This is a genomic window from Salinirubrum litoreum (assembly GCF_020567425.1).
In the GTDB taxonomy this organism is placed as follows: domain Archaea; phylum Halobacteriota; class Halobacteria; order Halobacteriales; family Haloferacaceae; genus Salinirubrum; species Salinirubrum litoreum.
Genome location: NZ_JAJCVJ010000002.1, coordinates 1 through 112282, shown reverse-complemented (window position 1 = coordinate 112282; position 112282 = coordinate 1). Strand labels below are relative to the sequence as shown.

Below are 112282 nucleotides of genomic sequence, written 5' to 3'. Positions count from 1 at the left end.
GGTCCTCGCGGCGTTCGTCGCCCTTCAGGCCGGCGTAGTAGTCCAGCGCCTGCTGACCGGTGACGCCCTCCGGGAACTGCACGTCGCTCGGGAGGTAGCCGAGTTCGGTCTTCACCTCCCGCATCCCGGCGCGGTCGGTCGAGTCGGTGCCGAGCACCTGCGCGGTGCCGCTGGTCGGGTGGAGGAAGCCGAGCAGAGTGCGGATTGTCGTGGACTTGCCCGCGCCGTTCGGTCCGAGGAACCCGAAGATCTCGCCCTGCTCGACGTCGAGCGAGACGCCGTCTACCGCTTTCACGTCCCCGAAGTGCTTGTGGAGGTCCGCGAGGTGGATCGGGGGAGTCACAGGTGGAGAGACGGTGTCGGTGGACTAATAGCTTCGTCGCCGGTAGGAGGTGGCGAACTGTTTGGGTGGTCCCGTCGAATCGGTCGGCGACGAACTGCATTCCGCCGAATCTGTCGAGGAAGACGAGGGGTGAAAGCCCCCGACCGCTTGACCGCCGGGAGAGGCAAGCTCTCCCGAGCCTTCGTTCGCTTCGCTCACGAAGACGGCCGCGACTTGGGGCGCGCTTCCCTCGGGCTGGCGGGCTTGTCCCGCCAGCCCTCAGTCCAGTGTACCGGCGTCGGGGCCGGGTCGAGCGGTCGGCCCCTTTCAGTCCCACCCGGCGATCTTGCGTGGACGCATGCAACACCCGGTGGACCAGTCGGATCAGCGCAGGCGCCTCCCTGCGACCGTCGGCGCGACACGAGGTCGCGCCAGCCCCTCTGACTGGTGAGTCTGTGGTAAGCTGAATTGTTAGTCGAGTTGTTCGTGGTTGCAGTCGGCGCACGAGGGACGCGCGAGGGAGGGGACCGGGCGGTGCGGAGAGGTCCCCGAGGCTGGGGAGGACGAGGTGCGGTGCTGTCGCGGTTGCTGTTGCTGTCGCGGTCACTGTTGCCGTCGCAGTCGCGGTCTTACCACCGAGCAGCAGTGTCACGGGGAGGCTCCGACCACAGTCGCATCCACGTTCAACGAGAACACCGTCCCGAACCAAAACGTCAAACTCCGAGCCGGGTCCACACCCGTCCCGTGCCCCTCCCGATGCAACTCCCGCCCGAGACGGCGTGGCTCGTCCCGCTACTCCTCGTCGGTGTCTTGCTCTCGGTCATCGTGGCTCTCGTCGTCCTGCACTTCGTCAGGCAACTCGCCGAACCCGACGAACTCCAGTCCCGCGTCGAGTCGTTAGAAGACGAGGTCGAGACGCTCCGCGAGTCGCAGTCGGAGACGGAGGAGAACGAAGAGTCGCAACCGAACTCCGACTAGCCGATCAGTCGTTCTGCGGGCTGTAGTTCGGTGCCTCGTCGGTGATCATCACGTCGTGCGGGTGACCCTCGGTCTGGCCGGCCGAGGAGACGCGGACGAACTCCGCGCGCTGTTTGAACCCCGGCAGGGTCTCCGCGCCGACGTAGCCCATCCCGGACTTCATCCCGCCGACCAGTTGGTGGAGTTCGGAGGCGAGCGTCCCCTTGTACGGGGTCGCGGCCTCGACGCCCTCCGGCACGAAGTCCTCGTCGTCCTTCTCCTCTTTCAGGTAGCGGTCGCCGCCGCCCGAGCGCATCGCGCCGACCGACCCCATCCCGCGGTACTGCTTGTACTTCTTCCCGTTCATCGTGATGACGCGACCCGGGGCCGCGTCCGTCCCGGCGAAGTAGGAGCCGAGCATCACCGCGTCCGCGCCGGCCGCGATGGCCTTGATGGCGTCGCCGGAGTACCGGATGCCACCGTCGGCGATCACCGGCACGTCGTGGCGACTCGCCACGTCTGCGACCTCCGCGACGGCCGTGATCTGGGGCATCCCGGCACCCGAGACCACGCGGGTCGTACAGATCGATCCCGGCCCGATGCCGACCTTCAGGCCGTCCGCGAAGTCGACGCAGGCCTCGGCGGCCTCGCTGGTGCCGACGTTCCCGACGACCACGTCCGCCTCGACGGACTCCGCGATGGCTCGCGCCGAGTCGATGACGTTCAGGTTGTGCGCGTGGGCACAGTCGATGAACAGCACGTCCGCGCCAGCCTCGTCGGCCGCGACGGCGCGTTCGTCCTCGAAGGGACCGACGGCGACGCCGGCGCGCAGGCGTCCGGCGTCGTCGCGGGCGGCGTCCTCGTGTTCTCGGCGCTGGAGGATGCCCTGCATCGTGACGAGACCGACCAGGCGGTCCTCGTCGTCCACGATGGGGACGCGCTCGATCTTGTAGTCGTACATCAGTTCCAGCGCCTCGCGGGCGGTCACGTCCTGCCCGGCGGTGATGACCTCGTCGGTCATCGCCTCGCGCACCTCGTCGCGGTCGCCGACTTCGAGGTACGGTCGGATGTCGGTCCCGGAGATGATCCCCAGCACCGTGTCGTCGTCGGCGACGACCGGGGCACCGGAGACGCCCTCGCGTTCCATCATCTCGTCGACCTCGCGCACGGTCTGGGCGGGACTGGCCGTCACCACGTCCTCGCGCTGGATGACGAGTTCGTCCGCGCGCTTCACCTGCCGAATCTGGGCTTCCATCACGTCCACCGGCATGTTCCGGTGGAGCACGCCGAGCCCGCCCTCGCGGGCCATCCCGATGGCCATCTCCGCCTCGGTGACGGTGTCCATCGCCGCCGAGAGGATCGGAATCGTCAGTTCGACGCCCTTCGACACGCGTGTCGAGACGTCGGCGTCGTCGGGTTCGACTCGGCTCTCCATCGGGCGGAGCAGCACGTCGTCGAACGTCAGTGCCTCCGGTACTCGTAGTTTCTCCGAGAAGGGGTCTCGCTCGGGAACGTCGTTCGCCATATAAGTCGTCCCGTAGCCGGCAACAAAAACGTTCCGAGACGGCACGTCCCTGTGGGTGTCTGCCACTGTCGTCAGCCGAGATGTCCACGAATGTGCCTATCGAGTCCCCCCGGTCGAACCGGCGACCGGTGGGACACCCGACTCGACCGCCCGATCCGAGCCCACGCGAGACCGAATCTATCACGGTTCCACAGTTCGTGCAATATTCGCCCGATGGGCGGTCGAGAACCGAACGATCCTCGAAATACTCGCACGAAAAGCTACGAACCCTCGGCGCTTCTTATATCCGTGGTGGGGATACGAATGGTGAATGCGGACACGTCCCACACAACGCTTAATAGGTCAGTGCGATTGTACTGGAATATGGCACCCGTCAACTCCGTCGCATCGCGCACTGCCGGTCAGACGACCACTTTCTCCGGCATTCCGTTTACAGCGATGTGGCACACACTCAAACAGCGGTTCGACGGGACCTTCGGACTCCGACTCCTCGATTCGGGAGTGTTGTCTTCATATCGCCGTTTGGCCGACGGTGACGGCCGCCCGTAACCCGGAATGAGCGTCTCGCAACACCCGATCGCGTTACGGCTCGAACGACAGGTCGGCGGCGCGACCAAGCTGCTGGCTACCGTCATGGCGCTCCCGCTGGTCGACGGTATCTTCCCGGCGATGATCCTCGCCGGTGCGGTGGCGACGTGGACCGGCGTCGTCGAGGTCGGCCTCCTGATCTTCGGTGGGTCCGCCACGGTCGCGGTCATCCTCGCCGACATGGAGGGGACTCGGAGAGAACAGGTCACGGCGGTCCTGACGCTCGGGCTGTTCTTGATCCCGCTGGCGGCAGTCGAGGCCGCACTGGCCCCGACGCTGGATCAGGTCATCGACACGCAACTGTTCCACCGCTTCGCCGGCCTGGTGATCCTCTCGATCGCGGCGAAGACGGCGAGCGCGGAGATCGGCGAGTACCTCCCACGCCCGGGGATCATCATCGGCCTCGGTCTCGTCGCGGCACTCCAGATGCCGAGTTCGGCGTTGGTCTTCGAACCGGAGGCGATGCAGGTCGTCCGCGGTGCGGCGGCGGCCGGCGTCGGCGTCGGCTTCGCGCTGTTGGTCGCCCTGCTCGGCCCGCGTCTGCGTGGCGCGGTCGACCTCGACCTGTTCCGGTTCGGCAGTGCGGTCGCCCTCGGCGTCCTCGCGCTGTCGGTCTCGGGCGTCTGGCACCCGGACGCGCCGGTCGCCCTCGGCGTCATGGGCGTGACGGCGCTGTTCGCGCTGGACCGTGGCGTCGCAGACGGGAGCGAGGAGGTGCCGCAATCGACCGACGACGTCCCGGTCTCGGACGTCCCGAGTCCGGAGCCGACCGGTGTCGATCCCGAGGCCCCGGAGTACGGCCCGGTCCGCCCCGAGGCGGACGCGATGGCCGACGGCGGCGACGACGAGAGCGACGAGACGGGCTACGGCTACCCCGGCGAGGACGAGTCACGCGCGCCGTGGCTCTGAGTCGACACCGCACTCTGTGTCGAGACTGACGATAGACTCGCCACCGCACCCCGCGTTGAGACTGCCGGGAGAGTCGACACCGGTCGAGACGGGCGCGGCTTCTTCCTGCTGGCCGACGTACTGTGGGTATGGAACACGTCGAGTACGTCTACACGTTCGGGATGGACGAGGCCGAACTCGCCGACTACCTCCGGAGTCGCACCACTGGCGTCCTCTCGCTGGCGGACGCCGGCGACGCCTACGCGGTCCCGGTGGGCTACCACTTCGACGGCGAGCGACTGCTGATCCGTCTCGGTGTCCACGACGACAGCGAGAAACTGGACTACCTCGATTCGACCGACCGGGCGACGTTCGTCGTCTACGACACGACCGAGGACGACCGCTCGTGGAGCGTGCTGGCACGCGGGACGGTCCACGAACTCCCCGACGCCACACAGGACGACTTCTCCGATGCGGTGGTCAACGACCTGTACGACCCGCTCCGGGTGTTCGGCGAGGACGTGGACGACCTGGCGGCGACTATCTACGAGTTCCGCATCGAGGAACTGACCGGGAGACGGACTGGCGAGGCCGAGTGAGTCCCGACCGCAGACACGGGTCTGCGGGACCACGACGCCCTCCCGTCGGCGACTCCTGTCGACGGTTCACACGATTTAGGGGCCCCTAAACTTCGAAACCCACTTGTACCTTTAGGTGAGCCTAAATCGTATGGCTGGAGCACGCGACGGTTCAGACGGACCGACACGACGCGACTACCTGCAGTACGCCGGTGCGCTCGGCGTCGGGGCACTGCTCGCCGGGTGTACCGGCGAGGGGGACACCCCGGCGACGGAGAGCGACGCGACCGACACCGCGACGCCGTCCGAGACGGCGACCGCGACGCCCGAGGCCGAGTCGTACTCGGTGTCCATCGAACCGGTCGGCGAGGTCACCTTCGACTCGGTGCCGGAGACGTGGGTCGCCAACAACGGGAGTTGGGCCGACATGGGGATCGCGCTCGGCCTCGAACCGCCGAAGGCGGTGTGGCTCACGAACCGGTACCACACGCAGTACTACGACGCGATTCCGGACCTCTCGGTGGACACGAGCGACATGGTGTCGCTGTACCAGGACGGCGTGAGCAAGGAACTGTTCTACGAACTGAACGCCGACGTCCACGTGATGGACCCGAACTTCCTCCAGAACCGGTTCAAGGGGTGGGCGGAGAGCGACGTGGCCGAGGTCGAGGACCGAATCGGCCCGCTGTTCGGCAACTGTATCTACGCCCAACACTACCCGTGGCACGAGGACTACCGCTACTACTCCCTGTACGAGGGCTTCGAGAAGCTCTCTCGCGTGTTCGACCGCCACGACCGCTACGAGGCGTTCGAGTCGATCCACGACGACTTCCAGTCGAACCTCGCACCCGTCGTCCCCGGCAGCGCGGACCGCCCCGACGTGGCCGTCCTGTGGGGCGTCGGCGACGAACCGGAGGAGTTCTACCCCTACATCGTCGGGGAGGGGACCGGCTTCAAACACCTGCGCGACCTCGGGGTCCGGGACGCACTCGCCAGTACCGACATCAAGGACTTCCACGGCAGTCGCGCCGCCATCGACCTGGAGACGCTGCTGGAGGTCGACCCGCCGGTCCTCCTGCTCCGCGGCTACGAGTCGAAGTCCGAGAGCGAGTTCCGCGACAGCGTCGTCTCCTTCCTGGAGGAGCACCCGACCGCGAGCGATCTGACCGCGGTGCAGAACGGCGACGTCTACCGGGCCGGCGGTCTGTACCAGGGGCCGATCACGAACATGGTGCTGACCGAACGCACCGCCGAACAGCTCTACGACTTCGAGGGTGAGTTGTTCGACCGGGAACGCGTCGTCGAGGTCGTGAACGGGGAGCTGTGAGATGACCCCCGAGCACGACGTGGTGGTCGTCGGCGGCGGGCCGGCGGGCTGTGCGGTCGGCGTGTTCACGGCGCGAGCGGGACTCGACACCCTCCTGTTCGACCGTGGCAGGTCCTCCATCGCCCGGTGTGCACACCTGGAGAACTACCTCGGCTTCCCGGCGGGCGTCGACGCCGAGACGTTCGCCGAACTGTGTCACGACCACGCCGAGACCGCCGGCTGTGTGATCGAACCGAATCTCGTCGAGTCGGTCGAACGCGTCGACGCCCCGGCCGAGACTGGGGAGGCCGCCGACACAGAGGAACCACACTTCCGCGTCCGCCCGCAGTCGGGTGATCCCGTCACCGCGAGTCGGGTCGTGACCGCGACCCGGTACGACGCCGACTACCTGCGGGACCTGGACGCGGCGGCCGATCTGTTCACCGACCCCTCGGACGACGCCCAGTTGCGCGACGACTGCGCCGCCCACGACGGGACGACGCCGGTCGACGGTCTCTACGTCGTCTCGCCGTCCCCCGAGGACACACAGGCGATGATCGCCGCCGGGCGCGGCGCACGAGTCGGTCGACGAGTCGTCGCCGACGCCCGCATCGACGACGGGTGGTGGGAGGCAGTGGCGACCGAGCGCGTCGACTGGACCCGGAGAACGGCGGAACTGGACGCCGAGTGGGCCGACCGCGCGCGCTGGGTGGAGTGGTTCGACGACCACCACGCCGACGCGCCGGTCGACACGGACTCGGAGCGCTACCGACGCGTCCGAGCGAGGGCCATCGCCGAGGCGCGCGACTCCTACATCGACACGAACGAGGAGACGACCCGCGCCGAGGACGGACAGGCACGACTCGCCGAACACCTCGACCCGGCAGCGGCCGTCGACGGAATCGGTGCGGACAGACTCCTCGACGCGATGGACGACGCGGCGATCCGGGCGTATCTCGACCGCGAGACGGTGGTGGGTGACTGACCGTGGCGAGCGAGTACGACGCGGAGACGCCGGGCCGGAATCGTGAGCGACACCGACCGCTCGGCTGGATCGACCGGTCGCTCGTCGCGGTCTGTCTCGGGAGCGTCGCCGTAGTTGTCGCGGGCGGCCTCGTGCAGGTCAGCTACGGCACGTTCTCGATGACGGTCGTCGAGGCGTGGCGGGCCGTCTTCGACCCGAACGTGGTCCTGCGCCGGGAGGCGTGGGAGGCGTTCCTGTTGGGCGCGGAGGTGCCGGAGATGAACCGCCGGAGCCTGATCGTCTGGAACATCCGCCTGCCGCGCGTCTTCGTCGCGGCGCTCGTCGGCGCGAATCTCGCCGTCTCGGGGGCTATCTTCCAGGCGGTCACGCGCAACGAACTCGCCAGCCCGTTCATCCTCGGGGTCTCCTCCGGGGCGGGGCTGGCGATCCTGCTGACGCTCGTCGTCTTCTCCGGGTTGACGACGGTGCTCCCGCTGATCGCGGCCGCCGGCGGGGCGCTCGCCTTCCTGATCGTCTACGCCATCGCGTGGCAGAACGGCACCTCGCCGGTGCGACTGGTCCTCGCCGGCGTCGTCGTCGGCACCGTCTTCGGGTCGGTCCAGACGGCGCTGTTCTTCTTCGCCGACGACATCGGCGTCGTCCAGTCGGCCATCGCGTGGACCACCGGGTCGCTGACCGGGACCGACTGGGAGCAGGTCCGCATGGCCCTGCCGTGGACGGTCGTCTCGCTGCTGCTCGCACTGCTCGGCGCACGCCAGTTGAACGTCCTCTTGCTCGGCGAGGACACCGCCAGCGCGCTGGGGATGTCGGTCGAGAAGGTGCGGTTCGCGCTGTCGGGCGTGGCGGTGCTGGCGGCCGCCGCCAGCATCGCGGTCGCGGGTATCGTCGGCTTCGTCGGGCTGATCGTCCCGCACGTGGTTCGGAACCTCGTCGGGAGCGACTACCGGAAACTGGTCGTGGGGTGCGTCTTCGCGGGGCCGGCGCTGCTCGTCGCGGCCGACGTGGGCGCACGACTCGCCCTGAGTCCGGTCCAGATTCCGGTGGGTGTCGTCACCGGTCTCGTCGGCGGGCCGTACTTCCTCTACCTGATGCGGCGACAGGACCGGATGGGTGATCTCTGATGCCGGCACAGAAGCCCGACAGGTCGGCGGCAGACGACGACGCGACAGCGCCCGGCGACGGAACGACGCCCGGCGAGACGTCGGCGAGCGAACTCGTCGGCGAGGACCTCGCGCTCGGCTACCCGACGACCGAGGACCCGGTCGTCGAGTGTGAGAAGGTCCTGGTCCCGGCGGGCGAGGTCACGGCGCTCGTCGGGCCGAACGGGAGCGGCAAGAGTACGCTCCTGAAGGCGCTGGCCGACCAGTTGGCACCCGAGTCCGGCGAGGTACTGCTCGACGGCGAGGCGGTCCACCGACTCGACGACGACGAACTCGCCCGGCGTCTCGGTCTGCTGTCGCAGGAACACGAGTCGCCGGCCAGCACGACCGTCGAGGACCTCGCGTACCACGGTCGGTACCCGCACCGGGGCTTCTTCGAGTCGCTGTCCGAGGCCGACCACCACGCGGTGGATCGCGCCATCGACCTCGCGGGCGTCGACCACCTGCGGGACACCGAACTCGGGACGCTCAGCGGCGGCCAGAAACAACTCGCGTGGATCGCCATGGTGCTGGCACAGGACACCGACGTCCTCCTCCTCGACGAACCGACGACGTACCTCGATCTGCACCACCAACTTCGTGTCATGGAGGTCGTGCGGACGCTGAACCGCGAGGCCGGTATCACGGTCGGGGTCGTCCTCCACGACATCGGGCAGGCGGCCCGCTTCGCCGACAACCTCGTGGCGATGAAAGACGGCGAACTGTACGACTGGGGCCCGCCGACCGAGGTCGTCACCGAGGACCTCCTCGCGGACGTGTTCCGGGTCGACGCCAGCGTCGACACCGAACGCGACGGTGGCCCCCACGTCGCGCCACACCGGGCGCTGGACGAGTGAGTGCGACCCCCTCCACGGCGCGTCGACTGGCCGACCTGCCCGGGCGAGTCCGAGGCGACTCGCTCGACCTCCCGTCCGCCGACACGCGTCTGACGTGGGCCACAAACTAATTTGGTAACACGTCACGTACGAAGCCTATGACCATTCTCGTCGCCGCCGCGAACGACTCGCTCCGGGAGCGGGTAGTGACGGTCGCCGTCGACCTCGGACACGAGTTGAACGAGGAACTCCACGTGGTCCACCTCGTCGACGACTCGGTCTCCGACGCCGACGTGGCCCGGTTCAGGGCGTCACTGGAGGAACGACTCGCCACCGCACCGGTCGTCTCGACCATCACCATCCAGCGGTTGGACTACGCGGCCGGCCGGCCACGTCAGCAGATCGGCGCGGCCCTCGCCGACCTCGCCGCCGAGGACGGCACCTCGCACATCGTCGTCGGCCACGAGTCGAAGGAACTGGTAGAGACGCTGACGAAGGGGAACACCGCCTTCGCCGTCGCCGACATGGCACGGGTGCCCGTGACCGTCGTCCCCGCCGGAAACGGCGAGCCACCGGACTGAGTCACGTCGATTGAGAACTTCCCCGAAGCCAACTCATTTTACACTGTGTGACGTGGTACCGAACCGTGACACGGCACACTTCACGTCGGCGTCTCCTGCAGACGCTGGGCGTCGCGGCGACGGGACCGACTCTCGCGGGACTGGCCAGTGGACGCGGGAAGCCGACCACGACCCGCTTCGCGGCGTTCAACGTCGTCGAACTGGAGACGGAACAGGTCCAGTCACCGGGCGACCCGCAGGCGGCCGCCGCCGCCCGCGTGATCCAGGAGGTCCGCCCGGACGTCCTCGTCGTCAACGAACTCACGAACAACCTGCAGGAGGGCGTCGCGACCGACACGCCGAACGTCGAGGCGTTCGTCGAGAACTACCTCACGGTCCCACAGCGCGACGATCTGGAGGGCATCGACTACCCGTACACCCTGCAACCGGACAGCAACACCGGCGTCCTGCCCGAGGCCGACTACGACTTCAACAAGGACGGGTCGGCGGGCGAGCGACCCGGCGACGCGTTTGGCTTCGGTTTCTACCCCGGCCACTACGCGTTCGTGGTCGCGAGTCGCGTGCCGTTCGACGAGTCGGCGGTCCGCACGTTCCAAGAGTTCAGGTGGGCGGACATGCCGGGGAACCTGATCCCCCTGGAGAGCGACCCGGGCACCGACACCGACGCCATCTACCTGACGGAGGCGGAGACCGAGGTGTACCGGCTCTCCTCGAAGACGCACGTCGACGTGCCGTTCGAGGTCGACGACGGCGTCGTCCACGGCCTGTTCGCCCACCCGACGCCGTCGGCGTTCGACGGGGCAAACAACTTCAACGGCCGGTGGAACCACGACGAGGTCCGCTTCTTCGCCGACTACGTCGCCGGCGAGGACTACATCTACGACGACAGCGGCCAGTCCGGTGGGCTCGGAGCCGACGCGGACTACGTCCTGCTGGGGGACATGAACGCCGGCCCGGGCAGCGACCGACCGCTCGACCCGGCGACGACGTACTTCCTCGAGAACCCCGACTTCGACACCAGCAGTCTCCCGACGAGTCCCGGCGGTGCCCAGCGCGGGAACCCGTACGCCACGGCGACGTTCGGCGGTGGCTCGCAGGTCGACTGGGTGCTCCCGTCGCCGAGTCTCTCGACGCGCCGGTCGTCGGTCGTCTGGCCGAGTCGGAACGCCGAGAAGCGGGGCCTGGGTGCCGACGTGGCCGCCGCCTCCGACCACCGACTCGTCTGGGCGAACGTCACGCGCCGCTGAGTGCGCCGGTCCGGAGCGCGGTCGGTCCGTCACCTGCTCCTCGAAGCGGCCTCCTGCGGACCCACCGCGACTCCCGCAGTACCGAACGACTCGTAACGCTCCCGTTCTTACCCCTCACCGATGCCGACGACGTGTGCGCTCTGCCGGCGGGTCGTCCCCGACGAGCGACTCGACGACCCGCAGGTCGTGCAGGAACACCACCTGCGGCCGGAACGCCGGAGAGAGAGCCCGACCGTCATGCTCTGTCGCCCGTGTCACGACCAGATTCACGCGACGTTCACCAACGAGGAACTCCGCGAGGAGTACGACAGCGTCGAGGCACTGCGCGAGGCCGACCGTCTCGCGGAGTACATCCCGTGGATCAGGTCGACCGACGCACTCGACATCTCGGTCGAGACGAGCGATCACGTCCGGCGGACCCGGTGACGAGCGAGGGACACCGACCGTCTCACAGCGGGCCGCGACCGGCCAGTCCGAGGCCGGCGTCGACCGCGAAGTCGAGTCTCGCGTTCCCGCCGGGGACGCTCGTCTCACAGATCGCGGTCAGGGCGGTCGGTGCGGTTCGGTTCCCCCGCCACCGGAGCAGGTAGCGCCCGCCGTCGTCTCGTTCGACGGCCACCTCTCCCGGCGGCGTCGGCTGTTCGAGGCCCGGTCTGCTCTGTGTGGCGACGAACAGCGTCCCGTCGTCGGTCGCCTCGCCGACGTCGGCGGGTGCGACTGCCAGCAGATCCAGCGGGCCGTCGCGGGTCGTCAGGCCGACCGCGAGGTCCGCGAGTGCCAACTCGGGACCGAGGTCGCCGACGACCGGCCGGGTCGAGCGCAGGCGACGCCCGCCGGCCCAGCAGAGATGTCGCAGGCGGTCGTCGTCGCCACGCTCGATCCGGCGAGTCAGGCAGAGTATCGTCAGTAGACCGAGCGGGTCGTCGTCACCGCCGACTGTCGGCGTCAGTGCCCACGCACCGACGAACTCGCCGTCGTTGCGGACCGGTTCGTCGACGTCCCACGGTGCGGCCTCGCCGAACCACTCTCGCTGGCGCTCGACAAAGACGGCGAGTTCGGCCGGCGAGAGATACCACTTCACCGCCGAGGGCTCCCGGTCCGGTGGCACCGTGACACCCATCGACACCGAGGAACTCGCGTCCGGGTCGGCGACACCGTCACCGAGACACCCGGCGGTGGCCGTCAGGCCGGTGGCGGCGCTCGCGGCGAGAAACTGTCGTCTCGTCGGCCGATCTGGCGTGTGGAGGGGCACGGATCGTCGGTGTCCCGGATTCTCGAAGAAGCTTGTGGTCGTGTAGCCGTCGAGGGAGGCTCGTGACCCGGTGTGATCGGCGGGCGGGACCGAACCGAAACCGACAGGCGTCGGGCGCGAGCACCCGGCCGTATGTCGAGTCCAGCCCTCCGCCGGACGTGTCGCCGACTGATCGCCGTCGTCCTCCTCCAACTGGGTGCCATCTCCGCACAACTGTTCGAGGCGACGCCAGCAGACGGCACCGGCAGTATCGCCACGTTCGTCACGATCCCGATCTTCGTCGGCGCGGGGCTGTATCTGCTCGGGAGTCTCGGCCGGTCTCTCCTCCGGTTCGCGGACGGCGGGTCGACGGCCGGCGGTCGATAAAAAGGTGTGGTTCGACCGTTCGGACTCAGAACGAGGTCTCGAAGGTGGTCGCGCCGGACTGCGGGTTGACGACGACCTCGACGGTGTAGGTGCCGTCGGGCGTCGAGACACCGGACAGTTCCATCGTCAGCGTCTCCTCTGCGGTGATGTCGTACGCGCCGCCGAAGTCCGCCGACAGACTCGTCCCGTTGTTCGACGTGCTCGTCGCGTTGAGGTCGTCAGCCACGTCCTCGCCGCCGAGCATGACCGAGGCGATCTCGGCGTCGCTCACGGCACCGGACCCGTCGGGGTAGTTCGCCCGGAGCGCCGTCAGTGAACTGCCACTCACGTCGTCGTTGCTCCCGAAGGTGTACTCGAAGCTGTTCGAGGTGCCCATCGACCCGGAGTCGGAGTCGTCGTCCGTACTCGTCGCGGTGTCTCCGCCAGACCCGCCGTCGTCCGTCGAACCACCGCCGGAGTCGCTCTCGTCGCCGGAGCTCCCACCGGAGTCCCCGTCTCCACCGTCACCGTCGCCGTCACCGCCGGTACAGCCGGCGAGTGCGGTGATCGTGGCGACTCCGAGGCCTCTGATCGCGTCTCGTCTTCGAATGGTTCGTACCACGGTTCACTGTGGCGACGAAATATATTATTTCTTTTGGTAAGATTGTCAATTGAAAATGCAGTTGCGTCGGAGTATTACTCGGAGCCGTCCGATCCAAACGTTCGTCGGGGCCGACACGTCGGGCTTGGTAGTCGGCGTTCGTCACCTTGGGCTTGGTAGTCTGCGTTCGTCACGTCGGCGTCCGCGTGGTTCATGTCCGTCCGGTCCCGGGAGACAGACGAGACGACGATGCTCGGCTATCCCTGCATGAACCGCACCCTGCGGGACCGCGACATCCCGCTCCGGTGTAACCGCGACATGCGCAAGGCGACCTTCGAGGAGCGCGGCCTGCCGTACGCCTCGGAGTTGGCGGTCCAGAACCTCACCGACCTCTACCAGATTCTCCGGTGGAACCTCGACGAGGACATCCGCTTCTACCGGTGTACCTCGACGCTCGTCCCGTGGAACTCCCAGTTCGACCTCGCGGACCTGCCCGACTACGACGACATCGAACTGCTCGCTCAGCGGTGCGGTCGACTGATCGAGAGACACGACATGCGGTTCACCTTCCACCCCGACTACTGGTGTAAACTCGCCAGCACCGACGACGAGACGGTCCGGCGCGCGGTCGACGCGGTGGAGTACCACGCCGACTGGCTCGATCTCATGGAACTGGACCGGTCGCCGTACTACGGCATCAACGTCCACATCGGCGCGACCTACGGCGACAAGACGGCGACTGCAGAACGGTTCCGAGGGGCGGTGAAACGACTCTCGCCCGGTGCCCGCGCCCGCTTGACCGTCGAGAACGACGACGAGGAGAGCCTCTGGAGCGTGCCGGAACTGGTCGAAGAAGTCGGCGACGAGGTGGGCGTCCCGGTGGTCTTCGACTACCACCACCACTCCTTCACGGACCGCGGGCTTCCCTACCGCGAGGCGTTCGCGCAGGCCGCCTCGACGTGGGGTGACGTGCGCCCGGCGACCCACTACTCGGAGCCGGCACGCCTGCACGACGACCCCGACGCGAAGCCACAGAGCCACTCCGAGTACGTCGCAGACCTGCCGGAGTGGCTCCGGGAACAGTCGGACGTGATGATCGAGGCCGGGGCGAAGGAACGGGCCGTGTTGGAGATGCAGACAGCAGACGAGCACTGATCCACGAGAAACGGTGATCCGTATGGAGCAGTGATCGGTGCAGGCTGGTGCACTCGCGGCGAAACCCACCGGTGGTGTCACACTCGTTTCCGGCGCTCGACATCGAGGATCGTGAGATCGTCGGCGACGACAGCGACCAGTCGTTCGTCGGCCACGTCCAGTCGAACTTCGATCCTGACTGGATCGGTGTCGGTGACCGTCACGGCGAGGTTCCGGTAGAACTCGGCGGCCCACAGAGAGCGTCGTCTGATATCGACTCCGTGGTCGTGGTAGCACGAGATGGTCGTCGGATGTGTAAGCAGGAGGGCGAAGGCGGGCACCCAGAGTTGCGCACCGCACCGGTCACATTGGTTCCGGAAACTCGGCTGGTCGTCGTCGAACTCGGTGCCGACGGACCACGACAGCCGTGCGTAACAGAACGGACAGACCCCCTCGACCGCGCGTTCGAGCGTCTGGCGCGTCCGGAGCCAGAACAACTCGACGACCTCGTCGAGCGAGCGCTCGTCGACGGCACCCGGCGGCAGTGGATGGCGGAACTCGTGGCCGTTCGGACACCTCACGTCGAGCAGTCCCGTGTCGTACTCGGCGGTCAGTGTCGCGTCACACACCGGGCAGGGGTCGGGCAGGTCGGTCGGCCCCATCCGACGCTGTTCGCCGTAGACGCCGACCGAGACGGCCGCGACCACCTGCATCCCCGTCGCGGTGATCCGGTAGCCGTCGTCGGTCTGGGTGACGAACCGTCCGGTCAGTTGGTTCAGATGGTAGTTGAAGTTCCCCGAGTCGGGACTGCCGACCGCCCGCCGGAGGTCGGCGAACCCGATCACCGGGTCGTCCGGGTAGTCGCGGACACGACGTGCCAGCGCCCGGAGGATGTCGAGTCGCAGTGGCTCGCTCAACACGTCGAACCCGTCGTGTGCGGTGTCGTCGTCGCGTGGATCCAACAGGTCCCGCTCCGTCATGCAACTGGCTTCGTCGGGTCGCACCGTCAACGCTCCGGACCGCCGCCGGCAGTCGAAACACGTAGTGTCCCCGCGTCCGTGCCTCCGGTGTGAACCCACTCGTGGTCGCCGTGCCGTGGTCGGTGCCAGCACTCATCCTCGCCAGTATCGCCGCCGGTGTCCTCGCCACGCTGGCGATGGACGCCGTGATGCCCCGTCTCGCAGAGGGGGAGACGCCGCCCCGCATCGCCAGCGGCGTCCTCACGCGCCAGCCACCGGACCACGCCCCGCGTCGCCTCGCCGCCGTCGTCCACTACGTCGCCGGGTCGCTGACCGGCCCGCTGTTTCTCTGGCTGTCGCTCGTCGCGGGCCTGCTCGTCGGGCCGGGCCTGCTTGCGGTCGTGCTGGCGACCGTCGTCTGTTACCCCCTGATGGTCGGCTTCTTCCTGCTCGTGCCGCTCCCCCGTGCCGAAGGGCTTGCCCGCCAGCGCGTCCGGACCATCGGGCAGGCGTGGGCCGTCGAGGCCGCCGTGTACCTGGCCGTGCTCGCGCCGGTCGTCGCGGTGCTCGGCTGGCTGCTGTAGCCTGCGGGACGGTCGGTCGTCTCACCAGACGCCGGACGCGTGACTCGACAGCGTTGCCTGAGCTCTCCGGCCCAAGCGTCTCTTCCTCGGTCGTCGTCGCTGTCGGTGGAGAACCTGTCGATGCCTACGTACGAGTACCGGACCGTCCCGTTCGCGGGGAGACGGCGGACTACGCCGGAGAGACCCGGAAGCGTCGCTGAACGAACTCGGTGCCGAGGGGTTCAGACTCGTCGATCAGATTCAACAGCAGTTCGGCGGGACGCAACTGCTGGTCCTGATACGGGAGGTCCCTGAGTGAGTCGGGTCGGCGGGCTGGGTCCGCTGGTCGCCGACCGCCGAGGTCGGCAGGTCTCACGTGCTAAACCCTTCGTCCGGTCGGCGACCCGACGAGTCGGCGAAGCCATCAAGTAGGCGTCAGTCCAGTTGTCAGTCGAGATGCACAGCAGACGCGGGACCAACCGCCGGCGGACCGGCGACCGTGTCCACTGACAGATGGGCGACGGCGACGACCTCGCGTCGGTCACGGCGGTTCTCGACGACGAGTACGCCCGGTCCATCCTCGCGGCTACCAGTCGCGAGTCACTCGGCGCGACCGAACTCGCCGACCGAATCGACGCTGACGTGTCGACCGTCTACCGCCGTCTCGACCGACTGGAGTCGCTCGATCTCGTGACGACCAGCATCGACGTGCGCCGGGACGGCCACCACGCCAAACGCTACCAGGCGCGACTTCGGCGTGTCACCGTCGAGTTGCGCGACGGCGAGTTCCACGTCGACGTGGACCGGGAGCGCGACGACCCGGCCGACCGACTGACCGACCTGTTCGAGGAACTCAGATGACTGTCGCTGGTTCGGCCGTCGACCTGCTGTTCCTGCCGACGTGGGCCGCGCTCGCGCTGTACCTCGTGACCATCCCGCTGGGTCTGCTGGTCGGTGCGCTGGCGCTCCGAGGGTTCGGTCGGTCCGATCGCCGGACAGCCCGCCTGCTCGCAGTCGGACTCGTCCTGCTGACGACGGTAGACGCGCTGCTCGGTCTGACGGTCGGTATCGGGAGCGTGACCGTGTTCGAGCGCGTTCCCGGTATCGTCCGGGAGACGGTCCAACTGCTCGGCATCTGTTGTATCCTCTACGCAATCTACGCCCCGACGCGACAGACTGGCGACGACCGGTCGGTCGGTGAGCCGGTCGACTCGGAGAGCGACGATCTCGATTCAGAGGCTAAAACGACTGATTCCGGAGGTGTTGAGCGATGAGTGTCTCCCCGGCGGTCGTCGCGGTGAACGCCCTGCTGATCGTGACGGCGAGTCTCGTCGTCGCTCAGTGTTTCCGGGGCTACGTCCGGAACGGGAGTCGCCCGCTGGCGTTTCTCGGTCTCGGCATCGCGCTACTCGCAGTGCTCCCGACGACGCTGTTCGTCCTCGACGCCTCTCTGCCTGTGACGCTCAGCTACTACGACGTGTTCGTCCTCGCGCAGGTCCTCGGACTCCTCTCGGTGTTGTACGCCCTGACGAGGGCGTGAGCCGGTGAGCCGGAAACCCGACGGCGACAAACCTCGAACCGGCCGATTCGCAGAACCAGCGACTCGGCGTGGGAGACTATGGCGGTCGTCGGCCGAAGAGAGGTATGGCCCTCCGAGACACCCTCCGTCGCGCCGCTACACCACTCGTCCTCGCCGGGATCACCTACATCTGTGTGTTCCTTACGCTCGTCGTCGGCACCGGCGTGATGGCCGGGAGCGATCCGGCGCGTCTCGCCACGACCTCGGTCACCGGCTACTTCGTTCTCGCTGGCGCGTTCGCCGGGGTGATCGCCGTCCACGTCGGGCGGCGGGTCTCCCGGCGCGTGCAACTGCTCGCGGTCGCGCTCCTCGTCGTCGGTGTCGGTGTCCGGTTCGTCGACGGCGGCGAGACAGCCAGCGGTCTCCTCTCGATGTCCGGCCTGTTCGTCGTCGTCTATCTGCCGTATCTCGTCGGCGGGACAGTCCTGCTCCGTATCGCCGGCGGACTCGTCTCTCCGGATCGTGTCCACCGACTCACAGACCGGCCGGTCGTCTCCGGGTCACTCCTCGTCGTCGGTGCCGTCGTCCTCGTGGTGACGGTCGGCCCCTTGCTCGCCATCGCGACCGCGTCACCGGCCGTGCCACCCGCCGACTGGTCGCCTGAAGAACAACTGGCGTACCTCGAATCGACCGATCAGGCCGACCGGGAGACCGGCGCGTTCGTGGACCGGAGTCGGGACACCGCTCGCATCGAACGCGTCCTGTCACTCGCGCGGGCCGGTGCGATCGACACCCCGCAGGCGCAGTTGGACGCAGCCGTCGTCTTGCATCACGGAACCTGTCCGGCCCACTTCGAACTCGCCCACCGGTACGCGGTTCGGGCGAACGACTCGCCGGAGATCGACCCCTCGTTCTGGATACGGGCGACGTACGACCGGTGGCAGGTGTCGATCGGGAACGAGCAACGCTACGGCACGCAGGCCGGGACGCGACCGGTGAATGCGACCTGTGTGCCGCCGGTTCCCGAGGGAATCGAGACCGAGAGTCCGCCCTGACGGGTCGACAGCAGTGTTTATCTGTCGGCTGTGGGAACCGACAGACCGACCTCCCGCCGTGTTCCGCCCGCCCGCCCTCCCCCGGTCTGCTCGCGCACTCCTGCTCGTCGTCGTCAACCTCGCGCCACTCGTCGGCGTCATCCTCGGCGAGTGGCGCGCGGAGACGCTCCTCCTGTTGTACGGGTTCGAGGGTGTCGTGACGACGCTCGTCGTCGGCCTCCGGATGCTGTTCGCCCGTCGCCTGTCGACCGACGAGACCGGGGAACTCCCGACACCGTTCGGCTGGCTCCGGACGAAACGCGGAGCACTCCGGCTCCACCCGGCGTGGCCGCCGATCTACCCCCGGAACGTCCCGTACGCGCTCGGGCTTCTCGGTGGCTTCCTCTACGTCTGGGCGATCGTCGGGCTGTTCGCCCTCAGTGGACTGGTCTTCGACGCACTCGGCACCCTCTCGGTCGACGTGGCGCTCGCGGGCGTGGGACTCGCGGTCGGTCACCTCGTCGCCTTTCGGAGCGACTACATCGGCGACGAGCAGTACCGCGAGACGTCGGCCAGCGCCATCGCGGCCGTCCCGGTTCGACAGTTCTCGGTGCTGTTCTGCTCGTTGCCGCTGCTCGCGGTCGCGAGCGAGTCGGCCGCCGGGCGGCAGGCGTTGCTCGCCCTGGTCGTCCTCGGGCAGACGAGCGCCGAACTGTACGGCTTCTGGCGCGACCACCTCGACCGCGATCCGCCGGCCCTGCTGGATCGTCTGTTTGGCAGACCCGAGGCCGGGGACGCACCGCCGGAGTTCGACGTGCCCAGCGGCGAACCCGACACGACCGTCGGCACCGACACGCGAGCAGTCCTGCTGTCGGGCGTCGTCCCGGTCGCGCTGACGTTCGTGAACCGAGGCGTGGTGACTGCCGTGCTCGTGCTGGCGCTGTTCGGGGTGCTCGCGTTCGGCGTCGCCTTCGTGCCGGTGCTCGTCGCCCTCCTGCTGGCGGTCGTCGGCACGACACTCAGTGCTCACTATCTCCAGTACGGCACGCTCGAGTACCGGCGCTACGGCGACACGCTGGTCTGTCACGACACCCTCCTCGACGCGCCACAGTGGACCTGTGCCCTCGGGACGGTCCGGGACCCGGCCGTGTCGAAACGACTGACGAGCAGACTACTCGAGACGAGCGTCGTCACCTTCGACGCGGGACTCGGCGAGGAGCGCACGTCGTACCGTCTCGGTCCGGTCACGGACGGGGCGCAGGCGGTGGACGCGCTCGACCTGCCGCGATTCGACACGACACAGGAAGCGTCGGATCGTGGGGTCGCGGTCGCCGCGCTCTGTCTCGGCCTCGTCTTCGCCGGCGTGCCGACCGCACTCCTCGTCGCCAGCGGCGGTGCCGGCTCCGCCGTCGCGGTCCTCCTCGCGCCGCTGCTGGCGATGCTGATCGTCCCGCTGCTGTGGGGCGCACTGTACTACGCCTGACTCGCGCCGGGGAGCCGACGCCCTCGGCGACTCGCCACGTCAGTTCGCGTCGTCGGCGTCCGCGCCGCGGTCGGGGGCGGCGATCCCGTCGAACAGTTTCGAGAGGATCACCCGCTCTTCGCGCTCGGCGGCTTCGCTCGGTTCGGGGCCGACACGCGGTCTGACGCCGTGGCTCCACAGCAGTTCCTCGACCTCGGGTCCTTTCTGTACGTCGGCCATGTCCGAGGCGAAGCCGGTCGTCATGGTCCCCAGCGCGTACTGTCTGGCGGTCGCGGCCCGGCGGACCGCGTCGTGGGTCTGGAAGTACCACCGGAGCGCGGCCCGGAGCACGTCCACGTCCTCGTCGAGGCCGCCGATCCCGGCGCGTGCCGCCCCCCGAACCAGTGTCCGGTGTCCGGGGTCGCTCTCGGCGACCGCCGCGAGGATCGGGTCTGCGTCGGTCTCCGAGTCCGCCTCCTCGTGGGCGTCTGCTCCGGGCGAGTCGTCGACGTCGGCTCCTTCGACCACCACCCCCGCCGACTCGCCCGACTTCGCGTCGCCTGACTCCATCTCGGCCCACTCGACCGTCGCTGGGTACTCGCCGATCGTCGCGTCGAGTCGCGCACCGCACCGCCCGGTCAACTCGCCGACGCGGTGGCGGGGAATCTCCTCGGCGAGGTACTGCTGGACTGCACTGGCGTCACGGGCGGTGTCGTACTCCCGGAAGAAGGCTCGGAGGGCGTCTTCGACGACCGACTCGGCGGTCTCGTGGCCGCAGATGCCGAGCGCGGCCGCCCCCCGGACGAGCTGTCTCGTCGTGTGACGAAACGGTTCGAGGAGCGACGGGTCGGCCGACTCGGGGGCGTCTGTGTCCGACACGGCTCGGGACGTACCGGCCGACGAGTCAAAGATGTTCTGTCGTCGCCGAAACACCGATCAGGCCCCGGGCGGAAGCCCGGACGATGGCGACACAGGTCACGCCGGGACTCTGGCACGTCGACTGCACGACGCTGGATCGTCCGAACGTCTTCCTCGTCGACGACGGCGACCTGACGCTGATCGACGCCGGGTGGCCTGCAGACGAGCAGACCGTCCGGGCCGGTGTCCGCGACGCGGGTTACGACCTCGCCGACGTCGACCGCGTCCTGCTGACGCACGCCGACGCCGACCACGTCGGCACGCTGTCACGGCTCACGCCCGCACTCGACGCACCGGTCTTCGTCCACCGCGCCGAGGCACCCTACGTCGCCGGCGAGGCGCTCCCGCCGTGGACCGCACGCCACGGCATCGAGGCGCTCCACCGACTCTACTACCGGCGACTGACGCTGCCCGACCTGCCGATCCACACGCTCGCCGACGAGGACACTGTCGGCGGCTTCCGGGTTCTGCACACGCCGGGACACACGCCCGGCCACGTCGCGTTCGTCCACGAGGTGCTGTCTGCGGTGTTCATCGGCGATCTGGCCTACGCGGTCGGCGAGACCCTCCGCGCGTCCGGGTGGCTCACCAGCTACGACACCGCGCAGGTGCGGGCGAGCCTTCGGTCGCTGACGGCCCGCACCGGGCCACTGAAGCACGTCTGTCCGGGTCACGGTCCGATCCCCGAGGAGGGCGACCGACGCCTCCGGGCGCTCGCCGAGGGGTGACCGGGCGCTCCCACCGGTGGCCGTAGATTTTTGTGCGACGGCGTGCCGGTCGTCGTATGGACAACGCCCTCCCTACGGCACTCGTCGCCGGACTCCTCCTCGGCGTCGGCGTCCACGAACTGCTCGTCGCCGACTGGTTCCTCGCGCTCGGTCTCGCTGCGGTGTACGCCAGTAGCGTCTACTTCCTGCTCGCGTTCGAGGTGTCGGTGCTCGACACGGTGTTCGACTTCGAGGACCGCACTGACCGACTCGGCTACGGACTCGGCGTCTTCGGTCTGAGCGTGAGTCCGCTGGCACTCGCCGAGCAGTACGGCAGCGGCGGGACCGCGACGCTCGTCGTCGTCCTGCTGTTCGTCGGCGTGATCGCCTTCTTCCTGCTGGCGTCGAAGGCCCACCGTCGGGCGGCGCAGGGTCGGTGACTCTCCTCGGCGACCGACGATCCCCGGAGGCTCACGCCACGGTCGTCTTCAGTTCGATCCGGTAGCCGAAGGGGTTCTCGACGTACACCGCCGGTGCCTCTCCGGTCGCACCCAGCGGCGCGTCGAGACGGTTCACGACCTCGACACCGGCCTCCTCGAGTGCCGACTCGATCTCGTCGATCCCCTCGTCGACGAGCAGTGCGACGTGGTCGAAGTGCTCCCCCTCGGGTGGGTCGAAGGCGTCGGTCGGCCAGAGGTGGACGACGTGGGCGGGCGCGAGACGCACGTCGAAGAAGGACTGCTCGTCCGCACGGTAGGCGTCGAGGCGCTCGATCTCGAAGCCCAGTCGGTCGCGGTAGAAGTCGACGGCGGGTTCGACGCCGTCTGCGGGGATGCGGAGGTTCACGTGGTCGATTGTTCTGACGTTCACGCCGCGTGGTTCGGCCCGGGGACGGAAACCTCCTGAGGCGGGGCGAACCAGTCCGGGAGCCACGCCGAGACGCTCGCCACGCCCGGCGGTAGTCGGCTGCCGGAACAGCCTTGAGGCACGCGACACTCTTCCCGACGATGCCCTCCAGACGCGACCTGCTCGCCGGCCTGGCCGGTGCCGGCCTCGCCGGCACTGCCGGCTGTCTCGCAGCCGACGATCCGTTCTCGGCCGGTGACGACGCGACGACCGACTGGCCGATGGCCCGCCACGACCCCGCCAACACCGCCTACGCGCCCGACGCCGTCGCGCCGCGAACCGGCGTCACCGAACGGTGGTCACGGGACCCGGACGCCGACGTGCGGACGCCGGCGGTCGCCGACGGGACCGTCTTCACTCCCGGCATGGCGGGACTCACCGCCCTCGACGCGGCGACCGGCGAGACGCTGTGGCGCTACGCACCGGGCGAACAGGCGTGGCCGGCCCCGCCGACCGTCGTCGACGGCGTCGTCTACGTCACGATGCTCGACGAGGACTCGGTCCACGCGGTCGACGCCGAGACGGGAGACGACCTGTGGACCGTCACGGGTGTCGCCGCCGGCGACGTGAGTCCGCACCTGTACGGCGACCCGTTCGACGACGCCGACTCGCCGCTCGTCGTCGGTGGCGAAGACGGTCTCGTGGTCGGTCTCGACCCCGCGACCGGCGAGGAGCGCTGGCGACTCGACGTGTTCGGGCGCGTCCGGCGACTCGCCCACCGACACACGGGGCTGTACGTCGGCACCACCGGTGGCGCGGTGTACGCCTTCAGCACGGCGAGCGGGGACAGACCCCACGAGTGGTGGCGGACGAAGGTCGACTCGCGGGTCGACGCGATCGTCCCGGCGGACAACGGCGTCGTCGTCAGCACCTTCGGCGGCCCGCTCACGAACCTCCGGGACGGCCACGGCGGGACGACCGACTGGACGGCCGAGCGCCGACACGCCCGGTCGCCGCCGGTGAAGGCGAGTTCGTGGGTCTACAGCGCCGGGTGGGACTCGGTCTCCGCGCTCCGCGTCTACGACAAGAACCTGCAGTGGCGGGCCGGCGGGGACTTCGGGTCGACGGCCCCGGTCGCGGCCGGGGATACGCTGTACGTGCCGAGTCAGGACACGATCCACGCGTACGACCTCGCGGGCGGGACCGGCGGTGGTGGACTCACGTTCGGCGCAGAGCGGTGGTCACAGACGCTCGACGCCGACTTCGTCCAGGGACTCGCGGTCGGTGACGGCGCGCTGTTCGTCGCGTGTGAGGCGAGAGACGGCGGCGACTCGCTGTTCCGACTCGACCCGGCCTGAGCCGGAGCGTTCGTCGGCCGATGCGTCTCGGAATGTTGTCGTGTCAGTGTCGGCTCACACCCACTGATACGGGGGGCTGCCGTACGGCCGGACATGACCGTGGTCGCGGAGTTCCGAATCCCGGCAGAGCTGTTCGCGTTCGAGCAGACGCTGGCCGAGAGTCCGAGTGCGGTGATCGAGATCGAACGCGTGGCGGCGGCGAAGGAGGTGTTGACGCCGTACTTCTGGGTCAGCGACTGTGCACTCGACACCTTCGACGCGGTCGCACGCGAGGACCCGTCGGTGACGAACCTCGACCGACTCGACGTCTTCGAGCAGGCCGCGCTGTACCGGGCCGACTGGACCGACCGGATCGACGCGGTCGCCTTCGCGTACACCGACGCCGGCGCGGTGATCGTCGAGGCGACCGGCCAACACGGCGCGTGGGAACTCCGGATGCGGTTCGACGACCGGGAGAGCCTCCACGTGTTCCGTGACTACTGTGACCGGAACGAGATCGACTTCACGCTGCTCCGACTGTACGACCCCGACGCGGACCACGTCGGGGCACGCCACGGTCTCACCGAGAAGCAGGCCGACGCCCTGACCACCGCGTGGAACCTCGGCTACTTCGAGACCCCACGGCGGGCCACCCTCGCCGACGTGGGCGAGGCGCTGGGCGTGTCGAGCCAGTCGGTCTCACAGCGACTCCGGCGGGCACACCAGACGTGGGTCGAGACCGCGCTGACGGTCACGCCGCCGGACCACGAGCCCGAGGCCTCGATATAAAGGGTTCACATATCGGCCCCGGCCCGTACCCACGCCGACAGCGTACATCGACGAGTGACGAGTGACTCTCTCGACGCAACCCGCTTACACGACCTTCTCTGCCAGCCAACCCGGCGACGATTGCTCGCCTTCCTCGACGGGAGTTGTCGCGCCCGGATCGACTACGAGACGATCCTGTCGGCGCTCCACGACAGCACTGACGAACCGTTACGGACGACGCTCCATCACGTCCATCTGCCGAAACTCGCTCACACGGGGGTCGTCGTGTGGGACCGCGACGACCTGTGGATCGAACCGGGCCCGAACTACGAGGCGGCCACGCTGTTCCGCCGCCGACTCGACACCGCCCGGTCGCAGACGCCTGGGGTCGTCTCTCAGTGAGACGGTCCCTCCGGGAGTGGCTCGCCGACCGGTTCGGATCGGAGACCCCCGCGAACCACTCGACTGCGGTCGCCGGGGCGGGAGCGGAGACGAACGAGTCGGCCCGGCTCTACACCTGTCCCGGCTGTGAGAAGACGCTCGTCGCGCGCCGACTGGACTCGTGCCCGGCGTGTGGCGGAGCGGTCGAACGCACCCAGACCGGACAGGACCTCGGTCACGTCCCCGCCGCCGACTGAGCAGTTCGGCCCGCCACGCTCGAGACGAGACCCAGGACGAAGCACGCGAGCGGTTCGGGCGGTGTCGCTCCCCGCCAGAAGCTTCATATATAGTCAATATATAGCTATTTAGTTGGAGGCGATGTGAGTGTACGACCGTCGACGGGCCACGGCGTCGGAGTACCGGAGAGTCGCGTGTCTCGCGGGCGACTCGCGTGAGCGACCGACCCGCGTGACGATCGGCGGGACCGCCGACCGTCCCTCGACCGGGCGGCACCCGGGAGACCAGCCGTGACCGACCCGCCGGTCGAGGGCGCACTGGTCGACCTCGACGGGACGGTGTTCCGAGGCGACCCACTCATCGAGGGGGCCGACGACGCCGTCGCGACCCTGCGGGCGGCGGGCGTCTCGGTCCTGTTCCTGTCGAACAAGGCGACACGGCGCAGAGCCGCCTTCGCCGAGAAACTGCGTCGCCTCGGGATCGACGTCGACGACGACGGCATCGTCAACTCCGCGCTGATCGCGGCGTCGTATCTGGAGACACACCACCCCGACGACCCCGTCTTCGTCGTCGGTGAACCACCGCTCCGGGATGAACTCCGCGCACACGGCCTCACTCTCACCGACGATCCCGAGGAGGCGGCGGTCGTGCTCGCGTCGATGGACCGGCAGTTCGACTACGGCACGCTGACGAAGGCGCTCCACGCGGTCGACGAGGAGACGGTCTTTCTGGCGACGAACCCCGACCGGACCTGTCCCACCGAAGGCGGCGAGATCCCCGACTGTGCCGGCGTCGTCGGGGCCATCGAGGGCGTGACCGGGACGGACCTCGACCGGTATCTCGGGAAGCCGGCACAGACCGCCGTCGACGCGGCGCTGTCGGGACTCGACCTCCCGGCGTCCCGCTGTCTGATGGTCGGGGACCGACTGGAGACGGACGTCAGGATGGCGAACCGTGCGGGGATGACCTCGGTACTCGTGTTGACCGGCGTCACCGACCGCGAGACGCTCGCGCGGTCGTCGATCCAGCCAGACTACGTACTGGAGTCGATCGCCGACATCGGGCAGGTACTGCGTGGGGAGTGATGCCGCACCCTGTCGTCGGTCCGGCGGCGCACTCCGGCGTCGGTGTGCCACTCGGCGTCGTCCTCCAGGGCCTCCTGGACGAGACGCTCGGCGGGGTGGAGACGCACGTCGTCGAGTTCGCGGTCGCCCTCGTCCTCGGACTGTTTCTCGGCTTGGAGCGGGAGTGGTCACAGAAGGACGCGGGCATCCGGACGTTCGCACTGCTCAGCCTGCTCGGCGCGATTCTGACGGTACTCGGCGAACCGCTGTTGCTGGCGAGCGGTGGCCTCCTCGTCCTCGTGATGGGGGTGCTGCTCGCGGTCCGGAGTCTGATCAGCGAGGACACGGAGACCGGCCTCTCGTTGACGACCTCGGTCTCGATGTTCGTCGCCTACGGCGTCGGCGTCCTCGTCGTGAGTGGCTTCCTCCTGGAGAGTGTCACCGTCGCCGTCCTCTCGTCGCTGCTGCTCGTGTTGAAGCGGGAACTCCACCAGTTCGCGTGGGCGCTCTCCCGGGAGGAGGTGCGGAGTGCGACCGAGTTCGCCATCATCGCGTTCGTCGTCTTCCCACTGATCCCGCGTGAGTCGTTCGGCCCGTGGAACGCCGTCGACGCCCGGACGGTCTGGTTGCTGGTCATCGCCGTCAGCGGCATCGGGTTCGTCAACTACGTCATGCTCCGGCGGTACGAGGGGAAGGGGATCGCGGTGACCGGCTTCTTCGGTGGGCTGGTCAACTCGACGGCGGTCGTCGCGGAGTTGACCCGACGGGTCGCCGGCGCGGGGTCGATGCGGGCCGTCGCCGTGGGGTCGATCCTGCTTGCCAACGCCGCGATGGCGCTCAGAAACGCGATCATCGTCGTCCCGTTCGTCCCCGACGCCGCGCCACTGGTCGTCGTCCCACTCGGCGCGATGACGGTCGCGGGCGTCCTGCTGTCGACACACGTCGCCGACTGGGATCGCCCGGTCGAGACCGACCTCGCCTCGCCGTTCAGCCTCTCCAGTGCGGTCGCGTTCGGCGGGTTGTTCCTCGTCATCCTCGTCGGGACCGCCGGCGCACAGGCGGTCTTCGGCACGCGCGGGTTCCTCACCTCGACGTTCCTCGCCGGCTTCGTCTCCAGTGGGACCGCGACGGCGACGGCGGTGGCGCTGGCCGCTGCCGGGCAGGTCCCGGTTCGCCAGGCGATGTGGGGTGTCCTCGCGGGGACGCTGTCGAGCGTGCTCGTGAAGATCGGTCTCGCGACCGTCGTCGACCGGTCGCTGTTCGTCCCGGCGCTGCTGTGGAACGGCCTGCTGGTCGCGGTCGGTCTCGTCAGTGCGCTCGCCGTCCTGTACGCGTAGGAGTCCCGTTCGGGGACTCGTAGGGGAGGTCTCGCCCCGTCAGGACTGTGTCGCGCCGAACCGCAACAGACCGGGGTAGTCACAGATCAGGCCGTCGACGCCGGCCGCCGCGAGTCGCTCCGCCTCGTACCACGTCGCCAGCGTGTAGACGTTGACCGCGCGCCCCTCGTCGTGAGCGGTCTGGAGGAGGTCGACGTCCTCCCACGGCCCCTCGGTGTAGTAGGGGTCCGCGAAGAAGGGCGTCCCCTCGATCATGTTGTACGGCGGGTTCACCGCCTCGGCGTCGTACTCTCTGGCGATCTCCAGGCCGTCCTCGATGGAGTCCCACAGCAGGGGCGCGACGTCGTAGTCCGACACCTCCCGCGTCACCGCGAGCGCCGCCTCGTAGAACGAGGAGACGAGGATGTCGTTGTTGTACTGGTCGGCGATGTTCAACACGTCCACGACGAAGTCGTGCCAGATCGCCGTCTGGGCGGCCAGTTCGCTCCCCGAGAGGTTCGCCGCGAACGCGAGGTCGAACGAGCCGGGATTCTTCATCTCGATGTTCACGCCGACGCTCGGCGGGATGGCGTCGAACACCTCGGTCATGAGCGGGACCGTCTCCTCGGTCCCGAGGACCTTCGCACTCGTCACCGTCTCCGTCGACTCCTCCCAGACGACGCCGTCGGTGTCCGTCAGTCCGCGCTCCCCGCCGTCGCGCGAGGAGAGGCGGTCGTCGTGGAAGACGACCACGTCGCCGTCGGCGGTCGGCAGGACGTCGATCTCTATCGAGTCTGCACCCTGCGCGGGTGCTTGCGGGGACCGGCCACCCTTGCTCGCGGCCGTGACGGCACCGACGGTGTTCTCCGGAGCCATCCCGGCGTAGCCGCGGTGGGCGACGATCCGAGGTGTCCCGTCTGTCGTCGGTGGTCCGTGTCCACCGCCGTCTGTCGTCGTGTCCGTGCCGACCTCCCCGCTGGCGACACCCGCGCCCACCAGCGACGCGCCAGCACCGGCGACGAACGCTCGTCGGCGAACCGTCTTCGATACGTCGGTCTCTGCACCGGTCGCTCGGTCAGTCCGTTCTGACATAGCCATTTATAATTATTGTTCGTGACGGAAATAACCCGGTCACGCGTTCGTTCGTCCAACGTTCGACGTGACACGCTCTCACCGGTCGGCGGCCGACCCGGGGCGTGCGGGCGAAATCGTTCTCGCCGGTGTGTGTTGTATCCAGTCGGAACCGGGAGCACGAAATTACTACAGATTATATATAGTGGCATATAGTGTCGAAGTAATAATGTAACCCTCCCTTACGGACGGAAGTATTAAGAATCGTTACCAACCACCAACGAAAGGCATGACAGATATTGACAGGCGAACGGTCCTGCGAGCGCTCCCGGCGGCCACACTCGCGGGGCTGGCTGGCTGTACCGGCGGCGACGGTGGACAGACAGGGACGACGACCAGCGGTGGCGGCGGCGGGACGACGACCAGCGGCGACGGTGGCGACGGTGGTGGCGGTGACGGCGGGGACGCGCCGGGCACCGACCCCTCGGAGTTCCCGGAGTTCGACCCGGCGGACCCACAGTTCCCGCAACTCACGAGCACGCTGATGGAGGCCGGCTTCGAGACGGGGACGATGGCGGACCTGAATCGGATGCAGGAGAACCAGCGCGACGAGCCACGGTACGGTCAGCCCGTGGCGTCACCGCCGGACAGCGAGAGCGAGATGATCGACCCCGACACGCTCCAGTTCTCGCTCGTCCCGACCGAAGACCCGACCGTCTACGAGAACACCCTCGAACCGCTCCTGAACAACATCGAGTCAGAGACCGGCAAGGCCGTCGAGTACATCTCGCTCGACTCCTACGCCGCACAGGTCGAGGCGATGCGCTCCGAGCGACTCCACGTCGCCGGCTTCTCGACCGGGACGGTCCCCTTCGCGGTCAACATCGCCAACGCGGTCCCGTTCTCGATCCAGATCGAGGGCGGCCAGGGCGGCGGTGGCTCGTTCGGCTATCGCCTGTGGCTCATCACCCAACTCGACAACGGCGAGGTGACCGAACTCGACGACCTCGCGGGAAAGACGATCGCACACGCCGACCCCTCCTCGAACTCCGGCAACCTCGCTCCCCGGGCGCTGTTCGCCAACCAGGGCATCGTCCCCGGCGAGGACTACGAGGTGACCTACTCCGGCGGTCACCAACAGAGTTCACTCGGCGTGGCGAACGGCGACTACGCGGCCGCGCCGGTCTGTTCGACGTGTTACGCGCGGGTCGCCCGCGACGACCAACTCGACCCCAGCGCGATCAAGGCCATCTGGGCCTCCGAACCCTTCCCGACGACGGCGTTCTCCTACCGGAACACCCTCACCCCCGAGATCCGCGAGGGCGTCGAGAAGGCGTTCCTCGACTACGACTACTCGGACACCGCCATCGCAGAGGAGTTCGAGGGCCGTGGGACGTGGGTCGAGATCGACTACGCGACGGTCTGGGACATCATCCTCCAGATCCAGGAGTCGCTCGAGGTCGAGTACGAGACGGGCAACATCGGTGAGTGATCACTCTCACCGGAGTACATCTGTGTCAGACACCACCCAGACCGCGACGACGCACACATGTTGTCAGTAACCGATCTCCGCAAGACCTACTCGGGCGGCGAGGAGGCGCTCCGCGGCGTCTCGCTCGACGTCGGCGGCAACGAGACCGTCGCCGTCATCGGCCCGAGTGGCGCGGGGAAGAGTACGTTCATCAGCTGTATCAACCGGCTCACCGAACCGACCGACGGCCAGGTCGAACTCGACGGGGTCGACATCCTGCGCCTCTCGGGGAAGGACCTCCGGAACGCCCGCCGCGACATGGGGATGATCTTCCAGGAGTTCAACCTCGTCGAACGGCTCACGGTGATGGAGAACGTCCTCTCGGGGCGACTCGGCTACGTCTCGACGTGGAACGCCTTCCGGCGGAAGTTCTCCGGTGACGACGTCGAACGCGCCTACGAGGTGCTGGATCGGGTCGGCCTCGCCGGTCACGAGAACGACCGGGCGGACGAACTCTCCGGCGGGCAGCGACAGCGCGTCGGCATCGCCCGTGCGGTCGTCCAGCGCCCGAAGATTCTGCTCGTGGACGAACCGACCTCCAGTCTCGACCCGGAGACCTCACGCGCCGTGATGGACCTGCTGACGACGATCGCCGCCGAAGACGAGATTCCGGTGCTCATCAACATCCACGAGGTGAACCTCGCCATCGAGTACGCCGACCGCATCGTCGGCCTGCGCGACGGCGAGAAGGTGTTCGAGGGACCACCGGAGGAACTCGACGAGGCGGCCCAGTCACAGATCTACCGCGGCGCACCGCCGGACGAGGAGGGCGATCCGGTCGTCGGGCGGCCCGACGAGACTGACGGGACCGAGGAGGTCGTCCGCGACGGGGAGATCAAACGGGGTTGACATGGCCACGAAAGACACCTCGCCTCGGGAGTGGTCGCGTCCGAGTGCCTTCTACAACGACTGGGTGAAGTACGGCGTCTACCTCGTCATCACCGCCTTCGTCCTCTGGAGCTTCTACAACATGCGTATCTCGCCCGACCGGATGCTCCAGGGGGCCGACCAGGCCGCCGGCCTCCTCACCAGCATGTTCCCGCCCGAGTGGACGCCCCGGAAGCGGGACCTCCTCATCGAGGGGATGGTCGAGAGCATCGCCATGTCCGTGATCGCCACCGTGATCGGCGTGGCGATCAGCCTCCCGGTCGCGTTCATGGCCGCCGAGAACCTCGCGCCGAAACCGGTGTACGCGGTCGGTCGGGGCCTGATCACGGTCTCGCGGGCGTTCCACGAACTGATCGTCGCCATCATCGTGGTCAAGGCGGTCGGGTTCGGAGCGCTCGCGGGCGTGATCGCACTCTCGTACAAGACGGTCGGCTTCTTCTCGAAACTGCTCGCCGAGGAGATCGAAGACATCGACACCGGCCAGATGGAGGCCGTGGAGGCGACCGGCGCGAACCGCTACCAGACGATGCTGTTCGGCGTCGTCCCGCAGGTCCTACCCCGGATCGTCGGCCTGTCCATCTACCGGTGGGACATCAACATCCGGCACAGCACCGTCGTCGGTATCGTCGGCGCGGGGGGTATCGGGGCCACCCTGCTGAACTCCTTCGACAAGTACGACTACGACTTCAGTCTGAGCATCATCATCGCCATCGTCGCGGTGGTGCTGGTCGGTGAGGTCGTCAGCGCGTACGTCAGGAGGCGGATCCAGTGACCGACTACCGCACGTGGGAACGGCGGACGCCGCGCCAGCGCATCGTCCGGTACGTCGCACTCCTCCTGGCGTTCGTGGCGGTGGCCATCTCGTGGCAGTTTCTCGACGTGAACTACGAGTTCCTCGCCACCGCACCACGGGAGTTCGGCGACCTTGTCGAGCGGATGTACCCGCCGAACGTCGGCTACTCGGGCGACATCCTCGGCCCGCTAATCGAGACGATCAACATCGCCGTTCTCGGGACGATCCTCGCCGTGATCGCGTCTGTGCCGGTCGCGCTACTGGGCGCGGAGAACACCGCCCCGAACCAACTCGGCTACGGTCTCGGGAAGTTCATCATCTCCTTTACCCGGTCGGTGAACGTCATCATCTGGGCGCTGATCTTCGTCATCATCATCGGACCGGGCGCGCTGGCCGGGGTGCTTGCCATCGCGGTTCGCTCGATCGGCTTCACCTCGAAACTGATCGCCGAGGCCATCGAGGAGATCGACCCCGGGCAGGTGGAGGCGATCAGGGCCACCGGGGCGAACCCCGTCGAGGCGGCCATCTACGGGATCGTCCCGCAGATCAAACCCGCGTTCGTCGGCGTCTCGACCTACCGGTGGGACATCAACGTCCGCGCCTCGACGATCATCGGCTTCGTCGGCGCGGGCGGCATCGGCGTCGAACTCACCACCTCGATCAACTTCTTCCGCTGGCAGAACGTCCTCACTATCCTGATCGCTATCCTCGCCATCGTCATCTTCAGCGAGGTCACCTCGGCGTACCTGCGGCGGAAGGTGCGGTGAGAGGGACGCGGCGTCTCCCTCCTCTTGCTCGTGATCCGGCAATCGGTCGGCTGATCGCAGACTACACGATGGACTGCGTCCTCCTCGCGCTGGCGGAGGACGTCGGCGCGACGTTGACGACTTTCGACGGTGAACTCCTCGAACACGGTGGTGTGCCCCCGGAGGAATTGATCGACTGACTGCGGTGGAGAACCTGTGTAAGTCGCCACTACTCGACGGTCAGAGTAGAATCCTGCTCGAGAGAGGAGTGACGTTCATCAGAAGTCGGTTTTCGAGGCCTGATGACCATCCAGACGTTCGGTATAGACTGAGTACGTGCCGAGTGCATCCTTCGAGCGAACTCGGTTCGTACCCCAAACTACGAGAGAACCCTGTCGAGACCACACATCGAGTGGAGAGAACTCAACAGTAGTAGACGAAGAAGGAGTGGCCGCTGGAACACGTCTCTCTCGTGAACTCGCCGAACAGCGCGCGGCGGGTGGTCGCGGCCGGGTCGCCCTCGGCAGCACGAGGCACGCTCACCCAGTGAGCGCCTCCACAGGTCGGACAGGCTACCGCCGTCTGTCGCCGGTCACTCTCGGTGAGTTGCATGACACCATACAGCATAGTCGCGCATCGATATCAGCGTAGTGCTGTCGAACCGACAGATAGCGACAGGATACGTATCGAATACTGTCGTGATACCTTCCGATCGAGCACGCCGGTTCCGCCACCCTCCGAACGGTGGTGTCTCCGTCCGGGTCAGAGCAGAACCCCGACCACGCCGAGGAGTGCGACGGCGGCGATGGAGTAGGCGACCGTTCGCTCGGAGACCACGTGGACGTACTTCCAGCCGACGACCTGTGCGCAGACGTACGGAACCCCGACCACGATGGCAGGAAGGAGCGCGGGTGGGTTCCCCTGCACGGCGTGACCCAGCGCGGCGGCGACCGTGATGAGCACGCCGCTTGCCAGTCCCGCCCCGATGGCGGTGATCGGCGCGATTCCGACGACGAGCAGCAGGGGAACCGTGAGCGCCGGCCCGCCGATGCCCGTGATCCCCGCGACGACGCCGACCAGGAGGCTCCCGACCCCGACCAGCACCGCGATCGGCCAGCGTCGCCACCCCGTGGTCGACTCACTCGGGTCGCGCTCGCGGGTGCGCTGGCGGTAGACGATACCGGCCACTGCGAGCAGCAGTGTCGCGGCCAGCACCTGCTCGAACCGGGCGACAGACAGGCCGACCGCCGTCCGCGTGCCGACCTGCGTGCCGAGGAGTGCGGGGACTCCGACCAGCACCGCGAGTCCCCACTCGATCCCGTCGCTGTAGCGGTACAGCGCGGTGGCCGTGACCGTGGCGACGACGAAGACGCTACTCGTCGTCGCGGCGACGACCGGCGACGAGAGGACGAGCAGGAGGTTCAGCGAGACGATGACCGGGATGCCGCCGGGTCCGCCGATCCCGCCGACGACGCCGCTGCAGAGGCCGATAACGGCGAGTAACAGCAGCGTCTCGGTCGTGGGCACAGGTCGTCTCTCCGTGCCACTCGGTCACCGACCGGCTACGAAAAGGTACCGTGGTCGCGAGTCGGTCTAGTGGCGCCCGTGGCCGCGAGAAGAACCGGATTTCCCCGCGACACGAACCTTTGTAGTCGATCATGTAGAACCTTCGAACGACCATGGCACAGCGAAACGTCGAAGACGTGATCGAGGTCGACCGGTACACACGCGGACTCGTCGGCCCGGACGTCGAGTGGGCGGGGACGGTCGCAGACGGCGGGACGATCAAGACACACACCCCGGCCGGCTGCTGGGGGCCGATGATCACGCCGAAGTTCAAGGGTGGGCACGAGGTGACGCGACCGGTCGCCGTCGAGGGCGCGGCGGTCGGCGACGCGGTGGCACTCCACATCAAGAACATCGAGGTGACGAGTATCGCCACCAGCACCGGGAGTATGCGGGAACGCGAGGCGGCGTTCGGTGACGACCCGTTCGTCGATCACGTGTGTCCCGAGTGTGGCGCGGCGTGGCCCGAGACCATCGTCGAGGGAACCGGCGAGGAGTCGATCAGGTGTGCGGAGTGCGGGGCGAACGCCTCCTCGTTCGGCTTCGAGTACGGCTACACCGTCGCGTTCGACGAGGACCACACGGTCGGCCTGACGATGGACGCCGAGGCCGCAGACGACCTCGCCGGTCGGGCCGCAGAGGCGCTCGCACTCCCGGAACACTCCGAACAGCACCCCATCCTGCTCTACAAACCATCGGAGTTCCCCGGGACGCTCGGCCACCTCCGCCCGTTCGTGGGCAACATCGGCACGACGCCACCGATCGAACTGCCGGACTCGCACAACGCTGGCGACTTCGGGCAGTTCCTCATCGGCGCGGGGCACGACTGGGGGCTGGCCGACGAGGCCGAACTCGCCGACCGGACGGACGGCCACATGGACATCAACGCTGTCCGGGAGGGCGCGGTCCTGATCTGTCCGGTGAAGGTCGACGGCGGCGGCATCTACGTCGGCGACATGCACGCGAACCAGGGCGACGGCGAACTCTCCCTGCACACGACCGACGTGAGTGGCCACACCGAACTCGACGTGGAGGTCATCGAGGGAATCGACATCGACGGGCCGCTCCTCCTGCCGAACGGCGAGGACCTCCCGCACATCGCCCAACCGTACACCGACGCCGAACTGGAGACGGGCCGCGAACTGGCCGATCAGTACGGCGTCGACCTCGTCGAGGACGTGGGGCCACTGCAGGTGATCGGCAGCGGCGCGACCGTCAACGACGCGACGCAGAACGCCTTCGACCGCGCGACCGAGTTGCTCGACATGAGCGAGGGCGAGGTCAGAGCGCGGTGTACCTTCACCGGTGGCGTCGAGATCGGTCGCTTGCCCGGGGTCGTCCAGTTGACCCTGCTCGCGCCGATGGACGTGTTGGCCGACCGGGGGCTGGACTCGCTGGTCCGCGCACAGTACGACCTCTGAGGGCGGGTCTCTCAGGCGCGTGCCTGCCACGTCCGCCACGCGAGGTGGACGACGGTCCCGACGACGAAGGCGACGCCGAGGTTCGCCAGGAGTCCGAGGAGTCCGACACCGAGGACCAGCGGGACCGCGTCGGTCTCCCGGAGACTCGTCCGCGCCAACTGGAGGGCGACGAGCGCCAGCACGACGCCCAGCATCGAGACCGGGTAGGCGGCCACGAGGCCGGCGGCCCAGACGGCGACGGCGAGGTAGCCGAGGCCGAGGAGGACGTTCGCCCCCGCCGTGCGCGCGCCGAAGGCGTACTTGCCCGCGATGCCGCCGCTCCCGTGGCACATCGGGAGCGCGCCGAAGGGGACGGCCGTGAGGTTCATCTGGCCCATACTGATCGACAGGTCGTCGGCGGAGATCTCGCGGTCGAAGTAGTCGGCCAGCAGGATCGACGCCGCCAGCGCCGCGTTGCCGACCGTCATCGCCACCTGCGCGAGTACGGCCTCGGCCGCAGCGACCGACAGTCCGGTGGTTGGCAGGGTGAACGACGGGAGCGCCGGCGTCCCGGGCGTGTCGAGGCTCGGCGCGGAGAGACCGCCGAGATCCACAGGGACGACACCGCCGGGAGAGAGGACGGCCACGAGGCCACCGACCACCAGCACCGCGAGTGCGGTCAGTTTGCCGCGCCCGAGCGCCGCCAGTCCGCCCGCGGCGACGACGCCGAGACCGGCGAGGCGCGGATCGCCGAGACCGATGTGGAGGCCGGTCTCCAGCAGTAGGAGCGCGACGCCGAACTGGACGCCGCGAACGACGGGCGTGCCGACGTAGTCGCCGATCCGCCCGAGCGTCCCGGTCGCCCCGACGACGAGGAGGACGAGGCCGACGACCAGCCCGGCGAGCAGGAACTCGTCGGTCGTGACCGTGCCCGCGAGCAGGAGCGCCGTGAGCGCCTTCATCGGTTCGACCGAGATCGGGACACCGTAGTAGAGTCCCCAGACGATCTGGCAGAGGCCGAACCAGCCGAGCGCGACCGCCAGCGAGAGCTCCGTCAGGGCACCGACCGCGACGACCAGGGGGAGGACCGTGACCGAATCGCCGATCGCGCCCGCCGCCTCGCTCCGGGAGAACGCGACGGTCGTCTCGGCAGGTCGGGCGAGATCGAAGGCCACCGGTCCGCAGTATGCCGTATTCGCCCAAGTGTCTTCGCAGTAACCGGATCCGGTCGCACCGGCGGCCCGGCGTAACCGGTCGTGGACACGTCTCCTCGGTATCGCCCGGCGGATCCGATCCGCCGGTGACCAGACTCTCGTCGACGACCTCCTCGGTCGTGTCCTCCATCGTGCTCGATTCCTCCGTGGTGTCGAACCGGTGATCGACCCCTCGGTCGCCTCGAACTCCGTGATGACGACGACCGTGTGGCTTCGCACCTCGTGCATCTCCGAGCGGAGTTCGTCGACGTTCGTCGACTCCGGCGCGTGGAGCGTCGGCGGGACGACCGCCGAAACCGGTAACTGAGAGCAGTCCTCGTAGTCGGCCTCGTCCGGGTCACGGCTGTCGAAGACGCCGACCACGGTGTCGAGCGACTCGTCGTTCTCGCGCGCCGTCAGGTCTCGCCGCCTCGGCCCGACTCCTGCTCACCGACGCCCGCCCTGCACCGCCGGGATCAGCGTGAGCGTCGCGTCCGGGTCGAGGTGCTCGTCCAGGTCGACCTTCTCGCCGTCTACGACCACCCGGACGCTCGGCCGGAACGTGGGGTCCTCGTCGTCGGTGAGCAGGTACTGGGTCGCTCGCGGGTACGCGTCCAGGAAGCACCAGAGGGCCTCCTCCACGGTGCCGCCCTCGAACGCGACCGTCGCCGTCTTGCCGCCCGTCGAACTTCGCAGAGGGCCGTAGACCTCGAACTCCATGGTCGGGTGGTCTCGGGGGAGGGGCTTGACGACTTCGGCGACCGGTCAGCCCCGGCGTGGTGCCCACAGTCCGTAGCGGATCAGGACGAACCCGACGGCGATGAACAGCATCGGTCGGCGCTGGTTGCGGCGGTACGCCGTCTAGGCGATGTAACTGATCGGTGACGAGGTCGTACTCGCGGAGTCGTTCCAGCCGCCGGTAGACGGTCCCCGTCGAGAACGCCTCAGTGGTTCTGTAGGAGACAGTATCACAAATCACTGATAATTTGACGACGTACTCGCGTATCGGCACGATAGTCGAATACGACTCTCCGACGGGGAGAATCGCCGACTCATCCCAGTACACCGTGACTCCTCTCTGAGAAATAACATACTACTTAACAACCTAATCGATGTTATCGCATTCGTTATGGACGACGATCCGCCGGTCGACGACGAGCGCGGCAGTCGTTCCGGTGAACTGCCAGCGGGGGACCTCCCGCCGCGAGAGATTCTCGACTTAGATCACGTCTACGAGGCACTGGGCCATCCCCGACGCCGATATCTCTGTTACACGCTCCTCGAGGACGCACAGTGGTCGCTGACCGATCTGGCGACGAAGATCGCCGCCTGGGAGGCGGACGTCCCGGAGCACGCGGTCGGCCCCGACCAGCGGGAACGCGTGTACGTCTCGCTGTATCACGCGCACGTCCCCAAGTTGGTCGACGAAGGGATCGTCACCTTCGACGAAGAGACCGAGACGATCACGGCCGCCGAGAACGCCGAGCAGGTGCTCGCAGCGCTCAGCGGCATGGGTGCGAGTCTGGACGGTGACCAGGAGACACACGCACGGGGAGACATGAATGAGTGATATCGACGAGACCGGAACGACGAGCCACGACGATCCGAACCTCGATGGTGACGTTCGCTGGCAACAGGTCGCACAACGCCTCTACGAGTCGGATCACGACGGGGAGCTGACGACCGTGATCGTGTACGCGATCGCAGACGCGATGGACGTCGACCCGAAGGAGGTGACGGCTCCACCGCTGTACGAGGTCGTCGACGTCCCCGGCATCGAGAAAGCCTTCTTCGGTTAGGCCTCGGCCGGGGAGTCTCGTCAGGGCACCGGCACCGTCGAGTTCCGGTACACCGACTACCTCGTCAAAGTGCGGAGCGACGGGTGGGTACAGGTGTACGAACCCGCTGCTGCCGAACCCCCGTGACAGTTCGGTCGAGCGCGCTGATCGCCCCTGTCCCCGACACCGTGCCAGAGCGCACGAGTGATACGGCGACCGGGAGCACGTGCCGCCGAGTGATAGCGTTCGAAACCCCGAACTCCAGTGAGCGGTGAAGCGTCTGGTACGGTGTCCAGTCGTGTCGTCCTGACCGGTGTCGTTGCCAGTGTCTCTGCACTCGCCCGCCGCTGGCCGGACACGAACGCGGCCGCTACAGCGGTCGATGTCTCACGGCACGTCAGCACGCCAGCACGTCACGGGGCGACGGGACGGCTCACTCGACCGCGATCCGGGCTACGCCGAGTGGTCCCGGGACGCCGTCTCGGCGAGGACCGATCCGAGCGCCCGCCGCTCCGCTCGGCGCAACACGTCACTCACCGTCGACGGTGCGACGTCGAACAGTTCGGCCAGGTCCGCCGTCGAACATCGCCGTGGCGAGTCGTAGTAGCCACGGTCGTACGCCGCCGTGAGCATCTCACGCTGACGCCTCGTCAGAAGTGCGTTCCCGTTCGACCCATCGGAGAGTGCCGTCACCTCGACGACACCGCCTTCCGACTCGAGTTCCGTCACGAACGCCGAGAGAGCCGACCGGGAAGTGTTGCACTCGATATCTGCCCAGCCGTCCTGCACCTCGATGGGGTAGACGGGTGGGACGCCGCTTCGCTCGGCGGCCCGATAGATCGTCGAGCGTGTCCGGTACGAGAAGACGAGTCGGTCGGCGGTTCGCGCCACGGTGTCGAACTCGGTCACCGCCGGATCGCTCCGAGCCAGTTCGACGATCTCCGCCGGGGGCGCACCGGTCACCGAGACCAGCGTCACGACGTCGTCGTCGACGCCCAGCGCCGAGAGTGCCGTCACCGTCGCCGATGGGTACATCCGGGAGAGTCGGCCGATCCACAGCGACTCGGGGAACCGGACCTGCAACCGAGCGTACACCATACCGGTCACTGGCGGAGTGGCCCGATGTGCGTTCCGCTTCGTCAGTCGAGGTCGGCCACGAACGCGACGAACTCCTGGCCGTCGTACAGCGGTGGGCCGTGCCCGAACAGGACCGTGTCGGGGTCGAGGTCGGCGACCGTCCGGGCGGACTCGCGGTTCCGGTGGCGGTCACTCGTGAACACTCCCGGCGGTTCGTGCAACCCCGGTCGTGTCGTCAGCAGGTGCATATTCACGAGGACGTCCCCGAGGACGAGCGTCCCGTCCGACTCGCGCCAGAACGAGACGTGGCCCTCGCTGTGGCCCGGCGTCTCGATCACCTCGAAGCCCGCCACCTCGTCGCCGCCACGGAGTCTGCGATCTACCGGGTGACCGGGACCGACCCACAGTCGTTGCTGGAGCCACCCGATCGGACTTGCCGGCATCGAGTCGTACACCGCGCCGCTCTCCGCCGTCTCGACTTCCGGTGCCGGCACCCAGTACGGCACGTCCAGTCTCTCACAGATCGCGGCCGACGCGCCCTGATGATCCGGGTGGACGTGGGTGAGCGCGTGTGCCGCCACGTCGTGTCCGCCGAGTGCTCCCACGAGTGTCCGTGCGGCCCACTTCGTCCGCGCGTCCACGAGGACGTCCTCGACGAGGTAGGCGTTGATCCCGTCGCGGACGCCTCCGAGCGAGTAGACCCCCTCGGCGACTCGTCTCACGGCCGCCTCCTCGAGTGTGCCGGTCGGACTGTCTCCCGTGATTGCGTCGCTGTATCGTGCATAGGAGGTCGACGGTCGGTCGGTACGTGAGTTCTCTCTGCTACAGGTTCGGGTGTTTAAGTCGGTGGTTCCCGCGTCCTCGGGCGTGGGAGGAGTTCACAGAGATGCAAGGAGGAAGCCCACGACTTTACTCGTGGGAGGAATCCGGCACCGCTTGAAACAAACCACGGGCGATAGCAGTCCGACTCCCCCACGCCAATCGTATACTTGATAAAGAGCCAATCCAGTATGTGAAACACGGATGGGGGACGTAATCCGCACCGTCAAGATCAAACTCGATGTCCCCGACGAGCGGTGCAACGACCTCCATCAAACCAAAGACCAGTTCCTCCATTGTGCGAACACCACCGCAGAATGGGCGTGGAGATACCCGAACGACTACTGCATAACCTCGAAACAGAAAGCCGAACAAGCCCTCTACGAGCAACTCCGAACCGAGACGGAGTTGACTGCGAACCTCGTTCAGAAAGGGATTCGGCGGGCTATCGAGGCCACGAAAAGCGGAGTCGCCCGACTCAAGAAAGGCGACACCACCAGTCAACCACACTTCGATGCGTGGAGCGTCGTCTACGACAAGCGAAGCGCGACATTCCACCGCGACCACGTTTCGCTCTCAACCGTCAACGGTCGTGTCGAGTGTGACTACGTGCTTCCCGACGATGCGGAGGGGACGCCGATTGGTTCGTACCTGCTGAACGAGGACTACGAGTTCCGAATGTCCACGTTGCAGTACGACCGACCCACGGAATCGTTCTATCTCCACGCACGGATGCGCCGAACCACGGACGAACAAGAGCAGTCCACGACTGCTTCTGATGCCAAGCACAGCACAGTCCTTGGCGTTGACCTGAACGTGGACGGCTCGCTCGCGGTGACTTCCACAGGCGCGTTCATCGGGAACGCCGACGAGATGAATCATCGACGCCGAGAGTATGAGAAGACTCTCGGGTCGATGCAACAGACAGGTACACGGTCGGCACACCTGTCGATACAGTCGATGAAAGACCGCGAACACCGCTGGATGCAGGACGAACTCCACCGCGTGTCGAACCGGATTCTCGACGAAGCCCGCGACCACGACTGTACGCACATCGCATTCGAGAATCTGACTGATATCCGCAAACGAATGGCTGGTGCAAAGCGGTTCCATGCGTGGGCGTTCCGTCGTTTGTTCGAGTACGTCGAATACAAAGCCGAGATGCTCGGTATCGAGGTCGAGCAAGTGAGTCCTGCATACACGTCTCAGCGGTGTTCGTCGTGTGGATTTACCCACGAGAACAACAGAGGGTCGAAGCATCAGTTCGTGTGTCAGAAGTGCGAGTACGAACTGAACGCGGATTATAACGCGAGCAAGAACATCGCTCGCAAACTCTTGAAACGACTCCACTCGGGGCAGACGTCTTCGAGTGGAGGTGCACCCTGTCAGTGTGCGCTCACGTCAGGGACGCTGAACCTAAACGGCGATTACACCGCCTCCGTCGATTCGACGGCAGAAGGGGAGTCCACTGACAAGCCCACGACTGAAGTCGTGGGTAACTGACGGTCTCTCCGTGATCTTCTACGGACACCGGCGAAAACAGGACGTGGCCCACGATTCGGTCTCCGTCGACCGCGACGAGCGAGACGAGCGCCGCGTCGGCGTCGTGTAGTCGCTGGACGAGTCGTGACTCCTCCGTCCGTCCGTCGAATGCGCGCCGATGTACCTCGTAGACTGCATCGGCATCTGCCGCAGTACCGCGTCGTATCTGCATGCGATGTCGTCTCGTTCGAGTCGACGACCCCAGGTGAGAAGACTGTCTCGAAGCGAGTCGACGTGGTTCGCGCCGATGCTCTCCGCTGGCCGTCGGCATCGTCGTGTCCGGAGGCGGAAGTCGCCTCTCGACCCGTCTCGGTGTCGAGTCGGAACGTTGAGGGAGGCAACGAGAGAGGAGTGAGCCATGAGCCAGACCGTCCAGGAGATTCGGAACGCGATTCGAGCGGCGACGGGCCGCTTCGAGCGGGAGTTCGCGGCGTCGTTCACCAAAGAGGAGTTGCAGGCGATCTGTGCGACACTGGACGTCGCTGTCGAGGAGGCCGGGCGGCCGTCGACAGGGCGGATGCGACAGCAGATCCGGGCACAAGTCGGCATCGCGGAGTCTGCCGATGCGGCGGACGACTCGACGTTCCGGAAGGCCGACCTCCAGGTGATCGCCGAGGCGGTCGGGGCGTCGGCCGACGAGTAGTCGCCCGTCGCTCCTGTCGCGTGGGTGCCGTGAGTCTCAGCCGGAGTGCCACCGAAGTCGCCACTCCGGGCTGATCTCTTCTCGACTCGGTAGCCTGTGAACAGTCGAAGCGCCCGGACTGATCGGACGGCACGAGACGACTGTTGACCATCTCGTAACTATCTCGTATGCATACGAAAGCTTATGATGATATGTCACCTTCTATAGTCGATCATGAGTATTCGAGGCGACGGTGACGCAGGTGGTGTGTGGAATGGTAACACGAGTCGGCGACAACTGCTCGCAGTGGGCGGTCTGGTCGCCGCCGGGAGCCTCGCTGGTTGTCTCGGTCGGGTCGCGTCTGCGGTGACGAACACGGGGGCCTCGCCTGCGGCGGTGTTCGCGGGCTCACAGAGCGAGAGTTCGGGAGCGTTCGTCGTCGGGAGACCGCACGTGAGTCGGCTGACACCGTCGCTGGCGGAACGAGTCGAGGTCGAGGGCTGGGTCACGTCGTCGCCGGTCATGGCGCAGAATCACAACTCCTCGCGGAGCAACGCGCCGGGGGAAGGATACGCTCGTGACGCCGACGCCGACGACGACGGCCTCGGTGACGGCAGCGACGACGCAGACGATGACCTGGAAGCCCTCTACGAGTATCTAGGCGGCGAGGCGATGGTCGCCGAGCGGTTCACGGTCTGCTTGCCCGACGCGGAGGTTCCGGGTGGGAACGGGAGTATCGAGGAGGCGGTGACACCGGAGCGGCTGCTCTCGTATCTCACTGGCGAGTTGGATGGTGAGGGTCGCGTCTACTCCTGGGGAGCGCCGAAGGCTGGTCCGGATGGCGGTGGCGATTGTGACGACAACGACCGAGAGGTATTCCCGGATGCGGTGTGCGGGACGACGCCGCACTTCGTCGCGGAGGTGACCGGGCCGGTGTCGACGGGCGGTGGGCTCGTCGCGCACCGAGCGAGCGATGGCACGCTACTCGTCTCGAACGACCCTGCTGGTGAGCAGGGGGCATCGGTCCTGGTGTGTCCGGCTGAAGGTGAGCCGTTCGAGCCAGTAAACATGCAGTCGTGGGGGGCACGAGGGGACGGTGTCCCGCCTGTTCTGACGCAGCAGGGGCGGGTCAACGGGGTGACTGTCGCGCAAGTGACTGTCCAGCCACCGGGATGTCCACGCCCGTTCCCTGCGTTGTTCTACGTCGGGCGGGCCGCGAGTAACGACCAACTCGTCTACACGGGCGGGTGGGTCATCGACGACGCGTCGCTGTACGAGGGGTCGAGTACCGTCTTGTCGGTGGTGGACGATGCGCCTGTCTTCGGTGTCGCTACCACTGCCCTCTCTGACCTCGGGGCGACGTTCGAGGATGTGGCTGGTGGCGATGTCCGTCGTCGGATCGTCATGCGACGCCGTCGCGGAGCGCGACTCGACAGGGGCCCTGTCGACGAACTGGTCGAGCGAGGCGTGCTCTCCGAGGGAGGGAAGGAGACGGCCGATTTGTTCATCCGGAAGAAGCCGGGTGGACGGCAACTGAGTGAAGACGGAGGATACGTGCTGACCCATCTTCCGCTGGACGCACCGGTCCTCCATCTGACCACTGCTGATGGCGCGTCGAACGAAGTGAAGTTCAAAGCCGGCGCGGAACTGTCGAAGGCCGTGAACTAGGGTGCTTTCGAGACGGATATCGCCCCGCGTGTGCCACGACGTGACGGCTTCACTCTGGAGTCTGTCTTCGATCCGTTCTCGTCGATACATGCGTTCAGCGAAACGTCGACTCGGCACTGGTAACAGGTAGTCAGTCGTCTCCGAGATACAGTAGTTCGGTTTATGTTAGTTTGACACTTTCAAATCACACAGACCAGTATCGTGGTTTCCTCCCGGTCGAGCATCGAGAGTCCCCTAGATAACAGAGGCGTCATCTACATTCGACTGGTCGAGAGTCCTGCGATTCCGATAGCAGTACTGTCACATATTTGTTCTGTAGCCGACTACAAGACACGCTTCATTTATTTACGACAAACTTTTTAATAAAACAACGTGTCGGCACAGTCGACTGGCAGTAGCGAACCGCTACGGCCAAAACCCATACCATGACAGACGACACACAGCCCTCCATCGACGCATCGAGTACAGCCACGACCAGACGCAGTTGGCTCAAGGGACTCGTCGCGAGCGGCGTGCTCTCGGCGAGCGGAGCCGTCACGGCAGGCGCGGCGAGTACCGACATCGAACAGATCGGTGCGGGCAGCATCGCACACATTCAACCGGAAGACGGCGGTGCTGCACCCCGAGAGATCTACGCCACGGACGACCTCTCGGCACCGTACCCATCGAACGACTGGTGGACGACGCTCCTGTGGCGGCCGCTCTCGGACAATCTCTGGGTCCACCCACTCGCAGCGCGGGTGACCGACTCGGGACTCGCGCTCACTTATCCCGACGAATGGCAGGTCGGCGACGCGCCCTACTCGTGGGGCCCCCGGACCGACGACTTCGCGGAGGTGACGGCCGAACCCGAGGCCAGTACGAATCCCATCGCGCCGGATCTGACCGTCTCGCACCCGGACGTCTCCGGAGAGACGCCAGCGAAGGTCGCCGACTACGGCGACTGGTCCGTCACGTACCGGCAGACAGACGGCGACGCGAGCGTGGAGGCGACGCTCACGCAGGGTTCGCCGTTCGTCTACCTCGAGACGACTGGCGGTGGTCTCGACGTCTCCTTCGACGGCGACGTCTCCGTCTGGCACGAGCGAAGCCACGTTCTGGGCGTGACGATCGGTGACTCCCACTACGGTCTGTTCGCGCCGCCGGGTGCCTCCTGGGACGGCGTCGGCTCAGACTCCGTCTCCTCGGCTCTCGAGGGTGCAGGCTACGCCTCGATCGCCCTCTTGCCCGAGGCGTCACCGGACGTGCTGAACGCCTTCCGGCGGTGTGCGTACACCTTCGTCACCGACACCACCGTCACGTGGGAGTACGACGCGGAGCGGTCGGCGGTCGTCACCGACTACGCGTTCGAACTCGACGCGAAACACGGCAACGGCGACGAGACGCTGACCGCGCTGTACCCCCACCAGGCGAAGCGAACCACGGACGACCTGCACGACTGGTCGTACGTCTCCCCGCGCGGCGAGATGCCCGCCCTCAGTGGGTCGGGGTTCACGACCGAACTCCCGTACCGTGGCGTCCTGCCGTTCCTTCCGGACGTGGCCGACGTCCCGAACCTCTCGGAACACGTCGACAGTGTCGAGTCCGAAGGGACGCTCATCCGGGACTTCCAGGGCGACGGCACCTACTGGAACGGGAAGAACTTCGAGCGACTCCTCCAACTCGCACCCATCGCCGAACAGATCGGCGACGAGGCGGCCGCAGATCGGTTCCACGACGCGATGCGGGCGGAACTGGAGACGTGGTTCTCCGCCGAGTCTGACGGCGAGGTCGCCGCGACCGACCTGTTCTGGTACGACGACGTGTGGGGGACGCTGAACGGCGCGCCGATGAGTTTCGGTGCCGACACCGACCTCAACGACCACCACTTCCACTACGGCTACTGGGTGAAAGCCGCCGCAGAACTCGCACGCGACGATCCCTCGTGGGCAGACGAGAACGCGTACGGTGGGATCGTCGACCTGCTCGTCCGCGACTACGCGAATCCGGACCGTGACGACGACCGGTTCCCGTTCCTGCGGACCTTCAGCCCCTACGCGGGCCACTCGTGGGCTTCCGGCAGCGGCGAACTCCCGGCCGGCTGTAACCAGGAGTCCTCCTCGGAGGCGATCAACGCCTACGCCGCACTGATCCTCTGGGGCGAACTGACCGGCGACGACGAGATCCGCGACACCGGCATCTACCTCTACACCCACGAGGTCCACGCATCCCTGGAGTACTGGTTCGACATCGCCGACGAGAACCTCCCCGAGACGTGGGACTACGACTACGCCGCGATGGTCTGGGGTCGTGGCTACAAGTACGCGACGTGGTTCAACCAGGACCCCGAGTCGATCCACGCGATCAACTACCTGCCCGTTGGCGGTCACTCGATGTACCTCGGGTGGAACAGCGACGCCGCCGCGGCGAACTGGCGTGAGTTGCTCGAGAACGACGGCTACGACGGGAGCTTCAACCTCGGCTGGTACACGGACGTGCTCTGGGAGTTCCGGGCGTTCTCGAATCCCGGGGAAGCGCGTGAGTGGTACGACACCGACTACAGTGCTGGTGACTTCGGCGAGTCGCGTGCCCACACCGCCCACTGGATTTACACGCTGGATGCCGTCGGATCACCCGATGCGACCGTGACTGCCGATACGGCGTGCTACTCCGTGTTCCGGGACGGGACGACGCGAACGTACGTCGCCTACAACGCTGGTGACGCAGAAGAGACGGTGTCCTTCTCCGACGGGACTGAGCTCTCTGTCGAACCGGGTGCCACGGCGACGACCACTCGGACGTTCGAGTCGTTGCCTGGGCTCTCCGGGGCGTTCCCGACCGTGGACGGTGCGGAGAGTGGCGAAGGCGATGGGAACAACGGGAAGTCCGGTCAGGGTAACTCCGGTCGGCAGAACCCCTGACGAAGGAATCACTGACCGCTCGGAATCGGGAACCCCGTTTCGACAGGTACGGTGACCGATCGAATTCCCCCGGCGGATTGATTCAGCCGTTCGCACAGCAGGGTACTCACCACTCCCGAGACTTCAGCGTCAGCGTAGCCAGTCGACTAGCACGAGCAATAGAGTCGAGGGGCAATCGTATCGCATTACTGGAGTTCTTCGATCAAGCCACCCACCGCCTCGTCGACGACGCTACGCTCGACACGACCCTGCCAGAAGTCGATATCCTCTTTGTCAATCGATTGGACACCCCAAGGAACGATCCTGCTGTCGTCCGGCGTCCCGCCACGGAGCCAGCTCTCTGCAGGAATCGCGATGAGTCCGTCCATCCACGATTTTGTCATCAACGTCACCGCAATGTACTGGTCACCGTAGAACGGCCGTCCCTCGTGGTTCGAGAGGATACGCCACGGTCGAGCCTCCTCCTCGTCTTTGAACGGATCGTCACCGTAGACGACATCGCCCCGTTCGAAGATCGGGCTGTCGTCGTCGGTCACTGCTCGTCCTCGACGCTTGGGTGCTGGTCACTCGGCGCATGCTTGCGCCACGAATCTGTATCCTCTGTGCCGAGTTGCTCGTTGAACAGGGTGGTTGCCCGTTCGTACCTACCGTACGCCTCCAGTCGCTCGGTGTCGTCGGTTACAGCCCAGTACGTCGCCTTGTGTTCGACGAGATCGCGATCCTTCAATCTCGAGAGGGCGGTACTGACTGCCCCCTCGTCGGCGCCAGTCTGCGTAGCGATTTCGCGGGCCTTGAACGCCCGATCCCTGTTGGCGACGAGAAATCCGAGGACCTGATCAGTGATCGAAAGATCCGCGAGTTCGTCCTCGCTCGTGTTCTCGAAGGTATCCCGATCGATCGACATCGGTGAGTGAGGCTACGTCAGACACTGTAAAGAGTGTTAGGAGTGAAATGCATGAAAATACTGTGCGAAATGATGATCCACTCTTGAATCGAGATCGATACGCCCAGACGACGTCACCACGGTCCAGGTCCGCGAACGCGGTCACTGTACGTCGTCCATCTCGTCTGTCTTGAGTGCTTCGAGCGTCTCGTCGCCGTACTGTTCGTCTGCAGTCTCGTAGTGGCGATGGAGCCGATACGTAGCGTGGAGCCGTTCTGCATCGTCAGTGATCGCCCAGTACGGGCGCTTGTGCCGCACGAGACCGCGCTCCTTCAATCGCGAGAGAATCGCACTGAGTGCGTCTGTATCTAGCCCGAGTCGCTCTGCGATCGTCGCCGCCTTCCACGCTCGGTCGTCGTGGTCGTCGAGAAACAGCACGATGCGCTCGGTGTCAGTCCGTTCGTCGAACTCGTCGGCATCGGCGCTCTCGAACTCCTCGATATCGATGGGACCGCCCGACATAGACCACTGCTGGAGGTGTTGGAACATAGCTGTTTGGCATGTTGGGATCGTGGATCGGTGTTTCAGTGCCCAGAGATGCGAGAGGGATGACTGGCGCTCGCTCGCGGAGAGTTTGAAACAGGCCGAGCAGGATGCAGGAGTCGACGACCTGCTCGATGCACACTTACTGGCACTGACTGCATGTGCTCCTGCAGACGAGTTGCAGCGGCTTCCTGAGTACGATGTGAGTGGCGACGAGTTCCCGATACAGATGGTCTTCCGTCGAGAGACAGCTTTCGAGACTTCAGTATCAGGTTGAGGGAGATGGGTGAACTAGCTGTGAGGTGACGGGACGGAAGCGAAAACACCTCGTGGAGGTCAGTGGCGAACTACGAGACGGAGACTGAGAAGAGCTTAGATCGGCCTCCTACCGTTAGGACCACTTTTGCGACCGGGTAGTGTGGGTCGCAGTATCAACAGTCAGCAGGTAGAGAACGTCTTACTGAGCATCCCCTCTAGTGACGCCCCCGGTTGCCCGGCCGAGTTAGAGTTATTTTCCGAGATCGAATGCGCCCACGGTCACGCTCCGGGAGACGGTCAGCCCCGGAACGTCGAATCAGCCAGCGGGGGCGATTACCGACGATACCGAGCAGGCACTCTGTCTCACCCGGTGTCTCGCCGACTCAAACACCAGTCACGAGCAGTAAGTCCACGCGTTCCGAATTCGGGATGCATCGAAACTCCTTCCACGAAAACACCTATGCCAGAGAACACTCATGTCCCGGTAGATGCCAAGTACACTCGAAATTGAGGGCTATTACTTTGATACACAAGAACTGAAAAACGCGTATCACCTCGTTCCCGTTCCGAGTACGACCGAGGAGACAGATTACTCGGAAGCCGCACTTCGGGGAGTACTACGTTATTTCGCTGATTGGGGACCCGCGAGAGAAGAACGACTGAACAACGCAGCTGTTGAGACGATCGAGACGCTAACAGCTGCGGAAAAACGGAGCCTCTATCAGACTTTGGTCAGGCGCCTCTCGAAAAACCTCAACGATCAGTACAGCTTCAGTGTCGAACCTGCTGACCTCGAACGGTTCTTCGAGCATATCAGTGCCGATCCTGTTCCCGAATCCTTCGCAACATTCCTTCTCCAATCCGTTCGGCAGACTTCACAGCGAATTCACGAGTACCGACAGGAACTCCTGGAAGAGGGACCTGAGGAGACGAAGAGTTTCTTCGAGGCAATTCGACGTCTTCCGGGACCCTATCTGACGGCCAAAGCGAACCAGTACGAAGGCGACGACAAGATCAACGGAGTCCGTTTCCGAGCACTTCAGTCGATTAAATCGCAAAGCGGGTTAACGATCGACGAACTGGTTACGTTCATCGACGAAGAGAACGAGAGTCACGAGAAGAACATCGCTCAGGGTTATACGCCGTTCACTACGGTCGGCCAGCTATACTACGACTACTACAAGCCTCGACTGAATACGTACCTTCAGACGTTATCCGACTTTTTTCTCGAGCAGAGTGGCGCATTGGAGTCGACCCAGCATATCGTCAATCACTCAGAGCCACGTCACAAACTCGACGACTTCGCATGGCTAGCGATATTTCCGGCTACCCACGAGAGCCAGACTGAAGCGTACCAACTGTATCTGGGGTTCCACGGGGATCGCCTCTCGTACGGACTCCACGTTGGCGACGAGAAGCGTGGTGGGGAGTGGAAGCAGCAACGCGACCTCGAACGGGTAACCGAAGAAGACGTGACTGCGGGGGACGTACTCTCGAAGTTCGAGTCAGTCCTTGAGAGCTACCACACTCTCAACGGAATCACCGAACCGAACCGGCCCGAGCGACCGCCGATAGCTGACGTAGTCGAACGCCAGCTCGACATCGCGAAGCAAGTCGTCTTCTACGGTCCACCTGGTACGAGTAAGACGTTCGAGGCGAAGCGGTTCGCCGACTGGTGGGTAAATGAGCGAACCGAAGGCGAACCGACACAGAGTCAGGTTCGGTCGGTCACGTTCCACCCCTCGTTCTCATACGAGGACTTCATCGAGGGGTTGACTGCCGATGCGACCGACTCCGGGAGCGTCTCCTACCGAGTCGAAGACGGTGTCCTGAAGAAGATCGCCGAGAATGCATCCGACGCCCTGCGAGCGACTGAGGACGGTGAGAGCCCACCGCCGTTCGTCCTCATCATCGACGAGATCAACCGCGGAAACCTCGCGCAGATACTCGGTGAAGTGATCACGCTCCTCGAAGCCGACAAGCGGGATAGCTTCGAGACCGAGCTTGCCCACTCGGGGGAGACGTTCACGATTCCGTCGAACCTCTACGTCATCGGGACGATGAACACGGCCGACCAGTCGATCGCGCTGGTCGACACTGCACTACGTCGGCGGTTCCGGTTCATCGACTTCCCGCCGAACATGGAGTTGGTGTTCGGGGAGTACGACACGGAAAACACCGAGCCACGAAGCGCTGTCACAGAACGCTCTGATGCAGTCCAACCCAGAGAACGTCTCTTGGGCGCCAGTGTTCTCGCAGTTCGAACGCTGAACGAACGTATCTTGGAAGCCCCGCAACTCGGGAAGGGAAAGCAGTTGGGACACACGCATCTTCTCGGCCACGATTCGGCACAGGAGCTTTCCGATGCCTGGCGCTACGACATCCTCCCACAGCTCGAGGAATACTACTTCGGTCAGTTCGACCGCCTTCGTGACGAGCTCCTGCGTGAGACGGGCGATCGACTGGTAGACTGGGACACCGAACGGATTCGATCGTTCGACGTCCACGACCTGTACAGTGCACTGTGCGACCTCGCGGGTATAGACGATCCCGTCCCACTCCCTCGATCTGTCGCTGCTGAGTCTGATGGGGGTACTACCGAAACAGTACAGCAAGATGCGGAAGATCCGTGGGCTGCCGGGGAACGAACACCCGACACGTTCCGTCAACGACTACCGTCGACGCTCAACGACGAGTCGGCAGCACAGATCGACAGAGTACTCGACGTCGGTGAAGAGGTCGGCTGGTTGGACGCGGGCCGAGGCGAGAACAACGCGTCTGTGATGGTGAAGTCGGACGATGTCGATCCCGGTGTCGGAATCATCAAGATCGATCAGAAGGGAGAAATCGGATTCCGGTGGAATTGGTTACACGACCGGGACGAGAACCCACTCACTCGGGAATTCATCGAACGAGCAGGCCACGTCTTCGACGACATCGACGGCTACGAGCACAACTGGAACCCGGACGCAGGAGACGATGGCTCCTTCACCGAACCTACACTCGCCATAGACGAACTCACCGAGGAGGAGGTTACGGCTCTCGAACGAGGCCTTCGGTCGTTCGTCGAAGAAGCGCGGGTGTTCCGAGATGAGTGACTCCGTCACCACCGGTCGACTCGGGTCACCGATCCGAGCAGAAAGCGGGGCCGGATCGAACCGTGATGGAGACGTCGTCTCGCTCGAAGAGCACGACAGTTCTCACCCGATCGAACTCGGCCAGAGAGACATCACGTTCCTGGAGTCACTCGACGATCTGGGCCAGACGACGCCGCTCGACACCTCATTCACCAGCGACGGTTTGGTGATCATCGAAACCGGTTCTCACGTGGGAACGATCACGCTTCCCAGCGGGCTACAGATCGAAGTGACGCCAAAACAGACGGTGACACGGCTGCTCTGGGCGCTACAGTACGCGTTCGATACACCCGTGGAGACGTTCGACTTCGAGACGTCGTTCACCAGTGCATCGTCGTTCTTCGATGCACTCGGCGTGCTCTTCCAGGCTGAACTCCAGACCGTCCTCGATCACGGGCTTCACCGTGACTACACCAGGAGGCGCGAGATTCGGAACCACGTTCAAGGCCGAATAGACGTACAGCGACAGCTCCAGCGACCGACCGCCGTGACGACCGATTTCGCAGTCGAGTACGACGAATTCACTACGGACAACCTGTTGAACCAGACGGTTCTCGCCTCACTACGGATTCTCTTGCTGCTCGTGCAGAATGAGAAGCTATCTAGTCGACTGAAACAGCAGGAGCAACAGCTTCGGGAGTTCGTTTCTGTGGAACCGGTTTCGATGACCGACCTTCGGCAGATCGAGCTCTCACGCTTGAACGACCACTACGAGGCACTACTCGAACTGGCACGGTTGATCCTCGCACGCGAGTTCTTCGAAGACGTGCGGGCGGGAGAGCGCCGCTCGCTGGCGCTATTCGTCAATATGAACGACGTGTTCGAGCGGATAGTCGAACGGGCATTTCGAGCGGCAGCGAAGAACATCAGCAATCTCCAGGTAGAAGGACAGGCCTCGATACCGAACCTCGTCGAAGGCCCACATGCAGTAACAATGCGCCCCGACGTACTCGTGACTCGTGACGATGGCACGCCAGTCACCGTGGCTGACGCCAAGTGGAAAACAGGATCGACCTCTTCAGGCGACGTGTACCAGCTGACTTCGTATATTTTGGCCCTCGAAGCTCCCGGTGCGATCGTCTATCCGCAGACGGGTGGTGAGCGAAAAGAGTCGAGCGTGATGGGAACGTACCCACTGCGATCGATCGAACTCGCCACCAACCCCGACGTAGATACGTACGACGACTACGTCACGGCTCTCGAAGAGAGCGCCCGCCAGTATCTGAACGCGATCGAGGGAGCCTCAGAGTCCGTTCACGACCGAACCGAGTACGCCTAGTCTCCCTGCTGGACGTTCCCGAGACCACACAGTCACTGCTCTCTCGCCTGACCACCGCCTCCTGTAGTTGGTTCTACTGTCTTGACGAGATGCCGTAGTTCGTCGATAGAGAGTGGTTCGATCTCCTGTCGATCTCCAGTCTCCGTGTAAAAGATGTTGGCAGTGATCTCGCGCTCGGGATAGACCTCGCACGCGACCCGGTAGTACACACTCAGTTGCTTGCGATACTCCGCCTCACCGTGTCGCCCACGGTCGGTCTTGTAGTCGACAATCTCGACCCGATCCGGTGTCACGTGCACGAGGTCGACGACCCCCGAAATCGTGACGCGCTCACTGCCGACAGACAGCGGGAGGTAGGCGTCTTCTTCGACCAGCAGGTCGCCATCGAGGCCGTCGAGGAACGCTTCGACGTGTTCTTCGTCAGTATTCCGCGGCTCGACACCCTCATCGAGTGCGTACGCCTCGGCGAAGTCGTGGACCTGCGTGCCGAACTCGGTCCCCCGGCCACCCTCGACGTCCTCGAAGACGTCATCGCGCATGAGCGTGTGCGGCGTGTGGCCTCGTGGGCCCGCTGGAACAGACATCTCGACCTGGAGGGCAGTCTGCTCGGTCTTCTCTTGGGTGGTCTCTGTGACGTCGGGCGTGACTCTCTCCACCTCGACCGGGAGTTCCTCGATGAAGGTGTTCGGCTCCTCGCCAGCAGTGAAGACGACGTGGCTCTCGGCGCGTGTGATGGCGACGTACAGAAGCCGGCGTTCCTCGTCGTACTCGCGAGGCAGGCACTTCCGCAGGACGTCGGCCCGCCAGTCGTCGTAGACGTGTGGCAGTCCGTGGGCCTCCTCCGAGTACACCTTCCGCTGGCGCAAGCCGACCGGGTCGTCGTAGCTGATGACCCCGCTCCCACCGCCGCCCGGCGGGAAGCGCCCGCTGTTCATGTTCGCGAGAATGACGATGGGATACTCGAGGCCCTTCGTGGCGTGAATCGTCTGGACGGTCACCGAGTTCGTCCCCGCACCCGCCTGCACTTCGTGGGTGCTGCCGGCCTCGATGGACCGTTCGATGAACCGAATGAGGTCACCTCGGGTCTGTGTCGTCGCGTTGTGGACGGACTGGAGCGTGTGGAGGACGACGTCGGCGGTCGGCCCGTCGTAGCCGTAGCGGGCGAACACACGCCGTGCGACGCCGCCCAGCGTCTCCATCCCCCGGAGCGCTTCGCGGAACTCGACCATGTTCTCGGGATACGTCTCGCGTTCGAGGATCGCGTCGACCTTGTCGAGTGTGTAGCCGGCTCGCTCCAGTGTGACCGCCCAGCCGCGGTCGACGTCGTCTTCGAGGATGCGCAGCCAGGCGAGCAGGAGTTTCGCCTGATCGGTCCTGAACAGTTCGATACCCCCCTCGTAGGCCATCGGCAAGCCGTACTCCTCGGCGGTCCCGAGCAACTCGCGGCCGAAGTCACGAGTGCGCGTCAGCACGGCGATGTCCCCGTACCGTGGTTCCCGGAGATCACCGTCTTCGTCCTCGACGCGGTACGTTTCGTTGCCGACGATCTCTTGAATCTTCGCCAGCACTGCCTCCTGCTCCTCGTCGCTCTGGATGGCCTCGATGGTCGTGTTCTCGTGGTCCGCGTTCGACTGGAGTGAGACGATTCGGTCGTTAATGGACTCAACGTCGACGTCGTCGCGATTCGCCGCGGGAACTCGCAGGCCGTGTTCCGAGAAGTCGAGGATCTCCTGGGTGGAGCGGTAGTTCTCGACGAGTTCGATGGTGGTGACGGGCTTCGTGGAGAACGAGACGCGTTCCCGATCGCTGTTCAGCTGGTCGACGAACCGGTCGAGTCGGCTCTCGAACTCGACGATGTTGTCGACGTCGGCGTACTGGAAGCTGTAGATGCTCTGTTTCCAGTCCCCGACGACGCAGATGTTGTTCGTCCCCGAGAGCAACAGCGCGAGTTTGAACTGGATCTCACTGGAGTCCTGGAACTCGTCGATCATCACGTACTCGAACGCGACGTCCTCGCGCAGTTCGTGGTTCTCACAGAGCAGGACGAACGCGAACAGCTGGAGCATCCCGAAGTTCAGATAGTTCCGCCGTAGCGCGAACCGCAGGTACTCGTGGTAGACATCGTGGACGAACTGCTTCAATTCCTCGCGGTCTTCCTCGAAAACCCGCGACGCGAGTTCGTCGGGCACCTGCTTGCCGCTCCCGCGAATCTCCGACTTCTCGGGCGCATCCGGCAGGTAGGTCTTGTTCTGACCGTATTGGTAGAGCTTCGACCGGAGTATCGACTGCTTGCTCCCGCCGTTCCGTGGTTCGTTCAACTCGTCGAACTGTCGAGCGAACGCCGCGAAGTCCCCGTCGAGGTGGCGCTCGCTGTCTCTGTACCACCCCTCGGCGTCGGGGAATACTCCTTTCGCTGCGAGTTGGTTGATGAGGTCGAGTAGCTCCTCCGGGTTCGAGAGCGCACGGAAGTGGTCGTCGTACTCGGGGTGGTCGTCGCTGAATCGGTCGATGAATTCGCCGAACAGCGCCTGTTCGACGAGTTCGTCCTCGACGATCCGCGTCGAGCCAGTGATGCGGTCGTCGATGCCGAGGTAGGTCGGCGCGGCGTGCCCGTGCTCTTCAAGGAGATCGTGACACAGCGAGTGGAACGTCTGGATCGGTGCGTCTGCGAGTTCGCGCATCCCGTAGTGACAGTTCCCGACGATCCGCTCTTTCATCTCGGCCGCGGCGTTGTTCGTGAACGTCACCAGCAGGACGTCGTCAGGGTCGACGCCGTCCTGAGAGACGACGTTGGCGTATCGCCGCGTCACGGTGAACGTCTTGCCCGTCCCGGCGCCGGCGTCGACGAGGTAGAGCCCGTCCGTGCTGTCGATGAGTTCCCGTTGCTGGTCGTTCGGTTTGAGGTCGGTCATCGGTCACCCTCCAGGAGGAGGTCGCGGTTGTCCACGTAGCGGTAGTTCGGCTCACCGCCGAGTCCGTCGACCGGGAACCGTTCCTCGCCGGCACGTCGCCGATTCAACTCTTCGAGACGTTCGTCGACGAACGTCTCGAACGCGTCGAGGTCGTCCTCGAAGAAGGTCTGTCCACGAACGCGCGTCAACTGCCGCATCGCCTGCTTACACCCCGACTCGACGTATTTGTAGTCGCCAACGCGGTCTTTCATTCGGGCCGTCAATCGCTCGCCGAACGCCGACGCGATCAGCTCGTCGCTGTCCGTCGTGTCTGGCAGCGCCACGTCGTCGAAGACGGCCGCGTAGTCCTCGTAGTCGACCTGGCTCAGGGTCTTCTGGCAGTCGTTCGCGCCGTCTGCGACGAGTTCGTCGAAGACCGCCTCGGAGCGCGCGTACTCGGCGAACGTCTGCGGCTTGTAGGAGACGGTCGTCAGTGTATCGTCGAGGTCGACCTCGCCGGTGACGACGTCGTCGAGCGTCTCGAGGAAGTGGAAGAAGGTGAACTCGAGTTCCTGGTCGGGGTACTGTGACCGCCAGTGAGTGAGGTACAGCAGTGCCTGGAAGTTCGGTGTGTCACTCGGCGGATCGAGTGCCGAGTGCTTGACGACTCGGGAGGCACTCTTGCGGCTCCCGCTCTTGTGGTCTACCAACCGTGACGGCGAGTGAATCAGGTCGATCTTGCCTTTCAGCCCCAGGTCCTCGTTCTCGAACCACCGTTCCGTGATGGGCGAGTCGACGGGTTTGTCGAAGCGCTCGGCGAAGATGTTCTGTCCCCACTGGCTCGTGGAGGTGAGGAACTCGCCGTCGACCGGCCTGTTCGCATCGAAGAACGTGGTGATCGTCTCCAGGCCGGCGCGGTACTTCGTCCGCCTCGTCGCTTCGTCGACCGACCGGACGAACGGCCGCGTCGCGTCGAGAATGTACTCCACAGTATCGTCGATAACGTCCTCGTCGACGAACTCCGGGTGGTGGATGTAGAACTCGGCGAAGTCGTGGAAGAGATTCCCCTCTTTGAAGTAGTCCTTGTCCGGGCCGTCGACGAGTCTCCCGAAGAAGTGGTCCCGAGGCGAATTGACGTAGCTCCCGAGACTCGACTGACTGATGGTCGATACCTCGGTGACGGTGGCGTCGACCGACTCCTTCCCGAATCCATCACCAGACCGATCGAATCGTCGCGTGTGCGTCTCCGAGTCCAGATCGCTGAAGCGCTCGAACTCCTCGTCGAGCAGTTCCTCGAAGTAGAGACACGGCGTCACGGGTGAACCACCCTTCGCATCCTGCACGAGGTAGTACTGGGTCGTCCCACTCTGGAGGAGCAGCTGGAACTGGTGGATGTTGCGCGTGTACTGGGCGTCCTGGTCGACCCACGGTCGGCGCGGCGCCGAGTGCGTCCAGTCCTCGTCCAGTCCCAGGTAGAAGACGACCGGGCGGTCGACGTAGGCGGCCGACTTCGCGTCCGCGAGCAACACACCCTCGTTCTCACGGTCGACGGGGACCTCGTAACTCTGGAGGTAGAACATGAGTCGATCCACGGCGCGCTCGGTCGCGCGTGTACCGGCGATGCCGAGCGTCTCCAGCTCTTCACGAAACGTCTCGAGCTGGCAGTCTGCTCTGTCCTCGAACCTGTCGAGTGCTTCGGCGAACGTCCGGGAATCGATTCGCTCACAGAAATCGACGAGCCAATTTAGATCACGGTCGTCGAGTTCGTACAGCCGTTTCTCGTCGTGTTCGACGTCCAGAGAAACGTCGAGCCGTGCGAGCAGCGGCCGTATCTCGCCGACACGGGTATCGGTGCCGCCGTGTGCAGCACGAAGCAACTGGACGAACGTGCGGTGGTCCGGCTGGTCGATGAAGCCGGGGCCACCGTAGAACGGGATGTCCTCGGCCTCGAAGGCAGACTCGATGAGCGCAGAGAACTCACTCCCCTGATCGAGCACGACAGCGACGTCGCCGGCAGTCTCCTCGGTAGCGGCATCGACGACCGTCTCGACGATCGCCGTCGAGGAGTCGAAGATGTGGAACGGGGGCTGCTCGAACTCCTGCTCCCCGAACGTGTCGTACGTCTCGTAGTGTTCGGGGAGAATCGAGCGCTCTAGCTGGGTCAGTTGGTCGGCGCCCACGACGGCGACGTCCTGACCGTCGTCGATTCGATACTCGGTGAGTCGCCGCGACGTCGTCTCGAGGTCGGCGATGTGCTGGACGGCTTGCCGTGTCGCCTCGTCGACGTACTCGTCGTACTCGAGAATCGCGTCGAGACGGCCCTGGTGTTCCCAGCACTGGAGGATGTTCCCGATGGCGTACGCGGCGCGCTTCCAGTCCAGGTCTGTCTGCTCGACGAGTTCGAGGAAGGCGATCCTGTCCTCGGCTTCTTCCCGGCGCCCCGCCGCGAGACGACGCGGCGTTATCGCGAACGAGCCGAGGTGTGGCCTGTCGATCCGGCGGTTCAACGCGCTGGCCAGTGGCGCGTCCGGCACCACGACGAGGTCGTATTCGGCGACCTCCTCGTAGAGAGCGTCGATCGGTTTGGCCCGAGGAAATGACACGACAGAAAAGACTGCTGTCAACTAATAAAGGTTGATAGAAGGAATAAGAACCTGACTTCATTCTCTGGGATGGGCTGTTGTCTCTCGGTATACTCATCAACCTCGCGCTAACCGTGTCAATAATAGTGGAGTCGCTGTAGACCCCTGATTAACTGGAGTTAAAGGGTTTGACGAAAGTTGCTTAAGCTAAGTTCTCTTGTATTATAAAATATATCAAAGGATTTTTATCTTGGCTATAAGCATCTAGATTGAATGTCACGTACACTGGACCCGCAGTGGACTAGTCAGTCCGAGACGATGCGAGTCTTGGATCCACTCGGGGCCGAATCGACCGAATCTACTCTCCAGTCCCGGATGTTTCACCCGATACTCAGCATGGCGGTCACCCAGCGACTCAGGTATCTCTCATTTTGGTGTTGGGTGACGGCGAACCTTGACGGCGATGCGCCAACTGATCGTGCACTCTACGAGAAAGTGGTGCTTCTCGGCAGCGATCCGCATGCCTGTCCAGAAGAGGGAACGAGCACAAATGGGACTCTGAACCCTCCTGATGAGCTTTCGGAAGCGTTGGCTGATGATAGTATTGACGAGGTCCCGATTGACGCTGAGACCGTTTCTATCGGGAGTGAGGATACAGCTCGATTCGACTCGTATTATTCGGGTGTCTTTTACAACCTCCTTTTGCTCGAAAACGACCAGACAGTAACACCTCTTGGACAGGCTCTTGCAGACGCCTATGACGCCGCCGTGACCTTTGAGTTTGAATCCGTGCAGGCAGCAGTCGAAGCTGAAACGCTATCAAGATCGTTGATAGAGCGAGTCTGTAATTCCGGGTGCTTCTGCCAGATCTCCTCACAGGAGCGCGAGATTCTGCGGAATGCATACTGGTATCTAGTGTCGCCAACAGTCGAGTATGATTCTCTTCAGTTCGATCAGGAGTCGGGACCGGAGCAGTTGCACCTCCGGGAGTTCCTGCTGACCGATTCTAAGCAACTTGAGACAGCAAGTATTGAGGCCGAATTATTAGGCGTCAGTGCAGCTGATGTGGAGATGGGGAGTGAAAATCTAGAACAGTTCTTTGAGGAAGGACGGCATCAATTTGTTCGATCCTCGTTGACTCTGCTGTTAGCGACCGGAGATTGGGCTGATCGACGGCCAACCGCATCGCCGTCTTTCGAGCACCTGACTGATGCGCGTGAAGTGTGGCGGTTCTTGATACATGCTGAATATGCGTCATATGGAATTCAAGCACTGTTTCTAGCAGTCCAAGGGGTAATCCGAGAATTGGAACCCATCTTCCCATCAGATGTGTTATCATCCCTATTTGACCATGATGAGTTCGACTCGGTTGCCGGCCGCGCATTAGAAGGAATCAACCTTGCTATCGATCCCGGGGCGGATAGGTCAACGTTGAATGACGTGCGTGATGCAGTCTACTTTGGGGAGGCACCAACCGGAAATTTCGAATCGACGCTACCCGATGGGCCCAGTCTGACGGATATGTCTTGGGCCGATGTTACCTCCCGCCTTGTTGCAGCGGATACTGAGACGTCCGAGGAGTCGTGCTTTAGCCTCACCGGCCACAGCGAACGCGCCTACAAGCATCAATTGCAGTCGGTACTGGCCGATGCAAGTACGGTCGCTGAGTACCGCAAAGTGGCTGCCCTCGCGGCAGTGCTACTGGCTCGGGTCAGTACTAGGTATGAAGAATATTTTGTCACTGACCCTCTCGAACCGTTTCTGGCATGGTTCAAAACGGCACATGACCATCCCGGGCCACAAACGTGCTGGGACGTTGCGAATGACTGCGAGATGCTCCCATCGCTTGCAACGAACCGTGCGGACTGGGAGGGATCACCGTTTGCTTACACGACCGCTGCATTCGCCAAGCGGTGGACACTGACTGAATACTTCGAGCGCCTTTTCGAGAAGATCGGTGATTCGAATGGCCGGAGTCCACAGCTGCTTCACCTGAACACCGATGGAACACTGACTTTTGATTATCAGGTCAATGATGGCGACCTGTACAACCGAGGGTTACCGAACGCACCTACAATCAAATGGCACCGAATCGGTGATATCGGCTATGAGCTCGATCTCCTCGAAACCAATCGTCTGGATTCGTTGTCACTGACTGAGTCTGGTCGGGCATTCATCGGGAGCTTCATGGAGGCATCCAGATGAGCCTGCTCGAATGGCTAGCCAGTGATCAGCGTGTCATGGAGGGGGCGTTACTGACGACGTTCCCGTTTTCGCCAGGGTTCTTCGAGCGGTCCGCCCTTCCAGCTCTCCGATCGAAACGACGGAATATTCGAACAGCGGTCCTGATGGATGAGCGCCAGTATGAGGATTCAATTGCACCTGATGAGCCAACAGAGACACTTGGACAGACCGCTGGCACTGCACTTGGCCAAGCCTATCACGTCAGTCCAATCCGTCCACCGACCAACCGAACCTTCCATCCGAAGGTGCACCTGCTTACCGGTCAGAATCGTGTCCAGGTCATGGTCGGAAGCGGGAACCTGACTCATCCTGGACTGACAACAAATCAAGAAATTGCAACTCAGTTTACGCTTCCTGCTGATCCCGACGGTGACGAGACCGGATCAGAGTCAGCGGCTACACGAGCTATGCAAGCGAGGCTCTACTGCGATCTCGAAGAGTACCTCCATACACTCCTCAATAGCGAATTTGGTCGAACAGTCGATTCGGCGACGAGACAGACAATCGACCACACGCTCGGAGCTGCCGCATGGGTCCATGATATCGATACTACCCAGCTGACCTCGACTGCGGACGCAACACGACTATTCCATTCACTCTCTCAGCCAATCCTCGAACAGGCCATTGCGGCGATCGAGGATCGAGGAGAACAGCTCCAATCGGTGGACATTATCGCTCCGTTCTATGGAACCTCAATGCGCGTCCCGGAGTACTTCATGTCCAAAGAGATTGAGACGACACTCTGGCTGCAGAGAGACAGAAGCCAACTTGACTCGGATGCCTTTGCCACATGGTTGCAACGAGACGGTACGGCTGCACTCGAGTATGATAGCCACCGCTACGTCCACGGTAAACTGCTTGTCTTCCGGACTGAGAAGGCCACCTACTGCTTGAGTGGTAGCCCGAACGCCTCGCAGGCTGCCCTGCTCTCTTCAGCAAAGAACGGAGGGAATATCGAGACGGCGCTTTTCCGTCGGAAGCCGAGACTCGATGGATTCGCATATTTACTTGAAGCAAATCCATTTGAAAAAGCCATTCCTACAACTGCCGAAGATTTCGAACCGGCGGATCTCAACGGTTTGTTCGAGAGTCGTGAGCCGACTCCAACAGAAAAGGCCGGCCCGGTAGTGAGTCTCTCAAACGTTAGCTACCACCGATATGGATCGTTCGATGGTGGGACAGTCAAACTCCGTGGAGATGTGTCTCCAGAACTTAAGTCAGCCCTCGAATCAGGTGAGGGCACACTCCAGATCGGAGCTCGTCAGGATGCGCCAACTGACACCTACGGACTTTCGCCGATAGATCTTGAGTGGAATCAGACCGAGGGAATCGAATCACAGTCGAGCGATCAGCGGCTTGCGTTCGAGTATTCAAGTCGCCACGTCGAGCAGGAAGCGAATGGGCCATTCAGACTGGGGGGTGTCGCTCGGCTTGTTATTGATGGGACCACATCGAATCCGCGATGGCTCCAAGTCTACACCCCGGACAGTAATACAGCAACGGCTGAGGAACTCACCGAATCCGGTACGACAGCGGTGCCTGAGCAGGTATTTGGACTGTATCTCAGTGAGGGAGAAGATCAGGAAACGATCCGCGACTCAATGTCAGCACTACTCCAAGCTCTGAACAATCGGAGCGATGCAGATACTCCTGCTGAACCCAGCGGACTCCGCGAGGAGTCGGACAGCGGACCACGGGGGGGCCTCAGACTGACCGCCTGGAATACGGGGTCAAGTCATGATCCCAATGATCTGTTGGTAACCTATCTGGAAAACTGGCAGGAAGAGCTCCGGACCTACGTTAGGCAGACCTCCCAATCAGAGCCTTGCGCAACAGCCGTTAGTCATCGATTACGGGCAATCAATTCTGTCTCGCTCCAGTTGCTGATCCTTGATTCGGCAGTTCCGGATCCAACGGTTCCGACACAAGACGTTGTCAACTGTCTCCATGACGTGTACACTGATCGCTCCGAGGGTCGGGTTCAGAGTTTACTGGAACAGTACTTGTACAATCTGAAACTTGGCAAATCTCCCTCCGAGGTACCTGAAGAAATCTTCAAAGAGATCCAGTCTAACTTGCTTCCGAACCTGCTGTTTGCAGCGATCGTGATGGACGCCCATCTCGCGGATGATGTTGATCAATATCACAAACAGTACGGCTGGGCATTCGAACAACTGATAAACGAATGCTGCCCTGTTGGCTACCCTTCTGCGAGGTTATTCAGTAGTGAGGATCTCACCAGATTAACGACCCAGATCACCGACGCTACCACCTCTCTCATTGAGACAATAGAAAATAGCGCTCGATTACGACGTCACGCAAATTCTCGCTACCTCTCGGAGTCACGGCTTCGAGAGGCCGTTGTGGAGATACTGGCTCGATCTATCTTGTATGCTGGTCCGGAGGCGATACGCGAAGTACGGGACGCGGGTGAATCGACAAACACAATCGAGCACATTTTCGATAACAGAGCTGAATTTCTCCCTCCTGGTAAACGTAGGGCCGTAGAGTCTGTATTATAGCATACATTGGCATCCGTTACTCGCTAATTCAGTGTGGCCGATCGTAGCCGACTCACAATTTGATTCATTCAGTCTACGTGGTAGATTCGATGTCACAGCTGGGAGATCAGCGAGTCCGACGTCAAGGTAGATCCGGGTATCTTTCCCCGACGAGTAAATTGACCTATCTCACTCGTCGTCCACCCAAGCAAGTCGCTCGTTGTACTGAGCGAGATACTCACTCGATGGCGGGTCGTTGGGGAACTCTACTGCCTCTCCTGCACGATCTGTGATCGTCTCTCGCAACCACTGACTCTCAAACGTCAGGTCGGGCCGCGGCACGATCTCGTACTCTTCTGAGAGCGTGAACAGGTCCCGCTCGAAGGCCTGGTGGTGGTTCCGACAGAGGAGGAGCCCGTTTGCGGGATCTCCCCGTTCGCCCTCAAACTTCTCCCACTCGAGGATGTGCGCTGCCTCCAGTAACGTCGGCTTCTCGATGTCACAGAGGACACACTGGTCGTCGTACCGTTCCCTGACGGCAGCACGGAACTTCGCTTGCCCCCGCCGAACCGTCTGTGTCGAGGTTGTCTCTCCAGTCTCTACTGTCTCCGTCCCAGAGACAGTTGACATGGACGTACTCGACCCCGACGTCGACGTGCTAGTCTGGCCCCCACCGAGGTCATCTCTGATCTCCTCGGCTCTGTACGCGAGCTCGTCTTCTTGCCCGTAGAACTCTTCCCAGATATTCCGACAATCCGAACCCACGTTCGACATCCCTTCCGTTCCCTCGGGATCGAGATGACGGAAGTTCGCAAGCCTGAGCGCGATCGAGTTCGACGATCTTCCTGTGAGGGTTGCAACGTCCTGGACGTCCGGATCTGAGTCGTCGTGCGTGATCTCCGGATGGTTGAGATAGAGGTCGAGTGCGAGGATGTACTCCTCACGAGACCAGCGTCCGCCGCTGTCACCGGGTGTCGACTGTGCGGTACGCTCCTGGCTGACTTCGAGGAGTGCCTCACGAGCTGCACTCGGGATGTCCTTCTCCAGGAGGAACTCGACGTACGGCTGGACGACGCTATCGCCCTTCTTCGCCGTCCCTGTCAGTGCCGCATAGTGGAGATCTGGCGACTCGTTCCACTCTTCGGAGTAGGTCTCATCGAACCGTCGAGCCGGAGCTTCCCCGCAATAGATGATCCACTCGTAGTCTCGCTCATCCCCTTCGTGGTCGCGCCAGTCGGGTGGGAGAATCGACTGATCGTCGACGCGTCGTGCTTCTCTGAACGTCCACAGCGCCCGGACGCCCTCGCCGTTGACCCTGATGATGAGGAGATCTCCGGGGTTGAGTTCACTCGGGTCTGGTGAGCTACCACCTGCGGGGATGCCGTGCCACGGCTGGTTGTGGTGTCGTTCGGGGTGGTCGTCCGTATCTGGTCCTTCGTAGTAGTGATCCCAGTGTGACGGGATGGTGTTGAGTAGCCACGTCTTCGTCATCTAGGTGTCAGCAAGCAGTGCTGTTCGGGTGAACCTATGTACCAAAGTAGTCAATTTGGTCGGCGGAAGTCGGGTACTGCTACCGGTTTTCTCGTTGCCACTGGGAGAGCTCTTCGTTGATCGTGTCTGTCTTCTCAGGGTCGAATCGCTGCTCGTTATCCTCGAGTTTTGCTTCGACTGCATCGAGCAGGTCGATATCGAGTCTGGTTGCCATCCCCAGACAGTAGATCACGATATCAGCGAGTTCCTCTTCGACGTCTGTAACGAGGTTCTCGTTCTTCTGGAGTTCGTCTGGTTTGAGGTTGTCGTGCCAGAGGAAGCATTCTACCAGTTCGCTCGCTTCGACGCTGATTGCTTCTGCGAGATTCTTCGGGGTATGAAACTGCTCCCAGTTTCTCTGGGCAACGAACTGTTCGTATCGAAGCTGGAGGTCCTCGAGATCGGTCATCATATGGTGCTGCGTCTGTTAGAGGTATAAACAATTCCCGTGTGGGTGTGCATATTACCGTTCGACTAACAGAGTGGTGACAGTCGGACTTAGCCCTCGGGCGATTTTGTAGCGAGGTGATGTGTCTGAGTCTCTGACGAGAGGCGAAAATTTAATCGGACTCGGTGTTGTCCGAGAGAGACTCCGTCCACCCCATCTCATCGCGTGGCTCAAATCCCTCCTTTTCGAGGATATGCTCCATCGCGTCGTACATCACGTTGTTAGTCACGATTTCGGATTTCCCATGTTTGGTGCTCAGTTCGACGAGCTCCTGTAGTGCGGCACGGCCGACACCTTTCTCCCGCCAATGCATCTCGACGACGAAGCTCTCCAGTCTCCCGGGGATGCCCTCGATCGCGCCGGCGTACTCACCGTCAACGAGAATTTGATATCCGATGATGCCCTCCTCAAGCGTACCTGTTCTGGTGGGACCTCGTCGTACTCGTCACTCAGGTGCATCGCTACTCACTCACCTCCTGGAGCGACTCGATCTCTTCGCGGGGTTGTCGAATCTCGTGCTACTGGCCGACGCAGATCGAGACGAGGTGAGTGAGCTCTGGTGTGTAGTGGTTTCGGGCACCGCCGGCCACCGAGTGGCGGTTGACGTGTTTCACGAGGTCGTCGAACGCCAACTGTCGGTCGTGGCGGAGTGCGCGGTAGTAGTTCGTGTACTCGTCCTCCCAGTCGCTGATCTTGTCGCGGTACGTCGGGATGGCGCATCCCATGTGATCTTCCTCTGACGATGCGGGATGTATACTAGCCATACCCCCGGGGTGGAAAGGGTTCGATAAGGTAGAGGCTAGTGGGTGAAGCCTCCCGGTCACGACCAGACGTGAGTGCCAGACATGACGCGGATTTCGAGAATGAAACAGGGAAGGAACGACCCTGCGAGAACGGACGGTGTGTTTCGAAGTACATCACTCCCACAGAGTGTTACAACAGAACAACTTTATATTGGAGATTTAATCTGTTGGTATGAGGAGACGTAAATTCCTCGCTGGGGCGGCCCTCTTCGCGACTGCCGGCTGTCTCGGTGGCGAAGGAGAGTCTGGTTCCTCACCCACACGAGTAACGGAAGCGAGTACTGAGACCTCAACTGCAACTGCTACCGAAACAGCCACCCGAACAGAAACGGCCACCGAAACGTCCACGCCTACTGAAAGCCCTACTCCGACCTCTGTCTCGCCAGATTTCGTCATTGAAATTGAGACTGGTGGATCATGGTCCGGTTCGATCGCAACAGGTGGTGCTTCGAAGTCCGTCGATGGATCCGGTGATACGGTCTACGAGGTGCGGGACGCATCACTCGTAAGTACGAGCATTCAGAAGGAAGGCAGTGGCTCGGGAAAGCTGACAGTCCGAATCCGCGCCGATGGTGAGGTAGTGGCTAAGGGAAGTACGACATCCGCATACGGTGTTGTAGCTGTCTCCTCAAGTGATTCGTTCGGCGGAGGTAGCTCTGGTTCGAGCGGAGATTCTGCGTACTCTGTACGGATAGAGTACGATGGTAGCTGGCGAGGAAGCGTCGGAACTGCTGGTTCGCAACGAAGCGTCGACGGAAGCGGTAGTCGGACGATCGAGATCGATGGAGACCCGAACGTCATCTCGGTGAGCGCTCAAAAACAGGACGACACCGACCGGAAGCTGACTGTTAAAATACTGAACGACGGTAATGTTGCAAAGGAATCCTCAACGACGGCAGAGTACGGAGTGGTCACTGTCTCCGCCTCGTTCTACTAGACATTGAAACAGGTGACCGATCGCTGGCGCGACACCCTCCGCGACCGCGTCCTCCCGGAGTACGCCCTCGACCAGTGGCGCGTCACTCAGTCGCTCGTCGTCGCGGTGCTGCTGATCTACAACGCGGAGATCGTCGTCCGCCTCGCGCTCGGCGCACCGACGGTCCGGGTGGCGATGGCCTACTCGTTTCTGAACTATCCCGAGCTGCCGTGGCCGCTCGCGCCGATTGAGGCGCGGATGCGTACTCGGGGGTTCTCGTATTCGTCACCGGGTACGTCTCGATGCTGTGCCGGGCGGTGAGGAGTTGAGCCTGCCGCTAACGTTCTTGGGTGTTGTTGTGATCGGGGCGATGGCGCTGGACTTGTGGGGTGTAGTTACTGATGGATCGTTGGGGCTGAATATGGGACACCTATCCGGATTCTCTTCTGGAGTCCTTTTCCGTTCCCTCAGATGAACTCCCGTCGGCGGTATCGTTGAGATTATTCTCAAGTGTACTGATTACCTCATCTCTAGTCTCAATTAGATCGTATATCAGTTCTCGGACCTCGTCAGCGCGCTCTTCTGCACCCTGTCTCTGTTTGAGACTGTGTGACTGCGAAAACAAAATCTCCTTTAGACCCCTCTGAGCCGAAATGTCGTACTGGTTCTGCATCTTCATCGCCGTATCTATCATCTGCACTTGCGTATAATAATCAACGACTATCGAGATTTCTTCCTCAGTTAACTTGCCAATTTCTCCCGCATTCTGGCTGTACACTGTCCTCGGGATGATGTCTCCGGCATAGCTCATAAACGGACTATACTCTTCCGCGAACGAGTCTAGGCCCTCAGTCCGTCTAACTTCTCCGAGTAACCCCCGTCTGAGTTTATCCCGGCTCATCTCGTCTTTCTTTTTCCTCCACTCCTTCTCTTCTTGACGTGCTATCTCAGTCTCTCTAGCCATTCTCCGGGTTTCCACTGTATACCACCCTGTCAAGACAACGAGGACGACTGTCGCAGAGCCAGAAACGAAGGTCGCATATTCACCGGGAGTTCTAATTCCCTGGGTCAGAATCATCACGGAACTCAAGAGTAATGCTGCAAGAGTCGAGATGACTATAATCCCGAGCACCACCACGAATAATGCCATCTCCATTGTCGAGAAATCGTCTAAGAGCGAACTGACGGAGGTAGTATCGTTCATAAACACAGCGTCGCCTTAGACGCAGAAATATGTTTCAACAGTAGATAGTGACTATGTCGAACGCGCGCCAGGTTCTGTGAGTTCAGGATTCCACTCTTACCACAATAGACCGACGACTGAGCGGGCACGGAGATCATCGCCGTCTCGTAGTCTCTGAATCGGGAACGTTGAATAGGGAACACTCGGTGTTCCAGAGCAGGATGACAAAACTATTCGAGACGTGGGAATTCAACGCGGTCAGAGACATTCTCCTTGGTGGGTTCGGAGGGATGGCAGTTCGAATCGGGGACGGTGCTGTCCTCGGTATTCAACCACCAGGCAACTTCCCCGGGCTTGTTGCAATCGGCATAGTCGTCTTGGGAGTGCTCAAACTCATCGAGATAGCCTACACCGACATCTTCCCGTCACGATCCACTTCGGAGAAGTAATTAGTTCGTGTACAGGACCACTTCCAGTTTCACCGTACGTCTGGCGCACGGCTTTCAGTAGATAGTCCATCGAGTGTACACGATGGAGACGAGGAGTCTAACAGGAATCGAGCGACACCGCTACCGCTGCCCGCACGGGCATGCGAACTGGGAACCGCGAGACGGTGCGTTCTACTGCGTGACCTGTCTCACGCGCTGGGGACGAGACCCGTATTTTCGAGAGTTGGAAGACGACCGGACGGGCGAGGAGATCGGGCCGGAGGCGTTCGATGGGATCGAGTGAGTTCGTATGGCTCCCGCCGCTCGACGAGCCTGTGGAGTGTGCGTGTGGACAGGTGTTCTACGATACGAAGCAGTGGCGGGACCACCGACGGCGGCACTATCGGTGGAGCGACGAGTACGAACCGCCGAGTCCCTCGGTGCGATTGAGACGGTACCAGGAGCACGGCTTATGGTAAGAAGGTTGCTCAAGAGATGTCGGGGATAGTAGTCTGCGAAGTCGGTCACGAGGTCGCGTCGGACGTGGCCGACGTGCTGGTCGCTCCCGAGTTGGAAGTGCGGTACGAGGTGAACGTGGCGAGTGGTGTCGGTGGGAAGTGATCGACGCTAGCCGTTGTTTAGAGCGTTAGTATCTACGAGTGTGTAGAGCCGGTGAACAATCACCAAAAGTATCAGGAAATAGTGAGCCAGCAGGGAGTATACGACGAATGAGAGCAACTGCGAGGCCGAGATACTGACAGGGAAAGGAATCGCCATCCCGTTGACTACAGAAGCTTCGGTTAGGATGTAGCCCCCAACGAGTGAGAGAAGTAGACTAACCCCTACTAGAACCGAGTAGAGGGTGAAATCTTGAGTTTGCTCGACAATAGTGGTTTTCTGTTCATAGGTCTTTTCGGCCGTGTGACTGGTAAGTAGCACCAGTGCGTTGATCGAGAAGCCGGTAAGGACACCTGTGGCGGTAATCAGGGTTCTAATTAGATCTGACCAGATGGGTGAGTATCGGCCAGCAACAGTACCCGCCGCTATCGGTAACACCACGAAGGTTGCTACTACGAAAACCCACGCTCGTCGGCCTCTAAACCCTGATTCGTCTGCAAGCGAACTGTAGTTCTTCCAGACAATGTCCGGTAGGTTTCGTAGTAACATTTTCTCATACCTTTGTTGAATAGTTCAGCGTTTTAACTATATTTTGTGGCAAGACCTGATTGGTCATCAGTGCGGCTTGGTCAGCCAAGTAACTAGTTGTTGGTAGCCCACCATTGAGATTCTTTTGGCTGGGATCCAGTTCCTTCCGCATCCTCAGTTTGTCGTCGATCAGCGAGAATGTTTCTTTCTTCCCGTGTTCGTTTTTAATTGTAGTTTTCAGTTCCAAAACGTCGTCTGATACGACCTGAGCGAAGCTCCCACCGTCTCGTTTTAGTTGACGGGCAATACTCTTTATTGGCAGAAGAGAGCCGCCTCGCTTCGGTTTGAGTACAATTGACTGAGTCTCTGCGTCGTGTGTATCCATCCCCTCAATGTACTGGACTTCCTTTTCAGTGTCCGCTGGGACCTCGTCCACCTCGATCTCGATCCGCTTCACACTCTGAGATTGCAGAACCTTACGAAGAACTTCCTGTCTGGTAATCGGATTCATCTCCAGCATTGTGTTGCAGTCGTCATGAGTGAGCGCGAATGAGTGGAACCGCTTTTTAAACCGCGTCATGATGCTTCTCCCATTGATTCGCTGGAAGACCATGATACCACGCTGACCGCTTTCATACAGATCTCCACTGACCGTCTCTGGAATCCACATTGAGAGGTAGTAGGGAATTAGCTCTGCTTCGCTCGTGGACTTATTATGAGTGACTTGCCCACTGTTCACGTCTCTGAGTTCCGAACGATATCCGAAATCGCCAGTCGAGATGATCGCCTCAACCAGGTTGTTGCTCTTGTCGACATTGTAATCTTTCACGACGACTGCCTTCTCGTCATCCTTATTTTTGTCCAGGTTACCGGTTACCTGTTGTAAGAAATCCTCCAATATATCCAAGATGTGATTGTCGGAAAGCGTTGGGTCATGTGTCCGGAGGTTGGTTAGGTCCCAGAGTTTGTCTTTATCCCCCTTCTTCCTCAGTTGAAAATTGTAGGGCATCACACCGTGAGTAGGCATTGTTGGGTTAGTGATTCAATGGACGATACATAAAACCATCTGGATAGATGACTGTTCACCAATCGGAACTAAGTCGTCACGTTAGACGACGCTATCAAGAACGCCAGAATCACGAGCACCACCACGAGTATCACCGCGAGAATGGAGACCCGCGTGTAGAGTCGAATCCGGTAGCTCGTCGGTCGTGACTACTCCAGAAACCCCTTGCAGCATCACTCGCCGGAGTTGCGGCCGACAGATCTCGATGACTTGATGCCTGTCGTCCGTCATCGAATCAACGACACTTCTGCGAAATAAATCCAACGAGTTCCAGCACTTCGACCACTTCCAGTTTCACCCCACGTCTGGCGCACCCCTATCAGTGGACGCTCCTACGGGGGTACACGATGGCGACGAGGAATCCACAGCGAATCGAGCGACACCGCTACCGATTCCCGCACGGACTCGCGAACTGGGAATCACGAGACGGGGGTTCTACTGCATCACGTGCCTGACGCGCTGGGCTGGAGACCCGTACTTCCGACAACTGGCCGCCAGTTCCGATCTAAATTACCTTACAGCGATCAGGTATGGACGTAGCTTCCTCCGGATTGTTTGCCCTCGATTCCGAGCACTGGCATCGTCGTCCCAGTCGTTGTTGTTCCAAGAGATCTCAACACGCCCAGATTCTTTGAGCGTAATCATGTTCTCGTCGCCGTTTTTGACGTTGATACGCTTGATTTCGAGTTCCTCCACTGCTTCTCGAATCAGGCTGGCGTCTTGGAGATTACCGCCACCCCCTTGGCCCGTACTAAACGTGAGGCCAGAGGAGTGGCGGGCCAGTTCTTCCAAGCTACCCCCACTTCCTGCCCGCCCAGCATCATCATCACCCGATTGACCGAACTTTGCCTTCGTGATCCGGTCAGCACCGTAGAATCGATCTTCCAGTTCTTCCTGTCCGATTCTATCCATTCGATGATCGTCGTTGGTGATTTCCCTATCAGTTCGGCGCTTGATGAACCTCGGAATCCAAGCCTCCGCGATATCGTCACGGGATTGGAAGGCATACTGACCGTTCTCGAAGTAGACGACCCAAGCTACTTCAAGGACAATTTGGTCCTCCTCTCTCTCCTCACCGTCGTCCCGGATTCGGAAGCTCTCGTCCGTGTCAGTAACGTAAGTGAAGTGACAGAAGTTGTAATTGTCGTAGTCTGTCGCCTTGTACACGTCTCGGCCTTTTTCTTGATACGTAATCGGCTCACCTGTCGCAGGGTCTTCTTCACTCGTCCGCTCAGTAAAATCGTCACTAATTGCGTCCGCGACCTCATCAACGGTAGGTAAACTACCATTCTCTACTTTGAGTCGACCCAAGCGGAAAGTGCCTCTTTCTGTCACAATTCTTATGACGTATCGGAATCATAAATGCCTTATCCCAAACATAGACACATTCAACTATTTTGTCTATAAAGAGTATTTCCTAAGGTTATTAAATATAAATTAAATATTAGACCTATATTCTAACTCTAGTGTTGGAGTGAGTTCGTTTACAAGAAAAAGATAGCCAAGACGCTTGATACATATCTCGTATATACCTACCTAGAGCGCCTGATCGCCAGCATGAGCACACCCATCACGAACAGAATCGCGGCCAGTGTGACCAGTCGAATCCGGTAGATCACCGGCCTTGTGATCACTCCAGAAGTCCAAGACGGTGACAAAGAGCCGGAGTTGCGGTCGAGCGTATGCTGACGATGCGGTGGGTCGATGGATGCCGATCACCAGTATCCACCGTGAACGTCGGAAACGGAAAAAGAACGAGACTCGATTCCGACTCCCACTGACCCCGGATTCCAGTTCCACTTCCGCCGTGCGTCCGTGGCTGACTCTTTTGGCTACCATCTACTAACCACGGAGTTGGAGCGCCGTCGCAGAAGCCCCGGTGCTGGAGACACCGGAACGGCGCTTCCCACGACCTGTGAGAAGCATGTACACGATACGCAGAACCAGTAGTAAACGTGGCGAATCGAGTGAAAGTAACCGAGCCGACACCTCTGCAGAGAATAGGCTACTCGCTGTCGGGCTTGATGGACTCGCGTTCTTCGAGCGAGTTGGCGTCGAGTTCTTCGTCGAGGTAGCGGAGACCTTCGTCGGTGATTCCGTACAATCCCTTGTCGAGGCAACGGAGCATACCCCGACGTGCGAGTGCCCGACAACGCTGGCCAGCGTAGTTTCGGGTAATGTCGACACGCGGCACCCAGCCTTCTTTGGACACTGCGAGGGGAGTCATGTTGCCATCGCTCCGGATGACTTCCAGAATCGGATCATCCGCCGGCTTCATCCGGTCTCTGCGTTGTGTCGTATTCGATTATAGGATATCTGCCGACAGTGCGTTACCTTGTTAGCGCCCTGCCTGTTGGGTGGTAAGAGAGTCGCACAGAAGTATCAGTCCACCTCGAGCTTACTGTTCCTGGAAAATCGCATCAGTGGAGAGATGGCGAAGCCCTGACCCACGGTCAGTTGTTGTCTCGACGCCGTCCGTGTAAATCACGCCTGTTATCTCTACAGTGGAGTCCTCCAAATACCCACTCTCATCACGTGCGAAGGTCACATACTCCAGTAGCTCTCGCACTCCCACAGAAAACGTCGCCTCTGATTCGGTGTACTTCGCCTCGCCAATCACGCAGTCAGTTAACACCCCATCCGCTTTTTGATCCCTCTCGTACCGTAACACGAGAACGTCAGGCCGTCCGCTGTATAGCAATCTCTCACTGGATTGACCGAGGAAGGTTTCCATTGCCTCCTGGTGTGTTTCACCTGCGCGTGCCAGTCGAATGAACTGTTCATCCGCGCCCCGGTCCTGCAGTTCTGCAACCGATGGCAGTGACTCTGTGAACTGGAGTGGACCGGTCTGGTCGTAGTAGACGTCGATCCGGTGTTTGTCACTCTCCAAGCGAGCGAGTTCATCCATCCCGGGTTCGACTCGCTGGAGAGTCAGCTCGCCGTACGCTCGTTGCAGTCGACGTATCGTCCCGAACACACAGCACAACTCGAAAAGTCGATGCGGTTCTGTGGGCACGACAAGCGTCTCTTGGAGAAGTTTCTGTACTGCTGGACGGTCTAGCCGGTCGTTCAATAAGTCGTCGTACAGCCGGTAGAGTCGCGCCGAATCAGCGTAGAGACGGTGTCTGGATCGTCTCGCTGTTTCAAGATCTCGTCCGGAAAGCGAAATTTCGGCTGGGTCCGGCAGGGCGTCAAGATAAACGTTGTTCGCCAGCGTTCGCTGGAGACGCACAATATCGGTATCATCCCACGCTGCTCGCCATCCCTGCGTCGTCCCTTCGATATCCCGTGCGAGTGGTTCGGCAATTACCGCAAGCAACTTCTTCAAGACACGATTCTCCGGGATGTCATACTCGACTTCTGGCCGGTCGACGACGAACACGGTCCGGTCATCGAATCCAGTCTTCGCACGGGTCTGGATCGTTTCCTGCCAATCGATCTTTCCGCGAACTGCCCCGCGTTCGAGTTGACTCGTCTGCTTGCTCACTGACTTGACTCGACGGAGCCGCTCAGGGAGCTTGTGTATGAACTCGACGACGTCATCACTCAGCACGAAATGCAACTGTTTGAGCTGATCCAGTCCTTCGATATCCAACCCAGAAAAGTCGATTGCTGCTGTGAGTGCGAATTCATTGAGACGACCGCTCCCGAGATACGTCACTAGCTCATCGGTCACGTACGAGGCCAGCTCTTCGGGTGGTGTCTTCACCATACGACCGTCACTCCTCGATGTCCAACTCGAAGAAGTCGCGTGCCTTCGCACGGAGATATGGAGCATCGATCCGGAGCTCGACCGATTCCGATGGGTCGTCTTCTCCAGTCTTGGCCTCCCCGCGAAGGCTTCCGGTGGTGAGGTCCTCGATGAGCGCCCGCTGTTCGGACTGACGCATTCCCTCCAACTGCGGGAAGACGAGGGTGATGATCGCGGTGGTGAGTGGCGTCGTATCGTCACCGCCCTCTGCGGCGTCCAGATACCCCAGCATATCCCGGACGATGGCCGGGCCGATTGTCCGATAGTCGTTGATGATCGCCCAGATGAGGCTCAGCTCTCGGTGATACTCCACGATGGTGTCCTGCAGTTCTGGGGTCGCTCTCGCCCACTTAGTGGCGTAGTTCGTCTGTCCGCTCGGGTCGAGCAGTGAGTAGTCGACCGCCCCCGTGTCTGTGGTGAGTCCGGGAACGCCGACATGGATGAAACTGAACCGGCGCATGAACGCATACGAGAGATCATACAGCGATGTCTTGTCGAACGTATTCATCGTCCCGATCAGCCGCCACGCGGGCGTCACGGGGAAGCGATCCGGGCTTCGTGCGATCGACTCGAAGGTATCTTGGTCTCGATTTTCGACCCAGTCGATTCGGATGCGCTCGTCCCGCTCAAAGGGGAGCTCGACCGAGTCCTGCGACAGCACGGAGAACAGCGGGCCGAGCGCCTTGTCGATATCAGCGCGATTCAGTTCGTCGATGACGAGCCACTCGTTTCTGACGAGCTCCTCGTCGTCACGGAAACACTGCAGGACGAGTCGGGGATCGAACTCTAATCCTGTGTCTTCTCGACTCGGGACGTAGCCGCCGACCGTATCGAACGTCGTCCACTCCGCTGTTGCAGTGGTGAAGGTGTAGTCATCGACTGCGGCTGTTTCAGCAGCTTGGGTTGCGACTGCCCGTGCGAGTCGGCTCTTCCCGGTGCCCGGCGGCCCGGTCAAGATGATGTGTTTTCCAGCGTTGAGTGCGGCGTTGATCTGGCGCTGGAGTCGTGCTGATTCACCATCCGGAAAGTGAAGTTCAGAGGGGAGGTCGATCTCGACTCTCGGAAGGGAAAGGCGGTCTTCGAGTCGGTCTACTTGAACGCTCTCGTGACGTCCACGTTCGAGTAGGTAGTCGCCTGCTTTCTCGCTTAGGTTGAACAGGTACTGCTGATTGATCCCTGCAGGGTTAACCGGATAGTACTTATCGAGCCGGACGTCTTCCCGAGTCAGATACTCGAAGACATCGGCAAATCGAATTGGGTCAGCAAATCGGTCCAAATCGATGTCCACTCGGTGCTTTTGTTCTTCTGCGTCTGTGTCTACGACGTAGGCGTGCCCCTCAACCGCTGAAACACCGATTATCTCACCATTTCGGTAGTTGAATACGAGATCTCCCGGCTCGAGTTTCCGGAGGTCGTAGTTCGGGAAGGAGTCAAGCGGTGCCTGTAGATATCCCTCCTCGATCTCCTCGGGGTTATTGCTCTGATTTACCCAGTAATACGGCGCCGAAGATGTTGATGACGGCTCGATCTCTGCGGCTAGTTTGCGGCTATGTTCTGGTGCGTCAACGAGCCAGCCATAGAACGCCTCCAACGTGTCGTACTCCTGTTCGAGCGTATCGAGCGCAGATGCGGAAGCCCGAGTGAGTGCTGTACTCGTACTGTGTTCCGGGCCGTACCCGAATGCCTCCCAAACAGCATCGAGCGAGACAGTGAGGCCCTCCACAAACTCCTCGACTGTGAACGCCAGTGTTCGGTGCGGGTCATCCCAGAGCCAGTCGCCGAGTTCGGCACCCGCTTGCTCGACATCGAACAGCCGCCCGACCTCACCGGCAGCGAATACGTTCTCACCGTCGTGGAATACTACCCCGTCTCCCGGCGCGAGTGCCTCGTACTCTGTTCTGTTTCGCTCGCTGTCGTCGTGGTGAATAGCCCAGAGACGCAGCTTGTCGCCTCTGTTTAGATCCCCAGGCGCGTCTTCCGTGATCTCTACAGGTGTCGTGACGGTCCGCTCAAACGCCTCGCGGTCCCTGACGTGAACTAGCGACAGGCTCCTCATTTCTTCAGTGGAGTCGGATAAAAGACTTGAAACTACGTTTTGTGACTATATAACCAAATTACGCACCGGCCCCTCCACTGTGGTTAAACCCGTCTTCAGCTGGACTGCTAGTTACACTCAAAAATCTGTCATAAGGACATGGCAGCCGCTCATCGTTACCAAACTTCAAGGGGAGATCTGGTGGCAGTTGGCTGAACCGAAATGGCTCTCCTCCTTACTGAGCACGGAAGGAATCGAGAATAGTCCTGGGAGGATTCGAACCTCCGTCGTGAGCCCCAGAAGCTCACATGATTGGCCACTACACCACAGGACTCCACTTGGGCAGACGGCAGTGTCGTACTAAATCCTGTCGCTTTCTCCTGATCGATCAGCGTCGGTGTGTTTTCCGGTGACAGTTAGCGCAGAGCACAGTACACTTCTTGACTTCTGCTAGCACCTCTTCGGTTGGGTAACTATCCGAGATCATCGCTCCGACACCGCGAGTCTTGTCACCGTTTTCGTGGTGAAACTGCAGAGAGCTCGGATCCGATTCACCACAGCTCTGACAGCCGCGGTCCCGCTTGTACAATGAGGTCCACAACCTAAGGCGATCAGCCTTGGTGTATCCTACCTCTTCCAGCTCACCAAGGGTCTCTTCTGTGACTTTCCCTGAAGAGAGATCCATTTCCCCTACTGTGCTGAGAATTTCTTCACCAGGTTTCGTTCGGTGAAATCGGGCGTGACAGTTCGCACAGAGAAGTTCACACTTCTCGATCTCTGCTCTGATGCGGGATTTTGAGTAGCCATAGAGCACCATCTTGTTGATGGCCATCTCTTTCTCGCTTGGCTTTCGATGATGGAAGTCAAGACACCGAGGATCGGACTCTCCACACTGACGGCAACCATTGCTCTCTCGTTTGAGTGTTCGAATCCATTTCCGATGTTCTTGACGCCGTGCGAGTGTGCGCTCAGTGTTCCACTCCCTGTTCTTGTAGTGCCAACGCTGATCCTGACTGAGGTCTTCCCACGACTCTCCTTCAGGTAGTGTGACGTGTTTGGGTTTGTCTCCAAGTCGAGACCCAGAGCTGGCACTCGTTTCCAAGCCTGCGCGTTCTTTCGCCTTGTTCCACGATCCGTGATGCCGTAGAACCGTTGAAGCGGACGGTGTGAGTCCGAGTTGCTCATACTCGGGCTTCGAGGGTGACTTTCCGAGACGATCAGCCGCTTCTCGGAGTGCGTCAAGGCACTCGTCTGGTGTAGTCACGATACCTCTCCTGGGGCCGATCTGGTATTTGAACCTTCACTCGAAATCAGTGTGACTCCGTTGCTGGGCTGTTCAGTCGTCATCGCCTGAGATGACGCGAAAAAAATCAGAACAGTGTGCTCACTAGGTAGATCCGAGCGGTTGAGCCGAAAAGTGCCCGGACCGGCTGTCTTCCCGACATCTCAACCACGACCCACAGTCCAGTGTGTTCAGCCAATTTACAACAGAATAATTATACTACTGTTCGACAGATAGCCGGGTGTGTACGTCTACACCCCCGACGAGATCGACCGCGAGCGGGCCCACCACCAGGCAGTCATTCAGGGAGCAGAGCAACAGTCGGTCAAGCGGATCGGTAACCTCGGCGAACTCGCTTTCGAGCAATTCTGTAGAGAGTACCTCCCCGTCGAAACGTGGGAGTGGGTAAACGAGGAAGCAATCAGACGGTGTAATCCCGAGAGCTTTGCAGGATACGACTTCGAGGTGTTCGGCTACGAGGTCGACGTGAAGACCTCGCGTGACGTCTCGGCGTTCAAGCCAGCGTCGATCCTCGAAACCGACCCGGACGACGACATCGTGGTGATGGTCTGGCACCGGGACAACGAGGACGCACTGATCTTGCTGGGGTGGGAGCACGTTGAGACACTGAAATCGAAGGTCGAGATGCAGAAGCAGTACACCGGCGACGAACCCGACAAGCTGGCCCACCTCGCGGCACGGCCGATGAACGAGTTGCACGACCTCGGGCCGAACACGGCACACCTGAATCAGAAGCCACAGAATCCGTTCAAGCCGGGAGATCGGGTCCAGAAGTCCGACGACGACGCCTCGGTCGCAGTCGTGGTCGAAGTCCTCCCTCCAGAAGCGGACGTGAGCCTCTACGGGCAGACGATGGACGGTGAGGCGGTGAGCGTCGCGTTCCCGAGTACGCTGGACGAAGGACCCGGCGACTGGCGAGAGATCCATCCTGCGAAACTCGCCTCGTACTGTGACGACCAGGACATTCGACTGTACACCTACAAGCACACGAATCTCGAACGCGCCGAGCAACCCTTCACCGTGGGTGATTATGTTATCAAGCCGGATTACGACGATCCGGACCTCGGGATCGTCGTCGACGTCGACGAAGAGCAAGACAGGGACATCACTCTCACCTTCCAGCCGAAACTCGACGACGCAGTAGACAATCCCGGTTCTCTGTCGCCTGCGAGTCTCGCCGAGATCTGTGATGATGAGGGCGTGAGCACGTACTCGTACAGTCACGAGGATCTCGTGTTCGAGCCGCAATACTGACCTACTCGTCGAGAATCCACGCGGGTGGATATCCCCTCACAGAAAAACTATCTGTGCTATCAACGCAACTCCCGACTCCTGTCCACTCAGCGATTCCGAACTCCGAGAAAGCCGGTCATCGATACTCCGAGATCGTTCGATACGGCACGTAGAAACCAATCTCATCGATCCATCGTGACAGCCACTCGTCTGCGGTTGATTCATCGATCTTTCCAGCATCGATCGCGGCCAACAGGACGCCGACCGACCCGACGACGGTCACACCCTGTTCTTTCGCAAACGAGCGAGCATCTCCATCGTCGGTCAGCAGTCGACCGTCGTGTGCGTCTGCAAACGCGAACGCCTGTGCCTCACCGGCGTCGAGATGGCGCCTGGCAACCGCCTCTCTGTTTGCGACGGTGTCTGAAATCGTCACGACTGGAATTTCGTCGTCGAGTATATCGAGTGCTGCGTGCAGATACGGATGAGCATCAACGCCGTTTTGCAGTTCCTCGTGAACGGCTGGAACCGAGCAGATTCCAGCGAGTCCTCTGACCACCCAGAGCTGGTCGATATATGCAAAATTCGAGAGGACAGTGGTGTTCAGGACGCTCGGGTTCCCTGGAACATCGTCACCTGTCATTTCGCAGGTGGCTCATCGTCGGCCGAGTCCTCATCACTGAATTCGAGTTCACTCGCTGCCTCCGTTTCGTAGGCTGCGTCCGCTTCGTCGACGAGTCCGACGCGGATCGTGACGCCGTGCTCACGGAGAATATCACGCATGGTCCAGCGATCGACACTAGCGAGTCTCGCAGCATCACCGAGTGTGACCCGTTCCCGTTCGTACAGAGCAACGGCAGCTGCAATGCGCTCGTTTTTGTGGTCCTCGAAGTATTCACGCACGAACTCTCGCAAGGCATCGCTCTTGCCCCCGAACACACCAGCCTCGACAGCACCCTCGATGAGGAGGTCGAGGTCGTCCGGGTACGAGCCAGTGATCCGAGCCATCTCTCTTCTCCAAACTACGCATTCATACTATTTATGAACTACGCCAGACGACTACTGTAGTGAGCCACTCGATCTCGACCACAGTGATGACGCAACGAGAGAGGTAGGGACAATCGCGGATAGACAACGCTCGCCACTGTCTGTGAGGTGTACGGTGTGAACTCAGGGGTATATGCCAACGAGAGGTTCGGTTTCGAGTTACAGGACTGAGCGGCTCTGTTGAAACCCTCAATGCCTGATAGGTATCGCGTGCTGAATATAGCGCGCGAGTCGGTCACGACTTGCCAACTATAATATGCTCTAACGGGTCAATGGCTACAGAAAACCACTTAAATATGATCGGCGCCGAGAACAAGACTTCGTTCCCCCGTGTTTTATAATTACAACAGCAAATTCACGCATCCGTGCTTGACTTAACCAGATTTGAGGCAATCTACCTGTTGATGTCTCTACTCACCGTGATTATTGGATATCTCGACCTTACGTCGTTTTTATCACTTGATGAGGGGCTAATACTCCTCGCGCTCTGCGTGGCGTTATTGCTCATAAGGCGAGTTGTCGATAGATAGGTGCACGTACTGAAGACCAATTCATTGGCTTCTGTGTGAGAGAAATTGGACTCTATGCTGAACTCATCCTCTGTATTCAGCACGGCCTCAGTAAACTATCAGCGGCAGAAGAGTTTTAATAGAGCCGACTGAGCACAGTTTCCCGACTGTGAACGGACTTCCGAGAGACACGCCGTCTCGTACTCACGACGACTGCCGAAGCTTCATGTACTCGCCCCGACAGCCTGAGGCATGGCCAGCACGGCGCTGTCAGAACCACAGGTTCTCGCCCACACGAAGCGTCGTCTGTTTCCCGACGAGAGCGAGCAGAACGCCTACGCAGTCGTCGACACGCAGTTCGCCACAAGCAACTGGCTGCACGACGAGCCAGTGCCCTCTCGAATCCGGGAGGAACTCGCACCGTTCAACCACGTCCAGATCGGCTCGGGGTATCCAGATCTCGTCGGCGTACGTCTCCTCGACTCTGAGTATCTCGCGGTCGAACGCTTCGGCGAAGAACCACCACTCGTCGCGATCGAGGCGAAGGGATACACCGATAGCGGCACTGTCGATATCGAGCGCGGAATCGTCCAGGCGTACGACAGACTGCATGAGGCGAACGCAGCATACGTCTCCGGGCCGAGAGCAGCGATCTCACAGGCGGACCGAACCCTCGCTCGGGAACTGAACGTCGGCGTGCTCGGTGTCGAATCAGACGGCGAGGTAACGCCTCTCGAAGTCCCACGAGTAGTCGGGAACCGAACGTCAGACGAAGCGAGTGCGATCCGGTTTCAGGCGACCGCCCAGGGCGTTGCAGACAAATCGTTCAGTCTGAATCACCCGAAGAACTACCTCGCATATCCACTCGCAGTCTATCACGCCGAGGAGACAGACTCGATCGTCGACGAGCGGGTCGTCGGAGAGACAGACGGTGCCCGGAGGGGCGCGTCGTTTCTGGGACTGATCGAAGAGGAGCCTCACGAGATCGAACTGACGCCACTGGGTAGAGAGGTCGTCCGCTTTGCATTCGATCGATACGGCTCGGTAGATGACGCGCTCGACGCGTTCACCGAGTGGAAAGGATCACGGAAACGGTTCTGTGAAATCGCTCCCGAGTGGGGACTCGTCGCTCGCCGTGTCGTCTGGGCGTACCCGGCGACACAGTTGCTCGTCGAGGAACTCCAGACGATGCACGACCGAGGGAACAGCACACCCTCACTGGTCGATCTCGTCGAATGGCTCCACAGGCACCATCCGACGTTCACGATCGAACTGTTCCTCCGTGGCACCGACGACGTCCGGAGCCGAGTCCTAACAGAAGAGGGAGATCTCCGGCGTGCAGAACTCACCGACGGGAACGTGTATCACTCACCGACCGTCTTCCAGTTGAAGGCGATGCTGTATCACGCTGGGATTCTCGAGTCACGTGGGAGCGAACCGAGTAGGATCGACCCAACTGCCGATGAGTGGACACTCCGACATCCACTGAACACGTAACGTACCTGCCCGATTCGTTCCTTTCAGCTCTGATATCGAGCCTGTTCTGAGATCCGAGCGCTGGTACTGCTTCTATTCAGCAGAGTCACAGTACACCGTTCACAGGAAGCCAGATACTGTGGTGGGGGTACAGCGAACGGATCGACTACTTGAGTCACCAGCTGACTGCCGAACACACGTTGTCCACGTATTCTCGCCCCCACTCCTCCCAGTGCGTCCCGACCAACGAAAGCGACCGGTCGACGAGGACGGGATCGAACCCCGACAGTGAACAGAATTCATCCCAGAACACTCGCACGGTTTCAAGAGACTCGAACGAACCGACCAACGCCCTGCTCACTCTCACTAGCGACACATCGACAGGGAACAGAATCCGGTCGATCCGGTAGAGACGCACGACGTCTTCGTGAAGCAAGCGACACCAGTGCGGGCCAATCTCCTCTCCGTCGAGAGCCGGGAACCCCTCACTACGCACTCGCCGAAGCAACCGCAGTGCATCACACTCGACACTCGCAACGAGCGACAGTACAGACCCTCGATACGATTCGACGAGTCTCGATGCCAGTAGATACCAGGCTGCCGCATCCCGTCGCCAGTAGCGGATACCGTTCCGCTCGAAGATCCGAGTCACCGCTGTTCTATTCCGGTCCACCACGAGCGCTCGGGGCTCGAACAACCAGGGGTAGTCGTGCCACAGTCGACGAGTCGTCTCCCAGAGGCTCCGAGAATCAGTATCGTAACTCAGCAGAAGAGAAAACGTGAGATGGCGGGCACGAGGTTCGCCACGGGGAATGCCCTCCAGCGCGGCTTTCTCGGGTAATTGCTCGCGTTCGAACGGCGACGTCCACGCGAGGTAGTCGTCGTGAATGCGTTGGATGATGGCCTGCAGGCGGTACAACTCCGCTGGTGTGAGGTCGTCGACTCGCATGATGCAGTGCGAAGGGATGAGAGCACCCTCCCAGCCGACTGAGGGTGATAAATCGGCTGTAACGAGAGACCGAACAGGAGGCCCCTAGGAGGGAAACCGGCGGGTGCTGCACAAACAATGCAAGGAATATGCACAAAGAGATGCAGTAATCGAACTATCGTATCAGAAGGCCGTTTTATCTATTTAGATATAGTGATATGGAAACAGTTACTGGAAGAGTTAAGACTGCATTCAGAGTGACTCCAGCATGGGGACGAAGATGGACCTTCCCGAGACAGCGGTCAAGCAACTCGAAGAATACGCCAAAGTGGAGAAGATTCCGTTCGAGATCGCATACCTCAGGGTACTCTCAGAGAGCTTGATCAGCCTTCCATATCCGGTTCCGGAAGAAGGGGTCTGGCAGGGGGTGGACGCACGGCCACGGAGCTCCAACTCTCAGTTAGACCTCCAGCAACTGAACACAGGTCCGACAGAGAATCCGGATCGGGGGATCATCTGTACGTTTCTCACGAGCTATTTTGGATTCGACCAGCCGGTGAAGTTTGGGGGTGAGCGCCGAGAAGTAGACATCCAGCTCGTCGCTGATGGCCTCAAGCGATTGTCGACGATGGCCAATACGGACGAGAACTGGTTCACGTTTCAGTATCCGAGCGGGTCTTGGGGCGGCATCGGCATCGAAAACTTCGTCACGTGTCTGGAAACATTCGAAGAGCGATTTGATCGGGGTGATCTAGATGACACAGAGTACGGGCGTGTCGTCTTCGTGAACCGGCTCTATCAAGAGGACTACATGCTGTTGTATCTCACACTCTGTGGAGAGTATGGGAACATCCCGCGGTGCAGACTCGAGTTTCTGACCAGTGGGTATCCAGTCGATCCTCGCCGGTATCAAGAACTCGCAGCGCAGTTCGGCTGCCGATTGAGAGAGAACGCAAAGACGGTGACAATAGATGAATTCGAGATCCGTCCTGACGAGCCACTCTCACTCGAGGTGAGAGACCACCACCACACCAGACGGTCATCCCCGGATAGTCCGAAAGTGATCGGCCTGACTATCAGAAACCCACTCGAACAGAGCGAACGGCTATACGAAAAGCTCCTCGCGGAAGCAGGGCCTGACATCCCCGGTTCGAAGAGCAATCGAGGGCAGTCCAGGCAACTCGATGCATACGACGATGTGTACACCCGACTACTGCGGACCGATTTTGCTCCGGAGAAACACGAGTATCACCTGAAATCGATCAACGTGCAGCGACTCTCGGGGTTCGAGCAACACTCCTTCTGGAATATGGTCGTGAGAACCGATTATCATGAGGAGGGGCACCCGAGATGGGCAAGCTGAGTTGGTGTGTTCAGAAGGAGACACTCACGCGAGACAATCGTCGTAGAGTTTCCTGATGATGGCCTTAATCCGGCAGAGTTCGTCGACTCTCATGATACAGTGGGGGATGAGAGTACCCTTGCATCCGGTCGAGAGAATAAACTAGCTCAAGTAATGTCGTTGGCATCTCCAGCAGCCTAGGTAGGAACTCTATTTCTCACAGCAGAGAAATATCTATCGCCGTCTGGCAATATAGCGGGTCAAGCGGGTGGATCCAGCCTGGCTACCGATGATCGTCTATCCACTGGCACCACTCCCGGAAGTCGTTGGCACCACACTGCTCAGCGATACTCTGGAGGGTGCCGATGCGAACACGATTGTGGAGTGGGACGGTGACCGTCCGCTTCTCTCCCGTGTCTGGATGGGTGTACTTTAGCACGGCGTGGTCGCCGCGGGTTTTGTCGTGGCGATAGCCGAACTTCTGGAGGACCTTGACAATCTCCCGCCCGGAGAAGTCACGTGTCACCACCTACGAATCCTCGAACCACGGTGCGTCCGGTTCGGGGGCAGAGGTATCGTCGGCGCGAGCTTCCTCGGTTACCTCGATCGCCTCGTCGAGGTTCCGAAGAGCCTCTTGACGGGTCGGGCCCTGACTCGCCACACCGGTCTCCCGGTCGATAGCCGACCACCAACCGTCGTCTTCTTCGACGAGACGTATTTCGCGCCCAGTACTCATACGACGAGATAGTGCGGTATCTCTGATAAGGGTTCGGTCGGGGTACCCGCATCAGAAATCGACTGCCCGTGCCTGTTCCGTTTCGACAGTCCCTCAGCTTCGCTTCGAACTCCGCGCCCTGATGGCCGTGTTCGACTCATCCCCCCACGTGCTACACACATCCTCTGTATCTCGCATGAGGCTTCCGGGTGAATGTCTATCAATCGAGCGCGGCGAGGATGTCAATCAGAACGTGTCCTCGTCGTCGGTCTCTGTTTCGTCTCCTGACGGTGGACGCTGTGAGAGCCGATCGAACCGACTCTGTGCAGCCTCCGCACGTTCTTCGGTTGTTTCGGGGTCGTAGTCCCACTCCGTACACTCGCCATCCTCGACCGTGACGTGAAGAATCGAATCCACCTCTCGGGCCTCCTCAGGGAGCCTCGTGGCGTCGATGACGTCACCGCCGAGCGACTCACCATCCCGTTCGAAGAACACCGTCGCCAGTTCGTCTTCGATCGAGTCGACGACCGCCGTGTACTCACCATCCTGAAGGTTAACCATCGTATTGCTCCTCACGGACGATATCCCCGTCACTGTTTCGCACGATCACGGTGTCCCCGCCGTTGTTCCAGACGGGCGAGCCCTGGCCCCAGTACAGATCTGTCGCTGTATCCTCACCACTCCCGGTGTGCAGCGTCACCTGAGAACCAGCCTCCAGCGTCACACCGCTAGGGACGGTGTACGTCTTCCCAGCCTCGTCACTCACAGTCCAGCCGCCGATGTCGAGTGGTCCATCGCCAGTGTTCTCGAAGACGACGTACTCGTCGTTGAGGTTCTCACCGTCGTCACCCTCGGCATCGGCGTTGATCTCGGTGATCTCCAGTTGCCCGGTGGGCGTCCCGCCGTCAGTTACAGCCGTACTCGTCGCCGCCGTCACAGCAGTCCCACCGTAGCGAACGCGCTCGGTGACTTCCCCATCCATTCCGGGTTCGATCGGACTGCCCTCTTTGAGTTGCGTCGCAGTCGTGGGGGCGTCGGTCTGCGTCTGGACTGAAACCCCTTGGCCGTCACTCACGAGGACGATGTTCCCGTGGGTGGCAGTCCAGAACGCGGGGATCGACCGATCAGAGAGTCTGGTGAGCACCTCGTCAGTCGGGTGGCCGTACTGTGAGTCGTACGCACTCGAGATGATGACCGCCTGCGGATCAGCTGCATCGAGTATTGCCCCACTCGTCGAACTCGAAGAGCCGTGGTGACCCGCCTTCATCACTGTCGAGTTGAGCTGTGCGCCGTAGGTGTCGATCAAGTATTGTTCTTGATCGTCCTCAGCATCACCTGTGAACAAGAGGCTCGTCTGGCCGTGCGTGAGTTTGAGGACGATGCTGTTCTCGTTCCGCTCCTCGTCTTCGAGATACGGATCGGGTGGACCGAAGACGTCGACGGTGGCACCCTCGAACGGAATCGTATCACCCTCGCGAGTTTGATAGAGCGTGACGTCGTGTTCCTCGACTGCATCGAGGTACGACTCGTAGGTCTGCGTACTCGCAGCGATGCCGGGGTCGTAGATCGCACCGATGCCATCGGCCTGTGTCTCGTAGTACTCGATGATCGCGGCGTTCCCGCCGATGTGGTCGGCGTCGTTGTGTGAGACCACGAGGTAGTCGATCTGGTCGATGTCGTGTGCTTTGAGATACGAGAGGACGTACTCACCGTCGTCGTTGTAGTGGCCCGTATCGATCAGCATGGTCTCGCCTGTCGGCCCGACGACGAGCGTACTCACCGATTGGCCGACGTTGATGAAGTGGACCTCGAGTGTCCCTTCGGCCGTCGCAGTCGGCTGAGCAGTTGACTCTGCTGTGGGAGTTGTACTCGGATCTGCGGGCCCAGCACCGCCGAGACAGCCCGCGAGAACGATGAGAACGACGACCGAGGCGACTTGAATCGACCGAGAGGACACAGACATATTCAGTTGGTACGTAGCTCGGTGCAATAGGTCGTGGGGGTGTGATGGAATCCTGGAGTAGTGTCACGGACGTCGTTATTCACATATATCTGAATTCTCTAAAGATATATTGAGAGATAGCGCGTACGGGGAGGTATGAGCGAGTTCGATCCAGCTCCGAAGCCTGATGAGACGGAGCGACGGTGGCAGGCAGGGACAGACACGTTCGGTCGTATATACGACGTCGTTCTCGGAATTACCGACCCGACTGCGTATACCGACATCGCAGAGCGTGCGGACTGCTCGCCCAACGCCGCGAAGAAGCACCTCGATCGCTTAGCAGATATGGTCATCGTCCGAGCTGAGAGAGACAGCCGTCCGGCGACGTACGAACGGAACGAGGGATATCTCGAATGGCAGGACGCCAGTCGCATCGCAGAGGAACTCTCGATCGAAGCGATCATCCACCGCGTGGAATCGCTCGAAGCGCAGCGGGCAGCGTACGAAACGAAGTTCGAGACGACCGACCCGACGGCAGTCAACGTGTTCGACCACGAGAGTCACGAAACCATTCACGAGCGGATGACAGCAGTCAGTGAGTGGCAGGGCGTGATTCGAGACATCAGGCTGTACGAACTCGCTCGACAACTTTCCCAGAACGACGGGCATCTGATTCCAGCCTAGATGAGCCAACCACCAGAGGATACGCCACCATACTCCACAAACCCACCGGATCGACAGACGTTACGCCTCTTGGAGCGACACCTTTCAGCAGACTCACTCGTCGCCGGGACTGAGTTTGACCCGGATTCGCACGAACCACGACTACTCTCTGTACTGCTCGACGGTGGCCGATACCCGGACTCGGTGACAATAGCCCGGCTCGACATTCGATGGTTCACGACTGGCGATTTTTCGCTCCACTACGTCGAAGAACACGAGTCTGGTGAACACTGGGAATGCCGTTGGGATCGGCATCCGAATCCACACAGTACCCGAGTTCACTTCCATGCGCCACCGTCGGGTACCGAAATCACGGACCTCGGACTTCAATCACTCCACCCGCTCGAGGTATACTCCACCGTCCTCACGGCAATCGAACAACGAATCGAGACGCTGTGGGGCTAGCAATCAGCGAAAGCCGTCCAACCACTCACGGCAGATGTGCGATATCATCGCTATCAGCACACGACCGCCGTGAAACTCAGTCTGCTAATTTACTCGTATATATATCTACTATACGGAGAGGCAGTCCCATCGGCTGCAAGTATACTATTTGCCGCCGATTTCTCGTAAGTGAGCGCGTACACCCTGCTTACGTATATTCAGTATATAAACAACTATACTACTGGAGAGAGTAGGACACTGTAAACACAGGAATGCCTACCGAAGAGCTTCCCGAGAATGCACCGGGAGAATACGTCCCGTATCATCCAAATCCATACTACTCACCCGAAACTCTCCCGATAGAGCCGAAACTCGACCTCTCCACAGAGACGCAGGATTTGGTAGCCGATGCTGCGTACCAAATCGGTCGTGTTGACGGTATCAGCTCAACGGTTGATTTCTCTGCAGTTCTATACACCTCTCTCATTCGCCTCGAGGCTGTCGAATCAGCACGTATCGAGGGTGCAGACGTTGCGTATCAAGACATTGAGGCCTACCACACGAAACACCCTGGAGACGGAACTGATTCGAAGGTCGAGAAAGACCTGAAAGAGGCACTTAATTACGAGACTGCGCTCACATACGGCCTCAGCAAAATAGAGAGCGGTGCACCGATAACGCTCTCACTACTCAAAGAACTCCATTCAATGCTGCTCGAGGATGTCCGAAATGAGGGAGACGTCGTTGGGGAGTTCCGCGAACATATGGTTCATCTCACGAGCCCACAGCCAGGAGAGCGTCCGTTCGTCCCACCGAGTCCGGAAGGACTCAGTGGACTCATGCAGTCACTCGAGTCGTACGTTCAGATGGGCGGACAGTATCACCCGCTCGTCGATGCCGCAGTTATCCACTATTTCTTCGAGACAGTGCACCCCTTTTCTGATGGGAACGGTCGGCTCGGTCGCCTACTCATTATTCTGTATTTAACGAGCAAAGGCTACCTCGAAAGTCCATACATCTACCCGAGTGCGTACTTCAATCGTCACAAGGTCGAGTACGTCGAGCGGATGCGTGCGGTGAGTGACGGCGGTGCGTGGGAGGAGTGGTTCAGGTTCTTCCTCGAAGGACTTCGAAGTCAAGCTGAGCGGTCGTACGACCGAACGCATCGACTCCGTGTCCTCCAAGCGCGCTACGAGAAAGAGTACTCTGGCAGTACGAGTACGGATAGATTCGCTCGGCAGTTACTTCAGTACCCGTATTTCACGGCGCCAGATCTCGTGGAGTATCTCGGTGTCTCACGCCGGACCGCCTACAAAGTCGTTGAGGATCTCGAATCGGATGGCCTCATCGAGGAAGTGACTGGCAAAAAACGTGGGAAAGAATACAAAGCAGTCGACGTATTCGATATTCTGGAGTAGTCAAGTATCTACCCTAGAGACGTTGTATCAAATCGATAGAGTTCAGGGTGAATCGCCTCGGAGGCGACTTGTTGCTTGACTCTTCGTTGCTCACAGTATACACACGAGAAGGGCTAAGTGATCTGGCTCACAATGTACACATGATGAGTAGTGACAAAAAGCGCGTCCAGTTCCGAGCCCCTCACCGACTCATTGACCGGACAGACGCCCTCGCAGAGGTACTCGGCGAAGATCGGACGAATATTCTCGTGACTGCGCTCCGGGAATACCTGCAAGAGGCCACGCACGACGACGCGCTGACACAGGAGATCGCGGCCGCCTACTACGACGAGGAGATTACCTTCGAGCAGCTCAAAGCGCTCGTCGGTGCCGAGGAGGCGGCGAATCTCCGGGTGTTGAAACAGCAGTTAGACGAGGACTTCATCGATGAGGTCGCCGACGCATAGATGCCGACGCTAGTCGCCGATGCCTCCGCCCTCGTCAGTCTCGGGAGTACTAGCGAGGACGGTCCCGACCCACTCGTGCTCTGTTTCGCCCACTACGACGTCGTCGTCCCAGAGGCGGTCATCGAGGAACTCCAGGAGATCGCTTCGTATGATGACGCGCACGGTCGTGCTGCGACGACCGTCCTCGATCGGACCGACGCGATCGAGACAGAGTCCGTGGCGCTTGATGCCGACTTTCCACTCGATGATGGTGAGAACGCCGCCGTCACACTTTCAAACGAACTCGATGCCGCGTTCCTGCTCTGTGATGAGTTCAACCAGCTTGGATTGATTCACGCATCGCTCGCTGATACGCGACTCGTCACGACACCGACGCTACTCTCGGTACTCGTTCGAACTGACCACCTATCAGCAGCCGATGCACGACAGCTCCTCGATACGATCAGCGACGGCCGTAGTTGGAACAGTAATTCCTACGTGCAACGGGCACGCTCGTTACTTGAGGAGTCCTGAGAGCGAGCCTGCAGACTTCATTTTCTGCAGGCAGACACTGCTCTGTCAACTACCAATGTCCAGTTTCTCATCGGACACGGGACGTGAGCGGCACTACCTGAAAGAAGGGCGAACTGAGTATGCGAAGCGATTGGAAAAGAGATCGCACGGTAGAAGTCGTCTCTGCAAAAGTGACGACGTAAAGTGAGTAAACGGGATCAACCAGTCACCCACGCTAGCCCGGCATTCCGTTCTGCGAGATAACTTTGGTCTACCTCGACAGCCTGCGGGAACTCCACCTGGTTCCCAGCACGGTCGACGATGGTTTCCTGTAAGAACGGATGGCCGGGATCGAACTGCGGGTTCACCTGGAGGCGCTGATCGGAAGCGATGGTGAATAGGTCGGCGTCGAACGCCCGGTGGTGCAGCGCGTTCACCACGAGGACGTTCGCAGGGTCCTCGACCAGTTCGGGATGCTCACTCCGGGGAAGGACGTGCGCGACGTCCAGTACTGCAGATTCTCCGATTCCCGTGACTGCACAGCGGTGGTCGTACCGGGAGAGCGTGTCCTCGCGGAATTGACCGCTGATGACCGTCTCATCACGCTCTCCTCGCCGGCGATAGCCCGTCGTATCGTCGACCCTGTCTCCGAGCGGCCAGCGGGAGACGACACCCTCCTCGACCCATTCGGACCACTCATCAGGTGCATCCGTCTCCGTCTGGCGCTGAGCGCGTTGGTGAAGCCACGAGACGGGAACACGGTCGGTATTCAGGATGGTGAAGCGAAACCGGTAGTTGGGGATTTTCCGGTCGTTCTCGTCGCGGTACGTCGAGACCTCGAAGCCATGCGGAACACAGAGGCCACAGAATTCGACGACACCCGGTTTGGGCTTGCGGAAGACGAGCGTTGGCGGGACCTGATCACGGTTTCCGCGCGCGGCCTGCTCGAATGCGTGGCGAATCCGCTGGTTGAGCGGTGACTCGTCGTAGGGTGTGCCCGCTTTGGCGTCACCCCAGTAGTCGATCTCGCCCGTCGAGACAGCCAGTGAGTCTTCCCACGGATCATCGTGTTGAGACACGCCGGCGTCGTTCGAGATGAGAACGAGTGCGGCTGTCTCGTCTGAGTCCTCGTACGAGAGCGGGCGAATCCCGCCGGTGTTCTTGATTCCAGTACTGAGCGGTCCGCGAATCCACCGCAGAAACTGATCGTCGGCGTCACGCCACGACCCGGTATCCCGATACCGACGCGTGACGTGGAAGGCGGCGTCCATACATCTGTCACCGAGGCGGCCCCCTTCGATCTATCGCTCAGCAGAGATTATCTGGAGAACAGGACGTGCATTCGATCGACTCGTGACCCCGATCGGTGAGTGTGAAGCTCCCTGGACCGACTCGACGAGACCGAGACTCCGTAGGCCGACGGTCCGCGATCGCTCGACGGGACGGTGAAGGTGACTCGTGTGCGTCCGAGTCGAAGTAGCGAAGGGGTGAACATCCGTTAGGTACACAGCAAGCACTCCTCAGCAGACGGCGGTCGATGGTACGTGACTCGAACGTGCGATTTTGTTCACACCGATCGAAGAATTCGACTTGGATATCTATGTCAACAACACCTGAGGAGAACAAGCGTCTCGTTCGTCGAATTCGAGAGGAAGTCGAAGACCAGGGGGACCTAGACGCGATCGACGAGATATTCGCCGAGAACGTGGTGACACACACCCCGATGGGAGAGCTCCACGGGCCTGAGGCGATCAGAGAGCTGTACGAAAGCGAGAGCAAGGGCTTCGCAAATTCCACCGAGACGATACACAGCGTCATCGCAGAGGGAGACACCGTCGCGATGCGACTGACAGAGTCCGGGGTCCACGACAGCGAGTTCATGGGGATCGAGCCGACTGGCAGACAGTTCGAGGTGCAGACGATGGCCTTCTTCCGAATAGCTGATGGCAAAATTGCGGAGTGGTGGATGCAACCGGATACGTTCGGCTTCATGCAACAACTCGGCGTGACGGCTGCAGATCTCGAAGCGGCCGTGCCTGCCAACGATGACTGAACGGAGTTCACAGCTGCATCCATGACAACAGATCAGACAGACACAGTAGAAGCACGTCGACAGTTCCCACAGCGCTGGGCTGAGGAGGTCCATGGAAATCACAATCTCTCGTTCATCAACGAGTACCACGCCCCGGACTGGGTCGGTCACTTCGACGGGAAGGAGTTGACGAATGCCGAGTACAAAGAGATGCAACGCGAGTTGATCAGTGGCTTTCCGGACGCCGAATTCACGATCGGGCCAGTCATCGTCGAGGGAGAGGCGGTCGCGGGTCACTGGGTGATGACCGGCACTCACACGGGGGAGTTCGTCGGTCTCAAGCCGACCGACAGAACGGTGCGTGTGACCGGCACGTTCCTCACTCGATACGATGAGACCGGACGAGCAGTCGAAACCTGGGAGAACATCGATCAGTTCGGGATGCTCCAACAACTGGGCATCGCACCGGAGGACTTCACGCTTGGAGGATTAGCCCGGACGCTCGTCAACCTCGTGAAAAGTGGGCGGTGAAACGTCTCGCCTCGGTTACCTTCCCTTTTCGCGGACGTGGGAAGTCCAGTAGATGGACTGGGACAGTTGGTGGTGAAACTCTTGGAGAATGCCGAGTATCTCGTGAGTTCTACCGCGTGTGACGGTGAAGACGACGTCCACACACCAGTCACCGAGACGGTCCTCTTTGAACTGTCGCTCAGAAGAGAGATCCGGTATCGAAGCTCTGTTGAAATACTCATAGCTTGACAACATGGTGTGCTGGATATAGCGCGCAGGTCGGTCAGAGGCTTCGTGCAGCAAAGAGTTTCAATCGTCGTCGGCAGTGTACGCTCCACCACGACGCTTGATTCGAGCGACAACCATCCGCTGTTCGGATTGACGGAAAGTCACGGCTAACCGGAACTCACCGATACGTACCTTTTTGTGCGAACTATTTTGGAGTGGTTCACCATAGTCCGGTGGATCTCGTCACGGCGAGTCGACAATCTCGTCGAGCTTGTTCAATATCCGCTCTTGGTCAGGCGGAGAACGGGCAGAAAGGTCCTCTTGTGCCGTCGATGTGAGTTCTCACGTCCAGTCCCCTCACTCATCGCCGTCTGTTCCGAACTGCTCGCGGGCTTCGTCAGCGCTCATCGTCCGTCCCTTACGGATGTCCTCCTCTGCTTGGAGGAGAGCAATGAGTTCATCCCGGTCGAACGTCGGGAACTCAGTCGCGTCTCGGAGAGTGTAGCGGATGAATTCGCTTCGGCTGTTGAACCCACGTCTCTGCCACGTGCTGTCTATTTCGTTGAGAAACGCCTGTGTGACTTTAAAATTCACCGTGACAATTTCGTCATCACTGTTCGAGCCCGTGGTTGCTTCAGACATACGCTAGTGTTACTGGCGTCTTACTGAATCAATTTCGGCTGGTTGCTACCTGCTGCACTCACCCTCTGTATTCAGCACGGCTGTGAAAAACTGTTGTCAAATTGTCGATTGGATCGAACCTTCTACGAATTGTCGGTCACGAGCGACGCGGAGGGCGGCAGCGGCGAACGGGGCGGGCCGTAGAGAACCACCGTTCAACCACTCTTGACGCTCAGTAACCCAGCCGCCATCCTAGCGGACTCAGAAAGGGCGAGGCCGTCTCGGTCGTCCCCCGGCCCCGCAAGCACCGCAGGCACGAGGAGCACAGCGGCGTCCTCGTGAGCGAAGCGAACGAGGGCCAGCGAGACGTAGTCTCGCGCGGTCGCGGGATGCCGAGCGGCCGAGGGCTTTCATCTGTTGTGCCTACGTCCTCGACTGGATCCGCTCTGCGTTGCAAAATACCGAAGTGATTTATATATTGATTCGCTAGTATGCAACAGTATGCTCACAGAAGGTGAGGTTCGCGCCCTTACAGCCCTCCACGGTGAGCAGACGGTCTCTGACCTTGCAACGAATCTCAATCGGAGTCTCAGCTACACCTCAGAACTCGTTGAGCGGCTCGAAACGGCTGGTCTCGTCGAGACACGTCGACAGGGGAAAACAAAACGGATTCGACTGTCGGACGCGAAGGCACTCGAGTTACTCACGAACCTCACACAGCAGTATTCACACATCGATTGGCCGGAGCTGTTGTCAGGGGCAGCCCTCCGTGTGTGCTACTACCTCGATACCCCACGGACCGCGACTGAACTCGCACGTCGCGCTGACGTCCACCGAAGCACCGTCCACCGTACGCTAGCCCCGCTTCAGCATCGCGGAATCGTCTACCAAACTGACGACGGGGCGTACGCACTGAACGACGGCTTCGAACAGCTGAGCGTATTCGCTCGTGAGCTTGCCCATCACGTCCACCGTCAGACTGTCGAAGCACAGACCGACACCTACACGATTCTGTGGGAGTCTCTGGGCGAGTTCCTTGTGCAGACGACGATAGAAATCGCTGACGAACACTTCATTCCGACAGGCCCAGACCAGTTCCAGCGATACGGTCTCCCGCTGTTGGCACGTGACCGTCGGTACTACCTCTATTCAGAGGCGACGAGCGAACTCTCGCCGGAGATGTTGTGCTGCCACATGCTCGTGGTCGATTCGGGCGCACGAACGCAGTCATACTGTCTGCTCCTGCTCAGTCACGTCGACATCGACCGCGACGAACTCCGAGTCCAAGCCACCAAGTACGGCGTCGACGACGTCGTCGACAACCTCTACACGTATCTCGACACCAGCGGTGCCCAGCGGACGGCTCGACTTCCCGAGTGGGAGGACTTCCTGGAACTCGCTGAGGAGTACGAGGTGGCGCCATGAGGGCGCGATTTGATAGCGCATACATTCGCTCAGAACTCGAGCACATCGGCCAGCAGCTGGACAACCCACTCACCGTCTTCTTGATTGGCGGTGGGTCGATGGCGTTTCGCGGACTCAAAGAGACGACCAAAGACATCGACCTCATCGTTTCTTCCGGCGACGATCTGAGTCAGCTACAGGCGGTGCTCCTTGAACTAGGATACGCTATCGTCCAGGAACCAGACGAAGAGTACGAAGAACTCGGTGCCCAGCGCATCCTCGAGAACGATGACGGGTGTCGTATCGACGTTTTCAACCAGCAGGTGGTCGGCAAACTGATTCTGTCTCCAGGCATCCGTGAGCGGAGCGAACGCTATCTCGGCCCTGGGAATCTCGGGATCGAGCTCGTGAGTCCAGAAGACATTTTCCTGTTCAAAGCGGTTGCCGGTCGGGTGGACGACATCGAGGATATGTTCTCGTTGATGCAGACCGGCCTCGAGTTCGACGTCGTCGAAGCGGAACTCGAGATGCAGGTCGAACTCTTAGAGCAAGAGCTGTTCGTGACGTACGTCAACGAAGCGTTGACTGCCCTCACCGAACAACACAATGTGACGACACCGTTGCACGACCCCGTGGCGGAGATCACTGAGCGCGTCTACGAGGAGCTCGAAGTGCTACACGCGCTTGACGAACCGAAATCGATGGCTGACCTGCAACAGGAACTCGACCGGCGTGTAGTGGCCGTACAGGAGATTGTGCGACGTCTGGAAGAGAAAGACGCCGTCGCGGTAATCGATGGACGCGTCAAACGTCGCTCGACGACGATCTGAACGTGAGAGGATACAGTGGGTCGTTACAGCAAGTGCGTGACACATTCTGAGTAAGCAGTAGATGAAGAGTTAGTCACGCCAAGAGCTAACTCGGTTGTACGTGGAACTGCCGTTCGTCAGAATGGTGGAGTAAGCCCGACAATCTCGGCGAACAACAGGATACCAACGAGTACGCTGGCCCCGCCAGCAACGAGGCGGAGCTTGCGTGACTGCCCAATCGCCTGTCCCCACGTCCACGCAGCAACCCCCATTGCGAGAATGCTCGCCAGCGAGAATCCGAGTAGGAAGGCCGTCCCCCCGACTGTCGTCTGTGAGGCGGCTGCAAGCGCGATGACGACGCCACCGCTTCCGGCCAATCCATGGATGATACCGACAGCTAGCGATTCTTCATCTTCATGAGAGTGCAGGAGGCCGATGCGTCTACCGGCCACGTCCAGATGCCTGTGATTCCGTCCGCCAGAGGTGTCTTGCTCGTCATGAACGTGTCGTAGGAGCGCGAGGCCGAGTGCCTCACGACCAGCGAGTGTTCGAACACCAAGCCCGACGAGAACGACCACAACGAGCAGTTCGAACGCTGTTGCGATGTTGGTCGGTATCTGGACGTCCAGCGCGAGGAACAGTCCCCCAAGCAGGAGGATCGGCAGCGAGTGGCCAGTCCCCCACGCTGCGCCGGTGATTCCCGGACGCTCCTCGTCCTCGACGAGGGTCGAAACAGCGGCGACGTGATCGGGTTCGAGTGCGTGTCGTGCCCCAAAGAGGGAACCGGCGACGAGCCCAGTACCGAGGCCGCCGACGACCAACGGGAGTCCGTTCATGTGTGTCTAATCTTCGAACGGGTGGAAGTAGATTCCGAGTCTCTCGGGTGACTGACTTACGCCGTATATTCAGTAGGATTGCTGAATCCACTCACCGAGTGGGGAGTTCAACAAGGCTGTTGTGACGAAACCTGACTTGGGAGGGGACGGTCGGTTGTGACACGCCTCGCGACGTTGCATCTCACTGGTTCGTTTTCCAGAAGCCGAGAGCAATGCCGCTCGACATCCCCAGCAGCATCCCGGTACCGGCCCCGAGAGCAGGCATGTCTAGTGTGAATCCTACGACCAATCCGAGTGCCGCACCGAGGAACATTCCGGCTCCCATGAATACTGGGTCTAATTGGTTCTTGTCCTCCGTTTCAGCCGAGTCGTCGTCCAGAGTGGTATTGGACATACACAGAGAACGACTGGGCGACCAGAAAAGTGCTCTCAGAACGACAATTCTGTTAGCGGGTTTTCAGAAGCTGGCTTCCCAAAATGTGGCGCCCATGCGCGACAGTTCGTTTCGGGATGAAAACACTGCAGGTCCGGGCCGAGGCGGAATTACTCGTCGGATCGGGTCGAACTGACCACGCGGTGATCGCTATCGAACGTAGCGTCGATTGTCTCGCCGTCCACAGCGAATGTGATTTCGACCCGAAGCGGGTCGGTTTGGACGACAGTCACCGACTCGTCAGCTGCGACCGTTACGTCGTGCCACTCTCGAACGAGCGGTGGCTCGAGGCCACCATCGATCAGGAACCGCCGTACTTCGTCCGTTGTCAGGGCAATAGAAGAGAGATCCGAGTAGTAGTAATTATTGCACATTCTACATTTGAGGCTGCTGATTACGCCACTGGCAGATAGCGCTTCGAGCCGTTCGTTCAGATCGTCGACAAGCTTGGCCTCCACATGGCCGTCACAGGCTGGGCAGATGCCCTGTCTCGCGAGTCGTAGCTCACAGTAGAATGTTCGAAAGGCGGCCTGGAGAGCCTCCTCGTCGGTTCGGTCCGTGAACCCACGTGGGGAGATTGGAATCACTGCGTATCCCGTAGCGCAGTCTTTACAGGTGAATGCCAGGGCGTTGTCGTCTCGATACGTTGCCCATACCGTACCGCCACACGACGGGCAGTCGTCGACGTCGATATCCTCCCGTACCCCTCGTTCTGTTACCGTCCCGGAGACGATCAGCCGGTAGAGCCTCATTCCGGGATTTGGAAGCCAGTAGCCGTCCTCGGACTTGCCAACGAACGTCCCGATCAGCTTGTCGAGGTGGTAATTGAACTGTCCGCTGTCAGTCACCCCGACCGCCTCCATCAGTTCTGAGAAACGTAGCTTCTGTTGTTGGTGGTTGCGCTCGTCCCAAGCCTTCCCCAGCTCGACTATTATCTTCATCCGAGTTTGTTCGCCGAGAATCGAGATGGCGTCCTCCATCGAAATCGATTCGAAGTCACCGATATCATCGAGTATCTGGGGGCGCTCTTCATCGGCCATTGCACGTCTCAAGGGGTGTACAGAACAAAAACACCCTGCACAATGTATCGACGAGCCCACCTGTCCTATTCCGCGCTCTTCACGAGTGCCAACCACCGGAGGTGACTGATTCGCGCTCTGTATTCAGCACGGCCTCAGCAAACGTTCAGTCGCTGAGGATTTCAACAGAGGCAGGAGAGAGTATCGGCGTCAGCTGGTAACCCACGCGACCGACGCGTTGTGCTCTGCCAGTCGATCCTCGTCGACACGCCCACGGAGGTCTGCGAGTCGGTCGCCGTCACGATCGACGAGTGTTCGCTGGAGGAGGTCACTCTGTGTCTCGAATGCTGGATCGACCTGAACCCGGTACTCGGAGTCGATGGTGAACAGGTTCCGGTCGAACGCGGCGTGGTGGGTCTTACGGAAAATTCGAGGCAAAAGCCCCGCCCTTCAGGGCGGGGATGAAGCCGACCAACAGTATCCAACCGCCGACGATGGCATAGACGGGTTCCAACGCAATCTTTAACGCGTCTGGCCGTGATAGTATACATAGATGGTAAAGAGTACCCGTCACGCGAAATACGAACTCTACTACCACATAGTGTTCGTTCCGAAATGTCGGCGTTCGAACCTGACGGGGAAGACGAAGGAACGTCTCAAAACCATCTTCACGGAAATCTGTGAGGACAAAGGCCTCCAACTGGCCGAGTCCGAGGTCATGCCCGACCACGTACACCTGTTCATCGGGAGTCCACCGAAGAACGCCCCGTCCCTCATCGTCAACTGGCTCAAGGGCATCTCGGCGCGGAAGTACAACAACCGCTACGACGACCGCGTGAAGTGGACTCGTTCATACTACGTCGGTACGGCGGGTAGTGCCTCGAAAGGCGCTGTCGAACGCTACATCGCTGAACAGGAGGATGACGACGCATGAAGCGCGTCAACACCTTCGAGGTCGCGCCACAGACTGAGAACGACAAGGAGTGCCTCCTACGGCTACTCGACGCCTCCGCCTCTCTGTGGAACGAACTAACCTACGAACGTCGTCAGAACTACTTCGGTGACGGCGACTTATGGGACACCTCCGAATACCGTGGACAGTACAACGGTGTCGTCGGAAGCGCGACTGTCCAACAGGTCACGCGCAAGAACAGCGAAGCGTGGCGGTCGTTCTTCGCCCTCAAGGAGAAAGGCGAGTACGCAAACCCACCGTCGTACTGGGGCAACGAGGACGACGGACGCGAACTCCGTACCTACATCCGATGCAACCAGTACACGATTGAGTGGGGCAAGCGTAGCCGTCTCGAAATCCCTGTCGGGCAAGAACTGAAAGACGAATACGGACTCGGCTACCACGAACGACTCCGCCTCGAAGTCCGAGGCAACCCGAAGTGGGACGGCAAACAGGGTCGTCTGGAACTTGAGTACGACGAGGTGAGCGACACGTTCAGGGCTTTTCAACCAGTCACCGTCCCTGATTCTCGACTGGATTCACCACTGGCTTCTCACGAAGCCGCCCTCGACGTTGGCGCGAACAACCTCGTCGCCTGTTCCACGACCACTGGAAACCAGTACCTCTACCACGGACGGGAGTTGTTCGGACGGTTCCGCGAGACGACCGACGAGATCGCCCGCCTACAGTCAAAACTCCGAGAGGGGCGTTACTCCTCGAATCGGATTCGACGGCTGTACCGACAGCGGACGAAGTGTCGTGACCACGCACAGAACGCGCTGGTGCGCGACCTCGTTGAACGACTATACGACGAGGGCGTGGCGACGGTGTACGTGGGCGACCTGACCGACGTGCTGGAAACGCACTGGTCGGTCAGGGTGAACGAGAAGACGCACAACTTCTGGGCGTTCAAAAAGTTCATCCACCGCCTCGCGTGCGTCTGTGAGGAGTACGGCATCAGCCTCGAAGCCGAGTCGGAAGCATGGACGAGTCAAACATGCCCCGAGTGTGGCGAGCACGAGGAGACGGTTCGCCACGAGGATACGCTGACCTGTCCGTGTGGGTTCAAGGGCCACGCCGACCTCACGGCGTCAGAGACGTTCCTTCGGGAAAACAGCGATTGCGAAATCAGGCCGATGGCACGGCCCGTGCGATTCGAGTGGGACGACCACGATTGGTCGGGGAAACCACACCCTCATGAAAGTCCCAAAGAAGTGCGCACGAACCCGCAAGTTGCTTCCGTGACTCGGTAGCCGAACCCCCAACGGAGGAATCCTCGCGTTTTAGCGCGGGGAGGATGTCAAGGCTGGTACGTCTCGATATCCAAGTCGCTCACTGCATCGAAATCGGTGTCTGCGACGACGAGCGGGACACCGAGATTCCGGGCAGTGCCTGCGATGTAGATGTCGCTCTTGTTGATCATCTCACCGCTGGAGCGGAGTTCGGCGTAGATGTCGGCTGCCTCGGCTGCGGCGTCGTTGGTGAAGGGAACTGGTTCGACCCACTCGTACTTCGACAGGGCCGCCTCCCGCGTCATATCTTGGGTGATCAGCAATCCACGGTAGAGTTCCGAGAGGACGATCGTCGACGCGCCGATCTGCGCGTCGTCGTGAGCGGCCAGATACGAAATTGCCGCCTCGTCGCCACGGGCGTAGTCGATGAGAAACGACGCGTCGACGAGTTTCACGACTCCTCCTGCAATCGCTCGTCGATTTCCTCACCGAGATCGACGAGGGAATCGTCAGTATCGTCGAGACCCTGAGCGACCGCCGTCTCGAGAGCGGCAGCTTCGTCGTCAGTGAGGAATCCCACGTTGGCCCGCCAGTCCGAGTCGAATTCGTGGAGCAGGCGATCGAGTGTCTCACTGAAGCTCTCATCACCTCGTTTGTGCGCTTTGAGACGCTCGTAGACGTCCTCTTTGATCCCGATGTTCTTGGATGCCATCTTGGTTTGTGTATGGGTTTGTGTACACATCAACTTTACTCAGACGTTCACGCTATCTGTCATCGCAGGTGTCGGGGGAGCTATCTTCGTCGCGAGTGGGGTAAACGCCGGCCTGTACGCGGTGTTGATACCGTTCCACCTGCTACGTGGCCGACGAGAGAATTCAGTCACACGTGATGGAGTCGTCCAGAGGGTCGAGGCTGCCCCGAACTCACACGTCATCACGAAGGGGTGTGGAAACACGTTCACCCCAAACTTCAGGGAGCTTGTCGAGAAACCTCCGAGATTATGCCATCGAAAGACCTCAGAATCGTCATCGTCGGCGGCGGTCACGTCGGGTACCATACCGCAGAACGGCTCTCCAACCGGGGCCACGATATCGTGATCATCGAGAAAGACGAGGACCGGGTAGAGTTTCTCTCAGACCAGTACATCGCGACGATCATCCACGGCGACGGCGGTCGGCCGAGTGTCCTTCGACAAGCGGACGTGGCCGGGAGCGACGTGTGTGCCGCGCTCACCGACTACGGCGCGATGACGAACCTCGGCATCTGTATGACGGCCCAACGAATCGCTCCCGACGTTCGAACGGTCGCACGGATCGACCACGGCGACGACGAGGAGTACGAGGAGATGGTCGACGCCGTCGTGTTCCCCGAAGAACTGGCAGCACACTCGGCTGCGAACGAGGTGATCTCGGTAAGTGACGGTGGGGTACGAACGATCGAGGAGGTGAACTCTGAGTTGGAACTCGTCGAAATCGAGATCTCCAGGGACGCGCCCGTCGCTGGCAAGTCGCTCGAGACAGTGAACCTTCCACATGGCGCACTCGTCGTCGCCGACAGGGAGGGCGGGGAGTTCCCCGGTCCGGAGACGGTGTTCGAACCGGGGGCACAGTACGTGCTGGCCGTCAGGTCGTCTGTGACTGACGAGGTAGTCCGGCTACTTCGGGGGTGATGGACGTCGTTCTTGTGTCGACGAATAGTCTCACCAGTGGGCGCGACGACGGGCGTACTTACTGACACCAGTCGATCCAGCGGCCGTGTTGTTCATACCGGCCAAGTCGAACTGTGTCGCCATCGGGAAACCGTGTGACTTCGAGACCGAACGTGCCCGGATCCTCGGTCTCACCATCGCCAGACAGCCACCACACTGGGCGGGTTTCACCAATGGTCGTGAGCGCTCGGTGGAGGGTGGTTCGCTGCTCTTGTGATAACTGGTAGAGGAGCGCCGTGTGATACACTACGAGTGGGCCATCTCTAGGCAGTGAATCTGCGTGTTTCACGAGTGTCTCGACAGCGTCGTCACCGACGACCTGCGGCGGATTCCCATGACTGTGTTCGATTGCGGTATCGAGGACGTCGAGTCGCTCGGTATGCTCCGGCCAGACTAACGCTCGCAACCACGCGGCGTCAGTTGCGTCAGTCGGGTCGAGCGGATTGAGATCGACACCGAGACGCGCGTTCACAGCTGGTGGAGTCTGTTGAAGCGGCGGCGATCCGGCTCGGACAGAGCTGTGAACGGTCACGGTTGCATCACTCGCTCCGAACCGTTTGGAGTCGTATTCGTAGGCATAGCGGTCCCAGTTCAGATTCAGCCCTGCACTTGCGCCAAGTTCGAGAAGTGCGAGCGACCCGGGTGTTTGTTGGTCGATATAGCAGAACGCCGGGTAGAGGCCCGCACAGCGGCCGACGGCGTTCGTCTGCGTCCGACGGTGTCGCAACAACGGGATCAAGTCGTCTGTGTGGGCCACACAGAAGTCGTGGAAATGGGGATACGCCTCGGTTGGATCTTCCGGGGACTCGGTGAGGCTTGGATAGAACCGTGCGAGGGGATGGTCGGCACCGTTTAGCAGTAAATAATGGACTGCGCTCAACGTGACGTGAGGCGCCCATCTATCTGCCGGCACTTCCTCTGCGAGATCAAGTAGAGTCGGGTCCTCTGCAATACCACGACAAAGGGTCTCGTATAGTGGGGAGCTATCACTGGCCCAGTCTGCCAGCGTCCGAAAGGCAACGGGGAGGTCCATATCCACGTTTACTCACGCATGTCGGATAACTGTAATTCACTCCTCTCGAGTACTCACGAGAGCATCGTCTCTGCATCCGAGAGTGTTCAGTCGCGGATTTTCACACAGAACAGAGCCGCCCTTGCTCTCGCTCGAAGTCGATAAATCGCTGCTCAGGCAGACTGATCTGACGCCCGGTACGCCTCGTCGGTCCGTCGACAGGCACGTTCGACCGTCTTCTCGCCATACGTCGAGCCATCGGCGTAGTGGACCTCGTCCCACTTCGTGCGGAGCAAGCCGGACCGACGAAACAGGTCGTCGACACGCTGTGGGTCACGGCCAGTCCAGAAGGCGAGCAGGCAACACAGCGCCATGTCCGCCTCCGAGTTACTCCCGTATCCCCCGGTGTCTCCACGCCAGAGCCGAGCGAATTTCTCGCCGTTCTCGGCAGCGTGGGCCTTCTCGAGGAGCGTCTCGTCGTCGAGTGCTGTGGCCTCTTGTAGATCGACGTTCAGTCCGACACGGCCCGTTGCGATCTCGGAGTTGGCGAACGTTTCGTGAGTCGTCGACTCGTCTGCGAGGTAGCGCTCGTGGACGCGCCGAAGCGGCCCAGAGCGTGCGTTGACCTCTGTGGGCGTTCCAGCGAGTCGCTCACCAGTCATCGTGAAGTAGCGTGCCTCGTCGTACGCTTCGACGCCTCCCTTCCGTCGCGGTCCCTCTGGAAGTGATCCCCGAACGAGGACGTGCAGGCCACTCCCCGAAGGAGAGACCTCCGTGTAAGAGTGCAGTCTGGTGACGATCTCCACTGCGTCGTCCGAGAGGCCGTCCTCGTCTCTGCAGTCGTCGAGATCAACACCGACGAAGGGGTCGTCGCTGGTGAACACGAAGCCGATGCCGTCGACGTCCGGAGCGGTCGCACGCTGGAGTGCCGAATCGAAGCTCCCCCACGTCGCTGGATCGGCCGTGGAGGCATACCCACCGGAGACGCTCGTCGGGTCGAGGGGGACTTTCGTCGCCTTCCCGCTTCGCTCCTGTGTCGTCCAGCAGACCCACTGATCGTACTGTCTGAGTGAGACGGGGAGTGCGTTCGGCCGCATTGGCGCTCTGTCACCGGTAGCGTGCTTGAGCCTGTCGCCTGTGGTCATCAGTTCGACATCAGATCGTCCGGTCTGTGGTCTCCAGGATCGTCGAGTCGTCGTTCGTGAACGAGGACGCCGCGGTCGTCGGGACCTGCGACGACGCGGAAGCCGAGTGGGCGAAGGAAGTCGGTGAGCCACGAGCCGTGATCGGTTACGACCAGTGTTCGGCAGTCCTCGTCAGCGAGGAGTGCGAGGATGATCGCGACCTGTATTCTACCCCGGTGTGTCCGGAGTTGTACGGGCACCCAGAGGTGGCGAACACACAACGTCCGCCCGGCGAGTCGTTCGGCAGCGAGTTCGATCTGGTCTCCGTCTGTCTGTGGTGTGCGGGCCATCAGTACTCCTCGAAAGTCGGGGTCAGTCGACCGGCACGCACGAGTGAGTGAGCCCGTCCCTTGTCGTCGAACTCGGAGAGGTCGATCAGGCAGTACTCTGCGTCGCCCGACCAGCCACAATCGTCGTCGGGACAGGTGGCGTGTGCAAGTGCGCCGTTCTGTTCGTCGAGGTGTGGTCGGTCGATCTCGAGGAGAGTTCCACAGTCCGGGCAGTCAGCAGGGAGGCTGGCGTAGAAAGGGCCGACCCACCCGGAGGCACGGGGCACGGTTCTGCCAGCGTCCTGGAGTGCCTCGCGAAGTTCTGACGTGAGGCCGTCAACGTACTGTTCGGGTGTCTCTCCTGCGGGCAAGTCGGCGATGTCGAGTTGGATCGTCAGTCGGTGCTGGTTCGGTGGTGTCTTTTCTGTCATTCGATCACACGACGCGAATGCGCCGCACCCGTAAGGCGCAATAAAAAAGCACTACGTCACACGGAGGTGACCCCGAGGAGGGTCACTGAGTCATCGCCACCGGACGGTGTGTTTGAGCGCCTCTCCGAATCGTTGACGGGTAGATCGGCTGTGAAGGCGTCAGTGTGACCGCACGATCACACAGAGAGGCATTCGCTCGGTGCTCTACCGTCCGGTAGGTGTCTGGCCCGAAGCTGGCTCTTCGGCAAGCGATTATGTGTTTTGCTGTCGTAGCACCACTATTGGCGTTCGATCGACCACCTATGACCAGGTCTCCATCCGCCGGCGACACGACCGCCGTCCCGCCGTCCCCGGACGGAATCCCGATACTCGGCAACGGACTGGCATTCGCCCGGAATCCCATCGATGCGATCAAGAGGTGGTCGTCACTCGGCGATATCGTTCGACTCGAGATTCCAGGGCAGACGATGTATCTCGTCACGGGCCCCGAGTTGATCGAGCAGATCCTCGTCGCTGAGCACGAGCGGTTCACGATCAGTCCGGCACAGCGCGAGACGTTCCGCGGCATCGAGGATCACGCGGTGACCACCACGACTGGCGACCGCTGGGAACGACTGCGCAGTACGTTGCGCCCGGCGTTCTCCCGCGGTGCGATGGATCGCTACGCCGACCGGATTGTGGACACGGCAGCGACGTACATCGAGCAGTGGGACGACGGCGAGCGCATCGATCTCTACAGAGAGATGCGACTCCTGACAGTCCGCATACTCGCCGACACGCTGCTCGATGTCGATATCCGCGGTCAGGAGGATGTCGTCATGAACGCTGCGGATGCCCTCGTCGACCGGGCGAACTTCCGCAGGCCTGGGCAATTGCTCCCGGACTGGATCCCGACGCCGACCGACCGGCGATTCGAGCGGGCCGTGAGCGACCTCGACGCGTACGTCGACGACCTCATCGCTGATCGGAAAGACAGAGAACGCGGTGATGATCTCTGTTCGGTCCTGCTCGACGCACGCGATGCGGGTGATCTCAGTTCCGAGGAAGTCCGTCACAACGTGGTGGCGATGTTGCTCGCGGGACACGATTCCCCGTCAGTTGCACTCACCCACGTCTGGCGGCTGCTTGACGAGCATCCCGACGTACAGAACGCACTCCAGGAGGAATATGTCGCCGTCGTCGATGGTGATCGACCGACCGGCGAGTCGTATATTACGCTCGAACAGACCCAGAACGCCGTCTCAGAGACACTCCGGCTGTATCCGCCCACACTCGGCATCACGCGGCAAGCAACGGAGCCGGTGACGCTCGACGGCTACGACCTCTCTGCGGGGGCACAGTTCTTGTGTCCACAGTGGCCGGTCCACCGTGATGATCGATTCTGGTCAGAGCCGACGGCGTTCGATCCGACCCGGTGGGAGGATCCAGCCGTCCGTCCGGAGTACGCCTACTTCCCGTTCAGTGGGGGCCCACGGAACTGCATCGGGATCCACTTCGCCCGGCAGGAACTGACACTCGTGGTGGCGACGATCCTCGGCGAGGTCGAGTTGGACGTCACGGTCGATGAACCTCTCAAATTCACGCCGTCACTCCAACTCCGCCCCGAATCGGACATCACTGCGACTGTCCACCGGCAGTAGCTGATTCGGTGTTCGCTCGTCGACTTCATCTGGACGACATGCGAGGAACGACGCGACGATTCCGTCTGTCATAGAGAGGACTGTATAGCCTCGTCGTCGGGAGGTGCCTAAGAGCTCAGCCGTCGAGTCGTTCCTCGACAGGGCTGGCTTGCTGGTCCGACGCACGCGTCCCGAGTGTGGTGAGTTCGCGATCGATGTCGTCAGTAGAGAGTTCCCACGAGCCCTCGAGATTTGTAATCACGTCGCGGGTGAACGCCCGGTAGTGATCGAGTGCAAGTCGTTCATCACGAGTGTAATCGAGGAGGATCGCCAGGGCGAGCTGTGAGGGGCCCGAACCGGCGTACCCCCACTCGAACGCTCGCGAGTGAGTCTGGAGGGTACGACTCCGTGCTGGGGAGAGTCGCGTGCGGTCGGGGAGTCGTTCGACGATTGCGTGACGCTGTGCGTACCGGCCGCGGTAGCCAGTCAGTGGTGGTCGGTGAGTCGGGTTCTCGTCGTACATGGTCGTGCGGGATACCCCGCACCCGTGAGGGGTTCGATAAACAGCGGTCGTGGAGTATGTCGCCAGTCCTGAGGGTGTGTCAACCCTCCGAGCGTCCTTTTCAGCGTTCGATAGAGCCAGAGCGGTGGCTGTTGACACGGTGAGTTACCTCCTCGATATAGCCGAATAGACACTGAGTACCCCGTTGCTCGAGAGAATCCCGGAGAACCTCAACTATCGTCCCGATGGAGACCTACGAGTTCCAACGTGGCCGAATGACTCTCCCGCAGGTTAGGTAGTGCGGCGTAGTCCGCCGTTGTGAGCCATCACCGAAAGTTCTCGAGCGTCTCCGAGTAGGCATCTTCGAGTTCTGCGACCAGTTGTGGGTTCTCGATGACGTGTTCGTTGAATGCAGTATTGAGCGCGCTGAGGTACGCCTCGAAGTAATCGTCGTACTCAGCAACCGGGATATCGTAGGTTGCTTCGATGACGTTGTGCATGTTACCCGTCAGGTAAGCTGCCTCGGGGAGTTCGTCACCAATACTGTCAGTGCGTGCCTCGAAGTTTGCCACGAATTCGTCTCTGAAGTTCGTATCTCCACTCGTCGTATGTCGATTCGGCGGCGTGTTTCGGAAGTAGAACTTCAACTCACGATCACCGACGGCCAGATCACGGTTATGTTCTAACCGATGGAGAAAGCCCACACGCAGAGTGTTGTTATTTGTCTCTGTTCTCCCGAGTGGTTCGAGAGTCTCCGCGTCACGCCACCAGTCGTGCTTGAACAGGAAGGCCCAGTCGTCAGTGCCGTCTCGGAATATCCACTCATTACGGATAGAATCCGAGCAGGTTTCTGCCAACAGATCTCCCCACTCGTTGGTGAACTCTTCCCACCTGCCCTCGAAGGTTGACTGGACGTCGCTAATCGCGTCGTAGTGGTCGATATACAGTTCTATCTTCTCCTGTCTGTTTGCGGATTCCTCGCTCATGCCTGTGAGGTCCTCAATATCGTCTGTGAATTCGTGAAGCTGGTTGACTGTCCGTTGGGGCAACCGTGGAGAATGATCTGCTAAAACCGGGGCGATGATTTCGCTGGTGACCGTACTCCATGCCATGCTCTCGAAGCCATCTGCGGTTGCCTGCGCCGTGTCGTTCGGATGAAGATAGAGGTAATACTCCCCCGATTCGTAGTTGTCCTTGTCGACGCCGTCGACGTGTGTCGCCGCCTGGTAGAACTCTGTCTGTGGCCTCCTATCACCAGTCAGATTGTTCTCTCCAGCGTAGAACTTGACCTCGACCATGAGGAACCATTCCGCAGGGAGCGAGACGACGAGGTCTACGTATCCTGTTCGGTCGGATTCTCTTGTTCCTCCGAGTTTGGCTGCCCCGTTTACTTTGACTTCCGTCTCGACCGTTACATCGGACAGGTCGGTTCGATCTTCTTGGAATGCAGACTCCTCGGGAAACAGCTCGATGAACTGCCGAAGGAGGATGTCGTCAAGCCCGTGGGACTCACTAGGATCGAGAAAATAGCGTAGCAAGCGGGTTGCATACACCTCAGCCTTCTCTTGGGTTCCCAGCGAGTGTTCGATCACGTCCAGCAGTGTTCGTGGCGTCTCCGGGACCGTTTCCAGCGTTGAATATCGCTGGGCGAACCGTTCGAATTCCTGCCGTATGTCTCGGTTTCTCGACACCGTTCTCTGAGACTCAGAGTGGAGCTACATAATATTTTTTCGGGCCGTCTGAGTTACCACAGAGACGGCTGACAAATTCTCCTACTCGAACAGGCTTCTGAACGCCGCAGCCTCTCCACTGAGCGTCTGCTGATCTGCCTCCACGTCTGCGAACAGCGGGAACTGTTCGGCCTCGCGTTGTCGGCGCACCGCTGGCCGGTCGTCGCGACCGAAGGTGTCTGCTTCGGTTCGATCGAGGCATGACGTTCGCTCTCGATGATCGACTGCAGCCCCGAAGTCCACGAGTGAGGTCTCGACGGGGTTATCTGAAACCACCAGTTCACCTGTCTGTCCGAACCTCGCCTGCCGCTGAATCACGATCTCGTCCGAGCGCGTTGCGGCGTCAGCGTCTTCCGAGGGCTCACTCATCGACAGCCTCCAGTTCGTGCCGCGCTTGTTCGAGTCGCACCCGTCGCAGGTGTTTACACCCGCCCTCCGGGTGGTGTTTCCGCCAGTCTGGACACGTGCACGCCTCGGCACCGAGGTGCACGAAGTAGTTGTTTCCACTCTCTGAGTACACTTCGTGAGCGAATCGGCCGCAAACACGGATGCTCATCCGTTCGGTCAGTGCTCGGTCGGTGCGTGGGTCGGTCGGATTAAGTCCGGTGGCCCGGACTGCATCTATCGGTCGTCGTTGGTGTGGTGTCGTCGTCGACATGATTTCACGGGGGTTCCCCCGCACCCCTGAGGGGAAGAAAAACAGCGGTCGTCGGAACCACGGAGGGCTGGAGAGGCGCTTCGATCTCTCCAGTAGGCCTGCGTTACATGTTAGAACAACTGGTGGCCGTCACCAGAAGCCGTGTTCCCGGTATCGTCGAACCCGTATTGACGGACTCTCCGGAGGGTCCTCGTCACTCCAGTCGTAGTGACGCCGTCGATGGTCACGCCACTGTTTCGTGTCGTAGAATACCTGCCCACAGCCACACTCGATCGGCTCGTCCAGTGGTGGCAACCAGACGAACTCACTCGATCCCATCGAGCGCCTCCGGGTTGACCGTCTCTCCAGTCTGGTCGTCTTCCAGTTCTCGGAAGTACGGGTCACGCCCCCAGCGCGTGAGACAGGTGACGCAGTAGAAGCCGCCGTCTCGCGGCTCCCAGTTCGCGTGGCCGTGCGGACAGCGGTAGCGGTGTCGCTCGATTCTCGTTGGAGTCCTCGTCGCCATCGTACTATCAAATAGGATGACCTGCTAAAAGCCGTGAGCCAGACCCTGAGCGAAACTGAAACTAGTTCTTGCAGGCGGTCCTGACCCGACGTTTGTGAGACGATCGAGTACTGGACAGTCTACCTTGAACGCCCTTCTCCTCGAGGACGTGCCGGGAATACGTGTTTGTACTCGTTATATACCTAATGCAGTAACCACGTCGTCGACTGTAAAGAGCCGAAGACGTTCCCGCTCCGAAGCTGCTTCCACGACGGACTGTTTGAATCCACTCCGTGAGAACAGGGCGTACGTTTCGACTCGACTGCCCCCGTCATCAGGTGTCCAACGCAGTTCCTCGACGTGCCGCTCTAGCTTAGAGAGTGCGTCATACCCCAGTGGCGCCTGCTGGAATTTACACTCACCAACGATCAGGGTGTCTCCCGCAGTGAGTCCCACGACATCGACCTCGTGTTCACCGTACCACCATTGCCCAGTCTGTGTGATGGTGTACTCCGGATACAGTGACCGGAGTGCCGAACAGCAGAGTTCCTCGAACGAGTGGCTCACGAAGTCAGCCAACTCTGGTTGGATCAGCACATCGTACCCATCTGCTCCGAGTTCGTCGTACTGTTCGCCGGTCCCGTAGACGAAGTGGAACCAGAAGCGGAAGAACGGGTCCCGAATCCGATACCTGCTGCGTTTGCTCCGTTCTTTCTGCTCGGTAACCGGGACGTGCTGATCGACGAGCCTGAGTCGGGAGAGTCGATTCAGGTACTTCGAGAGCTGATTGTAGTCGATGCCCGTCGTCCCTGCGATCTCGTTCCGGCTGGTGCTTCCGCTGGCGATGGCCTCTATGATAGAGAAATACCGTGTCGGTTCTGTCAGTTCCATCCGGAGCACGTAATCCGGTTCGTTGTGGAGAGTCCCGTGGCGGGAGAGTATCGTCTGCTGGATGTTCTCTCCAAGCGTCGCCTCCGGTGAGACTTCTTCGAGGTAGTACGGAACGCCGCCAAAGACGCCCCACGTGAGGACTTGCTCGTCGGGCGTGTATGCGCCGTCGAAGAACTCCATTGCGGCCTCGAAGGGGAGTTGTCTGATGTCGAGTTTGAGCGAGGATCGGCCGTACAGGGGACTGTTACCGAGGAGCGCCGCTTCTTCCATCATGCTGATCGACGACCCCACAAGCACGAACGTCGCAGCCGACTCCTCAAGCTCGTGGTCGAACATCGCCTGTAACACGGAGGGAAGACTCCCATCCTGTTCGACGAGGTACGGGAACTCGTCGAGAACGATGATCGCGTCCTGCTCAGCGAGATATCCGAGAATCTCTTCCCAGTCTTCCCGTATCCGAGTCACGCCCGGATACGAGTCTGCGGCCGCGTCGACGAACTGCTGGAGTTGGAGAGCACTCGTTTTTTGCTTCGCCTGATAAACGACCGCGTCATCGTACTGATTGAGGGACTGCTTGACGAGGGCTGTCTTACCGAGCCGTCGTCGACCGTATATCACCGCGAGTTCGGCATCGTCTGATACATGATGCGAGCGCATACCCGTGTCTTTAGGCGCGGGTCAAGCGGACAATAGCGTACATCTCCACCGATGATGGCACGGCTAGATTTCCCACCGTGTACAATAGTCTTAACACACCGTAGAGACATAGTGTGTAGCACGAATGAAGACCACACGGCACGCAACGTACAACCTCAACTACCACATAGTGTGGATACCGAAGTACCGCCAATCGGTACTCGTCAGTGACGTTGCAACCCGTGTACGAGACATCCTCCACGAAATAGCCGACGAGAAAGGGTTGGAGATTATCAATCTCACCGTTCAACCCGACCACATCCACCTGTTCGTCAGTAGTCCACCGAAGCACGCTCCGTCGCTTCTCGCCAACTGGTTCAAAGGCATCAGTTCGCGGAAGTACAATCACCGCTACGCCGACCACGACGGCGAGAAAATTAAGTGGGCACGCGGCTACTACGCAGGCACAGCAGGCCACGTTTCGAGCGAGACTGTTGAGAAGTACATCCAG

At 61.5% G+C, this 112282-nt stretch carries 122 protein-coding genes, 1 tRNA gene and 2 pseudogenes (1 of these 125 cut by a window edge); 67 read left to right on the top strand and 58 right to left on the bottom strand.

Annotated elements, in window-relative coordinates:
* Nucleotides 1–343, bottom strand: the 5' portion of a protein-coding gene (locus LI337_RS09215) for an ABC transporter ATP-binding protein (protein ID WP_227229555.1). It extends 641 nt beyond the left edge of the window; the window shows 343 of its 984 coding nt (coding positions 1–343); its start codon is at nt 341–343; the stop codon falls past the left edge of the window.
* A gap of 723 nt (nt 344–1066) precedes the next feature.
* On the opposite strand from LI337_RS09215, the gene LI337_RS09210 reads away from it, so the two are divergent.
* Entirely contained in the window at nt 1067–1300 is a 234-nt protein-coding gene (locus LI337_RS09210; protein WP_227229554.1) for a hypothetical protein, read from the top strand.
* A gap of 4 nt (nt 1301–1304) precedes the next feature.
* On the opposite strand, the gene guaB is transcribed toward LI337_RS09210, so the two are convergent.
* Complete coding sequence (guaB, locus tag LI337_RS09205) at nt 1305–2804, bottom strand: IMP dehydrogenase (RefSeq protein WP_227229553.1); 1500 nt, start codon at nt 2802–2804, stop codon at nt 1305–1307.
* A 90-nt stretch (nt 2805–2894) separates the two neighbouring features.
* On the opposite strand from guaB, the gene LI337_RS20360 reads away from it, so the two are divergent.
* The 10 genes from LI337_RS20360 to LI337_RS09160 all read left to right on the top strand — a co-directional run bounded on the left by LI337_RS20360 (nt 2895) and on the right by LI337_RS09160 (nt 11378).
* On the top strand, nt 2895–3353 hold the full coding sequence (locus LI337_RS20360; RefSeq protein ID WP_465269963.1) for a DUF8099 family protein: 459 nt from the start codon (nt 2895–2897) through the stop codon (nt 3351–3353).
* Between the two features lie 6 nt (nt 3354–3359).
* Nucleotides 3360–4301 (top strand): DUF5794 domain-containing protein, encoded by a 942-nt coding sequence (locus tag LI337_RS09200; RefSeq protein ID WP_227229552.1) that lies wholly within the window; start codon nt 3360–3362, stop codon nt 4299–4301.
* 128 nt (nt 4302–4429) lie between these two features.
* Nucleotides 4430–4879, top strand: a complete 450-nt coding sequence (locus tag LI337_RS09195; protein WP_227229551.1) for a pyridoxamine 5'-phosphate oxidase family protein — start codon at nt 4430–4432, stop codon at nt 4877–4879.
* Between the two features lie 130 nt (nt 4880–5009).
* The gene (locus LI337_RS09190) at nt 5010–6185 is read left to right on the top strand and encodes an ABC transporter substrate-binding protein (RefSeq protein ID WP_227229550.1); all 1176 of its coding nucleotides are present in this window, start codon (nt 5010–5012) and stop codon (nt 6183–6185) included.
* A 1-nt stretch (nt 6186) separates the two neighbouring features.
* Nucleotides 6187–7149 carry an FAD-dependent oxidoreductase gene (locus LI337_RS09185; protein ID WP_227229549.1) on the top strand — a complete coding sequence of 321 codons (963 nt, stop codon included), beginning with the start codon at nt 6187–6189 and terminating at the stop codon, nt 7147–7149.
* A 68-nt stretch (nt 7150–7217) separates the two neighbouring features.
* Entirely contained in the window at nt 7218–8270 is a 1053-nt protein-coding gene (locus tag LI337_RS09180; RefSeq protein ID WP_227230884.1) for a FecCD family ABC transporter permease, read from the top strand.
* Nucleotides 8270–9145 (top strand): ABC transporter ATP-binding protein, encoded by an 876-nt coding sequence (locus tag LI337_RS09175; RefSeq protein ID WP_227229548.1) that lies wholly within the window; start codon nt 8270–8272, stop codon nt 9143–9145. The genes LI337_RS09180 and LI337_RS09175 overlap by 1 nt, the downstream gene beginning before the upstream one ends.
* A 137-nt stretch (nt 9146–9282) precedes the next feature.
* Nucleotides 9283–9705, top strand: coding sequence for a universal stress protein (locus LI337_RS09170; protein WP_227229547.1), 423 nt, complete (start codon nt 9283–9285; stop codon nt 9703–9705).
* 65 nt (nt 9706–9770) lie between these two features.
* A complete protein-coding gene (locus LI337_RS09165; RefSeq protein WP_227229546.1) occupies nt 9771–10952 on the top strand; it encodes an endonuclease/exonuclease/phosphatase family protein in 1182 nt (393 codons plus the stop codon).
* Nucleotides 10953–11072: 120 nt separating this feature from the next.
* On the top strand, nt 11073–11378 hold the full coding sequence (locus tag LI337_RS09160; protein ID WP_227229545.1) for a hypothetical protein: 306 nt from the start codon (nt 11073–11075) through the stop codon (nt 11376–11378).
* Between the two features lie 22 nt (nt 11379–11400).
* Here the strand turns inward: LI337_RS09160 and LI337_RS09155 are convergent, their stop codons facing one another.
* Nucleotides 11401–12204 carry a twin-arginine translocation signal domain-containing protein gene (locus LI337_RS09155; RefSeq protein WP_227229544.1) on the bottom strand — a complete coding sequence of 268 codons (804 nt, stop codon included), beginning with the start codon at nt 12202–12204 and terminating at the stop codon, nt 11401–11403.
* 132 nt (nt 12205–12336) lie between these two features.
* Here LI337_RS09155 and LI337_RS09150 point away from each other — a divergent pair, with 132 nt between their 5' ends.
* Nucleotides 12337–12570 carry a hypothetical protein gene (locus tag LI337_RS09150; protein ID WP_227229543.1) on the top strand — a complete coding sequence of 78 codons (234 nt, stop codon included), beginning with the start codon at nt 12337–12339 and terminating at the stop codon, nt 12568–12570.
* Nucleotides 12571–12595: 25 nt separating this feature from the next.
* Here LI337_RS09150 and LI337_RS09145 read toward each other — a convergent pair whose 3' ends face one another.
* A complete protein-coding gene (locus LI337_RS09145; RefSeq protein WP_227229542.1) occupies nt 12596–13171 on the bottom strand; it encodes a hypothetical protein in 576 nt (191 codons plus the stop codon).
* Nucleotides 13172–13363: 192 nt separating this feature from the next.
* Between LI337_RS09145 and uvsE the strand changes: the two genes are divergently transcribed.
* Nucleotides 13364–14305 carry a UV DNA damage repair endonuclease UvsE gene (uvsE, locus tag LI337_RS09140; protein ID WP_227229541.1) on the top strand — a complete coding sequence of 314 codons (942 nt, stop codon included), beginning with the start codon at nt 13364–13366 and terminating at the stop codon, nt 14303–14305.
* A gap of 77 nt (nt 14306–14382) precedes the next feature.
* Here uvsE and LI337_RS09135 read toward each other — a convergent pair whose 3' ends face one another.
* Nucleotides 14383–15264 (bottom strand): helix-turn-helix domain-containing protein, encoded by an 882-nt coding sequence (locus LI337_RS09135; RefSeq protein WP_227229540.1) that lies wholly within the window; start codon nt 15262–15264, stop codon nt 14383–14385.
* Between the two features lie 89 nt (nt 15265–15353).
* Between LI337_RS09135 and LI337_RS09130 the strand changes: the two genes are divergently transcribed.
* The 6 genes from LI337_RS09130 to LI337_RS09105 all read left to right on the top strand — a co-directional run bounded on the left by LI337_RS09130 (nt 15354) and on the right by LI337_RS09105 (nt 19842).
* Nucleotides 15354–15827, top strand: a complete 474-nt coding sequence (locus tag LI337_RS09130; RefSeq protein WP_227229539.1) for a hypothetical protein — start codon at nt 15354–15356, stop codon at nt 15825–15827.
* 492 nt (nt 15828–16319) lie between these two features.
* Nucleotides 16320–16667: an ArsR/SmtB family transcription factor gene (locus LI337_RS09125; protein WP_227229538.1), complete on the top strand. Its 348-nt coding sequence runs from the start codon at nt 16320–16322 to the stop codon at nt 16665–16667.
* Entirely contained in the window at nt 16664–17080 is a 417-nt protein-coding gene (locus tag LI337_RS09120; RefSeq protein ID WP_227229537.1) for a DUF7521 family protein, read from the top strand. The genes LI337_RS09125 and LI337_RS09120 overlap by 4 nt, the downstream gene beginning before the upstream one ends.
* Nucleotides 17077–17346, top strand: a complete 270-nt coding sequence (locus LI337_RS09115; protein WP_227229536.1) for a hypothetical protein — start codon at nt 17077–17079, stop codon at nt 17344–17346. Before LI337_RS09120 ends, LI337_RS09115 begins: the two co-directional genes overlap by 4 nt.
* A 104-nt stretch (nt 17347–17450) precedes the next feature.
* Nucleotides 17451–18380: a hypothetical protein gene (locus tag LI337_RS09110; protein WP_227229535.1), complete on the top strand. Its 930-nt coding sequence runs from the start codon at nt 17451–17453 to the stop codon at nt 18378–18380.
* 58 nt (nt 18381–18438) lie between these two features.
* Entirely contained in the window at nt 18439–19842 is a 1404-nt protein-coding gene (locus LI337_RS09105) for a DUF6498-containing protein (RefSeq protein WP_227229534.1), read from the top strand.
* Nucleotides 19843–19881: 39 nt separating this feature from the next.
* On the opposite strand, the gene LI337_RS09100 is transcribed toward LI337_RS09105, so the two are convergent.
* On the bottom strand, nt 19882–20700 hold the full coding sequence (locus LI337_RS09100; protein WP_227229533.1) for a hypothetical protein: 819 nt from the start codon (nt 20698–20700) through the stop codon (nt 19882–19884).
* Between the two features lie 83 nt (nt 20701–20783).
* Here LI337_RS09100 and LI337_RS09095 point away from each other — a divergent pair, with 83 nt between their 5' ends.
* Together LI337_RS09095 and LI337_RS09090 are read left to right on the top strand one after the other, a co-directional pair.
* Complete coding sequence (locus tag LI337_RS09095) at nt 20784–21467, top strand: MBL fold metallo-hydrolase (RefSeq protein WP_227229532.1); 684 nt, start codon at nt 20784–20786, stop codon at nt 21465–21467.
* Nucleotides 21468–21523: 56 nt separating this feature from the next.
* Nucleotides 21524–21886: a hypothetical protein gene (locus tag LI337_RS09090; protein WP_227229531.1), complete on the top strand. Its 363-nt coding sequence runs from the start codon at nt 21524–21526 to the stop codon at nt 21884–21886.
* Between the two features lie 31 nt (nt 21887–21917).
* Here LI337_RS09090 and LI337_RS09085 read toward each other — a convergent pair whose 3' ends face one another.
* Nucleotides 21918–22316, bottom strand: a complete 399-nt coding sequence (locus LI337_RS09085; RefSeq protein ID WP_227229530.1) for a VOC family protein — start codon at nt 22314–22316, stop codon at nt 21918–21920.
* Between the two features lie 137 nt (nt 22317–22453).
* Between LI337_RS09085 and LI337_RS09080 the strand changes: the two genes are divergently transcribed.
* The 6 genes from LI337_RS09080 to LI337_RS09055 all read left to right on the top strand — a co-directional run bounded on the left by LI337_RS09080 (nt 22454) and on the right by LI337_RS09055 (nt 27416).
* Nucleotides 22454–23650, top strand: coding sequence for an outer membrane protein assembly factor BamB family protein (locus LI337_RS09080; RefSeq protein WP_227229529.1), 1197 nt, complete (start codon nt 22454–22456; stop codon nt 23648–23650).
* 93 nt (nt 23651–23743) lie between these two features.
* Complete coding sequence (locus LI337_RS09075; RefSeq protein WP_227229528.1) at nt 23744–24418, top strand: helix-turn-helix domain-containing protein; 675 nt, start codon at nt 23744–23746, stop codon at nt 24416–24418.
* A 120-nt stretch (nt 24419–24538) separates the two neighbouring features.
* Complete coding sequence (locus LI337_RS09070) at nt 24539–24799, top strand: DUF7344 domain-containing protein (protein ID WP_227229527.1); 261 nt, start codon at nt 24539–24541, stop codon at nt 24797–24799.
* Nucleotides 24796–25035 carry a hypothetical protein gene (locus tag LI337_RS09065; protein ID WP_227229526.1) on the top strand — a complete coding sequence of 80 codons (240 nt, stop codon included), beginning with the start codon at nt 24796–24798 and terminating at the stop codon, nt 25033–25035. The genes LI337_RS09070 and LI337_RS09065 overlap by 4 nt, the downstream gene beginning before the upstream one ends.
* A 270-nt stretch (nt 25036–25305) precedes the next feature.
* The gene (locus LI337_RS09060; protein ID WP_227229525.1) at nt 25306–26100 is read left to right on the top strand and encodes an HAD-IIA family hydrolase; all 795 of its coding nucleotides are present in this window, start codon (nt 25306–25308) and stop codon (nt 26098–26100) included.
* Complete coding sequence (locus tag LI337_RS09055; protein ID WP_227229524.1) at nt 26100–27416, top strand: MgtC/SapB family protein; 1317 nt, start codon at nt 26100–26102, stop codon at nt 27414–27416. The genes LI337_RS09060 and LI337_RS09055 overlap by 1 nt, the downstream gene beginning before the upstream one ends.
* A gap of 39 nt (nt 27417–27455) precedes the next feature.
* Here LI337_RS09055 and LI337_RS09050 read toward each other — a convergent pair whose 3' ends face one another.
* Complete coding sequence (locus LI337_RS09050; RefSeq protein ID WP_227229523.1) at nt 27456–28487, bottom strand: glycerophosphodiester phosphodiesterase; 1032 nt, start codon at nt 28485–28487, stop codon at nt 27456–27458.
* 268 nt (nt 28488–28755) lie between these two features.
* Between LI337_RS09050 and phnD the strand changes: the two genes are divergently transcribed.
* From phnD to phnE (LI337_RS09030), 4 genes are read left to right on the top strand one after another with little or no spacing between them, the layout of a single operon-like run.
* Entirely contained in the window at nt 28756–29958 is a 1203-nt protein-coding gene (gene phnD / locus LI337_RS09045; RefSeq protein ID WP_227229522.1) for a phosphate/phosphite/phosphonate ABC transporter substrate-binding protein, read from the top strand.
* A 57-nt stretch (nt 29959–30015) separates the two neighbouring features.
* On the top strand, nt 30016–30846 hold the full coding sequence (gene phnC / locus LI337_RS09040; RefSeq protein WP_227229521.1) for a phosphonate ABC transporter ATP-binding protein: 831 nt from the start codon (nt 30016–30018) through the stop codon (nt 30844–30846).
* Between the two features lies 1 nt (nt 30847).
* Nucleotides 30848–31657, top strand: coding sequence for a phosphonate ABC transporter, permease protein PhnE (phnE, locus tag LI337_RS09035; protein ID WP_227229520.1), 810 nt, complete (start codon nt 30848–30850; stop codon nt 31655–31657).
* Complete coding sequence (gene phnE / locus LI337_RS09030) at nt 31654–32445, top strand: phosphonate ABC transporter, permease protein PhnE (protein WP_227229519.1); 792 nt, start codon at nt 31654–31656, stop codon at nt 32443–32445. The genes phnE (LI337_RS09035) and phnE (LI337_RS09030) overlap by 4 nt, the downstream gene beginning before the upstream one ends.
* Nucleotides 32446–32847: 402 nt before the next feature.
* On the opposite strand, the gene LI337_RS20280 is transcribed toward phnE (LI337_RS09030), so the two are convergent.
* Together LI337_RS20280 and LI337_RS09025 are read right to left on the bottom strand one after the other, a co-directional pair.
* Entirely contained in the window at nt 32848–33036 is a 189-nt protein-coding gene (locus tag LI337_RS20280; RefSeq protein ID WP_425600774.1) for a hypothetical protein, read from the bottom strand.
* Between the two features lie 150 nt (nt 33037–33186).
* Entirely contained in the window at nt 33187–33951 is a 765-nt protein-coding gene (locus LI337_RS09025) for a sulfite exporter TauE/SafE family protein (RefSeq protein ID WP_227229518.1), read from the bottom strand.
* 152 nt (nt 33952–34103) lie between these two features.
* On the opposite strand from LI337_RS09025, the gene LI337_RS09020 reads away from it, so the two are divergent.
* Nucleotides 34104–35411, top strand: coding sequence for an acetamidase/formamidase family protein (locus LI337_RS09020; RefSeq protein WP_227229517.1), 1308 nt, complete (start codon nt 34104–34106; stop codon nt 35409–35411).
* A gap of 11 nt (nt 35412–35422) precedes the next feature.
* Here LI337_RS09020 and LI337_RS09015 read toward each other — a convergent pair whose 3' ends face one another.
* Entirely contained in the window at nt 35423–36565 is a 1143-nt protein-coding gene (locus tag LI337_RS09015; protein WP_227229516.1) for a putative sulfate/molybdate transporter, read from the bottom strand.
* A 199-nt stretch (nt 36566–36764) separates the two neighbouring features.
* Here LI337_RS09015 and LI337_RS09010 point away from each other — a divergent pair, with 199 nt between their 5' ends.
* The gene (locus LI337_RS09010) at nt 36765–36911 is read left to right on the top strand and encodes a hypothetical protein (protein ID WP_227229515.1); all 147 of its coding nucleotides are present in this window, start codon (nt 36765–36767) and stop codon (nt 36909–36911) included.
* Nucleotides 36912–37030: 119 nt separating this feature from the next.
* Here the strand turns inward: LI337_RS09010 and LI337_RS09005 are convergent, their stop codons facing one another.
* Nucleotides 37031–37303: a MoaD/ThiS family protein gene (locus tag LI337_RS09005; RefSeq protein ID WP_227229514.1), complete on the bottom strand. Its 273-nt coding sequence runs from the start codon at nt 37301–37303 to the stop codon at nt 37031–37033.
* A 409-nt stretch (nt 37304–37712) separates the two neighbouring features.
* Between LI337_RS09005 and LI337_RS09000 the strand changes: the two genes are divergently transcribed.
* Together LI337_RS09000 and LI337_RS08995 are read left to right on the top strand one after the other, a co-directional pair.
* A complete protein-coding gene (locus LI337_RS09000) occupies nt 37713–38153 on the top strand; it encodes a DUF7344 domain-containing protein (protein WP_227229513.1) in 441 nt (146 codons plus the stop codon).
* Nucleotides 38146–38382, top strand: coding sequence for a HalOD1 output domain-containing protein (locus LI337_RS08995; protein WP_227229512.1), 237 nt, complete (start codon nt 38146–38148; stop codon nt 38380–38382). The genes LI337_RS09000 and LI337_RS08995 overlap by 8 nt, the downstream gene beginning before the upstream one ends.
* A gap of 432 nt (nt 38383–38814) precedes the next feature.
* Here LI337_RS08995 and LI337_RS08985 read toward each other — a convergent pair whose 3' ends face one another.
* Complete coding sequence (locus LI337_RS08985) at nt 38815–39459, bottom strand: helix-turn-helix domain-containing protein (RefSeq protein WP_227229511.1); 645 nt, start codon at nt 39457–39459, stop codon at nt 38815–38817.
* Nucleotides 39460–39500: 41 nt separating this feature from the next.
* Nucleotides 39501–40160: an MBL fold metallo-hydrolase gene (locus LI337_RS08980; RefSeq protein ID WP_227229510.1), complete on the bottom strand. Its 660-nt coding sequence runs from the start codon at nt 40158–40160 to the stop codon at nt 39501–39503.
* A gap of 301 nt (nt 40161–40461) precedes the next feature.
* On the opposite strand from LI337_RS08980, the gene LI337_RS08975 reads away from it, so the two are divergent.
* From LI337_RS08975 to LI337_RS08955, 4 genes are all read left to right on the top strand, one after another.
* Nucleotides 40462–41760 (top strand): RNA-guided endonuclease InsQ/TnpB family protein, encoded by a 1299-nt coding sequence (locus tag LI337_RS08975; RefSeq protein ID WP_227229509.1) that lies wholly within the window; start codon nt 40462–40464, stop codon nt 41758–41760.
* 397 nt (nt 41761–42157) lie between these two features.
* On the top strand, nt 42158–42442 hold the full coding sequence (locus tag LI337_RS08965; protein WP_227229507.1) for a hypothetical protein: 285 nt from the start codon (nt 42158–42160) through the stop codon (nt 42440–42442).
* Nucleotides 42443–42655: 213 nt separating this feature from the next.
* Nucleotides 42656–44089 carry a hypothetical protein gene (locus LI337_RS08960; protein ID WP_227229506.1) on the top strand — a complete coding sequence of 478 codons (1434 nt, stop codon included), beginning with the start codon at nt 42656–42658 and terminating at the stop codon, nt 44087–44089.
* A 425-nt stretch (nt 44090–44514) separates the two neighbouring features.
* Nucleotides 44515–46989: a glycosyl hydrolase gene (locus LI337_RS08955; RefSeq protein ID WP_227229505.1), complete on the top strand. Its 2475-nt coding sequence runs from the start codon at nt 44515–44517 to the stop codon at nt 46987–46989.
* Nucleotides 46990–47174: 185 nt separating this feature from the next.
* On the opposite strand, the gene LI337_RS08950 is transcribed toward LI337_RS08955, so the two are convergent.
* The 3 genes from LI337_RS08950 to LI337_RS08940 all read right to left on the bottom strand — a co-directional run bounded on the left by LI337_RS08950 (nt 47175) and on the right by LI337_RS08940 (nt 48394).
* Nucleotides 47175–47525 carry a type II toxin-antitoxin system PemK/MazF family toxin gene (locus LI337_RS08950; RefSeq protein ID WP_227229504.1) on the bottom strand — a complete coding sequence of 117 codons (351 nt, stop codon included), beginning with the start codon at nt 47523–47525 and terminating at the stop codon, nt 47175–47177.
* The gene (locus tag LI337_RS08945; RefSeq protein ID WP_227229503.1) at nt 47522–47893 is read right to left on the bottom strand and encodes a MarR family transcriptional regulator; all 372 of its coding nucleotides are present in this window, start codon (nt 47891–47893) and stop codon (nt 47522–47524) included. The genes LI337_RS08950 and LI337_RS08945 overlap by 4 nt, the downstream gene beginning before the upstream one ends.
* Before the next feature lie 141 nt (nt 47894–48034).
* Entirely contained in the window at nt 48035–48394 is a 360-nt protein-coding gene (locus tag LI337_RS08940; RefSeq protein WP_227229502.1) for a MarR family transcriptional regulator, read from the bottom strand.
* 611 nt (nt 48395–49005) lie between these two features.
* On the opposite strand from LI337_RS08940, the gene LI337_RS20355 reads away from it, so the two are divergent.
* The 3 genes from LI337_RS20355 to LI337_RS08930 all read left to right on the top strand — a co-directional run bounded on the left by LI337_RS20355 (nt 49006) and on the right by LI337_RS08930 (nt 53089).
* Nucleotides 49006–49080: a hypothetical protein gene (locus LI337_RS20355; protein ID WP_465269966.1), complete on the top strand. Its 75-nt coding sequence runs from the start codon at nt 49006–49008 to the stop codon at nt 49078–49080.
* Between the two features lie 81 nt (nt 49081–49161).
* Nucleotides 49162–51771 carry an McrB family protein gene (locus LI337_RS08935; RefSeq protein ID WP_227229501.1) on the top strand — a complete coding sequence of 870 codons (2610 nt, stop codon included), beginning with the start codon at nt 49162–49164 and terminating at the stop codon, nt 51769–51771.
* Nucleotides 51764–53089 carry an McrC family protein gene (locus tag LI337_RS08930; protein ID WP_227229500.1) on the top strand — a complete coding sequence of 442 codons (1326 nt, stop codon included), beginning with the start codon at nt 51764–51766 and terminating at the stop codon, nt 53087–53089. The genes LI337_RS08935 and LI337_RS08930 overlap by 8 nt, the downstream gene beginning before the upstream one ends.
* A 32-nt stretch (nt 53090–53121) precedes the next feature.
* On the opposite strand, the gene LI337_RS08925 is transcribed toward LI337_RS08930, so the two are convergent.
* Both LI337_RS08925 and LI337_RS08920 read right to left on the bottom strand, forming a co-directional pair.
* Nucleotides 53122–56001: a UvrD-helicase domain-containing protein gene (locus LI337_RS08925; RefSeq protein WP_227229499.1), complete on the bottom strand. Its 2880-nt coding sequence runs from the start codon at nt 55999–56001 to the stop codon at nt 53122–53124.
* On the bottom strand, nt 55998–58583 hold the full coding sequence (locus LI337_RS08920; RefSeq protein ID WP_227229498.1) for a PD-(D/E)XK nuclease family protein: 2586 nt from the start codon (nt 58581–58583) through the stop codon (nt 55998–56000). The genes LI337_RS08925 and LI337_RS08920 overlap by 4 nt, the downstream gene beginning before the upstream one ends.
* A gap of 252 nt (nt 58584–58835) precedes the next feature.
* Between LI337_RS08920 and LI337_RS08915 the strand changes: the two genes are divergently transcribed.
* Nucleotides 58836–60767 carry a hypothetical protein gene (locus tag LI337_RS08915; protein ID WP_227229497.1) on the top strand — a complete coding sequence of 644 codons (1932 nt, stop codon included), beginning with the start codon at nt 58836–58838 and terminating at the stop codon, nt 60765–60767.
* Nucleotides 60764–63328 carry a phospholipase D-like domain-containing protein gene (locus tag LI337_RS08910; RefSeq protein ID WP_227229496.1) on the top strand — a complete coding sequence of 855 codons (2565 nt, stop codon included), beginning with the start codon at nt 60764–60766 and terminating at the stop codon, nt 63326–63328. Before LI337_RS08915 ends, LI337_RS08910 begins: the two co-directional genes overlap by 4 nt.
* A gap of 168 nt (nt 63329–63496) precedes the next feature.
* Here the strand turns inward: LI337_RS08910 and LI337_RS08905 are convergent, their stop codons facing one another.
* From LI337_RS08905 to LI337_RS08890, 4 genes are all read right to left on the bottom strand, one after another.
* Entirely contained in the window at nt 63497–64798 is a 1302-nt protein-coding gene (locus LI337_RS08905; RefSeq protein ID WP_227229495.1) for an HNH endonuclease, read from the bottom strand.
* Nucleotides 64799–64877: 79 nt separating this feature from the next.
* Nucleotides 64878–65246 (bottom strand): nucleotide pyrophosphohydrolase, encoded by a 369-nt coding sequence (locus LI337_RS08900; protein WP_227229494.1) that lies wholly within the window; start codon nt 65244–65246, stop codon nt 64878–64880.
* Between the two features lie 151 nt (nt 65247–65397).
* The gene (locus tag LI337_RS08895; protein ID WP_345777766.1) at nt 65398–65670 is read right to left on the bottom strand and encodes a GNAT family N-acetyltransferase; all 273 of its coding nucleotides are present in this window, start codon (nt 65668–65670) and stop codon (nt 65398–65400) included.
* Between the two features lie 133 nt (nt 65671–65803).
* A complete protein-coding gene (locus tag LI337_RS08890) occupies nt 65804–66010 on the bottom strand; it encodes a DUF8156 family protein (RefSeq protein WP_227229492.1) in 207 nt (68 codons plus the stop codon).
* Between the two features lie 250 nt (nt 66011–66260).
* Here LI337_RS08890 and LI337_RS08885 point away from each other — a divergent pair, with 250 nt between their 5' ends.
* On the top strand, nt 66261–67025 hold the full coding sequence (locus LI337_RS08885; protein WP_227229491.1) for a hypothetical protein: 765 nt from the start codon (nt 66261–66263) through the stop codon (nt 67023–67025).
* A 12-nt stretch (nt 67026–67037) separates the two neighbouring features.
* Complete coding sequence (locus LI337_RS08880; RefSeq protein ID WP_227229490.1) at nt 67038–67325, top strand: hypothetical protein; 288 nt, start codon at nt 67038–67040, stop codon at nt 67323–67325.
* A gap of 109 nt (nt 67326–67434) precedes the next feature.
* Here the strand turns inward: LI337_RS08880 and LI337_RS08875 are convergent, their stop codons facing one another.
* Entirely contained in the window at nt 67435–68208 is a 774-nt protein-coding gene (locus tag LI337_RS08875; protein WP_227229489.1) for a hypothetical protein, read from the bottom strand.
* A gap of 200 nt (nt 68209–68408) precedes the next feature.
* Between LI337_RS08875 and LI337_RS08870 the strand changes: the two genes are divergently transcribed.
* The 3 genes from LI337_RS08870 to LI337_RS19895 all read left to right on the top strand — a co-directional run bounded on the left by LI337_RS08870 (nt 68409) and on the right by LI337_RS19895 (nt 69236).
* Nucleotides 68409–68636 (top strand): hypothetical protein, encoded by a 228-nt coding sequence (locus LI337_RS08870; protein WP_227229488.1) that lies wholly within the window; start codon nt 68409–68411, stop codon nt 68634–68636.
* Nucleotides 68637–68718: 82 nt separating this feature from the next.
* Nucleotides 68719–68919: a hypothetical protein gene (locus LI337_RS08865; protein WP_227229487.1), complete on the top strand. Its 201-nt coding sequence runs from the start codon at nt 68719–68721 to the stop codon at nt 68917–68919.
* A gap of 191 nt (nt 68920–69110) precedes the next feature.
* Nucleotides 69111–69236: a hypothetical protein gene (locus LI337_RS19895; RefSeq protein ID WP_264474989.1), complete on the top strand. Its 126-nt coding sequence runs from the start codon at nt 69111–69113 to the stop codon at nt 69234–69236.
* A 6-nt stretch (nt 69237–69242) separates the two neighbouring features.
* On the opposite strand, the gene LI337_RS08860 is transcribed toward LI337_RS19895, so the two are convergent.
* The 9 genes and pseudogenes from LI337_RS08860 to LI337_RS20165 form a co-directional block, all read right to left on the bottom strand.
* Entirely contained in the window at nt 69243–69782 is a 540-nt protein-coding gene (locus LI337_RS08860; protein ID WP_227229486.1) for a hypothetical protein, read from the bottom strand.
* A 4-nt stretch (nt 69783–69786) separates the two neighbouring features.
* Complete coding sequence (locus LI337_RS08855; RefSeq protein WP_227229485.1) at nt 69787–70770, bottom strand: hypothetical protein; 984 nt, start codon at nt 70768–70770, stop codon at nt 69787–69789.
* Between the two features lie 567 nt (nt 70771–71337).
* Entirely contained in the window at nt 71338–72162 is an 825-nt protein-coding gene (locus LI337_RS08850; RefSeq protein ID WP_227229484.1) for a hypothetical protein, read from the bottom strand.
* A gap of 670 nt (nt 72163–72832) precedes the next feature.
* Nucleotides 72833–72955: a hypothetical protein gene (locus LI337_RS19890; RefSeq protein ID WP_264474988.1), complete on the bottom strand. Its 123-nt coding sequence runs from the start codon at nt 72953–72955 to the stop codon at nt 72833–72835.
* A gap of 270 nt (nt 72956–73225) precedes the next feature.
* Nucleotides 73226–74539, bottom strand: coding sequence for an McrC family protein (locus tag LI337_RS08845; RefSeq protein ID WP_227229483.1), 1314 nt, complete (start codon nt 74537–74539; stop codon nt 73226–73228).
* 7 nt (nt 74540–74546) lie between these two features.
* Nucleotides 74547–76634 carry an AAA family ATPase gene (locus LI337_RS08840; protein WP_227229482.1) on the bottom strand — a complete coding sequence of 696 codons (2088 nt, stop codon included), beginning with the start codon at nt 76632–76634 and terminating at the stop codon, nt 74547–74549.
* A 240-nt stretch (nt 76635–76874) separates the two neighbouring features.
* Nucleotides 76875–76947: transfer RNA gene (locus LI337_RS08835), tRNA-Gln, on the bottom strand.
* Between the two features lie 54 nt (nt 76948–77001).
* Nucleotides 77002–77445 (bottom strand): hypothetical protein, encoded by a 444-nt coding sequence (locus tag LI337_RS08830; RefSeq protein WP_227230910.1) that lies wholly within the window; start codon nt 77443–77445, stop codon nt 77002–77004.
* A gap of 276 nt (nt 77446–77721) precedes the next feature.
* Nucleotides 77722–77877 (bottom strand): annotated as a pseudogene (locus tag LI337_RS20165) (homing endonuclease associated repeat-containing protein); the annotation flags it as partial.
* Between the two features lie 261 nt (nt 77878–78138).
* Between LI337_RS20165 and LI337_RS08820 the strand changes: the two are divergent.
* Nucleotides 78139–79170, top strand: a complete 1032-nt coding sequence (locus tag LI337_RS08820) for a DUF7961 domain-containing protein (RefSeq protein WP_227229481.1) — start codon at nt 78139–78141, stop codon at nt 79168–79170.
* Between the two features lie 115 nt (nt 79171–79285).
* Here the strand turns inward: LI337_RS08820 and LI337_RS08815 are convergent, their stop codons facing one another.
* The gene (locus LI337_RS08815; protein WP_227229480.1) at nt 79286–79792 is read right to left on the bottom strand and encodes a PIN domain-containing protein; all 507 of its coding nucleotides are present in this window, start codon (nt 79790–79792) and stop codon (nt 79286–79288) included.
* Entirely contained in the window at nt 79789–80157 is a 369-nt protein-coding gene (locus LI337_RS08810) for a UPF0175 family protein (RefSeq protein ID WP_227229479.1), read from the bottom strand. Before LI337_RS08810 ends, LI337_RS08815 begins: the two co-directional genes overlap by 4 nt.
* A gap of 800 nt (nt 80158–80957) precedes the next feature.
* Between LI337_RS08810 and LI337_RS08805 the strand changes: the two genes are divergently transcribed.
* Nucleotides 80958–82202 (top strand): hypothetical protein, encoded by a 1245-nt coding sequence (locus LI337_RS08805; protein ID WP_227229478.1) that lies wholly within the window; start codon nt 80958–80960, stop codon nt 82200–82202.
* Between the two features lie 154 nt (nt 82203–82356).
* On the opposite strand, the gene LI337_RS08800 is transcribed toward LI337_RS08805, so the two are convergent.
* Entirely contained in the window at nt 82357–83130 is a 774-nt protein-coding gene (locus LI337_RS08800; protein WP_227229477.1) for a hypothetical protein, read from the bottom strand.
* A 247-nt stretch (nt 83131–83377) separates the two neighbouring features.
* Between LI337_RS08800 and LI337_RS08795 the strand changes: the two genes are divergently transcribed.
* Entirely contained in the window at nt 83378–84472 is a 1095-nt protein-coding gene (locus LI337_RS08795; RefSeq protein ID WP_227229476.1) for a hypothetical protein, read from the top strand.
* Nucleotides 84473–84734: 262 nt separating this feature from the next.
* Here LI337_RS08795 and LI337_RS08790 read toward each other — a convergent pair whose 3' ends face one another.
* The 4 genes from LI337_RS08790 to LI337_RS08775 form a co-directional block, all read right to left on the bottom strand.
* Entirely contained in the window at nt 84735–84980 is a 246-nt protein-coding gene (locus LI337_RS08790) for a type II toxin-antitoxin system HicA family toxin (protein ID WP_227229475.1), read from the bottom strand.
* Nucleotides 84981–85187, bottom strand: a complete 207-nt coding sequence (locus tag LI337_RS08785) for a type II toxin-antitoxin system HicB family antitoxin (protein WP_227229474.1) — start codon at nt 85185–85187, stop codon at nt 84981–84983.
* 225 nt (nt 85188–85412) lie between these two features.
* Nucleotides 85413–85727, bottom strand: coding sequence for a DUF3006 domain-containing protein (locus LI337_RS08780; RefSeq protein WP_264475015.1), 315 nt, complete (start codon nt 85725–85727; stop codon nt 85413–85415).
* A complete protein-coding gene (locus LI337_RS08775) occupies nt 85720–87129 on the bottom strand; it encodes a lamin tail domain-containing protein (protein ID WP_227229472.1) in 1410 nt (469 codons plus the stop codon). The genes LI337_RS08780 and LI337_RS08775 overlap by 8 nt, the downstream gene beginning before the upstream one ends.
* Nucleotides 87130–87264: 135 nt before the next feature.
* Here LI337_RS08775 and LI337_RS08770 point away from each other — a divergent pair, with 135 nt between their 5' ends.
* The 5 genes from LI337_RS08770 to LI337_RS08755 all read left to right on the top strand — a co-directional run bounded on the left by LI337_RS08770 (nt 87265) and on the right by LI337_RS08755 (nt 90592).
* The gene (locus tag LI337_RS08770; protein ID WP_227229471.1) at nt 87265–87792 is read left to right on the top strand and encodes a helix-turn-helix domain-containing protein; all 528 of its coding nucleotides are present in this window, start codon (nt 87265–87267) and stop codon (nt 87790–87792) included.
* Entirely contained in the window at nt 87793–88236 is a 444-nt protein-coding gene (locus LI337_RS20085) for a toxin-antitoxin system TumE family protein (protein WP_303645248.1), read from the top strand. It abuts the gene before it with no gap.
* Nucleotides 88237–88487: 251 nt separating this feature from the next.
* Nucleotides 88488–89633: a Fic family protein gene (locus tag LI337_RS08765; RefSeq protein ID WP_227229470.1), complete on the top strand. Its 1146-nt coding sequence runs from the start codon at nt 88488–88490 to the stop codon at nt 89631–89633.
* A gap of 143 nt (nt 89634–89776) precedes the next feature.
* The gene (locus tag LI337_RS08760; RefSeq protein WP_227229469.1) at nt 89777–90079 is read left to right on the top strand and encodes a hypothetical protein; all 303 of its coding nucleotides are present in this window, start codon (nt 89777–89779) and stop codon (nt 90077–90079) included.
* Nucleotides 90080–90592, top strand: a complete 513-nt coding sequence (locus LI337_RS08755; RefSeq protein ID WP_227229468.1) for a PIN domain-containing protein — start codon at nt 90080–90082, stop codon at nt 90590–90592. It begins immediately after the preceding gene.
* A gap of 197 nt (nt 90593–90789) precedes the next feature.
* On the opposite strand, the gene LI337_RS08750 is transcribed toward LI337_RS08755, so the two are convergent.
* A complete protein-coding gene (locus LI337_RS08750; RefSeq protein WP_227229467.1) occupies nt 90790–91842 on the bottom strand; it encodes an HNH endonuclease in 1053 nt (350 codons plus the stop codon).
* Nucleotides 91843–92171: 329 nt separating this feature from the next.
* On the opposite strand from LI337_RS08750, the gene LI337_RS08745 reads away from it, so the two are divergent.
* From LI337_RS08745 to LI337_RS08735, 3 genes are all read left to right on the top strand, one after another.
* On the top strand, nt 92172–92624 hold the full coding sequence (locus LI337_RS08745) for an ester cyclase (protein WP_227229466.1): 453 nt from the start codon (nt 92172–92174) through the stop codon (nt 92622–92624).
* Nucleotides 92625–92645: 21 nt separating this feature from the next.
* Complete coding sequence (locus LI337_RS08740; protein ID WP_227229465.1) at nt 92646–93134, top strand: ester cyclase; 489 nt, start codon at nt 92646–92648, stop codon at nt 93132–93134.
* A 72-nt stretch (nt 93135–93206) separates the two neighbouring features.
* Nucleotides 93207–93362 (top strand): hypothetical protein, encoded by a 156-nt coding sequence (locus tag LI337_RS08735; RefSeq protein ID WP_227229464.1) that lies wholly within the window; start codon nt 93207–93209, stop codon nt 93360–93362.
* Nucleotides 93363–93422: 60 nt separating this feature from the next.
* On the opposite strand, the pseudogene LI337_RS20160 reads toward LI337_RS08735, so the two are convergent.
* Together LI337_RS20160 and LI337_RS08730 are read right to left on the bottom strand one after the other, a co-directional pair.
* Nucleotides 93423–93683 (bottom strand): annotated as a pseudogene (locus tag LI337_RS20160) (type II toxin-antitoxin system RelE family toxin); the annotation flags it as partial.
* Nucleotides 93684–93698: 15 nt separating this feature from the next.
* The gene (locus LI337_RS08730) at nt 93699–93983 is read right to left on the bottom strand and encodes a ribbon-helix-helix domain-containing protein (RefSeq protein ID WP_227229463.1); all 285 of its coding nucleotides are present in this window, start codon (nt 93981–93983) and stop codon (nt 93699–93701) included.
* Nucleotides 93984–94463: 480 nt separating this feature from the next.
* Between LI337_RS08730 and LI337_RS08725 the strand changes: the two genes are divergently transcribed.
* Together LI337_RS08725 and LI337_RS08720 are read left to right on the top strand one after the other, a co-directional pair.
* Complete coding sequence (locus LI337_RS08725; protein WP_227229462.1) at nt 94464–95387, top strand: winged helix-turn-helix domain-containing protein; 924 nt, start codon at nt 94464–94466, stop codon at nt 95385–95387.
* Complete coding sequence (locus tag LI337_RS08720) at nt 95384–96196, top strand: DUF6036 family nucleotidyltransferase (RefSeq protein ID WP_227229461.1); 813 nt, start codon at nt 95384–95386, stop codon at nt 96194–96196. Before LI337_RS08725 ends, LI337_RS08720 begins: the two co-directional genes overlap by 4 nt.
* 116 nt (nt 96197–96312) lie before the next feature.
* Here the strand turns inward: LI337_RS08720 and LI337_RS08715 are convergent, their stop codons facing one another.
* The 4 genes from LI337_RS08715 to LI337_RS08700 form a co-directional block, all read right to left on the bottom strand.
* Nucleotides 96313–97011, bottom strand: a complete 699-nt coding sequence (locus LI337_RS08715; protein WP_227229460.1) for a hypothetical protein — start codon at nt 97009–97011, stop codon at nt 96313–96315.
* Between the two features lie 181 nt (nt 97012–97192).
* Nucleotides 97193–97405 (bottom strand): hypothetical protein, encoded by a 213-nt coding sequence (locus tag LI337_RS08710; protein WP_227229459.1) that lies wholly within the window; start codon nt 97403–97405, stop codon nt 97193–97195.
* A 149-nt stretch (nt 97406–97554) separates the two neighbouring features.
* Complete coding sequence (locus tag LI337_RS08705; protein ID WP_227229458.1) at nt 97555–98484, bottom strand: DUF7351 domain-containing protein; 930 nt, start codon at nt 98482–98484, stop codon at nt 97555–97557.
* 189 nt (nt 98485–98673) lie between these two features.
* Nucleotides 98674–98901 carry a hypothetical protein gene (locus LI337_RS08700; protein WP_227229457.1) on the bottom strand — a complete coding sequence of 76 codons (228 nt, stop codon included), beginning with the start codon at nt 98899–98901 and terminating at the stop codon, nt 98674–98676.
* A gap of 115 nt (nt 98902–99016) precedes the next feature.
* Between LI337_RS08700 and tnpA (LI337_RS08695) the strand changes: the two genes are divergently transcribed.
* Nucleotides 99017–99397 carry an IS200/IS605 family transposase gene (tnpA, locus tag LI337_RS08695; RefSeq protein WP_227229456.1) on the top strand — a complete coding sequence of 127 codons (381 nt, stop codon included), beginning with the start codon at nt 99017–99019 and terminating at the stop codon, nt 99395–99397.
* Nucleotides 99394–100668, top strand: a complete 1275-nt coding sequence (locus LI337_RS08690) for an RNA-guided endonuclease InsQ/TnpB family protein (RefSeq protein ID WP_227229455.1) — start codon at nt 99394–99396, stop codon at nt 100666–100668. Before tnpA (LI337_RS08695) ends, LI337_RS08690 begins: the two co-directional genes overlap by 4 nt.
* Before the next feature lie 47 nt (nt 100669–100715).
* Here LI337_RS08690 and LI337_RS08685 read toward each other — a convergent pair whose 3' ends face one another.
* A complete protein-coding gene (locus LI337_RS08685) occupies nt 100716–101102 on the bottom strand; it encodes a PIN domain-containing protein (RefSeq protein ID WP_227229454.1) in 387 nt (128 codons plus the stop codon).
* Complete coding sequence (locus LI337_RS08680; protein ID WP_227229453.1) at nt 101099–101359, bottom strand: antitoxin VapB family protein; 261 nt, start codon at nt 101357–101359, stop codon at nt 101099–101101. The genes LI337_RS08685 and LI337_RS08680 overlap by 4 nt, the downstream gene beginning before the upstream one ends.
* 288 nt (nt 101360–101647) lie before the next feature.
* Here LI337_RS08680 and LI337_RS08675 point away from each other — a divergent pair, with 288 nt between their 5' ends.
* Nucleotides 101648–102316, top strand: a complete 669-nt coding sequence (locus tag LI337_RS08675; protein ID WP_264475014.1) for a potassium channel family protein — start codon at nt 101648–101650, stop codon at nt 102314–102316.
* Nucleotides 102317–102374: 58 nt separating this feature from the next.
* Here LI337_RS08675 and LI337_RS08670 read toward each other — a convergent pair whose 3' ends face one another.
* From LI337_RS08670 to LI337_RS08655, 4 genes are all read right to left on the bottom strand, one after another.
* A complete protein-coding gene (locus LI337_RS08670) occupies nt 102375–103388 on the bottom strand; it encodes a DUF2332 domain-containing protein (protein WP_227229451.1) in 1014 nt (337 codons plus the stop codon).
* A gap of 152 nt (nt 103389–103540) precedes the next feature.
* Nucleotides 103541–104464, bottom strand: a complete 924-nt coding sequence (locus tag LI337_RS08665; RefSeq protein ID WP_227229450.1) for a phage NrS-1 polymerase family protein — start codon at nt 104462–104464, stop codon at nt 103541–103543.
* Between the two features lie 47 nt (nt 104465–104511).
* Nucleotides 104512–104841: a hypothetical protein gene (locus LI337_RS08660; protein WP_227229449.1), complete on the bottom strand. Its 330-nt coding sequence runs from the start codon at nt 104839–104841 to the stop codon at nt 104512–104514.
* A complete protein-coding gene (locus LI337_RS08655) occupies nt 104841–105251 on the bottom strand; it encodes a hypothetical protein (protein ID WP_227229448.1) in 411 nt (136 codons plus the stop codon). Before LI337_RS08655 ends, LI337_RS08660 begins: the two co-directional genes overlap by 1 nt.
* 281 nt (nt 105252–105532) lie before the next feature.
* Here LI337_RS08655 and LI337_RS08650 point away from each other — a divergent pair, with 281 nt between their 5' ends.
* Nucleotides 105533–106891 carry a cytochrome P450 gene (locus tag LI337_RS08650; RefSeq protein ID WP_227229447.1) on the top strand — a complete coding sequence of 453 codons (1359 nt, stop codon included), beginning with the start codon at nt 105533–105535 and terminating at the stop codon, nt 106889–106891.
* 115 nt (nt 106892–107006) lie between these two features.
* Here the strand turns inward: LI337_RS08650 and LI337_RS08645 are convergent, their stop codons facing one another.
* From LI337_RS08645 to LI337_RS08625, 5 genes are all read right to left on the bottom strand, one after another.
* Nucleotides 107007–107393 (bottom strand): DUF6166 domain-containing protein, encoded by a 387-nt coding sequence (locus LI337_RS08645; RefSeq protein WP_227229446.1) that lies wholly within the window; start codon nt 107391–107393, stop codon nt 107007–107009.
* A 305-nt stretch (nt 107394–107698) separates the two neighbouring features.
* Nucleotides 107699–109063 carry a PD-(D/E)XK nuclease family protein gene (locus tag LI337_RS08640; RefSeq protein ID WP_227229445.1) on the bottom strand — a complete coding sequence of 455 codons (1365 nt, stop codon included), beginning with the start codon at nt 109061–109063 and terminating at the stop codon, nt 107699–107701.
* Nucleotides 109064–109144: 81 nt separating this feature from the next.
* On the bottom strand, nt 109145–109471 hold the full coding sequence (locus LI337_RS08635; RefSeq protein ID WP_227229444.1) for a hypothetical protein: 327 nt from the start codon (nt 109469–109471) through the stop codon (nt 109145–109147).
* Between the two features lie 593 nt (nt 109472–110064).
* The gene (locus tag LI337_RS08630; protein WP_227229443.1) at nt 110065–110265 is read right to left on the bottom strand and encodes a hypothetical protein; all 201 of its coding nucleotides are present in this window, start codon (nt 110263–110265) and stop codon (nt 110065–110067) included.
* Nucleotides 110266–110439: 174 nt separating this feature from the next.
* Nucleotides 110440–111792, bottom strand: a complete 1353-nt coding sequence (locus LI337_RS08625; protein WP_227229442.1) for an ATP-binding protein — start codon at nt 111790–111792, stop codon at nt 110440–110442.
* A 124-nt stretch (nt 111793–111916) separates the two neighbouring features.
* Between LI337_RS08625 and tnpA (LI337_RS08620) the strand changes: the two genes are divergently transcribed.
* Nucleotides 111917–112282, top strand: a 366-nt coding sequence (gene tnpA / locus LI337_RS08620) for an IS200/IS605 family transposase (RefSeq protein ID WP_227229441.1), incomplete at its 3' end; no start/stop codon positions are given.

Coding starts and splice junctions, on each gene's coding strand:
- guaB (WP_227229553.1), bottom strand. CDS start 2,804: ATGGCGAACGACGTTCCCGAGCGAGACCCCTTCTCGGAGAAACTACGA.
- LI337_RS20360 (WP_465269963.1), top strand. CDS start 2,895: ATGTGCCTATCGAGTCCCCCCGGTCGAACCGGCGACCGGTGGGACACC.
- LI337_RS09200 (WP_227229552.1), top strand. CDS start 3,360: ATGAGCGTCTCGCAACACCCGATCGCGTTACGGCTCGAACGACAGGTC.
- LI337_RS09195 (WP_227229551.1), top strand. CDS start 4,430: ATGGAACACGTCGAGTACGTCTACACGTTCGGGATGGACGAGGCCGAA.
- LI337_RS09190 (WP_227229550.1), top strand. CDS start 5,010: ATGGCTGGAGCACGCGACGGTTCAGACGGACCGACACGACGCGACTAC.
- LI337_RS09185 (WP_227229549.1), top strand. CDS start 6,187: ATGACCCCCGAGCACGACGTGGTGGTCGTCGGCGGCGGGCCGGCGGGC.
- LI337_RS09175 (WP_227229548.1), top strand. CDS start 8,270: ATGCCGGCACAGAAGCCCGACAGGTCGGCGGCAGACGACGACGCGACA.
- LI337_RS09170 (WP_227229547.1), top strand. CDS start 9,283: ATGACCATTCTCGTCGCCGCCGCGAACGACTCGCTCCGGGAGCGGGTA.
- LI337_RS09160 (WP_227229545.1), top strand. CDS start 11,073: ATGCCGACGACGTGTGCGCTCTGCCGGCGGGTCGTCCCCGACGAGCGA.
- LI337_RS09150 (WP_227229543.1), top strand. CDS start 12,337: ATGTCGAGTCCAGCCCTCCGCCGGACGTGTCGCCGACTGATCGCCGTC.
- uvsE (WP_227229541.1), top strand. CDS start 13,364: ATGTCCGTCCGGTCCCGGGAGACAGACGAGACGACGATGCTCGGCTAT.
- LI337_RS09135 (WP_227229540.1), bottom strand. CDS start 15,264: ATGACGGAGCGGGACCTGTTGGATCCACGCGACGACGACACCGCACAC.
- LI337_RS09125 (WP_227229538.1), top strand. CDS start 16,320: ATGGGCGACGGCGACGACCTCGCGTCGGTCACGGCGGTTCTCGACGAC.
- LI337_RS09120 (WP_227229537.1), top strand. CDS start 16,664: ATGACTGTCGCTGGTTCGGCCGTCGACCTGCTGTTCCTGCCGACGTGG.
- LI337_RS09115 (WP_227229536.1), top strand. CDS start 17,077: ATGAGTGTCTCCCCGGCGGTCGTCGCGGTGAACGCCCTGCTGATCGTG.
- LI337_RS09110 (WP_227229535.1), top strand. CDS start 17,451: ATGGCCCTCCGAGACACCCTCCGTCGCGCCGCTACACCACTCGTCCTC.
- LI337_RS09095 (WP_227229532.1), top strand. CDS start 20,784: ATGGCGACACAGGTCACGCCGGGACTCTGGCACGTCGACTGCACGACG.
- LI337_RS09090 (WP_227229531.1), top strand. CDS start 21,524: ATGGACAACGCCCTCCCTACGGCACTCGTCGCCGGACTCCTCCTCGGC.
- LI337_RS09080 (WP_227229529.1), top strand. CDS start 22,454: ATGCCCTCCAGACGCGACCTGCTCGCCGGCCTGGCCGGTGCCGGCCTC.
- LI337_RS09075 (WP_227229528.1), top strand. CDS start 23,744: ATGACCGTGGTCGCGGAGTTCCGAATCCCGGCAGAGCTGTTCGCGTTC.
- LI337_RS09055 (WP_227229524.1), top strand. CDS start 26,100: ATGCCGCACCCTGTCGTCGGTCCGGCGGCGCACTCCGGCGTCGGTGTG.
- LI337_RS09050 (WP_227229523.1), bottom strand. CDS start 28,487: ATGTCAGAACGGACTGACCGAGCGACCGGTGCAGAGACCGACGTATCG.
- phnD (WP_227229522.1), top strand. CDS start 28,756: ATGACAGATATTGACAGGCGAACGGTCCTGCGAGCGCTCCCGGCGGCC.
- phnC (WP_227229521.1), top strand. CDS start 30,016: ATGTTGTCAGTAACCGATCTCCGCAAGACCTACTCGGGCGGCGAGGAG.
- phnE (WP_227229520.1), top strand. CDS start 30,848: ATGGCCACGAAAGACACCTCGCCTCGGGAGTGGTCGCGTCCGAGTGCC.
- LI337_RS20280 (WP_425600774.1), bottom strand. CDS start 33,036: ATGCAACTCACCGAGAGTGACCGGCGACAGACGGCGGTAGCCTGTCCG.
- LI337_RS09020 (WP_227229517.1), top strand. CDS start 34,104: ATGGCACAGCGAAACGTCGAAGACGTGATCGAGGTCGACCGGTACACA.
- LI337_RS09005 (WP_227229514.1), bottom strand. CDS start 37,303: ATGGAGTTCGAGGTCTACGGCCCTCTGCGAAGTTCGACGGGCGGCAAG.
- LI337_RS09000 (WP_227229513.1), top strand. CDS start 37,713: ATGGACGACGATCCGCCGGTCGACGACGAGCGCGGCAGTCGTTCCGGT.
- LI337_RS08995 (WP_227229512.1), top strand. CDS start 38,146: ATGAGTGATATCGACGAGACCGGAACGACGAGCCACGACGATCCGAAC.
- LI337_RS08985 (WP_227229511.1), bottom strand. CDS start 39,459: ATGGTGTACGCTCGGTTGCAGGTCCGGTTCCCCGAGTCGCTGTGGATC.
- LI337_RS08975 (WP_227229509.1), top strand. CDS start 40,462: ATGGGGGACGTAATCCGCACCGTCAAGATCAAACTCGATGTCCCCGAC.
- LI337_RS08965 (WP_227229507.1), top strand. CDS start 42,158: ATGAGCCAGACCGTCCAGGAGATTCGGAACGCGATTCGAGCGGCGACG.
- LI337_RS08960 (WP_227229506.1), top strand. CDS start 42,656: ATGAGTATTCGAGGCGACGGTGACGCAGGTGGTGTGTGGAATGGTAAC.
- LI337_RS08955 (WP_227229505.1), top strand. CDS start 44,515: ATGACAGACGACACACAGCCCTCCATCGACGCATCGAGTACAGCCACG.
- LI337_RS08945 (WP_227229503.1), bottom strand. CDS start 47,893: ATGTCGATCGATCGGGATACCTTCGAGAACACGAGCGAGGACGAACTC.
- LI337_RS08940 (WP_227229502.1), bottom strand. CDS start 48,394: ATGTCGGGCGGTCCCATCGATATCGAGGAGTTCGAGAGCGCCGATGCC.
- LI337_RS08935 (WP_227229501.1), top strand. CDS start 49,162: ATGCCAAGTACACTCGAAATTGAGGGCTATTACTTTGATACACAAGAA.
- LI337_RS08930 (WP_227229500.1), top strand. CDS start 51,764: ATGAGTGACTCCGTCACCACCGGTCGACTCGGGTCACCGATCCGAGCA.
- LI337_RS08925 (WP_227229499.1), bottom strand. CDS start 56,001: ATGACCGACCTCAAACCGAACGACCAGCAACGGGAACTCATCGACAGC.
- LI337_RS08915 (WP_227229497.1), top strand. CDS start 58,836: ATGTCACGTACACTGGACCCGCAGTGGACTAGTCAGTCCGAGACGATG.
- LI337_RS08910 (WP_227229496.1), top strand. CDS start 60,764: ATGAGCCTGCTCGAATGGCTAGCCAGTGATCAGCGTGTCATGGAGGGG.
- LI337_RS08905 (WP_227229495.1), bottom strand. CDS start 64,798: ATGACGAAGACGTGGCTACTCAACACCATCCCGTCACACTGGGATCAC.
- LI337_RS08900 (WP_227229494.1), bottom strand. CDS start 65,246: ATGACCGATCTCGAGGACCTCCAGCTTCGATACGAACAGTTCGTTGCC.
- LI337_RS08890 (WP_227229492.1), bottom strand. CDS start 66,010: ATGGGATGCGCCATCCCGACGTACCGCGACAAGATCAGCGACTGGGAG.
- LI337_RS08885 (WP_227229491.1), top strand. CDS start 66,261: ATGAGGAGACGTAAATTCCTCGCTGGGGCGGCCCTCTTCGCGACTGCC.
- LI337_RS08875 (WP_227229489.1), bottom strand. CDS start 68,208: ATGAACGATACTACCTCCGTCAGTTCGCTCTTAGACGATTTCTCGACA.
- LI337_RS08870 (WP_227229488.1), top strand. CDS start 68,409: ATGACAAAACTATTCGAGACGTGGGAATTCAACGCGGTCAGAGACATT.
- LI337_RS08865 (WP_227229487.1), top strand. CDS start 68,719: ATGGAGACGAGGAGTCTAACAGGAATCGAGCGACACCGCTACCGCTGC.
- LI337_RS19895 (WP_264474989.1), top strand. CDS start 69,111: ATGTCGGGGATAGTAGTCTGCGAAGTCGGTCACGAGGTCGCGTCGGAC.
- LI337_RS08860 (WP_227229486.1), bottom strand. CDS start 69,782: ATGTTACTACGAAACCTACCGGACATTGTCTGGAAGAACTACAGTTCG.
- LI337_RS08855 (WP_227229485.1), bottom strand. CDS start 70,770: ATGCCCTACAATTTTCAACTGAGGAAGAAGGGGGATAAAGACAAACTC.
- LI337_RS19890 (WP_264474988.1), bottom strand. CDS start 72,955: ATGCTCCGTTGCCTCGACAAGGGATTGTACGGAATCACCGACGAAGGT.
- LI337_RS08845 (WP_227229483.1), bottom strand. CDS start 74,539: ATGGTGAAGACACCACCCGAAGAGCTGGCCTCGTACGTGACCGATGAG.
- LI337_RS08840 (WP_227229482.1), bottom strand. CDS start 76,634: ATGAGGAGCCTGTCGCTAGTTCACGTCAGGGACCGCGAGGCGTTTGAG.
- LI337_RS08830 (WP_227230910.1), bottom strand. CDS start 77,445: ATGGCCATCAACAAGATGGTGCTCTATGGCTACTCAAAATCCCGCATC.
- LI337_RS08815 (WP_227229480.1), bottom strand. CDS start 79,792: ATGACAGGTGACGATGTTCCAGGGAACCCGAGCGTCCTGAACACCACT.
- LI337_RS08810 (WP_227229479.1), bottom strand. CDS start 80,157: ATGGCTCGGATCACTGGCTCGTACCCGGACGACCTCGACCTCCTCATC.
- LI337_RS08805 (WP_227229478.1), top strand. CDS start 80,958: ATGGCCAGCACGGCGCTGTCAGAACCACAGGTTCTCGCCCACACGAAG.
- LI337_RS08800 (WP_227229477.1), bottom strand. CDS start 83,130: ATGCGAGTCGACGACCTCACACCAGCGGAGTTGTACCGCCTGCAGGCC.
- LI337_RS08795 (WP_227229476.1), top strand. CDS start 83,378: ATGGGGACGAAGATGGACCTTCCCGAGACAGCGGTCAAGCAACTCGAA.
- LI337_RS08785 (WP_227229474.1), bottom strand. CDS start 85,187: ATGAGTACTGGGCGCGAAATACGTCTCGTCGAAGAAGACGACGGTTGG.
- LI337_RS08780 (WP_264475015.1), bottom strand. CDS start 85,727: ATGGTTAACCTTCAGGATGGTGAGTACACGGCGGTCGTCGACTCGATC.
- LI337_RS08775 (WP_227229472.1), bottom strand. CDS start 87,129: ATGTCTGTGTCCTCTCGGTCGATTCAAGTCGCCTCGGTCGTCGTTCTC.
- LI337_RS08770 (WP_227229471.1), top strand. CDS start 87,265: ATGAGCGAGTTCGATCCAGCTCCGAAGCCTGATGAGACGGAGCGACGG.
- LI337_RS20085 (WP_303645248.1), top strand. CDS start 87,793: ATGAGCCAACCACCAGAGGATACGCCACCATACTCCACAAACCCACCG.
- LI337_RS08765 (WP_227229470.1), top strand. CDS start 88,488: ATGCCTACCGAAGAGCTTCCCGAGAATGCACCGGGAGAATACGTCCCG.
- LI337_RS08760 (WP_227229469.1), top strand. CDS start 89,777: ATGAGTAGTGACAAAAAGCGCGTCCAGTTCCGAGCCCCTCACCGACTC.
- LI337_RS08755 (WP_227229468.1), top strand. CDS start 90,080: ATGCCGACGCTAGTCGCCGATGCCTCCGCCCTCGTCAGTCTCGGGAGT.
- LI337_RS08750 (WP_227229467.1), bottom strand. CDS start 91,842: ATGGACGCCGCCTTCCACGTCACGCGTCGGTATCGGGATACCGGGTCG.
- LI337_RS08745 (WP_227229466.1), top strand. CDS start 92,172: ATGTCAACAACACCTGAGGAGAACAAGCGTCTCGTTCGTCGAATTCGA.
- LI337_RS08740 (WP_227229465.1), top strand. CDS start 92,646: ATGACAACAGATCAGACAGACACAGTAGAAGCACGTCGACAGTTCCCA.
- LI337_RS08730 (WP_227229463.1), bottom strand. CDS start 93,983: ATGTCTGAAGCAACCACGGGCTCGAACAGTGATGACGAAATTGTCACG.
- LI337_RS08725 (WP_227229462.1), top strand. CDS start 94,464: ATGCTCACAGAAGGTGAGGTTCGCGCCCTTACAGCCCTCCACGGTGAG.
- LI337_RS08720 (WP_227229461.1), top strand. CDS start 95,384: ATGAGGGCGCGATTTGATAGCGCATACATTCGCTCAGAACTCGAGCAC.
- LI337_RS08715 (WP_227229460.1), bottom strand. CDS start 97,011: ATGAACGGACTCCCGTTGGTCGTCGGCGGCCTCGGTACTGGGCTCGTC.
- LI337_RS08710 (WP_227229459.1), bottom strand. CDS start 97,405: ATGTCCAATACCACTCTGGACGACGACTCGGCTGAAACGGAGGACAAG.
- LI337_RS08705 (WP_227229458.1), bottom strand. CDS start 98,484: ATGGCCGATGAAGAGCGCCCCCAGATACTCGATGATATCGGTGACTTC.
- tnpA (WP_227229456.1), top strand. CDS start 99,017: ATGGTAAAGAGTACCCGTCACGCGAAATACGAACTCTACTACCACATA.
- LI337_RS08690 (WP_227229455.1), top strand. CDS start 99,394: ATGAAGCGCGTCAACACCTTCGAGGTCGCGCCACAGACTGAGAACGAC.
- LI337_RS08680 (WP_227229453.1), bottom strand. CDS start 101,359: ATGGCATCCAAGAACATCGGGATCAAAGAGGACGTCTACGAGCGTCTC.
- LI337_RS08675 (WP_264475014.1), top strand. CDS start 101,648: ATGCCATCGAAAGACCTCAGAATCGTCATCGTCGGCGGCGGTCACGTC.
- LI337_RS08670 (WP_227229451.1), bottom strand. CDS start 103,388: ATGGACCTCCCCGTTGCCTTTCGGACGCTGGCAGACTGGGCCAGTGAT.
- LI337_RS08665 (WP_227229450.1), bottom strand. CDS start 104,464: ATGCGGCCGAACGCACTCCCCGTCTCACTCAGACAGTACGATCAGTGG.
- LI337_RS08660 (WP_227229449.1), bottom strand. CDS start 104,841: ATGGCCCGCACACCACAGACAGACGGAGACCAGATCGAACTCGCTGCC.
- LI337_RS08655 (WP_227229448.1), bottom strand. CDS start 105,251: ATGACAGAAAAGACACCACCGAACCAGCACCGACTGACGATCCAACTC.
- LI337_RS08645 (WP_227229446.1), bottom strand. CDS start 107,393: ATGTACGACGAGAACCCGACTCACCGACCACCACTGACTGGCTACCGC.
- LI337_RS08635 (WP_227229444.1), bottom strand. CDS start 109,471: ATGAGTGAGCCCTCGGAAGACGCTGACGCCGCAACGCGCTCGGACGAG.
- LI337_RS08630 (WP_227229443.1), bottom strand. CDS start 110,265: ATGGCGACGAGGACTCCAACGAGAATCGAGCGACACCGCTACCGCTGT.
- LI337_RS08625 (WP_227229442.1), bottom strand. CDS start 111,792: ATGCGCTCGCATCATGTATCAGACGATGCCGAACTCGCGGTGATATAC.